The 115,343-nt window shown below is 48.0% G+C and carries 90 protein-coding genes, 2 tRNA genes and 2 pseudogenes (2 of these 94 cut by a window edge); 49 read left to right on the top strand and 45 right to left on the bottom strand.

The window, feature by feature from the left end:
- On the bottom strand, positions 1-582 hold the 5' portion of the coding sequence (locus tag HC229_RS04120) for a metal-dependent transcriptional regulator (RefSeq protein WP_191019196.1). 72 nt of this gene lie to the left of the window's left edge; the window shows 582 of its 654 coding nt (coding positions 1-582); it begins with the start codon at positions 580-582; the stop codon falls past the left edge of the window.
- Between the two features lie 54 nt (positions 583-636).
- Positions 637-2,517: an Nramp family divalent metal transporter gene (locus tag HC229_RS04125; protein WP_408610249.1), complete on the bottom strand. Its 1,881-nt coding sequence runs from the start codon at positions 2,515-2,517 to the stop codon at positions 637-639.
- Between the two features lie 76 nt (positions 2,518-2,593).
- Here HC229_RS04125 and HC229_RS04130 point away from each other — a divergent pair, with 76 nt between their 5' ends.
- Together HC229_RS04130 and HC229_RS04135 are read left to right on the top strand one after the other, a co-directional pair.
- Positions 2,594-4,843 (top strand): TonB-dependent receptor, encoded by a 2,250-nt coding sequence (locus HC229_RS04130; RefSeq protein ID WP_191019198.1) that lies wholly within the window; start codon positions 2,594-2,596, stop codon positions 4,841-4,843.
- 106 nt (positions 4,844-4,949) lie between these two features.
- Positions 4,950-5,360, top strand: a complete 411-nt coding sequence (locus HC229_RS04135; RefSeq protein ID WP_191019199.1) for a BrxA/BrxB family bacilliredoxin — start codon at positions 4,950-4,952, stop codon at positions 5,358-5,360.
- A gap of 48 nt (positions 5,361-5,408) precedes the next feature.
- Here the strand turns inward: HC229_RS04135 and HC229_RS04140 are convergent, their stop codons facing one another.
- The 3 genes from HC229_RS04140 to HC229_RS04150 form a co-directional block, all read right to left on the bottom strand.
- Entirely contained in the window at positions 5,409-6,218 is an 810-nt protein-coding gene (locus tag HC229_RS04140) for an SDR family oxidoreductase (protein WP_223845517.1), read from the bottom strand.
- An 81-nt stretch (positions 6,219-6,299) separates the two neighbouring features.
- Positions 6,300-8,729 carry a M28 family peptidase gene (locus HC229_RS04145; RefSeq protein WP_223845518.1) on the bottom strand — a complete coding sequence of 810 codons (2,430 nt, stop codon included), beginning with the start codon at positions 8,727-8,729 and terminating at the stop codon, positions 6,300-6,302.
- A gap of 29 nt (positions 8,730-8,758) precedes the next feature.
- On the bottom strand, positions 8,759-9,106 hold the full coding sequence (locus HC229_RS04150; RefSeq protein ID WP_191019201.1) for a hypothetical protein: 348 nt from the start codon (positions 9,104-9,106) through the stop codon (positions 8,759-8,761).
- Positions 9,107-9,373: 267 nt separating this feature from the next.
- On the opposite strand from HC229_RS04150, the gene HC229_RS04155 reads away from it, so the two are divergent.
- Positions 9,374-9,715 (top strand): single-stranded DNA-binding protein, encoded by a 342-nt coding sequence (locus HC229_RS04155; RefSeq protein WP_191019202.1) that lies wholly within the window; start codon positions 9,374-9,376, stop codon positions 9,713-9,715.
- On the opposite strand, the gene HC229_RS04160 is transcribed toward HC229_RS04155, so the two are convergent.
- The 7 genes from HC229_RS04160 to metG all read right to left on the bottom strand — a co-directional run bounded on the left by HC229_RS04160 (position 9,712) and on the right by metG (position 15,986).
- Complete coding sequence (locus HC229_RS04160) at positions 9,712-11,142, bottom strand: hypothetical protein (RefSeq protein WP_191019203.1); 1,431 nt, start codon at positions 11,140-11,142, stop codon at positions 9,712-9,714. The two genes, HC229_RS04155 and HC229_RS04160, sit on opposite strands and share 4 nt — an antisense overlap.
- Positions 11,143-11,179: 37 nt before the next feature.
- Positions 11,180-11,380, bottom strand: coding sequence for a hypothetical protein (locus tag HC229_RS04165; protein WP_223845519.1), 201 nt, complete (start codon positions 11,378-11,380; stop codon positions 11,180-11,182).
- 37 nt (positions 11,381-11,417) lie between these two features.
- Complete coding sequence (locus tag HC229_RS04170; RefSeq protein WP_191019204.1) at positions 11,418-11,936, bottom strand: ferritin; 519 nt, start codon at positions 11,934-11,936, stop codon at positions 11,418-11,420.
- 84 nt (positions 11,937-12,020) lie between these two features.
- On the bottom strand, positions 12,021-12,647 hold the full coding sequence (locus tag HC229_RS04175) for a CatA-like O-acetyltransferase (RefSeq protein ID WP_191019205.1): 627 nt from the start codon (positions 12,645-12,647) through the stop codon (positions 12,021-12,023).
- Positions 12,644-13,333: an HAD family hydrolase gene (locus HC229_RS04180; protein ID WP_191019206.1), complete on the bottom strand. Its 690-nt coding sequence runs from the start codon at positions 13,331-13,333 to the stop codon at positions 12,644-12,646. The genes HC229_RS04175 and HC229_RS04180 overlap by 4 nt, the downstream gene beginning before the upstream one ends.
- Before the next feature lie 4 nt (positions 13,334-13,337).
- Positions 13,338-13,904, bottom strand: coding sequence for a hypothetical protein (locus tag HC229_RS04185; RefSeq protein WP_191019207.1), 567 nt, complete (start codon positions 13,902-13,904; stop codon positions 13,338-13,340).
- A gap of 9 nt (positions 13,905-13,913) precedes the next feature.
- A complete protein-coding gene (metG, locus tag HC229_RS04190; protein ID WP_191019208.1) occupies positions 13,914-15,986 on the bottom strand; it encodes a methionine--tRNA ligase in 2,073 nt (690 codons plus the stop codon).
- A 435-nt stretch (positions 15,987-16,421) separates the two neighbouring features.
- Here metG and HC229_RS04195 point away from each other — a divergent pair, with 435 nt between their 5' ends.
- The 3 genes from HC229_RS04195 (at position 16,422) to HC229_RS04205 (ending at position 20,090) form a co-directional block, all read left to right on the top strand.
- A complete protein-coding gene (locus HC229_RS04195) occupies positions 16,422-17,381 on the top strand; it encodes a S66 peptidase family protein (protein ID WP_191019209.1) in 960 nt (319 codons plus the stop codon).
- A gap of 62 nt (positions 17,382-17,443) precedes the next feature.
- The gene (locus HC229_RS04200; protein WP_191019210.1) at positions 17,444-17,803 is read left to right on the top strand and encodes a YraN family protein; all 360 of its coding nucleotides are present in this window, start codon (positions 17,444-17,446) and stop codon (positions 17,801-17,803) included.
- 88 nt (positions 17,804-17,891) lie between these two features.
- Positions 17,892-20,090, top strand: a complete 2,199-nt coding sequence (locus HC229_RS04205; protein ID WP_191019211.1) for a M12 family metallo-peptidase — start codon at positions 17,892-17,894, stop codon at positions 20,088-20,090.
- A gap of 196 nt (positions 20,091-20,286) precedes the next feature.
- Here the strand turns inward: HC229_RS04205 and mfd are convergent, their stop codons facing one another.
- Positions 20,287-23,601, bottom strand: a complete 3,315-nt coding sequence (gene mfd, locus HC229_RS04210; protein WP_408610253.1) for a transcription-repair coupling factor — start codon at positions 23,599-23,601, stop codon at positions 20,287-20,289.
- Positions 23,602-23,659: 58 nt separating this feature from the next.
- A complete protein-coding gene (locus HC229_RS04215) occupies positions 23,660-24,334 on the bottom strand; it encodes a hypothetical protein (protein ID WP_191019213.1) in 675 nt (224 codons plus the stop codon).
- Positions 24,335-24,460: 126 nt separating this feature from the next.
- Here HC229_RS04215 and HC229_RS04220 point away from each other — a divergent pair, with 126 nt between their 5' ends.
- Positions 24,461-25,411: an L-threonine 3-dehydrogenase gene (locus HC229_RS04220; RefSeq protein ID WP_191019214.1), complete on the top strand. Its 951-nt coding sequence runs from the start codon at positions 24,461-24,463 to the stop codon at positions 25,409-25,411.
- Between the two features lie 496 nt (positions 25,412-25,907).
- Here the strand turns inward: HC229_RS04220 and HC229_RS04225 are convergent, their stop codons facing one another.
- From HC229_RS04225 to HC229_RS04250, 6 genes are all read right to left on the bottom strand, one after another.
- On the bottom strand, positions 25,908-26,393 hold the full coding sequence (locus tag HC229_RS04225; protein WP_191019215.1) for a nuclear transport factor 2 family protein: 486 nt from the start codon (positions 26,391-26,393) through the stop codon (positions 25,908-25,910).
- Between the two features lie 67 nt (positions 26,394-26,460).
- Entirely contained in the window at positions 26,461-27,882 is a 1,422-nt protein-coding gene (locus tag HC229_RS04230) for an ammonium transporter (RefSeq protein WP_191019216.1), read from the bottom strand.
- Positions 27,883-28,050: 168 nt separating this feature from the next.
- A complete protein-coding gene (locus tag HC229_RS04235) occupies positions 28,051-28,599 on the bottom strand; it encodes a DinB family protein (RefSeq protein ID WP_191019217.1) in 549 nt (182 codons plus the stop codon).
- 58 nt (positions 28,600-28,657) lie between these two features.
- Positions 28,658-29,197: a Crp/Fnr family transcriptional regulator gene (locus tag HC229_RS04240; RefSeq protein WP_191019218.1), complete on the bottom strand. Its 540-nt coding sequence runs from the start codon at positions 29,195-29,197 to the stop codon at positions 28,658-28,660.
- A 54-nt stretch (positions 29,198-29,251) separates the two neighbouring features.
- Positions 29,252-30,208: an SMP-30/gluconolactonase/LRE family protein gene (locus HC229_RS04245; RefSeq protein ID WP_191019219.1), complete on the bottom strand. Its 957-nt coding sequence runs from the start codon at positions 30,206-30,208 to the stop codon at positions 29,252-29,254.
- A gap of 4 nt (positions 30,209-30,212) precedes the next feature.
- Positions 30,213-31,376 (bottom strand): PQQ-dependent sugar dehydrogenase, encoded by a 1,164-nt coding sequence (locus HC229_RS04250; protein ID WP_191019220.1) that lies wholly within the window; start codon positions 31,374-31,376, stop codon positions 30,213-30,215.
- Positions 31,377-31,550: 174 nt separating this feature from the next.
- Here HC229_RS04250 and HC229_RS04255 point away from each other — a divergent pair, with 174 nt between their 5' ends.
- A complete protein-coding gene (locus HC229_RS04255; protein WP_191019221.1) occupies positions 31,551-32,705 on the top strand; it encodes an MFS transporter in 1,155 nt (384 codons plus the stop codon).
- 425 nt (positions 32,706-33,130) lie between these two features.
- A pseudogene (locus HC229_RS04260) lies at positions 33,131-33,496 on the top strand (helix-turn-helix domain-containing protein).
- On the opposite strand, the gene HC229_RS04265 reads toward HC229_RS04260, so the two are convergent.
- Positions 33,497-33,964, bottom strand: coding sequence for a very short patch repair endonuclease (locus HC229_RS04265; RefSeq protein ID WP_191019222.1), 468 nt, complete (start codon positions 33,962-33,964; stop codon positions 33,497-33,499).
- A 79-nt stretch (positions 33,965-34,043) separates the two neighbouring features.
- Between HC229_RS04265 and HC229_RS04270 the strand changes: the two genes are divergently transcribed.
- Together HC229_RS04270 and HC229_RS04275 are read left to right on the top strand one after the other, a co-directional pair.
- Entirely contained in the window at positions 34,044-34,247 is a 204-nt protein-coding gene (locus HC229_RS04270; protein ID WP_191019223.1) for a helix-turn-helix domain-containing protein, read from the top strand.
- On the top strand, positions 34,244-34,897 hold the full coding sequence (locus HC229_RS04275; protein ID WP_191019224.1) for an HNH endonuclease: 654 nt from the start codon (positions 34,244-34,246) through the stop codon (positions 34,895-34,897). The genes HC229_RS04270 and HC229_RS04275 overlap by 4 nt, the downstream gene beginning before the upstream one ends.
- Here the strand turns inward: HC229_RS04275 and HC229_RS04280 are convergent.
- The 3 genes from HC229_RS04280 to HC229_RS04290 all read right to left on the bottom strand — a co-directional run bounded on the left by HC229_RS04280 (position 34,881) and on the right by HC229_RS04290 (position 37,409).
- The gene (locus HC229_RS04280; protein WP_191019225.1) at positions 34,881-36,146 is read right to left on the bottom strand and encodes a DNA cytosine methyltransferase; all 1,266 of its coding nucleotides are present in this window, start codon (positions 36,144-36,146) and stop codon (positions 34,881-34,883) included. The two genes, HC229_RS04275 and HC229_RS04280, sit on opposite strands and share 17 nt — an antisense overlap.
- A 156-nt stretch (positions 36,147-36,302) precedes the next feature.
- Complete coding sequence (locus HC229_RS04285; protein WP_191019226.1) at positions 36,303-36,719, bottom strand: S41 family peptidase; 417 nt, start codon at positions 36,717-36,719, stop codon at positions 36,303-36,305.
- 390 nt (positions 36,720-37,109) lie between these two features.
- Positions 37,110-37,409 (bottom strand): hypothetical protein, encoded by a 300-nt coding sequence (locus tag HC229_RS04290; RefSeq protein WP_191019227.1) that lies wholly within the window; start codon positions 37,407-37,409, stop codon positions 37,110-37,112.
- A gap of 213 nt (positions 37,410-37,622) precedes the next feature.
- Here HC229_RS04290 and HC229_RS04295 point away from each other — a divergent pair, with 213 nt between their 5' ends.
- Positions 37,623-37,907 carry a hypothetical protein gene (locus tag HC229_RS04295; protein WP_191019228.1) on the top strand — a complete coding sequence of 95 codons (285 nt, stop codon included), beginning with the start codon at positions 37,623-37,625 and terminating at the stop codon, positions 37,905-37,907.
- A 465-nt stretch (positions 37,908-38,372) separates the two neighbouring features.
- Here the strand turns inward: HC229_RS04295 and HC229_RS04300 are convergent, their stop codons facing one another.
- A complete protein-coding gene (locus HC229_RS04300) occupies positions 38,373-40,415 on the bottom strand; it encodes a M13 family metallopeptidase (RefSeq protein WP_191019229.1) in 2,043 nt (680 codons plus the stop codon).
- 207 nt (positions 40,416-40,622) lie between these two features.
- Between HC229_RS04300 and HC229_RS04305 the strand changes: the two genes are divergently transcribed.
- A complete protein-coding gene (locus HC229_RS04305; protein ID WP_191019230.1) occupies positions 40,623-40,826 on the top strand; it encodes a hypothetical protein in 204 nt (67 codons plus the stop codon).
- A 115-nt stretch (positions 40,827-40,941) separates the two neighbouring features.
- Here HC229_RS04305 and HC229_RS04310 read toward each other — a convergent pair whose 3' ends face one another.
- From HC229_RS04310 to HC229_RS04320, 3 genes are all read right to left on the bottom strand, one after another.
- Positions 40,942-41,475: a hypothetical protein gene (locus HC229_RS04310; RefSeq protein WP_191019231.1), complete on the bottom strand. Its 534-nt coding sequence runs from the start codon at positions 41,473-41,475 to the stop codon at positions 40,942-40,944.
- 124 nt (positions 41,476-41,599) lie between these two features.
- The gene (locus tag HC229_RS04315; protein ID WP_191019232.1) at positions 41,600-43,816 is read right to left on the bottom strand and encodes a glycoside hydrolase family 3 C-terminal domain-containing protein; all 2,217 of its coding nucleotides are present in this window, start codon (positions 43,814-43,816) and stop codon (positions 41,600-41,602) included.
- A gap of 184 nt (positions 43,817-44,000) precedes the next feature.
- Positions 44,001-45,638 carry a DUF6377 domain-containing protein gene (locus HC229_RS04320; RefSeq protein ID WP_191019233.1) on the bottom strand — a complete coding sequence of 546 codons (1,638 nt, stop codon included), beginning with the start codon at positions 45,636-45,638 and terminating at the stop codon, positions 44,001-44,003.
- Positions 45,639-45,835: 197 nt separating this feature from the next.
- Between HC229_RS04320 and HC229_RS04325 the strand changes: the two genes are divergently transcribed.
- The 7 genes from HC229_RS04325 (at position 45,836) to HC229_RS04355 (ending at position 56,478) form a co-directional block, all read left to right on the top strand.
- Positions 45,836-46,213 (top strand): hypothetical protein, encoded by a 378-nt coding sequence (locus tag HC229_RS04325; RefSeq protein WP_191019234.1) that lies wholly within the window; start codon positions 45,836-45,838, stop codon positions 46,211-46,213.
- A gap of 160 nt (positions 46,214-46,373) precedes the next feature.
- Positions 46,374-47,453 (top strand): efflux RND transporter periplasmic adaptor subunit, encoded by a 1,080-nt coding sequence (locus HC229_RS04330; protein WP_191019235.1) that lies wholly within the window; start codon positions 46,374-46,376, stop codon positions 47,451-47,453.
- A gap of 18 nt (positions 47,454-47,471) precedes the next feature.
- Entirely contained in the window at positions 47,472-50,639 is a 3,168-nt protein-coding gene (locus HC229_RS04335) for an efflux RND transporter permease subunit (RefSeq protein WP_191019236.1), read from the top strand.
- Positions 50,632-52,065, top strand: coding sequence for a TolC family protein (locus tag HC229_RS04340; RefSeq protein WP_191019237.1), 1,434 nt, complete (start codon positions 50,632-50,634; stop codon positions 52,063-52,065). The genes HC229_RS04335 and HC229_RS04340 overlap by 8 nt, the downstream gene beginning before the upstream one ends.
- Positions 52,066-52,240: 175 nt before the next feature.
- Complete coding sequence (locus tag HC229_RS04345; RefSeq protein ID WP_191019238.1) at positions 52,241-53,437, top strand: glycoside hydrolase family 47 protein; 1,197 nt, start codon at positions 52,241-52,243, stop codon at positions 53,435-53,437.
- 15 nt (positions 53,438-53,452) lie between these two features.
- On the top strand, positions 53,453-55,318 hold the full coding sequence (locus HC229_RS04350) for a glycoside hydrolase family 2 protein (RefSeq protein WP_191019239.1): 1,866 nt from the start codon (positions 53,453-53,455) through the stop codon (positions 55,316-55,318).
- Positions 55,315-56,478: a DUF4861 family protein gene (locus HC229_RS04355; RefSeq protein WP_191019240.1), complete on the top strand. Its 1,164-nt coding sequence runs from the start codon at positions 55,315-55,317 to the stop codon at positions 56,476-56,478. The genes HC229_RS04350 and HC229_RS04355 overlap by 4 nt, the downstream gene beginning before the upstream one ends.
- Here the strand turns inward: HC229_RS04355 and HC229_RS04360 are convergent, their stop codons facing one another.
- Positions 56,479-57,312 (bottom strand): hypothetical protein, encoded by an 834-nt coding sequence (locus HC229_RS04360; RefSeq protein WP_191019241.1) that lies wholly within the window; start codon positions 57,310-57,312, stop codon positions 56,479-56,481.
- A 298-nt stretch (positions 57,313-57,610) separates the two neighbouring features.
- Between HC229_RS04360 and HC229_RS04365 the strand changes: the two genes are divergently transcribed.
- From HC229_RS04365 to HC229_RS04395, 7 genes are all read left to right on the top strand, one after another.
- On the top strand, positions 57,611-57,793 hold the full coding sequence (locus tag HC229_RS04365) for a hypothetical protein (RefSeq protein WP_191019242.1): 183 nt from the start codon (positions 57,611-57,613) through the stop codon (positions 57,791-57,793).
- Between the two features lie 257 nt (positions 57,794-58,050).
- The gene (locus tag HC229_RS04370) at positions 58,051-59,517 is read left to right on the top strand and encodes a sensor histidine kinase (protein WP_191019243.1); all 1,467 of its coding nucleotides are present in this window, start codon (positions 58,051-58,053) and stop codon (positions 59,515-59,517) included.
- Between the two features lie 5 nt (positions 59,518-59,522).
- Positions 59,523-60,194 carry a response regulator transcription factor gene (locus HC229_RS04375; protein WP_191019244.1) on the top strand — a complete coding sequence of 224 codons (672 nt, stop codon included), beginning with the start codon at positions 59,523-59,525 and terminating at the stop codon, positions 60,192-60,194.
- Entirely contained in the window at positions 60,191-60,994 is an 804-nt protein-coding gene (locus HC229_RS04380) for an endonuclease/exonuclease/phosphatase family protein (protein WP_191019245.1), read from the top strand. The genes HC229_RS04375 and HC229_RS04380 overlap by 4 nt, the downstream gene beginning before the upstream one ends.
- 67 nt (positions 60,995-61,061) lie before the next feature.
- Positions 61,062-62,147, top strand: a complete 1,086-nt coding sequence (locus HC229_RS04385) for a type I restriction endonuclease (RefSeq protein ID WP_191019246.1) — start codon at positions 61,062-61,064, stop codon at positions 62,145-62,147.
- A 176-nt stretch (positions 62,148-62,323) separates the two neighbouring features.
- Positions 62,324-62,668, top strand: coding sequence for a hypothetical protein (locus HC229_RS04390; protein WP_191019247.1), 345 nt, complete (start codon positions 62,324-62,326; stop codon positions 62,666-62,668).
- A 16-nt stretch (positions 62,669-62,684) separates the two neighbouring features.
- Positions 62,685-63,059, top strand: a complete 375-nt coding sequence (locus tag HC229_RS04395; protein ID WP_191019248.1) for a DUF4359 domain-containing protein — start codon at positions 62,685-62,687, stop codon at positions 63,057-63,059.
- A gap of 167 nt (positions 63,060-63,226) precedes the next feature.
- On the opposite strand, the gene HC229_RS04400 is transcribed toward HC229_RS04395, so the two are convergent.
- Positions 63,227-64,255, bottom strand: a complete 1,029-nt coding sequence (locus HC229_RS04400) for a PorP/SprF family type IX secretion system membrane protein (protein WP_191019249.1) — start codon at positions 64,253-64,255, stop codon at positions 63,227-63,229.
- Positions 64,256-64,264: 9 nt separating this feature from the next.
- Entirely contained in the window at positions 64,265-70,945 is a 6,681-nt protein-coding gene (locus tag HC229_RS04405; protein ID WP_332871628.1) for a PKD domain-containing protein, read from the bottom strand.
- Positions 70,946-71,348: 403 nt separating this feature from the next.
- Between HC229_RS04405 and HC229_RS04415 the strand changes: the two genes are divergently transcribed.
- The 3 genes from HC229_RS04415 (at position 71,349) to HC229_RS04425 (ending at position 73,485) form a co-directional block, all read left to right on the top strand.
- The gene (locus HC229_RS04415) at positions 71,349-72,176 is read left to right on the top strand and encodes a hypothetical protein (protein ID WP_191019252.1); all 828 of its coding nucleotides are present in this window, start codon (positions 71,349-71,351) and stop codon (positions 72,174-72,176) included.
- A complete protein-coding gene (locus HC229_RS04420) occupies positions 72,173-72,574 on the top strand; it encodes a hypothetical protein (RefSeq protein WP_191019253.1) in 402 nt (133 codons plus the stop codon). Before HC229_RS04415 ends, HC229_RS04420 begins: the two co-directional genes overlap by 4 nt.
- Before the next feature lie 167 nt (positions 72,575-72,741).
- Positions 72,742-73,485: a hypothetical protein gene (locus HC229_RS04425; protein WP_191019254.1), complete on the top strand. Its 744-nt coding sequence runs from the start codon at positions 72,742-72,744 to the stop codon at positions 73,483-73,485.
- A 40-nt stretch (positions 73,486-73,525) separates the two neighbouring features.
- Here the strand turns inward: HC229_RS04425 and HC229_RS04430 are convergent, their stop codons facing one another.
- From HC229_RS04430 to HC229_RS04450, 5 genes are all read right to left on the bottom strand, one after another.
- Positions 73,526-78,382 carry a DNA repair ATPase gene (locus HC229_RS04430; RefSeq protein WP_191019255.1) on the bottom strand — a complete coding sequence of 1,619 codons (4,857 nt, stop codon included), beginning with the start codon at positions 78,380-78,382 and terminating at the stop codon, positions 73,526-73,528.
- A gap of 84 nt (positions 78,383-78,466) precedes the next feature.
- Positions 78,467-80,500 (bottom strand): flotillin family protein, encoded by a 2,034-nt coding sequence (locus HC229_RS04435; RefSeq protein WP_408610252.1) that lies wholly within the window; start codon positions 80,498-80,500, stop codon positions 78,467-78,469.
- A 67-nt stretch (positions 80,501-80,567) separates the two neighbouring features.
- The gene (locus tag HC229_RS04440) at positions 80,568-81,221 is read right to left on the bottom strand and encodes an OB-fold-containig protein (protein WP_191019257.1); all 654 of its coding nucleotides are present in this window, start codon (positions 81,219-81,221) and stop codon (positions 80,568-80,570) included.
- 45 nt (positions 81,222-81,266) lie between these two features.
- On the bottom strand, positions 81,267-81,980 hold the full coding sequence (locus HC229_RS04445; protein ID WP_191019258.1) for a PspA/IM30 family protein: 714 nt from the start codon (positions 81,978-81,980) through the stop codon (positions 81,267-81,269).
- A gap of 4 nt (positions 81,981-81,984) precedes the next feature.
- Complete coding sequence (locus HC229_RS04450; RefSeq protein ID WP_191019259.1) at positions 81,985-82,380, bottom strand: type III secretion system chaperone family protein; 396 nt, start codon at positions 82,378-82,380, stop codon at positions 81,985-81,987.
- Between the two features lie 199 nt (positions 82,381-82,579).
- On the opposite strand from HC229_RS04450, the gene HC229_RS04455 reads away from it, so the two are divergent.
- Positions 82,580-83,320 (top strand): helix-turn-helix transcriptional regulator, encoded by a 741-nt coding sequence (locus HC229_RS04455; RefSeq protein ID WP_191019260.1) that lies wholly within the window; start codon positions 82,580-82,582, stop codon positions 83,318-83,320.
- Between the two features lie 48 nt (positions 83,321-83,368).
- Here the strand turns inward: HC229_RS04455 and HC229_RS04460 are convergent.
- The 3 genes from HC229_RS04460 to rseP all read right to left on the bottom strand — a co-directional run bounded on the left by HC229_RS04460 (position 83,369) and on the right by rseP (position 85,130).
- Positions 83,369-83,440, bottom strand: a tRNA-Arg gene (locus tag HC229_RS04460).
- Positions 83,441-83,626: 186 nt separating this feature from the next.
- Positions 83,627-83,700, bottom strand: a tRNA-Asn gene (locus HC229_RS04465).
- A gap of 83 nt (positions 83,701-83,783) precedes the next feature.
- Positions 83,784-85,130 (bottom strand): RIP metalloprotease RseP, encoded by a 1,347-nt coding sequence (gene rseP, locus HC229_RS04470; RefSeq protein ID WP_191019261.1) that lies wholly within the window; start codon positions 85,128-85,130, stop codon positions 83,784-83,786.
- Positions 85,131-85,289: 159 nt separating this feature from the next.
- Between rseP and HC229_RS04475 the strand changes: the two genes are divergently transcribed.
- From HC229_RS04475 to HC229_RS04495, 5 genes are read left to right on the top strand one after another with little or no spacing between them, the layout of a single operon-like run.
- Positions 85,290-86,333, top strand: coding sequence for a Gfo/Idh/MocA family oxidoreductase (locus tag HC229_RS04475; RefSeq protein ID WP_191019262.1), 1,044 nt, complete (start codon positions 85,290-85,292; stop codon positions 86,331-86,333).
- A gap of 14 nt (positions 86,334-86,347) precedes the next feature.
- On the top strand, positions 86,348-87,295 hold the full coding sequence (locus HC229_RS04480; protein ID WP_191019263.1) for an aldo/keto reductase: 948 nt from the start codon (positions 86,348-86,350) through the stop codon (positions 87,293-87,295).
- On the top strand, positions 87,296-88,261 hold the full coding sequence (locus tag HC229_RS04485; RefSeq protein ID WP_191019264.1) for a 2-hydroxyacid dehydrogenase: 966 nt from the start codon (positions 87,296-87,298) through the stop codon (positions 88,259-88,261).
- 33 nt (positions 88,262-88,294) lie between these two features.
- On the top strand, positions 88,295-88,807 hold the full coding sequence (locus HC229_RS04490; RefSeq protein WP_191019265.1) for a cupin: 513 nt from the start codon (positions 88,295-88,297) through the stop codon (positions 88,805-88,807).
- Positions 88,808-88,837: 30 nt separating this feature from the next.
- The gene (locus HC229_RS04495; RefSeq protein ID WP_191019266.1) at positions 88,838-89,620 is read left to right on the top strand and encodes an SDR family NAD(P)-dependent oxidoreductase; all 783 of its coding nucleotides are present in this window, start codon (positions 88,838-88,840) and stop codon (positions 89,618-89,620) included.
- Between the two features lie 82 nt (positions 89,621-89,702).
- Here HC229_RS04495 and HC229_RS04500 read toward each other — a convergent pair whose 3' ends face one another.
- Positions 89,703-91,610 (bottom strand): M1 family aminopeptidase, encoded by a 1,908-nt coding sequence (locus HC229_RS04500; RefSeq protein WP_191019267.1) that lies wholly within the window; start codon positions 91,608-91,610, stop codon positions 89,703-89,705.
- 353 nt (positions 91,611-91,963) lie between these two features.
- Between HC229_RS04500 and serS the strand changes: the two genes are divergently transcribed.
- The 10 genes and pseudogenes from serS to HC229_RS04545 all read left to right on the top strand — a co-directional run bounded on the left by serS (position 91,964) and on the right by HC229_RS04545 (position 100,883).
- A complete protein-coding gene (serS, locus tag HC229_RS04505; RefSeq protein ID WP_191019268.1) occupies positions 91,964-93,235 on the top strand; it encodes a serine--tRNA ligase in 1,272 nt (423 codons plus the stop codon).
- A 246-nt stretch (positions 93,236-93,481) separates the two neighbouring features.
- Positions 93,482-95,260, top strand: coding sequence for a tetratricopeptide repeat protein (locus tag HC229_RS04510; RefSeq protein ID WP_191019269.1), 1,779 nt, complete (start codon positions 93,482-93,484; stop codon positions 95,258-95,260).
- A 100-nt stretch (positions 95,261-95,360) separates the two neighbouring features.
- Entirely contained in the window at positions 95,361-95,681 is a 321-nt protein-coding gene (locus HC229_RS04515; RefSeq protein ID WP_191019270.1) for a DUF4286 family protein, read from the top strand.
- 1 nt (position 95,682) lies between these two features.
- Entirely contained in the window at positions 95,683-96,471 is a 789-nt protein-coding gene (rsmA, locus tag HC229_RS04520) for a 16S rRNA (adenine(1518)-N(6)/adenine(1519)-N(6))-dimethyltransferase RsmA (RefSeq protein WP_191019271.1), read from the top strand.
- Entirely contained in the window at positions 96,452-97,804 is a 1,353-nt protein-coding gene (mgtE, locus tag HC229_RS04525; protein WP_191019272.1) for a magnesium transporter, read from the top strand. The genes rsmA and mgtE overlap by 20 nt, the downstream gene beginning before the upstream one ends.
- A 180-nt stretch (positions 97,805-97,984) precedes the next feature.
- The gene (locus HC229_RS04530; RefSeq protein ID WP_191019273.1) at positions 97,985-98,635 is read left to right on the top strand and encodes a hypothetical protein; all 651 of its coding nucleotides are present in this window, start codon (positions 97,985-97,987) and stop codon (positions 98,633-98,635) included.
- A 34-nt stretch (positions 98,636-98,669) separates the two neighbouring features.
- Positions 98,670-99,605 (top strand): annotated as a pseudogene (locus HC229_RS04535) (2-hydroxyacid dehydrogenase); the annotation flags it as partial.
- A complete protein-coding gene (locus HC229_RS16710; protein WP_332871632.1) occupies positions 99,597-100,016 on the top strand; it encodes a VOC family protein in 420 nt (139 codons plus the stop codon). The pseudogene HC229_RS04535 and the gene HC229_RS16710, both read left to right, overlap by 9 nt.
- A 65-nt stretch (positions 100,017-100,081) precedes the next feature.
- Positions 100,082-100,447 carry a DUF4234 domain-containing protein gene (locus HC229_RS04540; protein WP_191019275.1) on the top strand — a complete coding sequence of 122 codons (366 nt, stop codon included), beginning with the start codon at positions 100,082-100,084 and terminating at the stop codon, positions 100,445-100,447.
- 46 nt (positions 100,448-100,493) lie between these two features.
- A complete protein-coding gene (locus HC229_RS04545) occupies positions 100,494-100,883 on the top strand; it encodes a DUF2752 domain-containing protein (protein ID WP_223845521.1) in 390 nt (129 codons plus the stop codon).
- Here HC229_RS04545 and HC229_RS04550 read toward each other — a convergent pair.
- Positions 100,880-102,691, bottom strand: a complete 1,812-nt coding sequence (locus tag HC229_RS04550; protein ID WP_191019277.1) for a GNAT family N-acyltransferase — start codon at positions 102,689-102,691, stop codon at positions 100,880-100,882. The two genes, HC229_RS04545 and HC229_RS04550, sit on opposite strands and share 4 nt — an antisense overlap.
- A gap of 226 nt (positions 102,692-102,917) precedes the next feature.
- On the opposite strand from HC229_RS04550, the gene HC229_RS04555 reads away from it, so the two are divergent.
- Both HC229_RS04555 and HC229_RS04560 read left to right on the top strand, forming a co-directional pair.
- Positions 102,918-103,679 carry an exodeoxyribonuclease III gene (locus HC229_RS04555; RefSeq protein WP_191019278.1) on the top strand — a complete coding sequence of 254 codons (762 nt, stop codon included), beginning with the start codon at positions 102,918-102,920 and terminating at the stop codon, positions 103,677-103,679.
- A 278-nt stretch (positions 103,680-103,957) separates the two neighbouring features.
- Positions 103,958-104,917 carry an OmpA family protein gene (locus tag HC229_RS04560; protein WP_191019279.1) on the top strand — a complete coding sequence of 320 codons (960 nt, stop codon included), beginning with the start codon at positions 103,958-103,960 and terminating at the stop codon, positions 104,915-104,917.
- Positions 104,918-104,968: 51 nt separating this feature from the next.
- Here the strand turns inward: HC229_RS04560 and HC229_RS04565 are convergent, their stop codons facing one another.
- Positions 104,969-106,351 (bottom strand): PQQ-dependent sugar dehydrogenase, encoded by a 1,383-nt coding sequence (locus HC229_RS04565; protein WP_191019280.1) that lies wholly within the window; start codon positions 106,349-106,351, stop codon positions 104,969-104,971.
- A 454-nt stretch (positions 106,352-106,805) separates the two neighbouring features.
- Here HC229_RS04565 and HC229_RS04570 point away from each other — a divergent pair, with 454 nt between their 5' ends.
- Positions 106,806-112,931, top strand: coding sequence for an Ig-like domain-containing protein (locus tag HC229_RS04570; protein WP_191019281.1), 6,126 nt, complete (start codon positions 106,806-106,808; stop codon positions 112,929-112,931).
- A gap of 270 nt (positions 112,932-113,201) precedes the next feature.
- Here HC229_RS04570 and HC229_RS04575 read toward each other — a convergent pair whose 3' ends face one another.
- From HC229_RS04575 to bioA, 3 genes are all read right to left on the bottom strand, one after another.
- A complete protein-coding gene (locus tag HC229_RS04575) occupies positions 113,202-114,356 on the bottom strand; it encodes a beta-ketoacyl synthase N-terminal-like domain-containing protein (RefSeq protein ID WP_191019282.1) in 1,155 nt (384 codons plus the stop codon).
- A 22-nt stretch (positions 114,357-114,378) separates the two neighbouring features.
- Positions 114,379-114,975 (bottom strand): SET domain-containing protein, encoded by a 597-nt coding sequence (locus tag HC229_RS04580; protein WP_191019283.1) that lies wholly within the window; start codon positions 114,973-114,975, stop codon positions 114,379-114,381.
- A gap of 76 nt (positions 114,976-115,051) precedes the next feature.
- A protein-coding gene (gene bioA, locus HC229_RS04585) for an adenosylmethionine--8-amino-7-oxononanoate transaminase (RefSeq protein ID WP_191019284.1) crosses the window boundary here: on the bottom strand, positions 115,052-115,343 show its final stretch. Its footprint extends 983 nt past the window's final position; 292 of the gene's 1,275 nt are visible here — the last part of the coding sequence; its start codon lies off the right edge, out of view; its stop codon occupies positions 115,052-115,054.

Here is a 115,343-nt window from a genome sequence, read left to right on the forward strand (position 1 = left end):
GCGCAGCGATTGATCGAAACTTTCTTTAGAAAGCACTTCGATTCTCGTACCAAGCGATATGTTCTGTTTGTCGAGATATTGTAAAAATTCCGAAGACGTGTCTTTCACGCCAACACAAACACCGGCTTGTCCCTGCTCGAGTTCAGAAAGCAACTGCTTGTCCACCTTTACGATGCGTCCCTTGGAATCGGGAATCGGGTCGCCGTGCGGATCTTCGGTCGGATTCCCTAGAAAATCGTCCAATCTGTCGATAAGCTGTTCCGATTGTATGTGCTCGAGCTGTTCGGCGATATCGTGTACTTCATCCCAGTTGAAATCGAGCTTTTCGACGAGGAAGACTTCCCAAAGCCGGTGTTTGCGAACGATCATCTTGGCGGCCAGCAAACCGCTTTCAGTAAGGGAAACACCTTGATATTTTTTGTAGCTCACGAGTTTTTTCTCGGCCAGTTTCTTGAGCATGTCCGTCACCGAGGATGCTTTCGTATCCATTTTCTCGGCGATGGCGTTCGTGCTCACGCCGCTGTCCGAAACACTTGTGAGATGGTAGATGGTTTTGAGGTAATTTTCTTCAGAAAAAGTCATAATAGTCTTAAAGCATGATATCGTTTCGAAACGGACTCAATGAACAAGGGCAACCTATTTCTTCACGATCACAATCGGAATCGAAACGCCGTGCCTCACTTTCCCAACCGTGGTTCCGAACAGCAAATCCTTGATGCCTGAATGGCCGTGGGTTCCCATGACCAAGACGTCGAAATGACCTTCGTTGACGATTTTCGGAATGCCTTTTCCCGGATTCCCGAATCCTAGCTTGGTTTTGATGCGATAGCCTTTTGCGGTCAGCAATTCGTCGTATTCCGCCAGCAATTTTTCGTCTACGGACGTTTCATGGTCGACGATTTCGTCACCGTACATGATCGCGCCGACGGTTTCCACGACGTGAATCAGCGTGTAGGTCGCGTCGGTTCCGCCAAGCGCAAACGCATTGTTGAGCGCGTTTTCATCAGCATCCGAAAAATCGACGGTAACGGCAATGTTCTTTTTTGCGGAGTCGCCCGTCCTGGCATATTTGAGCTTCAGGCTGTGAGGCGAATGGTTGAAAATGTGTTCTTTCGGCTTGATAACAAACGGTTTCACGATGATGAAGATCAGCAACGCCAAGAACCCGACAGCCAGCGGAACCACCGTCAGCCACAGCCAAACCGGGTTTTCTGACGCCTCGATCCAACCTTTTATCTCATCGTAAACGAGTTTTCCGTTGAGCGAAACGATGATAGAAGCGATGAGCCAGGCCGCTATTTGCGTTACGCGACTGATGTGAAACCCTTTCATTTTCGTCTTGTCGCTTACGAAGTGGATCAGCGGGATAATGGCGAAACCAAGTTGTAAACTCAAAACAACCTGGCTGAAAATCAGTAATTTACCGGTGACACTTTCCCCGAAGATCGAAATGGTGATCACTGCCGGCACGATCGCGATCAAACGCGTCAGAATTCGCCTAACCCATGGTTGAATGCGCAGGTTGAGATAGCCTTCCATTACGATTTGCCCTGCGAGCGTTCCTGTCACGGTCGAGCTTTGTCCGGCGGCAATCAGGGCCACGGCGAACAGGATGGCGGCCCATTTTGTCCCGAGCATAGGCGCCAGGAATTTATGCGCATCCTGGATTTCCGCGACTTCATACATGCCACTTTTATGGAACGTTGCAGCGGCGAGGATCAAAATCGCGGCGTTGACAAAAAACGCGAGGTTGAGTGCAATCGTCGAATCGATAAAATTGTATTTGAGAGCCTGTTTGACGCCTTCTTTGGTGCGGTCGAATTTGCGCGTCTGAACCAACGATGAATGCAGATAGAGATTGTGCGGCATCACGGTCGCGCCTATGATCCCAATGGCGATATACAAAGCGGCTTCTCCAGGCAACGAAGGCACGAGACCCGCGACGATTTTGTCGAGTTCAGGTTGGGCGAAAATCATCTCGCAAACAAACGAAATCCCAATGATCGCGACCAAAACGATAATAAAAGCTTCCATTTTCCGGATGCCTTTGTTGATCAGAAAAAGCAGGAGGAACGTATCCAGAACCGTGATGAATACGCCGTTCAGCAGCGAAATGTCGAACAAAAGATTCAGACCGATAGCCATGCCGAGCACTTCAGCAAGATCGCAGGCAGCGATGGCAATTTCAGCGAGAAAATAAAGGATGTAGTTGACAAAAGGCGAATAGGTTTCGCGCGAAGCCTGCGCCAGGTCGCGTTGGGTTACGATCCCGAGTCGGGCGCTGAGGCTTTGGAGCAGAAGCGCCATAATGTTGCTCATCAAAAGCACCCAGATAAGGGCGTAACCGAATTGGCTTCCGCCGGCGATATCGGTGGCCCAGTTTCCCGGATCCATATAGCCGACACTGATCAGGTAAGCGGGCCCCAAAAAGGCAAGGATTTTCCTAAAACCTTTGACTTTTCCCTGAGTCGCAACCGATTCGTGTACTTCTTCTAACGATTTTCCCTTCACCTTCACAAATTTAACCCAAATGTAAATTTTGTTTTTTGCCTGAGCAAATTTAATTTTTAGATTTGTCTAAATTTTAATTGTAATGAGGCTAAACCTTTTGTTCGGTATTTTTTTGTTGGCTCAAACCGTTTTTTCCCAGGACAGAACCATTTCCGGAAAGGTCAATCTCGACGGAAAACCTTTGATGGACGTCGTGGTTTCCGTACAAGGCAAGTCCGTAATGACCGATTCATTGGGAGTTTTCCAATTCGAAAATATCGCCTCCGGCAAGTATCGGGTGACGGCTTCCTTCGTCGGTATGCAATCCCAAACCAAATCCGTCGTCGTTTCTGACAATTCGGACGCATATGTCAATTTCAATCTCAAAGAAGATAATACGCTCAACGAAGTAGTCGTGACCGGAACGCTAAAAGCCGTTTCCCGTTCCGAAAGCCCTGTACCCGTAGAAAGCTACAAGCCGGCTTACTTCAGGAAGAATCCGACGCCCAATGTTTTTGAAGCGTTGCAGAACGTAAACGGCGTCCGGCCGCAACTGAATTGCAATATTTGCAACACTGGCGACATCCACATCAACGGTCTTGAAGGTCCGTACACACTGGTTTTAATAGACGGAATGCCCATCGTCAGCGGTTTGTCGACAGTTTACGGCTTGTCCGGAATCCCGAATTCCATTCTCGACCGCATCGAAGTCGTGAAAGGTCCGGCATCTTCACTTTACGGAAGCGAGGCCGTCGGCGGATTGATCAACATCATCACCAAAACGGCGCGCACCAGTCCTGCGTTTTACGCCGATGCGTTTACCACAAGTTGGGGCGAAACGAATGCCGATGCGAGTTTCAAATTTTCGGCATCCGAAAAGGCAAGCGCGCTTATCGGGATCAACTATTTTAATTACAGCAATCCGATAGACGAAAACGGCGACAATTTTACCGATGTCACCCTGCAAGACCGTGTTTCCGTTTTTCAAAAATGGAACTTTGAGCGCCCGGACAACAAGCTTTTTTCGGTCATGGGACGCTATTATTACGAAGATCGGTGGGGAGGTGAGATGCAATGGCGAAAGCGACACCGGGCCGGATCGGAAATTTACGGGGAAAGCATTTACACCAGCCGTTTCGAGATCGTCGGCGCTTACGAACTTCCGATAAAGGAAAAAATCTTGTTTCAATATTCGTATACCGATCACGACCAAAATGCGGCTTACGGCGCGACAAAATACCTCGCCCAACAACGCATAGGGTTCGCCCAACTCACTTGGGACAAGAAATTGAAAGGGCACGATTTGCTGTTCGGAACCGCTTTCCGATACCAGTATTACAACGACAATACGGCCGCGACCCGACATGCCGATCACATGAACATTCCCGGTATTTTCGCACAAGATGAAATTGCGATTGCCGATAAGCACAAATTGTTGATCGGCGCACGTTACGACTACAACAACCGCCACGGGTCGATTTTTACGCCACGAATTGCTTACAAATGGAGCCTGAAAGACGGGACGATCCTGCGCCTGAATTCCGGAACCGGTTTTCGCGTCGTCAATCTTTTTACCGAAGAGCATGCGGCACTTACCGGAAGCCGCGATGTGATCGTCGTCGGAGACCTGAAGCCGGAGCGCTCGTGGAACGCCAACCTGAACGTGATGCGCAAGTTTCGTTTCGAAAACGGAGGCGTGTTGCAGTTCGAAACTTCGGCTTGGTATACGTATTTTACAAACTCGATTTTGCCCGATTACGACGCGAATCCGAACCAGATCATTTACCGCAACCTCGACGGACACGCCGTGACGAAAGGCATTTCGACAAATTTCGACCTCGTGCTGCCGAATGGCCTGAAAGCTACGGTTGGCGCGACTTTTATGGATGTGACGCGAACCGAGAACGGCAATACCGTTAGGCAGGCGCTCACGGAACGATTTTCGGGGACGTGGGCGATTTCCTATCGGATTCCGGGAACGGATTTCGACATCGACTATACCGGAAACGTCTATGGCCCGATGCGATTGCCGTTGCTTGGGCCTCTCGACCCTCGGGACGAATACTCTCCGGTTTGGAGCATACAGAACATCCAGGTTACGTTGAAGCGTTTCCGCAATCTCGATATTTATTTTGGTGTAAAAAACCTGCTCGACTGGACGCCGGCTAAGAAAGCGCCTTTCCTGATTGCGAACGCCAACGATCCTTTTGACCAAAATGTGGAATACGACGGCGGCGGGAATGTGATTCCGACAGCGGCCAATCCGTATGCGCTGACGTTCGACCCGACTTACGTTTATGCACCGAATCAAGGTTTGCGCACGTTTTGCGGACTGCGCTATACCTTGGATTGAAGTATAGTCCGAAACTATCGGATTCATTGGTTTTTACAATAGGTTAAACCCGATTTGACTTTCCCATTTATCCGTATCTTTGCAACTTAACTTTAGCACTTTTGTTATGTATCCAGAAGAATTGGTAAAACCGATGCGCGACGAACTCGTATCCGCCGGTTTCCAGGAATTATATACTGCCGACGCCGTTGAATCTGCGTTATCACAAACGGGAACGACATTGGTTGTCGTGAATTCAGTTTGCGGTTGCGCCGCCAGAAACGCACGTCCGGGAGCAAAAATGAGTCTTGCCGGAGACAAAAAACCAGACCGTTTGGTTACGGTTTTCGCCGGAATGGAACGCGATGCAGTTGATGCCGCCCGCGAAAAAATGTTCCCTTTCCCGCCTTCATCGCCAAGTATGGCGTTGTTCAAAGACGGTGAGTTGGTGCATATGCTCGAGCGTCATCACATCGAAGGTCGCCCGGCTGAGTTGATTGCCGAAAACCTGAAGGACGCATACGACGAATTTTGTTAATGAAGTTACAGAAGTTGGAAGACCGCTATTTGGCGGTCTTTTTTTTGCTCACAGTTCCGGGTGCAGGAAGTTGTATTTGATGTAACGCAGCAATTTTCCTGTGCTCACGATTTTCCCGGACGATTGGTTCGTTTTGCTGAAATGCGGTGGCGGCAATTCCAAATCCTGCGCTTTCTCGCTGTAATATTCTTCTCTCGTAGGATGATAAGGCGCGACCGCGTTGAACACTTCTCCCCAGATCTTGTTCTCGATGATCTTCAGGATGATGCCGAGGCAATCTTCGCGATGGATGAGGTTGATGGGACCTTCCGGGTTTTCTATGTTCTCCTTTCCCGAAAGATGAAATACGGGATGGCGCTCATCGCCGATCAGTCCGCCAAAGCGTAAAACGGTAGTTTGGAAATGGGTGTCTTTCAACAAAATCTGCTCGGCTTCAAGCAACTGTTTTCCACTTTCGGTTGTAGGGGAAATCGTCATCTCCTCGGTCGCCAAGCCGCTTCCACGGCCGTAAACCGATGTCGAGCTCACCAACAATACGAACTTTATGCCAGCTTCCACGATATGGGGAACGAGATATCCGATCTTTGTCGCATACGAACCGTTTTCGGATTTTGCGTTGGGCGGGAAATCGATGATCAACGTAGAGGACGTGCCCAGGAACGCCGTTACATCGCCAAGGATTCCATCTGGTTCCAGTTTCAGTAGATGCGGTTCAATTCCCGACTGCGCCAGGGATTGGAGCTTTGAGTCGGACGTTGTCGATCCTTTGATATGAAAACCGCTTGCCGCCAAGGTCTTGGCCAGTGGTAGCCCTAGCCAGCCGCAGCCGAGTATGCTGATGTTGTTCTTCGTTGCCAAATCGCGCGTCTTTTTCGTTTCGTAAATCATTTCGTGACACAGTCCGCAAATTAGTAACGGACACCATTGGCTTTTCGTATATTAATTTTCAGGTTGGCTATTTGGAGCGGCGGGACTGTATTCGTTTTCCGAATCCATATCCGGAATGGTGTCGTTATCGGCCGATGGCAATTCGAAATTCCGGCGTGTCGGCAATGGAATTATCGTTTTTGGCGTTGGCGCAATTTTCTTTTTTATGCAAATCGCATCGGTAAGTACAAAAGGCGTCGGCATCATCCAATCGGCTCGCTTTTTCATGATGAACAACGGATTCGTCATCAAATCGAACGATGATTCGAGCAATTCCATATCGAGGTTCGTGCCTTTCGGAATACTGAATTGCAGCGTCAACGCTTCATTATCGACAACATAATAACTCACCAATTTCCTGCCTTTGCGCGGATAAGCCGATCCTTTTTGCCCTAACAGTCCTGCGCCGTTGGCCTTCAGGTTGTGCAACACCATATTCTCGTTGGCAAAAATATCGTAGCGGTTGACCGTTCGGGTAGGCGTGATTTTGATGGTCAGATGCCGTTGGTTCCCGATGACGGTATCCGTAAGAAAATCGACATACGGCTCGGGAATATCGCGCAACATGGCTTCGTACGTATAAGTAAAGGTAGAATTATATTTGCTGAAAAGCGGAATTTTGCTCAGCGAACTCCCGTCTTTAGGGTTTTCCGTAAGATAATTCCGCGTCCAGTCGTCGAGGTTCTTATCGTAGGTCGTCCAAACCGAACGGTCGGCATCGGCGTCATAGATATACAAAAGACTGTTCGGCTTGGCTTTACCCGGAGCGTATTCCGATTGGCTGTGCGCGCCCGCGAAACATCCGACAGAGGCGACGATGAACAAAGCCGACCACAGCCCTTTTTTAGGGAACGAAGCAAACAGCGGCAACAGCAATCCGAAGATCAATATTGTGAGTGCGGCACTTCCGTACAGAATTTTGAGCCCGAGTCCGATCGGGAACATAAGCACGAAAGGAACGTAAACGAAAAATGCGGGAATCGCGAAAATCATATTAAGTATCGGGCTCGAATGTTGGGTTGCGATATAAAATCCGAACATCAGCAAACTGAAGAAAACAGGAATGATAAAAAATCCCGCACCCGGCAGGAACGCCATAAGCCCTAAATTGATGAGCAGCCAGACCAGCAAAGGCGCAACGGTAAAATTGCCTATGGAATTTTCTGTTCCCGTCCTGGCGTACCACAAAAACGCGATCCCGAGGCTAAGCAACACAAACGCCGCAATATACCAGTGACCGTTGTAGGTAAAGCCCTGGAGAATGTCCGGATAATGAGGATAAAAAGCCAAAATCGTGCGCCAGCCGAAGAATCCGATGAGTCCCGAAGTGGCTAAGGCTCCGAAAAACAAGATAAAACCTTTGCCCATTTGTGCAGGCGAAAGCAGCCTTTTTCCCATTCCGACAAACACGAGGAACAGGAAAAACACGAATGCGATAGTGAGCAAACCGAAGTTCCACGAAAACGGATAGTGAAAAAACCCGATTGGCGTGTTGTAATATACCTGATCGTCGTCGGAATCGAGATTGTTGAGATCCGTATTCGAAAAATACTGGAGCAGCGGGACGAGATAACTGCCTTGGTGGGCGACGGTTTCCGGACTTAAATGGTTGAAATCGTCCTGGGCCGTGTGATAGTTGTAATGCCCGTCGATAAAGGCAAAATTAAAACCTTGGATTTTTCCCTGCTCTCGAAAAACGGTCAAGTCGGTGTCGTTCGGGAGCATTTTGTAAATGCTGTACATAAGCGAATTAGAGACGGGATAGGCTGCGCCCGCAGAGTCGAAACCTTCTACCATCGCGTCGTTGCCGTTGTTGACTTCCATGAGCATATAGCCGGGACCTTGGGTTCCGCGCGCTTCGAAATTGAGCGCAAGCCCGATTTGTTTCGCCCATTTACTTTGGGTAACGAAAAGCGCAGCACCATTCAAACCTAGTTCTTCCGCGTCCGTAAAGACGATGAAAATGTCATTTTTGTGCGCTGTCTTATTGTGCAGATAGGCGCGGACACTCTCCAATATTACTGCAAGGCCCGAAGCGTCGTCACCGGCCCCGTAAGAATATGAATGAGGAGCGCTGTCATAATGAGAGAGCAACAATAACGCTTTGCCGTTCGTTGTACCTTTTATCCGGGCAATGATGTTTTTTGATTTGACGAGATTTCCCCAATCGGTCAACGTGGTTCCTTGCTGGATTTCAGTTTCCAGTCCAAGCGCCTGCAGTTCCTTTTGCAAATAAGTTGAAACTGTTTCGTGGTTTTCCGAACCCACGTAATGAGGCTCTTTCGAAATCTCCTTGACGATCGCCATAGCACGTTTGGTCGAGAATTCCGATAGTGGCACGACTTCATCGGAGACGCTTCTAGGCATCTGGTCGAAGTACATCCAGCAAAGTATTCCGAACAGGAAAAGGACTGAAAGTAGCGAGGCGTAGGTTTTTTTCATGGTGGTAGATGGTTGCTGTTTGGTCGGGCTTACGTTTCCTTTCGGATAAGCCTAAAGTCATCACCGGAATGTTTGTGATAGCCGTGGTCGTAAAGGAAGTAATACGTCTTGCCCTTTTTTGTCGTTCGGATGCCCGTCACATACTCGAAATCGAAACCCATATTTACGAGTTCGGCACGCGAAGCCGTTGTTGCCCCGTTGGTGTTGAGTTGGGTAAGAATCCGGTAATTCCGGCGCAAAAGGTTGTTGATGTTGCGCATGAAGTTGTTGCTGTCCTTGTTGATTTTGTTGTTGAAGACGTTGCGGCAGCCATCGCTGCAAAATTTTTTGTCTTCGCGGCCCGACAATTTGTCTCCGCATTCTGCACAGTTTTTCATAAGGCGTGTAATTGGTTGGATGGATTCGATTCTGGCTTGATATTATACAAACGCTTGTCTTCCAAGGCGTATGCGTAATGTTGAGCTCTCCAAATATATGAAATTCTTACATTTTTATCCGACAACAAACGCTTACAAACGACAACAAACGTTTATAAACGACAGTAAATGTTTAACTACCGGATAAATTCCGGTGGCTTTTTCAAATTTGCCTCATCGATTTGCGGAAAAGATCCGCTTTCAAAACCATTTAAATTTTTACAAGCCATGAATTCACTACGCAACAAAGTACAGCTTATCGGCCATGTGGGCCAAGATCCTGAAATCAAGAATTACGAAAGCGACCGCAAAAAAGCAAATCTTAGCTTGGCCACTACGGAAGTTTATAGGAACGACCGAGGCGAGAAAGTGGAAGAAACCCAGTGGCATCGGGTAATTGCCTGGGGGAAGAACGCCGAAATCATTGAAAAGTACGTCAATAAAGGAAAAGAGATCGCCATTGAAGGCAAACTTATCTATCGTAATTACGACGACAAGAACGGAGACAAGAAATACATCACTGAAATTGTCGCGAGCGAGCTTCTATTGCTTGGTGGGAAAAGCGCCTAATTCCGGAACATCTCCTCAATTGGCGGTGCATCCTCAAATTTGCGAAGGATTACCGCCTTTTGCTTGGCGTCGTAGTAGGTCAGGATCTTAGCATCTACAAACGAGGTGAGGTAGTAATTTTGTACCGATTGATTTTGCGACATAAACTCGGAGAGGAAATCAACCGCAATCGGATCGAGATCTTTTTTGGTAAAATTGAAGCTGTCGTCAAAAAGCGATTCGAAATATATCGTTTGGACAATGCCTTGCCCTAACATGTCGCCGAAGTCGTAACCACCGCCGGCCGCGATTGCGCCAACGCCTAATGTCGCACCCAAAATGATGTTACCCGTATCCTGGATCTCTCTTACGCCACCGATGTTAAGTATGACACCCTGAGAGTTGGAGTAAGCGGAAATTCCAGGTCGTGCGCCTTCAAGTCGGGAAAAGAACTTTTTTGAAGACGAAAGTTCGAACGGTTTTTTGTTTCCGTTCTGGACAAGTAATGGTGAAGTGCGGAACGCAATATTACCGTCTGTCGAGACGCCGTAATTCTTAACAGATTTCGACAAGGAATCGAGTTGCTTGGCACCGACAACCATTTCGTTCCGACTAATGCGAACCTGGTAAAGAACAGCGTCGAGCAAAAACGAATTCGACCTGCTGGCGGCGACGACTTCGAGCGGAGGTTGTTGTGCCTTGTGTTCTTTGACAGTGCGGGTTTCGGTGGAAATCGAGAAAATTTGCGTGACGGATGGGTCGTGGTCGAGCGTAATGTAAACGGTTCCGTTTCGGGGATAAATTTTAATTGGGGCACTTGCCTGGCTCAGAGGAATGAAGCCGTCTTTCGGCACAAATTCGAATCCAAGAATTTGAAACGCTTCGACGAGCTTGAGCTTTTTACCTTTTCGGTCCTTGATATCAAAGCCTGCGAAATCAAACACATACTCCTGAGGATTTCCATTTCGGAAAGTGCGCAATTTTAGTTGTGGTTTTTCGTCATCGACAGTCAGGAAATGAAACGCCCCATCGTCATTGTAGGTTCCGATGAACGTTTCATTCTCGAAAGAAAAACTGAAGACATTCTTAGATGTAGTGCGGTTCGCAAAATCGAAAGAGGAAACATAAACTTTCGAAAAATCGCTCGATGACCAATAGAGATGCGAAGCACCTGTATCGCCAAGACTGGCTCCGGTCATTATGGCGTTCTCGTCAGGTGTCGTCGCTCTTAAGCTATCGCGAAAGAAAAGTGCGCTGTTGTATCGCAGGCAAACGACTTTTTGTTTATCCGAAGCAAAAGCCGAAAACGTTCCATCGGAATTTTGGGAAGCGAGAACCTGTCTGCGATCCCACGGCTTTTTGAGCTCCAATGGCGTAGAAGCGACCAAAGCCTGTCCATAGGAATGTGCAGTGAGAACGAGAATGAATGTCAACAACAATTTTTTCATATCCAAAATAAAAACCCTCCATTTCAGGAGGGTTATCTTATTTAGCAAGCCGCTTTTCAAGCAAGTCGAACATCGGACATCTGGCGCACCGCTTGTCTTCGCTTTTCTTGTATTTTTCGCAGCACTTGGTTTTGCAATTATCGGCGACTTTGAGTTTTTTGAGAAGTTTTTTATACTCCTTCTTTTTCTGGTCTTTTTCTTTCCCCTTCTTGCCCAAAGCCGTAACGTATTTTGGCAAATATAAATTGTTTTAAATCAAACCGAATCAACTTTAACTATTTGGCATTGTAGTTCAAAGCGTTCAGTACGGGAATTTGTTGGATGTCGCGATCAAACAGATACAATCCGCCCCTGTCGTCGCCAATCATGTAAATTTTGTCGAGAATGGTCTTGGCTTGCGCCTCCTCTTCAATTTGCTCGGCGACATACCACTGAAGGAAATTATGCGTCGCATAGTCTTTTTCACCCAATGTCTCGTGCACGAGATTGTTGATCGATTCCGATACGAAAACCTCGTGTTTGTAAAGCTCTTCAAACATTTCAACGAAATTGGTAAAAGTAGTTTTGGGCGCCTTGAGTTCGGTAATCTGTGCATGGCCGCCTCTCTCGTTGACATATCGCACCAATTTGAGCATATGGGTGCGTTCTTCGTCAGACTGTGTATACATGAATTGTGCGATACCATCCAAGCCGTGAGTATCGGCCCAGCACGCCATCGACAAATAGATCTGTGAGGATTCGGCTTCGATTTTTATCTGCTGGTTGAGCAGGTTTTCTATATTCTTCGTTAACATGATTTCTAGGATTTGAGTAAAGTTACGAAAACCCTTGCAAAATGGGAAGTGATGAGGCTTATACAGATTTAATCCCGATAAGGTTTATCCCATCAGGTCCTGAAAGCGTTGCACGAAAACAGAAAGATGATAACCGTCCATGAGCGCATGATGAACATGGACAGACATTGGCATCGAACGCCTTCCGGCAGCATCCACGGTCATTTTCCCAAATGAGATTTTCGGGCAACTGTCCGGGAAGTCGAAACTTCTCGCATGCGAAAGCGAGGTAAATTCCAGCCAAGGAATCGATGAGAAATGGATGAGATTGTCGTTAGGGAAGTCGCGCGTCATAAGTCCCGGCGTGTTTTGGACGCGATGGATTTCGACTTTCGCCTCTTTAGAAAAAAGCGCAATGTCTTCATAGAATTTAATCAGTGAAAAACCGAAAGTCGCATTCTCCCTTGCGATCGTGGCCGATGCGTCTATCCGATCGTGGATCACGACTTTGTCGTCGTCGATGCGATAACGAAACGGTTCCACATCGTTGACCGCGATCAACGTCTGATGCAGATAATAAATGAAAAAAGGAATATTGCCGGCCTTCGATTTTTCGTAAGCGGTGGTACAGTCGATCGCAACGGTCGCCCCAAAAAAGGGTTCGGAAAACTTTCGGAAAAAGTGGAAATGTTCTTTCCTGGGCCAACTTTCCAAATCAAGCAAGGTTCTCATAATCCGAAAATGGGCAAGATATCAGAAATTTTTTCGAGTGCCCGAAAATTTTCGTGTTTCACCTCGTGATCGATGCGTTCGTGTGCCCAGGTCGTGTGAAACGGAATGTGCGTCGCGTGTCCGCCAATGTTCAAAACCGGCAAAACATCCGATTTTAGCGAATTTCCGATCATGAAAAATTCTTCCGGCTTTACATCCAGGCGGCTCACCAAGTCAAGATAATCCTGTTCTTTTTTATCGCTCATGACCTCGATATGGTGAAAGTATTTGCCAAGACCCGAATTGTGAAGTTTGCGTCGCTGGTCGAGCAAGTCGCCTTTGGTTGCCACGACAAGTTTGTATTTTCCGAAAAGCGCCGTCAGCGTTTCATCGACGCCATCGAGAAGTTCAATCGGGCGTTGCAGCAATTCCTTCCCGAATTCCAGAATTTTTCCGACAGCTTCGACACTTATCGTGTTGTCCGAAATTTTAAGCGCCGCCTCGATCATCGACAGCGTATAGGCTTTAATACCGTATCCGTAAAGCCCCAGGTTGTCGATCTCGATTTTGAAAAGTTCCTGCGACAGACCTTGGCGCGAAAGGTAATCTTGCATTAACTCCAGAAATTTTTCCTCGGTTTCCACAAAATACGGTTCGTTGACGAACAAGGTATCGTCGGCGTCAAATGCAATTACTTTTATATTCATTTTGTCATGGATTCAATATTGTGACCGGCCCTTCATAATGTCCGGAAGCGGAATTCGTTTCGTCCGAGAACATAAAATTCATCAAATAGGAACCGCCCGATCGCGACAAGGCAATTTGTGCGTGATCCATATCGTTGGACGAAATCCTCTCGCCGATGGTTGGCACGCCTCCGGAAAAGGTGATGTCGTAATTCATAGACGCGTGGCCGATATAAGCCGAGTTATAGTCGAAATTCGGATCCTGGGACCAAAGCGTGTACGTGGTTTGCTGTACGGAACCCGGATGGCCGGCATCGGTGTAAAGATTGAAGTCGACCAACTGGTGGATGTCGTCACTTAAAATTAGCTCGCCATTTTCGTAGGAAACCGTCCCGTCGGTCAGGACGATGTAAAACCTTCTCGGATCGATTTGCGGATCGAATCCGTCAGATGGCGCGATCATATACGCTTTGGGAATCGATCTGGCGACACCGTTCATCATAAACCGGTTGGCAGCGGAGTTCGAGTTGTCGTCATCCGAAGAACACGAAACCGCTAGAATGAGTGCAAAGAGCAACGCAATTTTTTTCATGTCGATATTTTAGTTGATTGTCTCTCCATTTACAACGCCTTCCGTGTCCGGATTGACGAAAACCAGTTTTCCCTCTGCGTTGTTGGTCATCAGGATCATGCCCTGTGATTCTACGCCACGCAACGCCCTCGCCGCCAAATTGGCCAAAACCGTGACGCGTTTGCCTATGATTTCTTCGGGAGAAAAACTCTCGGCAATTCCTGAAACGATGGTTCTCACGTCTATTCCCGTGTCGACTTTCAGGATAAGGAGTTTGTTTGCTTTAGGCATTTTTTCGGCTTCGATGATGGTACCGACGCGCAAATCCATCTTCGCAAAATCTTCGTATTGGATCACATCTTTTTGGGCTTCCACTTTTTTATTTTCGATTTTGTTGGCCGATTTCGTGGCTTCGAGTTTGTCGATTTGTTTTTGGATGGCTTCGTCTTCGATCTTCGAGAAAAGCAATTCGGCTTGACCGATTTGGGTTCCCGGCGATAGGATCGTCTGCGGTTTAGCCACCTCGTCCCAATCGTTTACCGCTTCAGGCGAAGGGTGAATTTCCAGCATTTTCTTGAGTTTATCTGACGTAAATGGCAAAAATGGTTCGGAAAGAATTGCGATGGCGGTGGCGATCTGAAGCGCGACGAACATTTGGGTCTTGACCCTTTCCGGATTTTCCTTAATGAGTTTCCAAGGCTCCTCGTCGGCCAGATATTTATTGCCGAGACGCGCCACGTTCATCAATTCGCCAAGCGCCTCCCGGAAACGATAGCGTTCTACCGAACTTGAAATCACGGCAGGATATGCCCGCATTTCGGTTAGCGTTTGTTCGTCGATTTCGGCAAATTCGCCAGGCTCGGGAACGAGGCCTTCGTAATATTTATTGGTCAGTACGACAACACGGTTGATGAAATTGCCCAGAACGGCCACCAATTCGTTGTTGTTGCCCGCCTGAAAATCCTTCCACGTAAAATCGTTGTCTTTCGTCTCAGGTGCATTCGACGTCAACGCATAGCGCAAAACGTCCTGTTGGTTCGGGAAGTCTTCGAGATATTCGTGCAGCCAGACCGCCCAGTTTTTGGACGTCGACAATTTATTCCCTTCGAGATTCAGGAACTCGTTCGCCGGAACGTTGTCTGGCAAAATATAGCTTCCCTCGGCTTTTAGCATCGCCGGGAAAATCACGCAGTGGAACACGATGTTGTCCTTTCCGATAAAATGCACGAGTTTCGTATCGGCATCCTTCCAATAGGGCTCCCAGTTTTTGCCTTCGCGCTCGGCCCATTCCTTTGTAGACGAAATATACCCGATAGGGGCGTCGAACCAAACGTAAAGCACTTTTCCTTCGGCACCCTCAACCGGAACCGGGATTCCCCAATCGAGGTCACGCGTTACCGCACGCGGTTTCAAACCATCGTCAAGCCACGATTTCACTTGTCCGAGTACGTTTTTCTTCCAATCCTTTGCGTGATCTTCCAAAATCCATTTGTTGAGAAACGCATCATATTGGTCAAGTGGCAAAAACCAATGCGTCGTTTTTTTCAACACCGGCACATCGCCCGTGATCGTCGACTTCGGGTTGATCAAATCGGTAGCGTTCAACGACGTACCGCAGTTTTCGCATTGGTCGCCATAAGCATTTTCGTTTCCGCATTTCGGACACGTTCCTGTAACGAAACGATCTGCCAGGAATTGGCCAGCCTTGGCGTCGTAAAGCTGCTCGGTTTCTTCTTCAATGAATTTCCCGTCTTCGTAAAGCTTTTTAAAGAACTCCGACGCCGTGTCGTAATGCACTTTTCTCGAGGTACGCGAATAATTGTCGAACGAAATCCCAAAATCCACGAACGACTTACGGATAATTCCGTCGTATTTGTCGATCACTTCCTGTGGCGTCAGACCTTCTTTACGCGCCTTCATCGGGATGGCCACGCCGTGTTCGTCGCTCCCGCAAATAAAAGCGACATCCTTTCCCTGGATTCTCTGGTAGCGCGCGTAGATGTCACTGGGAACGTAAACGCCCGCCAAATGCCCAATGTGGATAGGACCGTTAGTATACGGCAAAGCGGCCGTTATCGTATATCGTTTTGGATTCTGGTTCATAATGGAATAAATGTGCGCAAAAATACACATAAAGTTCGGAAGAATACACTGTGTTTTTAGTAGCCATATCCGGCTGTCCGCTATTAGCTTTCTTGAAAAAGCCAGGATTTGCCCAGGGCGAGGCTGGCTCCCTTCGGTTGCCGCCTCGCCCTGACAAAACCAAGGCTTTTTCGGCAAAAGGCTAGCCGCTTCCATCCGGGCTAAAGAGGTCGTTTCTGAAAGAAGTTTCCGACTGAAAGTCGAACGGCTGACTCATTAAAAACCTATCAGGATTTGGATTTGCCAGACCTAACAAATCTGCGAGATTTGTTAGGTCTGCAAGTTCGGGTTTCCAAAATCGATATCGTTACAGAAAATCTGCCTATTTTGTTAAAACCATCTGTAAAACCGACACAAATCGTTGCCCAATTCCGCTTCCCTATTATCTTTGGAAACATGAGAATATTTCTGCTTCTGCTGCTTACCGCAACCCAATTTTCATTCGCCCAGGCGCGAAAAACAATCGCTCCGCCCGCGCTCAAAAAAGGGGATACCATCGCAATCATCGCCACAGCCCGAAAGGTAGAAGCGGCAAGCCTTCAACCTGCTGTCGAACTTTTCAAAAGCTGGGGATTGAACGTAATAATGGGAAAGTCCATAGGGAAAAGCGATAACCAACTCGCCGGGCCAGACTGGCAGCGCGCCACAGACTTGCAGGAAATGCTGGACAACCCTTCGGTCAAGGCCATTGTAGGCGCAAAAGGCGGATACGGTACCGTGCGGATCATCGACCGCGTAACGTTCGAAAAATTCAAGATCAAACCAAAATGGATCGTCGGATTCAGTGATATGACCGTATTGCACAGCCATATGAACACGCTAGGCTATCAAACCATACACGGCTTGGTTGGTGTAAGTGCAAAAAACGCCACGCAAGACGCAAAGGAATCGCTGAAAAAAGCGCTGTTCGGGCAAAAGCCGCAGTACGATCTTCCGGCCCACGCGTTCAACAGGAAAGGCAAGGCAAAAGCCGAATTGGTCGGAGGGAACCTCTCCGTACTTTACAGCGTCCTCGGCTCCAAATCAGAAGCCGATGTCAAAGGGAAAATACTGTTTATCGAAGACCTCGACGAGTACCTCTACCACATAGACCGCATGCTTTTCAACCTCAAGCGCAACAATTATTTCGACCATGTAAAAGGTGTGATCATTGGTGGAATGACCGAGATGAACGACAACGACATTCCATGGGGAAAAAACGCCCAGGAAATTGTCCGTGAACTGTTTAAAGAGTATGATTTTCCAGTGATTTACAACTTTCCTGCCGGCCACATCCGGGACAATCGCGCGCTGATCTTGGGTGCTTCGATTACTATGGAAGTCAACGATTCGGGCTCGACCGTACGATTCGAATAAATTTTAACAAAAACGGCAGAAAATCCTCAACTCCGACTTACACGGCTTGCCTAATTTAGCGCATGGCCACTCATAACGACTTGGGAAAACATGGCGAAAAGCTCGCCGTCGCGTACCTGAAGAAATTGGGACACGAAATCCTACAGACGAATTATGTATCGGGCAAGGCCGAAATCGACATCATTTCGCGCGTCGGAAACTATTTGTGTGTCGTCGAGGTCAAGACGCGATCGTCAGGAGTTTTCGGGCTTCCGCAGGAATTTGTCAGCGCTAAAAAAATCCGGCTGCTGCAAAACGCCGTAAATGAGTTTGTCGAACGCTATGACGTTGATTGTGAGGTGCGATTCGACATTGTCGCGCTCATCAAAAAAGGTAGTGGATTCGAGATAGAATACCTGCCAAACGCATTCTATTATTTCTGAAAAATTAACATATATGCACAGGATAAAACGAATTTAAATAATTTATTTGATTTACATTTGCGCACTTTGACTTCTACAACTATATAAAATGAAAAAAATTCTTACTCTTTTTGTCTGTTTTTTGACGATTAGCATGTTGGGACAGCAAAAAATTGCCGAAAGGGTTGCTGAGCTAAAAGATGCTAAAACGAATTTCAGGCAATTTTCCGTTTTGGATGCTTCTTCGGAAATACCCGCGGGTGAAATCGCGCAGGTTGTCGAAAAGGCGAGTTTTGCCAGATTGAGAACAGCCGATGTAAATGCGATTGCCAATTCAAAGCCGGACGCTATCGAAGTTGCCGTTCCTTATCTAGGCAACCAACTTATCGTCGAGCTTTTCAAAGTAGACCTTTTCAACGAATCGTTTCATATCGATACGGATAAACAGAAGAATATCGCATACGAGAAAGGCGCTTATTACCGCGGTATCGTTAAAGGAGACAACGGGTCACTCGTGTCGATGAACTTTTTCAACGGAGAAATGAGCGGTGTGATTTCGGGTGATGACATCGGGAACGTCGTTGTCGGAAGATTGCAAAAAGCGGGCAACGTCGAAAATTATATCATCTATAGCGATGCCGACCTGAAAATCAACAATCCGTTTAGCTGCGGCATGAAAGAAGACGGGACCAGCGAGATCAAGCCCAATGAAGACGGAAGTACCGATCGCGCGGTGTTGAGTACGCGTTGTGTTTCGGTTTACTTTGAGATCGACAATGTCATATATGTCCAGAACAACAGCAATACCACGACTGTCGGCAATTGGATGACCGGCGTTTTTAACAACGTGGCCACTCTTTACAGCAACGCCAACATAAGTGTCGGGTTGAAAAGTACTTTCATCTGGACGACGCCTGATCCTTATTCTGGGGAATCCTCGGGAGACTATCTGAACCAGTTCAACGAATTGCGACCTGTTTTCGATGGTGACATTGGAATGCTTGTAGGAATCGACGCCGGAGGATTGGGTGGTGTTGCCGCGACTATCGATGGTTTGTGTTCGTCTAGCAACTACAGTTATTCGGACGTAGATTTGAGTTATTCTTCGGTTCCGACCTATTCCTGGACGGTAATGGTCGTAACCCACGAAATGGGCCACCTGCTAGGATCGCCTCACACCCATGCTTGTGCGTGGAATGGGAACAACACGCCGATTGACAACTGCGCCCCGTCTGCTTTGGGTGGAGGAGAAGGGAGCAACTGTATGAGTTCGCCTCCTATTATTCCGTCGTCTGCGGTAAGGGGAACCATCATGAGTTATTGCCATCTTGTTCCGGGAGTCGGAATCAGTTTCAACAACGGGTTCGGGCCACAACCCGCCCAGCGCATCCTGCAAAACGTCAATTCGTCTTCTTGCCTGAGCACGGACTGCGTCAATACCTGTATCAACCTTATTGCGGAAATTCAGGCAGAAAACGTAACCACGAACGCGGCCACTATAACATGGGATGAAACGGGCTCGGCAAGCGCCTGGCAGATTCTCGTCAACTTATTCCCGTCGACTATCGGATTTTACCAAAACGCGCAAAACCCGACTTACAACGCAGCCAACCTACAACCTAACACGTTCTACAAAGCCAGGATCCGTCCAGCTTGCCAAACCGGCGTGATATCTTCGGTTCGTCAAGCGATTTTCGCAACGGCGGCAGATTGGTGTAGTGGTGTTACCATTACCGACACGGGAGGCGCTAACGGAGATTATACGAACGAAGAAAGCTACGTTCGCGTTTTGATCCCGACGCAACCTAACAAGCGAATCGAACTTGCCTTGACGCAGTTTGACCTAGAAACCGATTTCGATTTCCTTTATATCTACGACGGAGCTTCGACTTCGGCGACTGATTTGTCAGGAGGCGGACTTACCGGGGCTAACCTGGAAGCGCCATTCCCAACGTACACGTCTTCGTCTCCTGATGGAGCGTTGACCATCCGCTTTTTCTCTGATCAGGGAGTTACCGAGGGCGGGTATGCAGCGACGATCAGTTGTGAAGGTATGTTGGGTGTGAACAACAATCAGAATATCGATTTTACGTACTATCCGAACCCTGCCAAAGACGCTGTCAACATCGTTTCGAAAACTGAGATCACAAGCATTGAAGTTTACAATGTGACGGGACAGTTGCTGTACGCGACAAAAGCGAATACGCTTGAGACTAAAGTTGACATTTCGGCTTACTCCACCGGGACGTATTTCTTTAAACTGAAGTTTGGCGAATACGCTGCTAACTTCAAGATCATGAAATTCTAAGTTACACTGGATATTTAAAAAGCCCTTTCGGAAACGGAAGGGCTTTTTTTGTTGGTTTTATTTTGGTTTCAGTCTAGACCCTAGACCTTAGAGGTTTTGAACCCGAGGCGTAGCCGAACTGTATGGAGCGAAGCGCAATAAAACCTTTAAGGTCTGTAAAAGCATAGGATCGGTTTTTACATCGAAAGGTCAAAAATCAACCTAAAGAAACGATGCGCTGCATCAAATCCAATGCCTTGCTCACCGACCTTACATCTTCAAAAGTGAGTAGCAGTTTCAATCCGCTTGTGGTCTGTTTTTCCTTGATGCGCGCAATATTTGGATTTTTCTGTATGAATTGGATCACGCTGTCGAATTGTTTCGTCTGGAAGAAATCCGAATGATGGTCCGAAATGAAATAACCGATCATCTTGCCTTGTTTCATCACCAGTTTTTCAATTCCGATCTTGGCCGCAATCCACTTGATACGCAAACTGTTCAAAAGCGACTGCGCCTGCTTCGGCAAAGGCCCGAATCGATCGACAAGACGTTTTTCGTAAAGGAACAGCGCCTCTTCGTCCTTTATGAGGCTCAATTCGTTATAGAGGTTCAGGCGTTCCGAGACCGTATTGATGTATTCGTCCGGAAACAGCAGTTCAAAATCAGAATCGATTTGGATTTCCTTGACATATTCCTTCTCTTTTTCGCCTTCGATCTCGCGGTACAAATCCTTGAATTCGTTTTCTTTCAGCTCTTCGATCGCCTCGCTCATGATCTTTTGGTAGGTTTCAAAGCCGATATCGTTGATGAATCCGCTTTGTTCGGCTCCAAGCAAATCGCCGGCACCGCGAATTTCGAGATCTTTCATCGCAATGTTGAAGCCGCTTCCCAAATCAGAAAATTGGGCAAGGGCGTGAATTCGTTTTCTCGCGTCTTCGGTCATGGCCGAAAACGGAGGTGTGATGAAGTAACAGAACGCTTTTTTGTTGCTGCGTCCGACACGACCGCGCATCTGGTGCAAATCTGACAACCCGAAATTATTGGCGTTATTGATGAAAATCGTATTGGCGTTCGGCACGTCGAGCCCGCTTTCGATGATGGTCGTGGCCACCAGGACATCGAATTCCCCGTTCATGAACGACAGCATCAGTTCTTCGAGTTTTTTGCCGTCCATTTGACCGTGTCCGACGCCTATCCTCGCATTCGGGACAAGGCGCTGCAACATCCCGGCGACTTCGCGAATATTCTCGATTCGGTTGTGGATAAAGAAAACCTGTCCGTTTCTCTGGATTTCGTACGACACCGCATCGCGAATCGTCTCCTCGTTGAATCCGACGATGTGCGTTTCTATCGGATAGCGGTTCGGCGGAGGTGTCGTAATCACCGACAAATCGCGAGCGGCCATCAACGAGAATTGCAATGTCCGTGGAATAGGCGTGGCCGTCAAAGTCAATGTGTCGATATTGGCGCCCAACGTTTTTAGTTTGTCCTTGACGTTCACACCGAATTTTTGCTCTTCGTCCACAATCAATAATCCCAAATCCTTGAATTTGACGTTTTTGCTCACCAATTGATGAGTGCCGATGACGATGTCGAGTTTTCCGTCGGCGAGTTGGGAGAGCGTTTCCGATTTTTGTTTGGCCGTCCGGAAACGGTTCAGATAGCCAACCGAAACCGGCATTTCTTTCAAGCGTTCCGAAAACGTGCGGTAATGCTGATATGCCAAAATCGTCGTCGGCACCAGAATAGCGACTTGCTTTCCATTGTCGATCGCCTTGAACGCCGCGCGAATGGCTACTTCGGTCTTCCCGAATCCGACATCGCCGCAAATCAAACGGTCCATCGGACGGTCACTTTCCATATCTGCCTTGACGTCTTGCGTCGCCTTGGTTTGATCGGGCGTGTCCTCGTAAATGAACGAAGATTCGAGCTCGAGCTGCAGGTAACTGTCCGGACCGAATTGGAATCCCTTTTCCAAACGTCGCTTGGCGTAGACCTGGATCAGGTTGAAAGCAATGTGCTTGACACGCGCCTTGGTTTTATTTTTCAGGGTTTTCCACGCAGCCGATCCGAGTTTGTAAATCTTCGGAGGCGCACCGTCTTTCCCGTTGTATTTCGAAATTTTATGAAGTGAGTGGATACTTACATAAACGATGTCGTTGTCGGCATACACCAATTTTATCGCTTCCTGGGTCTTGCCTTCGACCTGGATTTTTTGCAACCCGCCGAATTTCCCGATGCCGTGGTCGATATGCGTCACATAATCGCCAACAGACAACGTGTTGAGTTCCTTAAGCGTGATCGTTTGCTTTTTGGAATATCCGTTTTTGATGCTGAATTTGTGGTAGCGCTCGAAAATCTGGTGATCGGTATAACAGGCGACCTGCAACTCTTCATCGATGAACCCTTGGTAAAGCGGCGTGACAATGGTTTCATATTGCTTCCGGACGTCCTCGTGGTTGGCTTCATCCAACGATTCGAAAATGTCGTGGAAGCGTTTGGCCTGGGCGTCATTAGAGGAAAAAAGGTAATTGCGAATTCCGTTCGAATGGTTGTCACCGAGATTGTTCAGAAGCAAATCGAACTGTTTGTTGAATGCCGGTTGCGGCTTAGTGTGGAACTCAAAGGTGTGATGAGGCTCGAACATGCTGTCGTTCCCGATTTCGATAACGGAAAACAACTCCGCCCGTTTCTTGAACGCCGCCGAGTTGACGAACAATTGTTCGGGTTCTACGTGTTTGATCGTCGAATCGAGTTTTTGGAACGTGTCCTCGGCCGTCTGGAAAATCCTGTCGAGTTTGGACAGCACGATTTCCGAATCCTGGACGAGCATTATCGTTTTGTCGTTGATGTAGTCGAGAAAACTCTCGCGGCTTTCGGCAAAAAACTTATTTTCTACGTTCGGGATAATCGTGATCTTTTTCTTTTTTTCGATCGAAAGCTGCGTCTCCACGTCAAAGCTCCGGATCGATTCCACTTCATTGCCAAAAAACTCAATGCGGTAGGGATTGTCGTTCGAAAACGAAAATACGTCGATGATGCCGCCACGAACCGAAAACTCTCCGGGTTCGGTGATGAAGTCCACGCGACGAAATTCATATTCGTGCAAAACTTCGTTGATGAAGTCGATCGAAATCTTATCGCCAACCGCGACTTTAAGCGTGTGTTTGTCCAATTGCTGCCGTGTCACAACCTTTTCAGACAACGCCTCGGCATAACTCACGATGAGTGCCAGACGCTTTCGCGAATTGATGCGGTTGAGCACTTCTGCGCGGAGCAGGACGTTGGCATTGTCCGTGTCTTCAATTTGGTACGGGCGACGGTAAGAGCCGGGATAAAACAAAACATCTTCCTCTCCCACCAATTGCTCGAGGTCGTTGAGGTAATAAGCGGCTTCTTCCTTGTCGGACAACACGACCAAAAACGGTAATTCCGACTGCTTGAACAGCGAACGGACCACGAATGAAAATGACGATCCGACCAATCCTCGCAGTTGCAGCTTTTGCCCCTTTGTTTCGAGGTTCTGCGCGATGCGGGTAAGTTTTGGCGAAGAATCGTATTTGTTGAGTAACGCCGACTTGCTCAATTGCTTATTTTATTTTTTTGTCCCTGCCGAAGAGACCGGAGCCCGGTTTCGGCAAAGTCGGTTTAGGTTGCTGTTGTTGGCCGCCGGAGGTGACGTCTTCCGGGTTGAAGCCTTTGTTGGGGATTGCGCGTGCGGTGTCGAGCATCCGGATCATATCGCCTTCGCCTTGCTCTTTCGGAATTGCCGATTTGCGGTCGATTTCGTCAAGTTGCGTCTGCAAGCCTTGTAATTCTACATTGATGTCGTTTACCAATGCGATCACTTTTTCGGCCGGAATCTGGTCGAGGTGAATGAACAGGTTTATCGAATTGATCTTTGTCGTTAAAACTGCAATTCTGGCCTTGACCTGAGGTTTGTTGTAATTTGACGGAATATTGTTCGGAAGTTCGAGTACGCGATCGGACAAGATTTTTGCTTTTTTCTGGAAAGCCGAAATGCTGCTTTGCGGCTTTTGCGACATTTCGCGTAAAAGGTTGCGCCATGCGGGCCAGGTTGCGATGAGTTTCTCGGACGATGAATTCGACGGATTGGCATTGAAACGCCAGCTTTCGCTGATACTTTCGAACACTTTTTCCTTTTTCTTCTGGTCCTTTACTTGTTCAGCCGCGCGCTTGTCTTCGTCAGTACACGAAATCAGCAGGAATCCGATAAGAAAAACGCTTAAAAGACACTTGGCCATAGAGCAAAAATTAGGAGTACAAATGTAATGAGCAACAGCCAATTCGGCACAACCAATTAGGAATTATTAACGAATCGGTAACCGAACGCATCCAAAACGTATATTTGTGCAAAATACAACACAACTATGCCCAAAATTTTGATAATCGGCGCTTGCGGACAAATTGGCACCGAACTTACGCACAAGCTTCGCGAAAAGTACGGAGTCGACAACGTCGTCGCTTCGGACATCAGGAAACTCAATAACGATGTCGTCAACGACGGGATTTTCGAAGTGATCAATGCCTTGGATTTTAATCAGATCGAAAGTATTGTTGAAAAATACCATATAGAAGAAGTGTATCTCATGGCAGCGTTATTGTCGGCAACGGCAGAGAAAAACCCTGCGTTTGCCTGGGATCTCAATATGAACTCGCTTTTCCATGTCCTCAACCTTGCAAAATCAGGCAAAATCAAAAAGATTTTCTGGCCGTCGAGCATCGCGGTTTTCGGTCCGACGACACCAAAAAACAATACGCCTCAATACACCGTTATGGAGCCGTCTACGGTTTATGGGATTTCAAAACAATGCGGTGAGCGTTGGTGCGAATATTACCATAATATTTATGGCGTCGATGTGAGAAGCATCCGCTATCCGGGCTTGATTTCGTGGTCTACTCCCGCAGGTGGCGGAACGACTGATTACGCAGTTGATATTTACCACAAGGCCTTGACCGATGGCAATTACGAATGCTTCCTAAGAGAAGATACGCGCATGCCGATGATGTACATGGACGACGCGATCCGGGCGACGATCGGCATAATGGAAGCTCCGGCTGAACAAATAAAGATCCATTCGTCTTACAATCTTTCTGCCATCGATTTTACGCCTGCCGAAATCGCGACCGAGATCAAAAAGCATTTGCCTGATTTCGAAATTACCTACAATCCTGATTTCCGCCAAAAAATCGCCGACAGTTGGCCATCAAGCATTGACGATTCATCGGCTCGTAAAGATTGGGGCTGGAAGCATGAATTCGATATGGGCAACATGACGGCGGATATGCTGTTGCATTTGAAGGAAACGTACGGAAAATAGTTATTCTGTTTACTCGTTGATCGATAAAGCTTAAAAGATCATTGCTACAACCGTTAAGGGCATTTAGTTCATTACATACTCTTAATGAACTAAATGCGCTTCGGTTTAAATTTTACAGTCGTATGTAATGCGATAATTTATTTTCGGATGGTAAAAAAGCCGCCACCACCCACCCATAAAAATATCAAAATCGGACATTCGCCAAGTACGTAAAAACTGTACAAAATCTTAAAATACGTTGCTCGAATCCACACCCGCTAAAGTCAACCTGTACCGGTAAACAAAATGCCCCATCAGCATCGATAATGTCATAAAATGTACACTCTGCCATCGGATCCTCTCGCCAATGCGGACATACTTCGGCAATCAAATAGAATCCAATAGCACGGTTCCACCATCGTAAACCCGTTTCCCGACGACACAGTATCGCGCTCTCGCTTAGGAAGGCATCTATCGCTTTTTTGAATGATTTTCAAACTTCTCCAGAAACCGTCAACTATTTTTTCGACTTGACGTTTTGGAGATAAGCATCTTCGATTTTCTGCTTGGCCGCAACAACTTCCTCCAAATTATCATTAGGAACCGTCATCGACAACACGTAATGCGCGATTTTCCACTTCCCGTCTTCCTTGCGTAAAACGCCCGAGCCGCGACACAACTTCATTTGCGTGTCAAGCAATTCGTCGAACCACGCAAATTTGCCATCCGCGCTGATAAAGATATTGCGCTCCACCGCTTTAAAGTTCCACGTCGTACCCTTGTCGAAATATGGTTTCGCCCACGCTTTGAAGGCATCCACCTTCCAGTTTTCGGCGGCATCGGTCCCGATATAGACCGCATCTTTGGTAAATGCTCCAAAATAAGCGTCAAATTTGACATCGGCGGCAGCCTTGTGCCAGTCGTTGAGCAGTTTCTCGATTTCAGGTTTTTGGGCTTTGGCCGAGAAAACAAGAGAAAGCAGCAAAATGGAAATGTATTTCATGATCGAAGTTTTGCTAAATGTACAAATAAAAAACTCCCGCAAACAGGAGCTTTATGTTGCTTAACGGTTACGATCGCATGAGGTTGAGCAAGCCCAAAGGTTGATCAGGTTTAGGAGCGTCTATTGTCTCGTCGTGTTGCGAAAGATCCAGCCCGAGATGTTCGGAATCTTCGGAAACCCGCAACGGAATGAAGAAATTCGTGACTTTGAACAACATCCACGAACCAAAAAACGTGAATGCTGAAACCAATACGAGCGCGATCATGTGGTGTGCGAAAACGTTCCATCCGCCGTGCATGAGGCTTGCGTTTTCCCCTTGAGCGAAAATAGCGGTCAGGATCATGCCCATGATGCCGCCGACGCCGTGGCAGGCAAAGACATCAAGCGTGTCGTCGACTTTTTGCATGACTTTCGACGTCAGGACCTTATTTGAGACGATGGCGGTGATAAATCCGAAAAAGATACTTTGTGGAATCGTGACTAAGCCCGCGGCCGGCGTGATCGCGACTAATCCGACAACGGCACCTATGCACGCGCCCAATGCCGAAACTTTACGGCCGTTCAAGCGCTCGAAGAAAATCCAGGTCAGCATGGCTGCCGCCGAAGCCGAAGTTGTCGTAGCGAAAGCCATGGCCGCCGTAGCGTTTGCGGCAAGAGCCGATCCGGCGTTGAATCCGAACCAACCGAACCAAAGCATTCCTGTTCCCAATAGCACAAAAGGAATATTGGTCGGGATGTGTTTGGCGTTTTTGCGCTTGCCGAGAATCATCGCCCCGGCCAAAGCCGCGAATCCCGCCGACATGTGCACCACGGTTCCGCCAGCAAAATCCTTGACGCCAAAATAGGTCGCCAAAATTCCATTAGGATGCCAGACCCAGTGGCAAAGCGGCGTGTAAATGAACAAGACGAAAAGACAAATAAACAGCAAAAACGAAATAAACCGCACTCTTTCGGCGAACGAACCCGTGATAATGGCCGGCGTTATGATCGCGAATTTCATCTGAAAAAGAGCAAACAAAATAAAGGGAACGGTCGGCGCCATCACTTTATGTGGCAATACGCCAACGTGATCCAGGAACGCGAATGAAAGTGGATTTCCTATGAAACTGTAAAATCGTCCGTCGATCGAGATGCCAATCGGATCGCCAAAAGACAAGCTGAATCCCACCACGACCCATAAAAGGCTGACGACGCCAAGGCAGATAAAACTTTGCAGCATTGTCGAAATCACGTTTTTTTTGCCGACCATGCCTCCATAAAAAAACGAAAGGCCGGGCGTCATGAACAACACCATGCTCGAGGCCGCGAGTAGCCAGGCCACATCGGCTCCTACGATTTGATCCGTGCTTGCGAATTGAGCCAGCGTCTGTACATTTTCCCGCGATTCCGGCCAGAATAACCCAGCCGTGGCCACTGCCGCAATAAGGGAAAAAGAGACAATCCAACGTTTTTCAATTTTTTTAGCTTTATCGTCGATATTATTTACCATAGCCCCCTATTTTTAATAGGACTAAGTTATAAAAATTGTCGATATCTACTTAAGCAGGTTAAAAAAATAGAGGGTCGTTTCGATATATTTCTATTTTTTGAATGTTGACCGTCTAAATTATTTCGGAGACCGACTCCTGTTTGATATGATGGATAGATTTGAAACTCGTCAAGATTGCGTGGCTTGCGCCTGCTGAATGTGGCGTTCGATGTGGTGCACCATAAACCGCAATATGTCTCCTAGTCGAAGCCGGATTAAACGCGACAGCGAGGTTTTGACGTGTACTTTTGACAAGTCCACCGTTGCCGATTTTTCGATCAGAAGCCTGAGCGCGTGGAGTTGTTCAAAGAAAACGAGCAGCGTTCTTTCGTCGAGCCGGCTATGTATCGGATTCATTTCTTTCGCCGTTCGCATCTTTTTTTTCTTGACGGGTTCCGGCTTGATCAAGTTGACCAGGTAATTTCCGAGAATGCCGCTTTCGAAAACGCCATTTGCGACATGAGGCGTCTGAGATGAAAGCTGCTTTTCGATTTCGGGAAGATAAAAATGTCCGTAGCGGTTCAAATGCTCGATGCATTCCAAAAGGCTCCAGCTGTCGGCCGATTTTCTCGCGTTGAGTTCAGTCGGGTTAAGTTCCCTGAACGTCTCCGCGATTTTGGAAACTTTATCGATACGCCCGATAAGATCGTCGATTAGTGATGATGATTGGATTTTCATTGATTGATTGTTACGGGACAAAGTTGCGACATCAATCGGCAATAAACCTTGATCAGGATCAAGAATTCCGGATGCGACTCAACGTTTCAGGCGTCATCCGAAAATACGACGCGATATATTTGAGCGGAATTTCCCGGAAAAGGCCCGGACTTCGCTTCAATACGCGGTTCATTCGCTCGACAGGGGAGGCAGTCAGCAAATCGACTTCGCGTTCCATCAATTCGGTGAGCATATCTTCGAGCAGGCCAATATACCCTTTCGCAGAATCGGCATCCTGGTAAATAAATTGCTCCAATTGCGCTTTCGTGACGCGCTTCAAAACCGTTTTTCGGATAGATTCGAGTGAAAATTCCGACGGTGTTTGATTGAGATACGACGACAGCGAAACGATCATTTGCCCTTTATAACCCAGTCGTATGGTTTGGTCGTCCTTATCGGACAATAGGGAAAGCCGCACCGCACCCGATTCTATGAAGTAAACGTGCTGCTCGGTTTCCCCTGCGTTGAGAATGGTTTCGCCTTTCCCATACGTTTTTTGTTCACCGATGGCTGCAATGGCCACGACCAATTTCTGATTAAAATCCTGCTTTTCGATCATACCCGGCGTTTTGCCAAATATACGAAACGACCTGAACCGCCATTTTCAACAGCGTTATGGAACTGCCTGAAATTTCGCTTTTTGTATCGAGAACTTTTTTGACGGTACGGTCGTGCTATCGTTGAGCTCATCGAATTTCGCCTCTACGACCCAAACGTCGTTCTTGTTGGCCGTCGCCGTTGACGGATATTTGAACCGCTGCTCGAGCGTCGTGGCGCGCTTGACTTTCGCCGATGCCCAATTGTCGCTTGTGCCCAATTCGTGTATCTTGTTGACGCTGCCGTTCTGGACGAGCACCAACGTATTTTTGTCGGTAAGCAGCAAGCCGTCCGCATTGATGAAGAATTGGTCGGTTTTGACCATTTGAACGTTGGCCGGATTGGCTACATCCACTTTGAATACACAACCCTTGCCGCTGCTGGCCACCAAAAGGAAATTGCCAGCGTTCCAAACGATTCCGTTAAGCCCGACGCCGTTGGTCTTGAACTTTTCGCTTTTCGAAAAAAGGCTGGCTTTTCCGTCTGGCGTGACTTTGTAGATGACGTTCGAAAAACTGTCCGTGATGTAAGCATTGCCTTTGTTGTCAAGCGCAAGGTCGTTGGCGAAGTGCTTTCCGTCGAATAGTTTTGACAAGTCGACGTCCGATACTTTTTTGCCCGTCTTGAGGTCGATTGCGATCAGGCGTGCCATCTTGCGATAGGTGTCCGGCGATTTGAATTTGGAATAATTCGCATCCGAAACACAAGCGTACAAACGTTTTCCATCTGCCGAAATCTTAAGGCCGTAACTCGATTTGAGCGCGTTGTCTTTGAGCAATTCCGAGTATTTTCCGTCAGGCGATACCTTTCCGATCGTCCCAAACCGAGCCGAAGATACGTAATACGAATTGTTGGATGCGTGATAGGCGACGCCTTCGGGATAGGATTCCGGCGCTTCGAATTCAATAGTGTCGTTGGGCGCCGATGTCATTCCGAAAAGCGAAACCAAAGCGGCAAAAAGTAGATATTTCATGACGTTATTTTTTAGGTTGGATACGGTAAATGACTCCATTCGAGTCGTCAGAAACAAAGACTGTCCCGTTGGCTGTGATAACCAAACCGGTCGGTCGCCCGAATTGTTGGTTCGCAGCTTTGAGGTAAAATCCGCTCAGGAAATCCTCAGATGAAACCGGTTGCCCATCCTTGAACTTGATGCGCTCGACCTTGAAACCGTCCGGTTCACTGCGGTTCCACGACCCGTGCCAGCATACGAGGCCGTCTCCGTTAAAGCCACCCGAGGTGAAAAACTGGAACGCAATAGGAGCCGCATGTGCAGGAAATTCCATGACCGAAGGCTGACTGGCCGCGACGACCTCTTCTTTGGTCGTTCCGCCCGGGTCTTCGCGCGTCTTGTCGATTTCGCGTTTGCCATATCCGAAAGGGAAACCGTAATCGGCTCCATTTACCAATTTGTTGAGTTCTTCGGGCGGCCAATTGTCGCCTTTGTAATCGCTTCCGTTGTCGAGGCCCCAAAGTTCGCCCGTTTTCGGATGCCAGTCGATCCCGATCGTATTGCGCAACCCCGATGCGTAAATCCCGCGTTGCCACGTTTTAGGATCGACCCACAATACCGTCGCGGTTTCTTTGTCTCCAACGCAGTCGTTGCAAACGCTCCCGACGGTGAGGTACAACATGCCGTCAGGCCCGAAATCCATCGTGCGGTTCGAGTGCTGTCCGCCACTTGGCAAATCGTTGATCAGGGTTTGCTTGGACTCCATATCGGCAGTGCCGTCGGCCAACAACTTGTAGCGTCTCAGCTCGTTGTTGTTAAGCAGGAACAGCCAGCCGTCCTTCATTGTGATGCCGTGTACGCCCTTGAAATCTGAAACTGCAGTAGTCAGGTTCGCGAAAGTGCCGTCAGGCTTTGGTTCAGACAGCATGAGAACATCGCCTGCGTCCCGTCTCGTGATGTAAAGCCGGTCGTTAGGCGCGGCGTACAACATGCGTGGCTTTCCAAGCCCCGATGCGGTGGCGATAACCTCATATCCCGCAGGGGCTTTGAGCTGGCTAACCAACTCGGGCTTGAACGGCATGGGTTGCGCGTATTTTGTGGTGATAGTCGCGTTGACGACTTCCTTGGGCGGAATCCCTTTTTGCGCCGCTACAGAAACGCAAGCAATCAATAGTAAAAGATATTTCATGTTGTCGATTTTAGAAGTTTTAAAGTAGCACCGCAAGCATGAATTGACATTACATTATTTGCCGCGAATGTGATACCCTTGTTTATGATGAATTCAATTCGTCCTGTTATCGCCAAAGTGCTATGCAGACCGGAAAACGGGTGGTAAATTTGCGCTTCCTTTTTAAGCACTGAAATGAAAAAAGAACTCGTTCCGCTAATGCTCGGCGGACTTACCATAGGTATTACGGAATTCGTCCTCATGGGATTGCTGCCCGATATTGCGCGCGATCTCGAGGTTTCGATCCCAGAAGCCGGACACTTGATAGCAACGTATGCGCTCGGCGTGGTCATTGGAGCCCCCGCCTTGGTTATCCTCGGGCGCAATTTTGCTCCGAAGAAGATGCTGTTGTGGCTCGCTTTTGCGCTCGCTCTCCTCAACGGATTGTCGATCATCGCACCCAATTACGAATTTTTGCTGCTCACGCGATTGCTGTCGGGATTGCCTCACGGTGCGTTTTTTGGCGTCGGTGCGGTTGTCGCAAGTAGATTGGCCGACAAAGGCAAGGAAGCGCAAGCGGTTTCCATCATGTTCGCCGGACTGACGTTGGCCAACGTGATCGGCGTTCCTATTGGGACTTATATCGGTCATCACCTGAATTGGCGTTACACGTTCGCGATCATCGCCGTCATCGGATTTCTCACGCTGCTTTCGATGTATTTCCTGATGCCGAATCTCGAAAAGCAGCAATCCGAAGGCATCCGAACCCAGATAAAATTCTTCGGCAAAATCGAAGCCTGGCTGATCATTTTGATTACGGCCGTTGGATTCGGCGGACTGTTTTGCTGGATCAGCTATATTGCGCCTTTGCTCACGAAAGTTTCGCTTTTTTCTGAAGATTCGGTTCCTTACATCATGATGCTTGCCGGTCTGGGCATGCTCGTCGGGAACGTGATCGGAGGCAAGCTCGCCGACAAATTCTCGCCTGCCAAAGCGGTATTGACGCTACAGATCGTTATGGCGGCCGTTCTCGTATCGGTATTTTTGTTCTCGGAAAACCAATATGCCACGCTTGTCCTGGTCTTCCTTACCGGATGCACGGCGTTTGCGATGGCCGCCCCGATCCAAATGCTGATGATCCAAACCGCAAAAGGTGCCGAAATGCTGGCCTCGGCGGCGATCCAGGCGAGCTTCAACATTGGCAACGCACTCGGCGCCTTCCTCGGCGGACTCCCTATTGTGTTCGGCTACGGGTTTGCCAGCCCGAATTTAGTAGGAGTTGTGATGAGTTTGTTGGGAGCGGTTGTGGTGTTGGTGTTCCTGGCAAGGCGTAACGTCAGGCTTGTGTGATGCATCAGCATTTTCGTTCCTGCACAGAAAAACGGGAAGGTCGGAATGGTTTTATTGACGAAAGATATTCGACAAAATGGTCAAGGGGCAAAAATGTTATTGCAAAATTATCCTTACAAAAAAAATTGCAACAACACTGTAACCTTTTTTGTGGAATTCAAAAATTGGTTACAACATCCTGTGACCAAAGTGCCGCGTTGATAAAAACGGCACAAGTGGTTCGAACGATTTCAAACCGATATAGCGGTAAAGGCGGCAATTGTACTCGGGCATAAAGAAACCCTCGCGTGAGGGTTGTTATCTGGACTTGTACAGGTTTTCGTATAACGTGGCTTTGTCGCGCTCGGCTTGAATACTCTTGTTTGTATTTTACAAAATTTGCTAATAGGCAAATTGAGTATATTTACGAAGCAAACATTTACATTATGGAAACTCCTTCAAAACCTCACATCGGCCGAAAAATATCGCGTATTCGTGAACTGCGCGGAATGAAGCAGGAAGCGTTGGCCCAGGTATTGGGCGTGAGCCAGCAGACTGTCAGCAATTTTGAGAACAGTGAAGAAGTCGAAGAAAGCAGGCTAGGGGAAATCGCCTCCGCGCTCGGGGTTACACTCGAAGGGTTGAAACACTTTACCGAAGAATCCGTATTTAACAAGATCAATAACTTTCACGATAATGCTATCTAAAACAATTTCAATCCCATAGAAAAGGTGATTGAATTGTATGAGCGGTTGTTGCAGGCTGAAAAAGATAAATTCGATTATTTTGAGAAACTGATTAACAAAAAGTAATCAGGGTTCGGCCGCTATTGACATCTCATTGTCGTCATCAATCCGGTATTTTCTGGTTCGAATTTCAATAATCGTAGACTCGATTTTGTCAATGACAGAATCGAGATTTTTTTTGATCTCGGTTGACCAGAAGCGAAGGACTGTCCAGCCGTTCGCAGTTAGGAATGCGTTGACTTCTTTGTCGCGTTCGATGTTGCGGGCTATTTTCTTTTGCCAGAAGTTGGCGTTGTTGACGGGTTTCTTTTTGGTTTCGAAGTCTTTGCCGTGAAAAAATTCGGAATCAACGAAGATGGCGAGTTTGTATTTGGCGAAGGTGAGGTCGGGTTTGCCGAAAATTTTTGGGTTATTTTTGCGGTAGCGGTGGCCGCGGTGGTAGAGGGTTTTCATTAGCAATTGTTCCTCTTTACTACCTGAGGATTTCACGGCTTGCATATTTAATGATCGTTGGTGAGAGGTTTTTTGATCCATAAAAGGAGTGTATAAGCAATAACTTTGGATGTAGACAATCGTCCGTTGTACAAATGTCTACTTTAATCAAAATTTGGTCATGGACGTAAAAGCTAAGTTCGGTGAAAAAATCAAGGAACTTCGGTTAAAAAAAGGATTGTCTCAAGAACAGCTAGCGCTGATAGCAGAAGTCGATCGCACATATATTCCAGATATAGAAAAAGGGAGACGAAATGTTTCTTTAGTAGTTATTTATAAGCTTGCGCAAGCTTTGCAAGTTAACATTAAAGACTTTTTTGATTGAGCGCAAAGAAAATTTTACTAGATCATTTTTTAGAAAATGTTGGTGTGACTATCGGCCGAGAGGAACTAACTAACCTTACGCAAGTTCTAGAATGGCAACGAGTTATCAGAAATTTACGCCAAGAGGGTTGGGATATTCAGTCTCTTCGTGAAGGCTATGTTCTTCATTCGGACGTAAAAAGGGAAACTGTTATTAGGCGTGTGGCAATAAGCAATAAGCTAAGATATAGTGTATTGCAAAGGGATAATTCCAAGTGTCGAAGATGTGGAAAAACTGTCGAGGACGGCGTAAAACTAGAGGTAGATCACAAGTTACCTGTAGACTGGGGAGGCTCTAACGATATTGACAACCTTTGGACACTATGTCACGAATGTAATGGAGGAAAAAAGCACTTTTTTTCTGACTTAGATCAGGACGTTATGAAAGAAGTTATGAAGGAAAGCAGCGGTTACAAGAAGATAAAAAAATATTTCCAGCTATTGCCAAATACAATGGTGGAGCCAATTCATCTTGACATTGTCAGTGGCATACGGGACTGGGAAAGGACATTGAGACTTATTAGGGGAAAAGAAAAAATGAATATAGTCTGGTTTTATAGTACAAAAGAATTTCCCTCTGGTGGTTATAAATATATTACGGAAGATCTTTAACAGTCCTCAACTGCTTTAGAATTGCATCTGCGGTTGCCTGGATTGCAGGCACCGCAACCGAATTCCCAAATTGCTTGTAAGCTGATGCATCTGCTACGGGAATTACAAAGTTGTCAGGAAAGCCCTGTAGCCTTGCCCATTCTCGCGGAGTCATTTTACGAATTCCCTCACGATTTACTTCTCCTTTAATTTTTGTTACTGGCGTAAAATCTTCTAAGCGATTATCCAACACGAGATTTCTTTCTCTACCCATTCCACCAACAACAATGGCATTTGAGACTTCGTTATCCATAATTATCTCAAAGCCAAAGCCATTACCTTTATTGGCATGTCTTTCCTTATGAGCTCTTAGTGTTGAAAGGTATTGAGTTGACAAATAGTATTTTGACGAAACTACATCCTTCTCCTTCACGTCATGAAATTGCGCTTTCTTTTCGACTGCTTTAGGATATTCAAAGTTTTCAATGCCGAGGTCTTTTCGAAAACCAACGATATAAATCCGTTCACGATTTTGTGGCACTCCAAAATCTTTAGCATTGATAATTTGCGGTTCGGGGACAAAATAATTTAGGTCATTGCGCAGAACATTTAAGATTGTGGCAAGCGTTTTACCGCCGTTATGATTTTTCAAACCTTTAACATTTTCAAGAAATATTGCTTTTGGCTTATGTTTCTTTATAATTTCTGCAACATCGAAAAACAAAGTTCCTCTGGTGTCCTCGAAACCTCCTCGCTTACCAGCAATTGAGAAAGCTTGACAAGGAAAGCCAGCACAGAGCACATCAAAATTTTGTGGGATGAAATTTTTTGTTTCAGACTTGGTTATGTCGCCAAAAGGAACTTCTCCAAAGTTTGCTCTGTATGTTTTTTGAGCCTCCTTATCCCATTCGCTAGTGAATACACATTTACCCCCCAGATTTTGCAGAGCGATTCTGAATCCCCCGACGCCAGCAAACAAGTCAATAAATTTAAACTTATAATTGGCAGGTGTTGGGAAAGGAACATTTTCCACCTCGAATAATAGCTGTTGAATGGCATCATCATGAAGAATATTATAATCATACTCGTCATTGGCATACTGGACTAATTTTTTTAAAATTATTTTAGCATCTTTTTCGAAATGTTTAGAAACACCATTTCTATAATTATGTAGATAATGAGTTAGAATTGCAGTGTCATTATGTTCAGCGATAAAAATTGATTTTTTTTTCGTGTTCTCTAACTGGGTAAAAGAAATAGCCGTGGTCATTATTTTCAAGAATTATGGGGAAGAATGGAAAATGCTAAAATAGAACTTTTACTCTTCAAGAAATTGTTGGGGCTTTTTAATTTATTAACGATCTAGTCAACTGAATAAATAATAATATTTGCGATTTATATTAAATGCTATGTAATACCTCATTTATCAATTAATCACGTTCATCACCCGCTCCATCTCCAAATTCCTCCCGTCCAAAACATCCTTAGCCGTAGGCCAAATCTCAATGTCCGGCATAATGCCGCGGTCTTTGATGGGGTTTTCGACGCTCATCCAGTAATCCCATTGGGGTGTTGCCACTTCGACGCCTGAGTTGGGCAAGACCGAGACGACGAAAAAGCCGCTCGTGTTGCCCAGGTAGCCGCCTCCGGTTTCGCGACCGATGAACGTCGCGCGCTTGTTGTTGTGGGCGATCGCGGCGAATTCGGAAGTGACGGAAAAACTGTAGCCGTCAATCAGGATATAGACGTTGCCCTGAAAGGCGTCCTTGTTGGGTTTTTGCCATTTTAGCGGCTTGCCTTTGCGGAACACAAACCCGCCCGAGCCATCGGCGTGGACGAACAACTTGCGGTAAATCGGGAAGATGCCCGGAATCCAAACGATGTTTTCCTCAAAACTAAAGCGCCTCTTTTGGGCGACCTTGATGCGTTCATAATAGCGATAGCGGTCCTTGGCGAGATAAGAGTAAAGCAGGTTGCCGTAAACGTCGGTTCCGTCCGCTGCGATGCTATTCTCGCAAACGTTGCGCGATCAGGGGATCGATTTGTTCGACTTTAACAAAAAAGGCGTAAAAACTGTAGCGGTTTTTCATTGACAGAGGCGAACTTTGCAGACCTAACAGATTTTAAAAATCTGTTAGGTCTTACAACTCCAAAGCCGATTTCAAGAAAAAGGGAGCGCCCCCGCACAAAACGACGATCGGCGAAAGTCGCACGCGCCGAACTGCAACCAGAATCACATCTCCAAATCCTTACCCGCCGCATAAAAATTCACCCAAAAAAACTCGCTCTCCTTCAACCCCAGTTCAATAAAAGTGGTCTTGAGAACGGCCTCTCGCTTCTCCGAGTAAGCGCCCGCGCCCTTAAGGAACTCCACAAAGTGATCGAAATTGTCAAAGCGGAAACTCAGCTTTTGGTTCAATGAATACGGCGTGATCTTAAAGTCAAAATCGTAGCCCGGTTTCGTGTGTTCGGTAATTTCGTGAAAACCTTCGGCCATTAGCGCGTCGAGAATTTCTTTGTATTTATCTGTCATGGTGTTTTTTTTAGAGTGACTGAGTGACTGAGTGACTGGTTTGTAACATAATGTATCGGGCTTCACTACTTTACCACTTCAGCTCAAGTTAAAAATTTCCAATCGACAACTTTCACAAATATCTGCTAAAACAAATTTACGGGACATGATAAATGTCATAAACCTGCCGGTAACGTGCGCCTAACTTTGTCTTGTAATTAAAACCACAACGTCATGAGCACCTATGATAAATATTACGAAAAATTCGAAAGCAGCTTCTTTGCAAGCATCACGGTAGGTATTTTGGTTTCAAGCATTCTCGGCGGAATCGCCGCCATGGCCGTCCTGATGAACGGAACCGCACCGATCCAGATGATCCAGCTTTTCGTGGTAGTCGTAGCCGCAATGGGCTTCAACGGCAGCATCCTCGGGCAGCAAACGCCACGCACAATCTACAATTTCCTCATCGGAAGCCTCGCTGTCAACACCTTGATCGCCATCGTAAACTTTGCCTTGTGATCGAGACAAAACATGTTATTGTGAAATCCCGGCCTGGCAAATCCTGATCGGGATTTTTTATAGGAGCTTCTCCCGCTGTCCGCTACTAGCTTTCTTGCAAAAAGCGGTTTTCTTCGGGGCGCGCGTGGCTCCTGCGGTCGCCCGCGCGCCCCAGGAAAACTTCGCTTTTTCCGGCAAAAGGCTAGCTGCTTCCATCGGGGCTAGGCAATTGTGTATGTTTCGCTATTAGGGTGGAATTCGGGCGTGCTATAGGATTTAACAATATTTCCAGTTTTTCTGTACTTCCAATTTCCACAAATTTTGTAGGATCGCAACTAGCCCTTTCCCCAAAGTGAAGTTCGCATTTTTACCAACACCGTCAATACAGGAAAAACGGACACTTTGTTAATTTCTCTCAGTCCTAAAACAAAAAAATCCCGACCAATCGATCGGGATTCTTAATGAGCTTATTCAAACAACGGCTGATTACCAGATTTTAACGCGTTTCTCCGGTGCCAAATACAAACTGTCGCCTGCCTTTACATTGAACGCTTCGTAGAATTCGGGAATGTTTCTCACAATTCCGTTCACGCGAAAATGAGCCGGCGAGTGAGGATCGGAAGCAACCTGGTTGCGCAGTGATTCCTCTCTTGATTTTTCAAGCCAGGACTGTGCGTATCCAATGAAAAAGCGCTGTTCTCCGGTATAACCGTCCATTTTCTTAGAAGGCTTTCCGTTAAGGCTGAGTTTGTAAGCGCGGTAAGCGATCGTCACGCCTCCAAGGTCGCCAATGTTTTCTCCAAGTGTAAACGCCCCGTTGACTTTTAAGTCAGGGAACACGTTGAACTCGTTGTATTGGCTTACCAAAGCGCCCGTTCTTTCCTTGAATGCGGCGTGGTCTTTTTCCGTCCACCAGTTGCGCAATACGCCATCGCCGTCGAAGGAGCTTCCCTGGTCGTCGAAACCGTGTCCGATCTCGTGCCCGATCACAGCGCCAATCGAGCCGTAGTTCGTCGCGTCGTCAGCATTCAAATCGAAGAATGGCGGTTGCAGGATCGCAGCCGGGAATACGATTTCGTTCAACGAAGGATTGTAGTAAGCGTTTACCGTTTGAGGAGTCATGCCCCATTCGCTGCGGTCCACTTTCTTACCCAACTTCGCGATTTGTCGGTTGTATTCGAATTCTGTAGAACGTTGCATGTTCCCAAAAAGATCGCCTTTTACCACTTTCAATGCCGAATAATCTTTCCATTTGTCAGGATAACCAACTTTAGGCGTGAACTTAGACAATTTGTCAAGTGCTTGTTTTTTGGTTTCGGGCGTCATCCAGGTCAATTCCTTGATGCTTACTTCGTAGGCTTTCAAAAGGTTTTGTACCAATTCTTCCATGCGCTTTTTTGCCTCCGGAGAAAAATGGTTTTTCACGTAAACTTCACCCACGATTTCACCTAGGTTGTTGTTTACCGCACCGACGCCACGACGCCACTGCTCGCGTTGTTTCTCGGTTCCGTAAAGGGTTTTACCGTAAAAGTTGAAATTTTCCGTGTCGATATCGGCAGTCAAAACCGTAGCCGAATCGTGAATAGCGTTCCATTTAAGCCAAGTCTTCCAGGTGTCCAAAGGTGTCGATTTGACGATACCGTCGATCGCTCTCATAAACTCGACCTGAGGGAAAATAATGGTTTTTTGGCCTTTGATCTTCGCGTTGTCAAGCATAGCCGTAAAATTGAAGTTCGGCATGATCGTTTTCAGGTTCGCGATTTCTTGTGGATTATACATCTTGGTGACATCGCGCGTCAACTCCTTAGACAGGTGTTTGGATGCGATTGCCGTTTCAAGGGCCATGATTTTCTTGGCATTTTCATCCGCCTTCGTGTCGCCGATAAACTTCAGCATAGCAGCAATGTGGGCTACATATTTGGTTCGGATGGCTTGGGATTTGGCGTCCGTAAGGAAATAATATTCGCGCTCCGGAAGCCCGATCCCGCTTTGCCAGGTATATAGCATGTATTTCGTAGGATCCTTGAAATCTTCGGTCACGCCAACTGCGAAAGGAACCGTTCCGCCTTCCGCATTCGCTTTCCCGAAATAAGCGGCCAATTCGTCGTAGTTTTTGATCGCGTCGATGGCATCCAATTCCGGTTTCAACGGAGAAATCCCTTTGGAATCGCGGGTTTTCTGATCCATATAGGAATTGTAGAAATCCCCGATCTTTTGTTCGTTCGACCCGTCGTCGAATTTTCCTTTAGACGATGCCTCGATGATTTTCTTTACGTTCTCCTGAGCCTCGTCGTCGAGAATTGCAGAAACGCCGTAAGCCGCCTTATCTGCCGGGATAGAAGTCTTCTTTACCCAAGCGCCGTTCACGAAAGCGTCGAAGTTGTCGCCAGGTTTTACGAGCGTATCCATATTTTTAAGAATAATGCCCGAGGTCAATTCCTCTTGTTTCTTGTCGCTTTGGCAAGAGGCCAATGCGAACAACGCAGCTCCGGCGATCAACGGGATGCGGATCAATGTTTTGTTGGTCATAATATTTTGGTTAATGATGAATGCAAAGAAGTCAAAAGTAACGATTTGAAACAGCGATAAGTAAGTAGTTGCCGGGATTTGTTACAAAAGATTGAAAAAATGCAGTGGCAATCGGTTGCCACAACATTTTCGGAAACAAAATAAACCAATGCTAATCAGCAGATTATATTTTTTCTATATTTAGGCAAACTTTAAATAGAGACCGATATGAAAAAACGTTTCCTTACTCTTACGGCTTTGGCTTTGGTAGCTACCGCCACTTTTGTTTCGTGTAAAGGCAAAGAAGGTGCCGCCGACGGTACGTCCGCCGATACCACTATGGTAGACACCACAACGCCTCCGCCAGCTGAAGCTGCGCCTATCGACACGACTATGACTCCAGCCGACACTACTGCGATGCCTGCCAAATAAGACCTGGCGCATACAAAACACAAATCCCTGTCCATTCGACAGGGATTTTTTTTGTCAATTTCCAAACCTCAGAGGTTTTCAAAACCTTTGCGGCTTCTAAATTTCCAGAACAATATTACAACGACCCTAGCAACTTCTGCAACTCCTCGTACTCGCCCGCTTTTCCAAAATCTTCAGGACTGTAACGAATCCCTACCATTTGTTGCTTTTTACAATCGAAACTGATTTTAGCCACGCCTACGATGTTACCTTTCTGTCGAAAAACCAAAATGTCTTTAAAAATAGGCTTGCAGGCTGTTTCTTCAACCGAATTGGTCACGTTTTTCTGTGAGAAGATTTTAGCAAGTTGCTCGTTTTTAGATTTGTCGATCTCTTTCTTGGAGAACTCCAAAATCTCCATGTTGTTCACAAACAGCGTATCTCTCGGGTTTACCGGGACATTTCCGGTTACGATTTGCAACAGACCTTGATCCTTGCGCGATTTTTCCTGGTTGGCATAAAGGCTGTCGACGAATCCTTGCGCAAGCTCTTTGTGATAATAGGTGACTTTATCGAAAATAAAATACGGTTGTTCGCCAGCAGGCTCGGCTTTGTCGCTTTTGCAAGAAACCGCGGCCAGGGCTGCGAAAATGATCAATATGCGTTTCATGGGTCTGGATTTTTCCTAAAGTTAGGCATTTTGGCGCCGCCTGAAAAATCAACTGCAAATAAAAGACGCCCCGATAAGAGGCGCCTTTTGACATTTTCAGATTTGTGCTAACCTTTATCCGAAATTATTGCAATGTGAACTTCACTTTCGATTTGATGTTCGCAGACGAAGCTCCGATGATCGCCTCGAAATCTCCTGGCTCGGCTACCCAATCGTGTTTTTTGTCGTCGAAAAAGCTCAATGCGGACTTGTCTATCGTGATCGAAACATTCTTGGTTTCCCCAGCTTTCAACGTCACTTTTTCAAAACCTTTGAGTTCCTTTACAGGACGCGGCAACGACGATTTCAAATCCGAGATATAAAGTTGTACGATTTCGGATCCTTCGCGTTTTCCGGTGTTTTTAACGGCAACCGTGAACGTGATCTTGTCGGATGCGGCCATCGATTTTTTGTCGGCCGTAACTTTCCCGTACTCGAATGTAGTGTAGCTCAGTCCGTGTCCGAAAGGAAACAACGGCTTGATTTTGCTCTTGTCGTGATGACGATATCCTACAAAAAGGCCTTCGCTGTAATTGACCGTTTTTCCGCCGGGAAATTCGCCAATGGAATGAGCCGAATTGTCCGACAGTTTTACCGGAAATGAAAACGTGATTTTCCCTGACGGATTCACGTCTCCAACCAGGACGTCGGCCAGAGCGTTACCGCCTTCCGATCCCAAAAACCAACCTTGCACTACCGACGGTACTTCGTTGATCCAAGGCATGGCCACGGCGTTCCCCGAAATATTCACGAATACAAGGTTCTTGTTGACTTTAACCAATTCTTTGATGAGGTTGTCCTGATTGTACGGCAATTCCAACCCTTTGCGGTCGTTGCCTTCGGAATCCTGAAAGTCTGACTTGTTGAGTCCTCCGAAAACGATCACGACATCTGCAGATCTGGCCACGTTTTTAGCCTCGGCGAGCAATTCCGCCGCGGAGCGTTTTTCTTCAAGGTTTTGTCCGGTGACCACGCCGTTGTAATTGCCGCTCGCATCGCCTACGTAACCGCGGGCATACACGACATCTGCTTCTTTTCCGACGCGTTTTTTGAGTCCGTCAAGCGGTGATATCTCATATTTTGCTTTCAGCGACGAACTTCCGCCACCCACGGTCATCATCTTGATGGCATTTTCCCCAATCACGGCGATCCGTTTGGTTTTCTTCAAATCGACCGGCAAAACGCTGCGGTCGTTCTTGAGCAAAACGATGCCTTCCTGGGCGATCTTTCGACCGGCCAACCCGTGTTCTTCCGATCCGAAAGAGCCGAACGGACGATTTTTGTCCATCGTCGTCAGGAAGGAAAGGCGCAAAACACGGCGTACTTTTTCGTCCAGCTCTTTGGTTCCGAACTCTCCCTTTTCGATAAGCGCTTTGTAAGGCTTTGCGAGGTAATAGCCGTCGTAAGCGTTCGATTTTCCCCAAGCCAGTCCGTCGGTCCAGCTACCGAATTCCATATCGAGTCCGTTCGTGATGGCTTGTTTGGTATCGTGCACGCCTCCCCAGTCTGAAATCACGACGCCTTTGAAGCCCCACTCACCGCGGAGTACATCGTTTAAGAGATATTGATTGTGGCAAAGGTGTTGGCCTTTATATTTGTTGTAAGCACCCATGATCGCCCAGGCTTGCCCGTCGATAACGGCCGCTTTGAAAGCCGGGAGATAGATTTCGTAAAGCGTCCTGTCGTCCACGATTACGTCTACACCGTGTCGCTCGGTTTCCTGGTTGTTGAGTGCGAAGTGCTTTACGCAGGCTGCGACGCCGTTAGACTGTACGCCTTTCACGTAAGGAACGACCATTTGCCCTGACAAAAACGGATCCTCGCCCATATATTCGAAATTACGTCCATTTAAAGGGGTACGGTAAATGTTGACGCCCGGCCCGAGCAAGACATTTTTGTTGCGAAAACGCGCTTCTTCACCAATGGATTTTCCGTATAAAGACGATAAATCGCGGTTCCAGGTAGCGGCCAGGGCCGTCAAAGCGGGGAATGCAATACACGAATCATTTGTCCAACCGGCTTGGTCCCATTCGTCCCACTTTACTTCGGAACGAATGCCGTGAGGGCCGTCAGTCATCCAGTTTTCCGGAATGCCCAAACGTGCCACACCTGGAGAAGAAAATTTCGACTGGGCGTGGATGATCGCAATTTTCTCGTCGAGCGTCATGCGTTTCAATGCATCTTCCACACGCGCATCGATAGGTTTTGTGTCGTCTAGATAAAGCGGTTTTTGGTTTTGCGCGGACAGATCCTGAAACACGAAAAGTGCAAAAAATCCGACCCTAATAAGTTGTTTAATCATAGTATTGAGTGTTTTTTGGCTCGTAAAAAGAGAGGTTCAATTTACAACTGTAAAACTATAACGATATAGTGGACGTTTGAAGTTGTAATTAAAAAAAGTAGTAGTGCAGAATAAGTACGTTGTTGATAACAAAGAACTTAAAAATTGAGAAAGGTGCAAAAAAGTAGTGCGTTTTTTCCCGATGTTAAGTTTTTGCGCCCCTGTTTCCGATGATCATCACCATTGCTTCGAACGCATCTCGCGATACCACGGCCTTGTTGCGAGCGCGTGTCCTGTAATTGTATATCGTACTCAGCGAATAGCGCAGAAAAGCGGCAATTTTTACGCTATCGGTAATGCCCAATCGAATCAAAGCGAAGATGCGAAGTTCGGTGTTGAGTAGTTCGCCCGGTTTGAGTGAAATGTATTCGTCGGCGATCAGCAGGTTGTTGAACTCTTCCACAAATGTCGGATATAGATTCAAAAAAATGCTGTCGAAATTCCGATACAACTCGTCCAGTTCATTTTCTACAAGCGTATTCGATTTCAAGACGTTCAGCAAGTCGTCGAACTGTTTGGCCGTCGCTTTTTTATTGAGCATCTTGCGATAACTCTCTAACTTGTCGATATAAGTCGAACACATATCAAAAAACTGGGCGATGTACGCTTCTTTAACGTGGTTGGCCTCGGAGAGTTCCAAATTCCGAAGCTGAAGTTCTTCATTCGTGCTGGAAATATCGCTGTTGAGATCGGTTAGCTTTTGTCCCGATGCAGCGAGTTTGCTTCTAATTTTTGACAGTTTCCGAATCTGGACGTACACATATCCAACGGCCACGATCAATAAAACCGACAACACGCTGATCATGATCAGGTAGGTCGTCAATTCCTTGTTTCGCCTGGCTTCTTTTTCCTGGTAAGCCGTGTTGATGATAGAGTAAAATTCGGTAATGATGATCGTACGGAATTTGGCATTGCAGAAAACCGCGTCATCGATTGCCGATTTCGTGTAGCGATACGCCCGGTTTAGATCGCCTTTTTCGTAATAAATCAGGGCCAGCGTCTGTACCGATGCATTGTCCTTGACGGCGCTTTTTACATCGGCTGTAGCAGACATCGCATAATATCGGTTCCCTAGTTCGCGATCGCCCAACTCCCAGAAAATCGTCCCAAGCAGATAGGAAACCATCGCGTAATCCGGCGAATTTTTGTGGACGCCTTTGAACAACGGCTCAAGGGTTTGGCGCGCCAGGTCGTAATGCTTGAGATAAATGTTTTTTTGGGCGAGGTTGATGCGGTATTTCAAGCTTTGCCTGTCGAGTACCGACAATAGTGAATCGCGGTAAATCTCGATATTTTTCACATACGAAGCTTCGTAACTGTGGGCGGCGTAGTGTTCCCAAAACTGGCTGTAGGCTTCGTAATAATCGGGGAGGAATTCGGGCGAGATTTTTTTGGGATGTATCGATTTGAGCAATACTTCGGACTCGCGATATTTCCCTGAAGACGAATAGAGGTTGGCAAGTTGTATCGTCGAGGCATCGGAGAAATCCTTGCTGTTTTTCTCACGCGCGAGTTCGAGATTGCGTCGGATGTAATGTATGGCCGAATCCAATCTGAATTTCCGGTATTCCTCATACATGGCTTTATTGTAATAGAACTCCTGCAATTGTCCCATCTGCCGACGCAAGTCCGAAATGCGTTTGCGCTTTGCCTTGTCATACACTTCCTTTCGAGCGATGGCTTGGTCAAGTTCGTCGAAGACATCGTCGGTTTGGGCGTACGAAATTGGGATCGGAAAAATCCAACCACAGCAAAACAGGAAACAAATCAGTGAGAGGCGCATGACGCCCCAAAAATACCGCATTTAACGGTGGAGCAGGCTTTGGCAGCTCATAAATTTACCGAATTCCGGTTTTTGCCAAAATATCAGGTTGGTTTAAATGATTGACAGCCAACAAAAAACGATTTCGAAAACAAAAATTGTTAACGCAATCTGAATTTTGATTTTCCGATTTCAATCTTTACTACTTTTGACGCCGAATGAGATTAGCCGTACTTTTCCTGCAATTTTGCTTCCTGTTGCTTTCAGGAAAGCACTACTATGCAGTTTGCAAAGACAGCTTCGGAAAACAACACAGCTATCTCGAGCAGAATCACCGATACAAATACGTTCGGGAAGCGGCTTTAGCCACCATTGACGACGCTGATTTCGGGACAGAGGAAGAGCACGTTTTTGGCGATGACGCTTCCGAATCTGCAAAAGTCGCCATTCCTGCTTTCGACCTTGCGGCACACTGGAATTTCCTGCTCGCCTCAACCTCGTACATCAAAGATTTTCAAAAAGGGCACAAGACTTCTGAGCCCGACGACGCCTTTTCGTGCCCGAAATACATCGTGCAGCGCGTCATCCGGATATGATCCTGGCTTCCTCAGTCGCGTGTTAGCGCCGGGACGAGGTAAAGGATTTCGCATCTGACGATTTTCGTTTCCGATCCATTTCCCGGTTTTTCCGCAACTGATGCTTTCCTGCAACCGCAGGCTTTCGTTGATTTTCCAAACATCCACACCAATTTCAATCATGAAAAGAATCATCATCACGGGCATTGGCGCGCTGTTCGCCTTTGCCAGCTGCTCCACGAACCAGGAAGAAAAAACCGAGGCTACGAAATACCTCGTCACCAATCCCGTAGAAAAGGACACCACGTTTACCAAGGAATACGTTTCCCAAGTAAGGTCGGTGCGCAATATCGAAATCAGGAGCCAGGAACGGGGCTATCTGCAAAACATTTACGTCGACGAAGGCCAGTTCGTCCAGGCCGGACAATTGCTGTTCCGCATCATGCCCAAGTTGTACGAAGCCGAGTATCAAAAGGCAACCGCAGAAACCAAAGCTGCCGAAGTCGAACTGCAGAATACCAAAACGCTCGCCGACAAAAACGTGATTTCCAGGAACGAGCAAACCGTCGCCCAGGCCAAGCTCGACCAGGCACGGGCCCAGCAAGCTATGGCGAAACTGCATCTGGGTTTTACCGAAATCAGGGCGCCGTTTTCCGGAACTATCGACCGGATTCCGCTTAAGCTCGGCAGTTTGATAGACGAAGGCGAACTGCTCACGAGTTTGTCCGACAATACCGAAATGTTCGCTTACTTCAATGTTTCCGAACCGGAATATATCGACTACATGACCAAGGTCAAAGATCGAGGAGACGATAAAGTCACGTTGCTCCTGGCGAATAACGAACCGCTCAAATACAAAGGGAAAGTCGAAGTGATCGAAGGGGAATTCGACAATGAAACCGGGAATATCGCCTTTCGCGCCACGTTTCCGAATCCGGACAAATTGCTCCGAAATGGGGAAACCGGCAAAATTCTCATGACGATCCCAATGAAGCGCGCGCTGATCATTCCGCAAAAAGCGACGTACGAAATCCAGGATAAGAAATACGTTTTTGTTGTCGGGGCTGACCACAAATTGTCCTCGAAAGAAATCACGGTCGCAGCCGAAATGACCGACCTCTACGTGCTTACCGGCGGAATCAGCGTACGCGACAAAATCCTGCTCGAAGGCGTCCAACGCGTCAAAGACGACCAGAAAATCGCCTACGAATACCAAAAACCTCAGGACGTTCTGGCTCATCTCAAGCTCAAAGCGGAATAACAAAAAAACAGAATCGATATGTTTAACAGATTCATCCAAAGGCCCGTCCTTTCGATCGTCATTTCGCTCATCATCGTGTTCTTGGGCGTCCTGGCACTTACGCAGCTTCCGGTGACGCAATTTCCGTCGGTTTCGCCTCCAAAGGTGAATGTGACCGTGGAATATCCGGGAGCGAACAACGAATTGCTCATCAAATCGGCGATCATTCCGCTTGAGCGTGCCATCAATGGCGTTCCGGGAATGAAATACATGGCTTCCGATGCCGGAAACGACGGAGAAGGAACGATTCAGGTCGTCTTCAACCTCGGCACAGATCCCAACGTCGCCTCGCTGAACGTCCAGAACCGTGTCGCGTCGGTCACGAATAAGCTTCCGCCGCTTGTCATCCGCGAAGGCGTGAAAATCACACGGGAGGAATCGAACATGCTCATGTATGTCAATTTGTATTCGACAGATAAGAACACCGACCAAAAGTTCCTCTACAATTTCGCCGACATCAACATTTTGCCCGAACTCAAGCGCGTCGATGGCGTAGGAGTCGCGGACATTCTCGGAAACCGTGAATACGCGATGCGCATCTGGCTCAAGCCGGACAGGATGCTCGCTTACAAGATTTCATCCGAAGAAGTCATGGAAGCACTTGCGTCCCAAAGTCTCGAGGCTTCTCCGGGAAAAACAGGGGAAAGTTCCGGCAAACGTTCGCAGTCATTTGAATACGTGTTGAAATATTCCGGCCGATTTACTACGAAAGAACAATACCAAAACGTGATTTTACGCGCCACGTCAAACGGGGAAATCTTGCGTTTGAAAGATGTCGCCGACGTTGAATTCGGAAGCTCGATGTACGATATTTACTCGAACCTGAACGGCAAGCCTTCGGCGGCGATCGTGCTCAAGCAATCGTACGGAAGCAACGCCAGCCAGGTCATCAAAGACGTCAAGGCCAAGTTGGCGGAAATCAAGGGAAATACCTTTCCGAAAGGCATGGAATACGAAATCAGTTACGACGTTTCCAAATTCCTCGACGCTTCTATCGATAAGGTGTTGCACACGTTGGTAGAAGCTTTTGTCCTCGTCGGATTGGTGGTGTTTTTATTCCTCGGCGATTGGCGCTCGACAATCATTCCGGCGCTTGCGGTTCCGGTTTCGCTCATCGGGACGTTCTTTTTTATGCAATTTTTCGGGATCACGCTTAACCTGATCACGTTGTTTGCGTTGGTGCTGGCCATCGGAGTCGTCGTCGATGATGCGATCGTGGTCATCGAGGCCGTCCACGCCAAAATGGAAGAGGAGCATCTGACGCCACGAAAAGCCACGAAAAAAGCGATGCACGAGATCGCCGGAGCCATTATCGCCATTACCTTCCTGATGGCCGCCGTTTTTATTCCCGTGGCGTTCATGTCCGGGCCTGTCGGAATTTTTTACAGACAATTTTCGATCACGATGGCAACGGCAATCATACTTTCGGGAATTGTCGCCTTGACGCTGACGCCCGCTTTGTGTGCGATGATTCTCAAAAACAACCACGGCCATGCGACAAAGAGATCGCCTGTCGATACTTTTCTCGACGGCTTCAACCGCCGGTTCAACATCTTGTCAGACGAGTATCAGACGTTGCTCGGCGAGATCGTCAACCGACGCGTCGTCACGTTCGGGATATTGATCCTGTTCTGCGCCGCCACCTATTTTACGAGCAAGACCGTTCCTTCCGGATTTATCCCGAACGAAGACCAGGGTATGTTTTACGCGATCATACAAACGCCTCCCGGCTCGTCTCTGGAGCGCACGAACGAGATTTCGGAACGTCTGCAAAAGATAGCCGAAACGGTCGAAGGCGTGCAATCGGTATCGTCTTTGGCCGGATATGAAATTCTGACCGAAGGAACAGGAGCCAACGCCGGAACATGCCTGATCAACCTCAAATCCTGGGAAGAGCGCGAACATTCGGTAACCGAAATCATCGAAGAACTCGAGGAAAAGTCAGAGGAAATAACCGGTGCCAATATCGAATATTTCCAACCTCCGGCGGTTCCCGGTTACGGTGCCGCGGGTGGTTTTGAGTTGCGCCTGCTCGACAAGACGGGAACCAACGATTACCACAAGATGGAACAAGTCAACAACGATTTTGTGGCCGAAATGAAAAAGCGTCCGGAATTGTCTTCGGTTTTCAGCTTTTACAGCGCAAGTTTCCCACAATTCATGTTGCATCTCGACAACGATCTGGCCCAGCAAAAAGGCGTTTCTCCCGAAAATGCGCTCAACACGCTTTCTACGCTTGTCGGAAGCAATTACGAGATCAGTTTCATCAAGTTCGGCCGCGCCTACAAAGTCATCGTGCAAGCCGCGCCTTCTTACCGCGCGCTTCCGGATGACATCCTGAAGTTGTACGTCAAGAACAAAAACGACGAAATGGTGCCGTTTTCTGCATTTATGCGCATGGACAAAGTCTACGGATTATCAGAGATCACGCGCCAAAACATGTACACGGCTTCTGAGATTTCAGGTTCCGCCGCACCGGGTTACAGCTCGGGTGAGGCCATTGCCACGATCAACAAATTGGCGAAAGACACCTTGCCGCGCGGGTACGGCATCGATTGGGCTGGAATTTCCAAAGACGAGGTCGCGCAAGGTAACCAGGCGGTCTACATTTTCCTGATTTGCCTCGGATTCGTCTATCTGATCCTGTCGGCTCAATACGAAAGTTTCGTCTTGCCGATGTCGGTCATTTTATCGCTTCCCGTCGGAATTTTCGGAGCGTTCCTGTGGCTTAAGATGATGGGCCTCGAAAACAACATTTACGCCCAGATCGCCATGGTCATGCTTATCGGATTGCTCGGAAAGAACGCGGTATTGATCGTGGAGTTCGCCGTACAAAAACACCGTGAAGGCCTTTCGGTTTTCGAGGCGGCACTCGAAGGCGCAAAAGTGCGTTTCCGTCCGATCCTGATGACCTCTTTTGCCTTTATCGCCGGGTTGATCCCACTTGTTTTGGCTTCCGGGCCGGGACGCATCGGCAACCGCACGATAGGAACTGCGGCCGCTGGCGGCATGCTGTTCGGAACCGTGTTTGGCGTGGTGATCATTCCGGGATTGTACTACATCTTCGGAAAAATATCCGAAAAGCACCAATTCGTAAAGAACGAAGAAGAAAATCCGTTAACCGAAGCAATCGACAACAATGTTTAAAATAAAAATCACAAAATGGATCGTGCCGATGTTGGCCGCGTTGGCGATCGCAAGTTGCAAGGCGCCGGCAATCACCGCAACCGCAGATCAATTGCCAATGCCGGAAACCTTCGCCCAAAACAGCGATACCGCGAATGTTTCCAATCTCAAATGGCGCGATTTTTTCCGCGACAAGCACCTTCAGGAACTCATCGAAGTCGCCCTCCGGAATAATCAGGAGCTCAACATCACATTACAGGAAATTGAAATTTCCCAGAACGAGATCCGGATGAAAAAAGGTGGGATTTTGCCAACTATTGCGCTAAAGGCGGGAGCCGGAATCGAAAAGGTCGGACGCTACACGAGCCAAGGCGCCGGCGATGCGACAACCGAGATCAAGCCAGGTGTGGAAACGCCAGATCCGTTGGCTGATTTTGGCGTCAAGGCCGTCGCCAATTGGGAAGTCGACATCTGGAAAAAGCTTCGGAATTCAAAAAAGGCGGCTGTAAATCGTTATCTCGCAAGTGTCGAAGGCAAGAATTTCGTGCTCACGAACCTGATTGCTGAGGTTGCCAATTCCTATTACGAACTGCTCGCGCTCGACAATCAGTTGGCAATCGTAAAGCAGAATATCGATATCCAGAAAAACGGCCTCGAAATCGTAAAGGTTCAAAAGCAGGCCGCGCGTGCCACCGAGCTTGCCGTGCAAAAGTTCAACGCCGAAGTGTTGAGTTCGCAAAGCCTTGAGTTTAAGATTTCTCAGGAAATCGTCGAGACCGAGAACAGGATCAATTTTTTGCTGGGACGTTATCCGCAGCAAATTGTTCGCGATACAAGCGATTTCGTGCATATTGCTCCAAATTTCATCGCGTTCGGAATTCCGTCCCAACTGTTGGCTAATCGCCCCGACATCAAACAGGCCGAACTGGAATTGGCGGCGGCGAAACTCGATGTGAAAGCTGCAAGGGCGGAATTTTATCCGTCTCTCGATATTTCGGCATCGATTGGAACCCAGGCATTCAAACCGTCGTATTTGGCGACAATGCCGGAGTCGCTGCTCTATTCGATTATTGGCGATTTGACGGCCCCGATCGTCAACCGAAATGCGATCAAAGCCGAATTCAGAAGCGCGAATTCACGGCAAATCCAAGCCGCGATCCAGTATCAACGCACGATTTTGAACGCTTATTTTGAAGTGTCGAACCAAATGTCGAACATCGGGAACCTTCAAAAAAGTTATGAGTTGAAGTTGCAACAGGTGCAGGCATTGACCCGGTCGATCGAAGTTTCAAACGATCTGTTCCGCTCTGCGCGAGCCGATTATCTCGAAGTCTTGCTCACCCAGCGCGACGCACTCGAATCCAAACTCGAACTTGTCGAGACCAAAAAGGCGCAATTCAACGCGGTAGTGAACGTGTACCGCGATTTGGGCGGCGGCTGGCGGTAAATGTCAAGTTTTGACTGGGATTTAATAGAACAGGTAGACAAATAAAATCAAACAAAAGCCGATTTAATAGTCGGCTTTTTTGTTGCAAGCGTCGCCCGCATTTGGCGAAATCGTAAATTTACGGATGTGAAGTTTTCGGATATCGGAACCGGATCGCAACTTCTAAACGAACGACATGACAAAACTCTTCATTTGCGCGTCTTTATTGATGCTGCTCTCGGCATGCGCGAAGTCCGACAAAAAAGTCGAACCGACGGACAAAATCGAATCGGGCCTTGACAACGCCATTTCCCAATATGCTTCGTTGGCCAAACGACTTCCCGAGGGACGGTTCCCAAAATCGTATCACGTAAAGAACGATTCGCTCGAGACCAGTGATTCCGGTTGGTGGTGCAGCGGATTTTACCCGGGAACGTTGTTGTTGCTCGACGAAGCCAAAGGCGCACCCAAGCTCAAAAAAGAAGCGATGCGCATTCTCAAGGATCTCGAAAAAGAGCAGTTCAACAAGACGACGCACGATCTTGGGTTTATGATGTTTTGCAGTTTCGGCAACCTCGAACGCCTCGACCCGAATCCGGAAACCGAGAAAATCCTGATGAACAGCGCCAAATCGCTGGCCACGCGTTTCAACGAGAAAGCCGGCTGCATCCAATCTTGGGACAGTTCGCCCTGGAACGGCGCGGCTGCAGACGAAATGCCGGTGATCATCGACAATATGATGAACCTCGAGTTGTTGTTTTGGGCCACGCGACACAGCGGCGACAGTTCGTTCTACAAAATCGCGACGCGTCATGCCGATACGACGATCAAGAACCATTTCCGTCCCGATTACAGCTCATTTCATGTGGTGATTTATGGAAAAGAAGATGGAAAGGTCCACAAGCAAATAACCAATCAGGGCGCGGCAGACAACTCGGCTTGGGCGCGCGGACAGGCTTGGGGATTGTACGGCTACGTCGCCGCTTACCGGGAAACCAAGGACAAAAGATATCTGGATCAGGCGGTGCACATAGCCGATTTCATCTTGAATCATCCGAATTTCCCCAAGGACAAAGTGCCGTATTGGGATTTCAACGCTCCGGGCATTCCGAACGCGTTGCGCGATTCCTCGGCGGCGAGCATCATCGCGTCGGCTTTGTTTGAGCTTTCGACGTTTTCGGATGCCACAAATGCGAAACGCTACAAAGACAATGCAAGTGCGATTTTGGACACGTTGCTTTCGTCAGAATATTTGGCAAAAGACGGCTCGAACGGCGGTTTTTTACTCAGGCACGGCGTCGGGAACATGCCCAACAAGACCGAGATCGACGTTCCGTTGACGTATGGCGACTACTATCTGGTAGAGGCGATGATGCGCAGTAAAAAAAGGTAATAGAAAATTTCCGACATGAAAAAGTTGTTTCTTTTACTGATCGTTTTAGGATGGAACACGGTTTTGGCCCAGGACGAACTTATCTCAAATCCCGACGGACGCCGCAATGTTTCGCTAAACGGAACCTGGCATTACATCATCGACACTTACGAAACCGGATTTTACGACTATCGTTTCAGGGAGCGAAAAGAATCCGATAACGGCGCGTATTGGAACGAAAATCTTCCGAAGAGCAAATCCGATCTCATCGAACATCGATATTCCGACAAAAGCAGCATCAAGGTGCCCGGCGACTGGAACCATCAGGATCGTCAGTTTTTGCATTACGAAGGTACGGTTTGGTACCAGCGCAAGTTCGATCGTCCGAAAATGAATCAGGACGACGATGTTTATCTGTACTTCGCTGCGGTGAATTACGAGGCTCATGTTTACCTTAACGGAAAAAAACTCGGTTCGCACAAAGGCGGATTTACGCCGTTCAATTTTAAAATACCGGCTAATCTGCTAAAGGAAACCGACAACTTTCTCGTCGTAAAAGTCGACAACAAGCGCCACGCCGATGAAATCCCGACATTGAACACGGATTGGTGGAATTACGGCGGCATCACGCGTGAGGTCAAGCTCGTCATCGTTCCCAGGACATTCATTAGCCAATACAACCTGGCGCTTTCGCAAAAGCAGGACATTTTGGGTTCGATCAAGAAAAATACGTTTTCCGTTTCCGGATTTGTGAAACTAAGTCAAGCCTCGGCGGGATCGAAAATACGCATCGAAATCCCGGAGCTTAAATTCAAAAAGGAAATCACAGCCGATTCAGACAGCACAAACATCGAATTCAACCTCAAAAACCTCAAACTTTGGCAACCCGAAAAAGCCAAGTTGTACGAAGTGAGATTCACGCTGGGAAGCGAAACGATTTCGGAAAAAATCGGTTTCAGGAAAGTGGAAGTGCAAGGCAAGAAAATCCTCGTCAACGGACGACAAATTTTTCTACGCGGCATTTCGATACACGAGGAAATCCCGCAAGAGATCAGACGCGCCCACGACATGGCCGACGCGAAGCAGTTGCTCGGTTGGGCAAAAGAATTGGGTTGTAATATGGTGCGTCTGGCGCATTATCCGCACAACGAAAACATGACGAAACTCGCCGACGAAATGGGGCTCATGGTCTGGTCTGAAATCCCGGTTTACTGGACGATCGATTTTAAAAATCCCGAGGTGCTCCAAAAAGCGCAAAAACAGCTTGACGAAATGATAGCGCGTGACCGAAATCGCGCGGCTGTCATCATTTGGTCGGTTGGGAACGAAACGCCGGTGAGTGAAAACCGGACCGCGTTCATGAGCAATTTGGTCAAACGCGCAAAAACTTCAGACGACACGCGATTGATCGCCGCGGCACTCGAAGTCGGTTACAACAAGGGCAAAAATCACGTAGACGACCCACTTGGCGCCTTTACCGACATCGTCGCATTGAACGAATATCTCGGCTGGTATTCCGGTCTGCCCGATGCTTGCCGAACGGCCGAATGGGAAGTAGCATACGACAAACCGTTTTTTATCTCGGAAACCGGTGCCGGCGCGCTTGCTGGCTTTCACGCCGACAAGCTCACGCGTTTCAGCGAAGAATACCAGGAATGGTTTTACGAGGAACAAATCAAGATGTTCGAAGAGCGTTTCCCGGATAGTTTCTCGGGACTTTCGCCTTGGATTTTAGCCGATTTCCGAAGCCCGAAGCGCAATCATCCCGACTATCAGGAATTGTGGAACCGAAAAGGGTTATATGGCGAAAAAGGCCAGAAAAAGAAAGCATTCTATGTGTTGCAGGCCTATTACAAGAAAATTAAAGATCGGGAAGACGCCGCCAATCGAAGGAAACCATGAAGCGGTTTTGGATCTTTATTCTTGCTTCGTTTGCGGGTTTTTCGCAACAGATAAAGGTTTCCGTAACGAATAACCTCGCTTTTGCACGCAAGGAAATCGTTTCGGTACCGACGTCGAAATTGACGAAAATCGTCGCATTGGGTTTTGAAACTATCCACGTAAAGCCGAAAGGAAAATCCGAAAATCTCGTCGTGCAATGGCTCGATCCAAACGCAGATGGAAAACCGGACGAATTGTTGTTCCAGGCTGAAGTTCCGGCCAATTCAAAGTCGGAATACATCATTTTTTCCGACAACGCTTTTATTTCAAAAACGACCTCGGAAACCAAAGCCTTTTCGCGTTTTGTGCCCGAACGCACCGACGATTACGCCTGGGAAAACGATAAAGTCGCCTTTCGCACTTACGGTCCTGACGCCCAAAACAGGTTTGAGCAAAAACGCCCGAACGGAACGCTCTCGTCGGGCATCGACATCTGGCTCAAGCGCACCGAAAAACCGGTTGTCGACAATTGGTATTTGGGTTACCAATCGGACCCAATGTTTTATCATAAAGATCGGGGCGAAGGCTATGACCCATATCACGTTGGGGCGAGTCGCGGAACGGGCGGAACCGGAATTTGGATAGGCGACAGCCTTGTGGTTTCCAAGAACTTCGTCGGCTGGAAAACGATCGCGGATGGCCCGTTGCGAACGACCTTCGAGTTGGTTTATGCTCCATTTTCAGACTTCGGCCTGACCGAAACCAAACGCATCTCACTCGATCTCGGCAGCAACTTCTACAAGGCGGAAGTCACATACAAAAGCAAAAAAACGGTTCCAAATTACGCCATCGGGATTACGTTGCACAAAAATGAGGGCGAGGTTAAAATCGACACGAAAAATGGGATTTTCCGTCACTTTGAGAAGATAGACGATGCATTTGTGGGCGAAGGCGTGATCGTAAGTCCGGTAGCAATATTTGACGCGTTTGCCCATAAATCCAAAACTCCCGATCAAAGCAATTTGATCATTCTTACGGACGCTTCCCGAAATCTCGTTTATTACGCCGGATTCGCCTGGACAAAAAGCGGGCAGATCGCAACTGTCGCCGATTGGGACGAAATGCTAGCGCGCCAGTCGAAAATCGTGGCGAATCCGCTAGTCGTAAAAATCAGCAACTGATCAATAATCTGCTTTGATTTCGCCTGAAACGACCTGACGGGCGATGTACGTCGAGACCGGAATCAATTGCTTGTCGATTTTGACGGGATGATGCCCCGGATGGTCGAAAAACTCGTATTTCCCGTCGTGTCTGAGATACCATACGACGGGCCTGCCTTGTATAAAAAATTCGGTGTCGGCTTTGGCATCGATCTCCCTGACGCGAAATTGCAGCGAATCCAACGGTCGCACCGAAAGTCCTTTCGAAGTACGGCAATCGAGGGTTTCGTAAGCGTGATCGTTCCAACCCATGCATTGTTTTTCAGACGGATTGCGGGCGAACGTAAGATAGGCGATGAGCCCTACGAGTGCGACCGATAACACGCCGACCCAAACAGAATTCCTTCTTGTAAACTGACTTTTTTGGCGCGGCCTGAATACGACATCTTCGGGTTTGCCGCCATCCGGAATGGTTCCGGAATCCCTGTCCGAACCGATAAAGCGGCTTAAAGGCCGTTCTTTAAATTGAATGAGAACCGCAATAAAATTGAGGTTTCTCGCATCTGTCGCGCGCGATTTTCCAATCAGGAAGTTGATCACTGGGCGGAATTTTTCGAGATCGAACTTTTTGATCCCTCTTAGGACGTCTTCCGTCGAATTGAGCTTAAAGAAGGTTCGGAATACATTTTCGTCCTGAGCCGATATTCCGTTTGCGATCATTTTCAGGCAGAGGTCGCGCAATCCCGCAGGCGAAGGCGAGATGAGCAGTCCTTCGTGTAACGTGGTTTTGCTGCGATGGTATTCGGCCATGACCGCTTTCGAATAATCGTCGGATGTCTTTATCACAGTGCGCATTTTAAGCATTATCGGAACTATCGGAATTATCGGAACTCCCTGCCAACGCCAGGCTTTTCGTGCATTTCCTTTGCCTCAGGATTTGTCACCGCCCCACATGCATTACGGGCAAATGTACAAAACAGATCCCAACACAGTGACGCCTTACGAACCCGGACGGTTATCCCGGGAAGTATAACGGGACAGGTTCGTAACGGCTCACTGCACTTCCCGAAAATCGGCAAACAGCCTTATGCTCCGTAAAACCTTTTTGATGCGGTAAGGCCTTGCTCATGTTCAATTTTTAAAACCAAAAAACATGAAAAAATTTTTCATATTGGGCGCGCTGGCTGTCGTCGGCGTGTTGATGGGATCGTGCAGCGCAGATGATGAGGCCGCAAAATCCGGCAGTGCGAATGTGCAACTCGAAGGCAATACCGGAGGTCCGGGGGGCGGCAATGGAACCCTTCCGCCACCACCGCCGCCACCGCCTTATCCGTGATGAGGCGATCGCATACTGAATTTTAGTATTTTCGGGGAATGGAAAACATGCGGTTTCATTCCCCTTTTTATTTTTTGTTGCTATTGCTGATTGCTGGCTGTGTGTCAGATAATCAAACCAAGGCTGATAAGGGCAACATCCGCGCCGGATACAAATTCCAATTAAGGGCTGACTCCCTTCTAAAAAGAGGTGACGCTGACGAGGCATTTGCAGGTTACGAGCAAGCAAAAAATTTATATAAGCGAGGCTCAGACAGCATGCGTGTCGCGTATACGTTATTAAAACAAGCGGAATTATACAATCAATTTAATGATTATCAGGAACTGCAAGCGACATCTGTTGAGGCGTTAAAATATCTTGAAACTTCGCAGGATAGTATTTATTTAGAATCTGTTTATGTCTACCTCGGGATAAGTTTTGCGATGATGGACGATCTCGAAAGTGCGACAGAAAGTTACTACAAAGGACGCTCATACGTTAGTCAGGATTGGAAAAAAGCAACGGTAGACAACAACCTGGCCTATGCAAATATTCTAAAAGGAAATTATCGAAAAGCCAATTTGTTGCTCTCGGAAGCATTTCGCCAATATTCGCTACCCGATACACTTGAGATTAAAACCAAGCTGCTGGACAATTTCGGATTTTCCGTATTTAAATTAGGGAATCCGGACGGACAAGCCTACGTAATGGATGCGCTGAGATTACGTAAAGCATCGGCAGACACATCAGGTTTGATAGCCAGTTATCTTCATCTTGCAGAAATGGTGTCCGACAGAGAGGAGGCTGTTAATTTTGCGTTGGATGCTGAGCGGCTTGCAAAATTGTACAATGCTCCAGAAGATCGCCTACAAGCGCTGCGGATTTTGGTCAATCAATCTTCGTCAGAAAATATTGAGTTATTTTCGAAAAATTTCATCCGTATATCCGACAGCCTCGAAAGCAAACGCCTGAAAACACGTACTGCATTTGCCAAGATTAAATATGACGTAAGGCGTTTAGAGGAAGAAAAAATGCTTGCAAAAATGGAAAGGATTAGGGAACGTAATGAAAAATTGCTTTTTATTAATATTTCGTTTGTATTGGCGTTTGCATCCGCTGCAATAGTATATTTCCTGGTTCGACGCTCCCGAAACATCCGAAAGAAAGCCACATACGAAGCGGAAGTGCGTATTTCCACGAAATTGCACGACGAATTGGCCAACGAAGTGCACAAAACCATCGTGTTTACCGAAACTAAAAACTTATCGGACGAAGCCAACAAAGAAACCTTGCTGCAACGGCTCGAAAACATTTACGAAGGCACGCGCAGCATTTCCCGCGACAACAGCGAGGTTCCTGAGGGCGATTTTGGGCAGGCGTTGCGGGAGTTGTTGCAGGAATACAATTCGGACGAGTGCGCCGTCATCGCCCAAGGCATCGCGAACGTGGACTGGGAAAAGCTCGAGCGCCGTCGACAATTGGAGTTTTACCGGATCGTACAGGAGTTGTTGGCCAATATGCGCAAACACAGCCAATGTTCGCACGCATTATTTTTGTTTGCGATAGACGGTCGCAACATTTTACTTACCTATTCTGACAACGGCTCGGGAAGCGCTAAAATAGGGCAGGCGCGAAAAAACGGGCTGCGCATTATGGAAAACCGTATTTCGGGCTTGAAGGGAAGCGCTACTTTTGAATCGATGCCCGGTAACGGATTTCGGGCATATGTCCAATTTCCACTATAATTGCTATGGATTGTTTCAAAAAAGTTTTGGTTGCCGAAGATTTTGACGGTTTCAATGTTGCCGTGCGCGATGCGTTAGGCATGTTGCAAATCACTGATTCCGAACACGTAAGTTATTGCGACGATGCGCTTTTGCGGATAAAACGCGCGCTTTTCGACGGAACGCCTTTCGACCTCCTGATCACCGACCTCTCTTTCGCGAGAGACCATCGGGAGGTACGAATAGAGACAGGAATGGAACTTATTGCCGCGGCAAGGGAAATCCAGCCTTCTTTGCAGGTAATCGTTTTTTCGGTAGAGAAGCGCACGCATTCTGTAAACTATTTGTTTAACGAACTGGGAATTCAAGGTTACGTGTTGAAAGGACGCGGCAACATTCCCGAAATCAAACGCGCCATCCAGGCCATTTGCGCCGGCGAACGTTATATTTCCCACGACATCGCGCACATCCTGGCCGACAAATCGCTCGACGAAATCGAAGACTACGATTTGAAGCTCATGCAATTATTGTCAGAAGGGTTGAGCCAAGCCGATATTTCCGATCAATTCCAAAAAGAAGCGTTGTCGCCAAGCAGCGTAAGCAGTGTCGAAAAACGAATCAACCGCCTCAAGTTGACGTTGCGCGCCAATAACAATGTCCAATTGATCGCCATCGCTAAGGACCTAGGATTGATATGAGGAAATGTCTCGTCCTTCTGTTTTTGCTCGCGCATTTTTTGGGTTGGACGCAACTTCGGTTGTGCAGCTGGAACGTATGCGATCTCGGAAAGTCCAAAAACGATGCGACAATCGAATTCATCGCGCAGACGCTAAGAAATTATGACCTTGTGGCACTACAGGAAATCGTAGCCGGGCCAGAAGGACCAAAAGCCCTTGCTCGTTTGGCCGACGCGCTCAACCGAACCGGATCGAAATGGGAATATGTCGTGAGTGCGCCAACCCAAGGCGATCGGCAAAAGCGCGAGCGATATGCTTTTTTGTGGAAGTCGTCCCGGGTGATGCTTGTCGGGACGCCGTGGCTCGATCAAAATTTCGCCGCAGAGGTCGAACGCGAACCTTTCCTGGGCACGTTTCGATATGAGAATAACGAGCTTACCATCGTCAACTTCCATGCGATAACCAAGAAACTGCAACCCGAGCGCGAAATAAAATACTTTAAATTCTTTCCCGAAAAATACATCGGTCACAACTTGGTCTTCACCGGCGATTTTAATTGCCCGCAGACGCATTCGGTATTTAGTCCGTTGAAGAAATCGGGCTTTTCGGCGGTTTTCTCCAATACGAAAACGACGTTGAAGACAGCTTGTGTCGACGGAAACTGTACCGCTTCGGAATTTGACAATTTCTTCTATTTTGCGAATCGGATGAGTGTAGAGAACAAAGGAGCCGCTGCGTTCTATTCCACATTCCAATCGCTTAAGGAAGCGCGCAAGATCTCGGATCATTTGCCGATATGGGTGGAATTCCGCTTTAAATAGTTCGCGTTACGGAAAACCGTAAGATATTGATCGGCAGAGTTTTTAGGTTTGGGAAAATACTTTACCGATGGACTTTAAAGATCAGATCAGATTGCTGGGAGAGCGCGTCATAAAGCTCAAAGCCCAAGTACAAACCGAGGAAGCCACCAAAAACGCCTTCATCATGCCGTTCATACGCGAGCTCGGATACGACGTCTTCAATCCGGCCGAGGTCACACCGGAGCTCGTGGCCGACATCGGGATGAAACAGGGCGAAAAGATCGACTACGCCATTTTGAGCAACGGTGAACCGATCATCCTCATTGAATGCAAGCACCACGCGGCTCCGTTAAACGTGAACAACGCGTCCCAATTATTTCGCTACTTTCATACGACAAAAGCGAAATTTTCGATCCTGACCAACGGCATTGAATATAGATTTTACACAGACCTTGTCGAGCCGAACAAGATGGACGAAAAACCGTTTTTTGCATTCAACATCACAGAAATCAAGGACAATCAGATCGAGGAGCTCAAGAAATTCCACAAGGCGTATTACGACTTCAACAATATCGTCAATACGGCAAGCGAACTCAAATATACGTTCGAGCTCAAGAAATTGCTGGACTTGGAATTCAACGAGCCTACGCCCGATTTCGTAAAGCATTTTGCCAAACAAGTTTATCCGGGTCCGATTACCGCGAAAGTCCTCGATCAATTTACGAACCTCACGCGCAAGTCGCTTCATCAATTCATCAGCGACATGATCACCGATCGCCTGAAATCTGCACTTACCAAAGAGGACGAGGCGAATCGGGAGCAACAGGAGTCGCTTGCCGAACCGCAAAAACCGACGGACAGCGTAGTCACGACGCAAGAAGAGCTCGAGGGTTTTATGATCGTGAAAACCATTTTAAGACAGAAAGTCGCGGCGGCGAGGATCGTGCATCGGGACGCGCAATCGTACTTCGCCATTTTGCTCGACGACAACAACCGCAAGACGTTGTGCAGACTTTACCTTAATTCGGGGAAGAAATACCTGGCATTGCTCGATGCACAAAAAAAAGAGCTCAAGCACGAGATCCAATCTGTCGACGACATTTTCAAACATTCCGAAGCGCTGCTGGAAAGCCTTCAGGCGTATGAAAATAAGCCCGCTAATGCAGATGCGTGACTGCTGTAAAATTATACTTACAGCGGGTTGTTCGTTAAGGATAAAAGGCAAACGTTCGTCGAAATCAGCGTTCAAATAAAACCTACTTCACAAGGGTTGTGTTATTTGGACATCAAAAACTTTCCGAATGGACGCCATAAAATGTCCATTCCTTGGTCAAACTTCAAATATGATTAATGAAAACAACAATACTTCCGCGGGCGGGGCTGCTTATTTTTTGGCTGTTCATCGCACTTGCCTGTAAACAAACCGGCCCTGAAACGCCTGCTGGAATCGATGCAACAGATCGTTCATTGATCCTGCCGTTTGCCGAAACTGACACGCCATCAGAACCTGAAAAATCGGAAGCTTCAACAGCTACCGGAAAGGTTTGGGTTTGCAAAAGTTCTGGCGCCAAGAAATACCATTTTAACCGCGATTGTGGCGGCCTGAAACGGTGCACGCACACCATAGAAGAATCTACGGTTAAACAAGCTGAGGCGGTCGGGCTGGGACAGTGCAGCTATAAAAAATGCAGATAAACACATTTAATCCAATATGAAATCAAAGTATCTGATTCCTGCCGCGGCGGCCTTTTTACTATTGTTGGCGGTGCTGACCAATCCGGGTTCCGAAACACATAAAGAATCGGTCCGGGCCGAACTGAAAGCTTATTTTAAGCAAGAAATGAGTGCGCGAGAATCGACCACCGACGAAAACGATTGGGCAAAAGCGGGAGAAGCTTTCGGAAATATTTTCGCCACGGCCCTAATCGATCGGCTCGTCGACAATGCGGTAACTTCTGAAAATTATGTTTTGTTTTCGCTGACAAAAGTAACCTGGGAAGGAAAGGAGAAAAATGTTGGCTTCGGCGCCTTCGGAAACGTTTGGCTTTCGAGCAAACTGAGGGATTTGAAAAACAAAACGGAATAGGGATTCGGGACCGAAAGTCCACGAAAAAGCGTTATTTCGGCCGAAGTGACGCTTTTTTTGGTGCAGTGCAAAGAACCGCGTCGTCGTCGTGTCAATTTCTGCGAACAAAAAAATTTGACACAAAATCGGTGTCATTTTTTTTCCACGTTAAAAATTGACACAAACAATTAACCCTTCACATATCCCGCTTGCCCGTTTCGTTTCAACCTGACTTTGTAGTTGTCGCATTTCGAACATTCGCGGCTCGATTGCCAGACCAAAGTCAATTCGTGCACGCCTCCGGTTCTTCCTATTCCTGAGGTGTTGATGTCATACGAATACCCAAACCGGAATTCTCCGAGATTCAATGTCGCGACAGGATTTACCGAAGTCAGCAAATGCCCCTCGTTGGTTTTGCGCTCGAGATTGACTGCCGAAAAGACGCCCATCGAAAAGCGGCCGTAATCCATGACTGCTCCCAGATCGAACCGGTTGTATTCTGATTGTCTCATATAATTTCCCATAAGCATCAACGTGCTGCCTTCGGGAAGGAAAAAAGACGGAAGGCCGCCAAGATCCCAAAAATATCCGCCGTGAACAGACAAAAACATGTTGAGAGGAACATTCCCGTTTTCGGTAAAGGAAATATCCGGACGATTTAAATGCCGAAGCGACACACCAACCCATGAATCCTCGTTATCAGCTAAAATTCCCGCATTCATATCGAAAAAGCCAATCTTGTTGTTGCGCATTGCTCCAGGATCAACACTTGGCCCATCGATCGTGCCAGTTCCTATGTTGATTTGATCTTCGAGCAAAAGCCCACCAAAGCCGAAATCTTTTCGTCCGTAACCGGCTTCGATCCCAAACCGAATGTGCCAGTCATAACTAACATCGATACGGTAGGACGCCGCCCCATTAAGCTTGAAATAATTGTAGCCTGTAAAAACTTCGCTGTGATTTTGAGCGGTAAGACCGAGACCGAACTCATCCGTCGCCAAATTGCTTACGAACGCATATTGTGTATCGATTCGGCGGTTGTCGTTTGGCCATTGGCGTCGGTGCGCAATTCCGGCATTCCAGGTGTTTGCCGATGCCGTAAAAGCTGGGTTCAACGCTTCGGGAATGTTGTAGAACTGCGTAAAAATCGGATCCTGGGCCAAAACAGCAATCGGCGTCAGCAGTAAAAGAAAAATTATTTTTATGGATGTTGACATGCGCGTGGCTTACTTGATTAGTACAAAAGTTCGGGTTTCAGATACAGTCCGGCCATAAAAGGTTCTAGCGGTAACCTTGCAGTAATAATTCCCGTTTTCGGCTCCGGCGCCTTTAATCGTGCCATCCCAACCGACCAAAACATTGCCCATTTCGCTAAAGATCATGGAGCCCCACGAATCGTAAATTTCGAGTCGGATCGCTTCGAGACGCTTTGAAACCGGACGGTAATTGTCGTTGAGGTTGTCGTTGTTCGGCGTAAATGCAGTGGGTATCGTCAGGAAATAGCCATCTTCGACTATTAGCGTGATGACTTTGGTATAGCGGCATCCAAACGGATACGTGACGGTCTGTACGACAACATAAGAACCTGGATTCACGTAAGTATGCGTCGGGCTGACTTCGCTTGAGAAAGTGCCATCCCCGAAATCCCAAACCACGGTTTCGTAATCGCCTGTGATCGTGCTGTTGAACGCTATTGGATCTTCTATCGAAAAAATGCCGTAGTGTTCATTCCCATAAGAATCCATGTCAAAATCGATATAACCCAGCACCGGAATGTCAACGTTCACCGAATACTGCATCGAACAACCCAATGCGTCAGTTGCCGTCAACATTACGATTCCGTTTGTAGTGGTGTGCATTATTTCATTGTTAACGCCTGAAACCGTCCCACTTGACCATTGCAATTGATAAGGCGGTAATCCGCCCGTGACGCTTGCCACGAAATCTTGGCTGACTTCGTGCGTTTCGCAATTAAAATCGGTTTGGGTCGTAACTGAAATTGCGATCGGGTCTGGACGCAGAACCGAGTACTGGCCGTTCGTGACACATCCTCGCGAATCCGTGACCTCGACGGTGTAGTTGCCATTTGTAAGGTTTGTCAGGTCTTCGGACGTGCTTCCATTCGACCATGCATAGTCGTACGGTGGCGTTCCACCAGCCACCAAAAGGTCGATCGCGCCGCCGTTCGAAGAATTGCAGTCGTCCGCATTATTGATTTGGGCGGAAAGTACAAGGGGCTGAGGCTCGACAATAACAAAACTGCGTTGTATCACGCAAGGTTTCCCATCGGTAATCGTAACGGAATACGTCCCCGCTGATAAGTTATTGCGCGTCAAACCAGCCGGGCTGCCGTCGCTCCATACCAAGGAAATCGGAGCAATTCCTCCAACGAGATTCAGTGCGATGCTGCCATCCTGTTCGCCGTGGCAACTGATTTGAGTCACAACAGGATTCACCGTAAAAATCGGAGCTTCCGGAATATTTATCAACAGCGATTTTACGCAACCCAACGCATCGGTAACAGTAATCGTATAATCGCCTGCCGCCAGATTCGTCTGGTTGAGTATCGTTGCCATATTGCTCCAAACAAAAGAGTAAGGTGCAATTCCTCCGCTCAAATTCACTGTAAGATTGGCGTCGTTCGCTCCGTAGCAGGTAATTTCCGATGCGGTATACGTTATCAGAATTTCAGGATTTTGAGTAACCGTAGCAGTTAATGTCGTCTGACAATTATTGGCATCGGTCACCGTCAAAATATAATCTCCGGCAATCAGATCCGCAATGTTTTGATCAACACTCGTAAATCCATTCGGGCCAGTCCATGCAAATTGATACATGTTTGGATTGGTCGCGATCTGAGTTCCACCTGCGACCGCAACGGAAAGTGCGCCCGTATTGGCTCCAAAACATTCTATGTTAGTTTGGGCTGAAACCGATGCAACCAGCGGCTGAGGTTCTGTAATCGTAAAAGTCATCATGATCGCCGGACAAGCGTTTTGATCGGACACCGTAACCTCGTAATTGCCAGGCGCCAGTCCGATAAGATTTTGGCTTGTCGAGAATGGAGCCGTGTCTTTTGTCCAATTGAACGTATAATTTGGCGTTCCTCCGATGATGGCGATAGAAATCGCACCGTCCGATAAACCGTTGCAGGTGACGTCGGTTTCGGACGAAGTTAAGAATTCCAGTTGAGCCGGTTCGGAAATCGTGTACGTGTCCGAAAAAGGACAACCGCCTTCGTCGATGATCGTCACCGAATATTGTCCCGGAGCAAGGTTTGAGATGTTTGCATCGGTAGCAATAAATCCATTCGGCCCAGTCCAGGAATAGAGATATGGCGAACCGGTCGGAAACGGAATTCCACCAACGACATTTGTGGTGATCGACGCGGTATTCGCACCAAAGCACAAGTTATCGTTGACCGTTACATTCGGACTGATCGCAGGATTTACGGTTACGACAACTTGAAAAGGCACGCCCGGACAATTTCCGGAAAGCGGCGTAACATTGTAGGTAACCGTCGCGGCGGATGTAGTAACGTTCACAAGTTGCTGGCTGATGTTCGTCTGCGGAAGCGTTTGTGCCGAACTGCCGGTAATCGATCCGGAAGGGGAAACCGTCGGTGAGGACCAAGTAAATGTAGTTGCTAACGGAACGATGTCGCTTCCTTCGGATGTCGGCGTGATCGTAAAATTGGCCCCGCTACAAATCGTTTCGGTTTTATTTGAAATTATCGGATTCTGGTTGATCGAAATCTGCACGGCATTCGTACTCACACTCGAGCAGTTGCCTGCCAAATCTGGAAACGTCACCGTGGCATAGTAATAAAAGTCGCCAACGATATCGTTATCCGGAACATAGGTGGCTGATGTCGCGCCACTAATTGCGCTTCCGCCGACATTTGTCGCCGTAACATTCGAAAACCACTGATACGTCGCATTTCCTACGCCATTGATCACCGAAAAGCCAAGAGCGGAAACCGATTGTCCGCTGCAAATTGTTTGAGATGCCGGCTGGGTTGAAATCTGCGGTGCAGGGGAAACCGTGACCGCGGCAACTTCACTCTGTGCGTTGCAGCTCGCGCTTGTCGCTTGGCTGACGATACAATAGTAATACATTGTCCCGGTCGTGTTAGTTGGGGGAGTTATCGTCGGATTCGTCTCACCCGGAATAGGCGTACCTGAACCGTTTGGAGTCGGTGATTGGAACCACTGGTATGAATAGTCCGTTCCGATTCCGCCAGTAACTGCAACAGAAAGCGGCGTCGCATTCTCATTCGGACACAAGGTTTGCGACGCAGTCGGTTGAGCTGTAACAACTGGATCCGCTACAACGGTTACTTGGGCTATCTGGCTCGTCACGGGCGCACATCCGCTCGCGCTCAATTGTATCGAGACATAATAATAGTAGATTCCGGGAGTCGTAAACACCGCGGGCGTAAACGAACTTGAATTAGTTCCAATAGCCGTTCCTCCAGATGGATTCGGAGAGTTCGTCGAATACCACATATACGTCGGCGTTCCTGTTCCGCCTGTGTATGTCACTGTAAGCGGTGACGGCAATGTGCTTCCGACGCAAATCTGTTGCGAAGTCATCGGTTCAGCCGAAATCGTCGCGCCTGGCGTAACGATTATAGTCGCCACTTGGGTCGAAATCGTGGCGCAGGATCCTGTTATTCCGGAAAACGTGATTGCACAATAGTAATAAAATATTCCGTCTGCGCTGGAAGATGGTGTGTACGTTGCAGTTGTGGCGCCCGGAATTGGTGTTCCGCCGGAATTAGTGTTTGTCGTATTTTCAAACCATTGGTACGTTGCCGCTCCTTGTCCGTTTGCGGTAGTAAAGGTCAGGGCTGCTATTGTTCCGCCAAGGCAAACCTGGCTTGAAAGCGGTTGAACCATTACGGAAGGAGAAGTGTTTACCGTCACGACGGACACCGAACTTGTCACCGAACAGCCCGAAGTCGCCTGACTCGCGACGCAGTAATAATAAACTGTACCGACATTGGTCGTTGGCGGATCGAAAGTGGGATTTGTCGCGCCGGGAATCGGGATGCCGTTTGCCGTGGAATTTGTAGGGCTTGAGTACCACTGATAGGTGAAAGTTGCGGCCGATCCGCCGGTTGCCGCGGTTGTGAGGAGTTGAGGCGTTGCGTTCTGACACAAGATTTGGGAAGCAACCGGCTGAGCGGTAAACGTCGGATCCGGAAGCACTTCAACGTGAGCGACCTGGCTGGTGGCATTTCCGCATCCGACGCCCGAAAACGTGGCAACCAAGTAGTAATAATGGTCTCCCGCAGCATTGAAATTCGACGGTGTAAACGCGGCCGAAGTCGCGCCAGGAATGGGATTTCCGCCTGAATTCGAATTTGTTCCGTTGGAGTACCATTGATAGGCAGGTGTTCCCGTCCCGCCCGAAACGGAAGCGGTCAATGCCGAAACCGTTCCTCCGACGCAAATCGTTTGGGAGGCTATTGGCTGGGCCGAAACCTGTGGCAGCGGGTGCACCGTAATTTGTGCGACGGCGCTAGTCAATGCCGAACATCCGCCGGATCCCAACGACGCGATTACATAATAATAAACCGTTCCCGCAGCTGTTGTTGGAGGCGTAAAAGTTGAATTTGTCTGGCCTGAAATGGGATTTCCGCCTGTGTTTGAATTCGATATGTTAGAAAACCATTGATACGTTGGCGTGGCCGAACCTGCGTTTATCTGAAAGCCCAACGGATTGGCAGTTCCATCCTGACAAAGCGTTTGGGGCTGAGGCTGGCTTGTGATAGTTGGTGCCGGAGTGACAGTAATAACGATCGTGACGGGCGTTCCGAGACAACCCGCTGTCGATGGCGTGACGACATAGGTTAAAGTTCCGGTTCCCGTGCCCGAATACATTAAAGTTTGCGCGGGAATTATCGCGCTCGTTCCGCTCAATTGCGCACCCGTGACGCCGCTTGATTGTGTTCCAGTCCAACTGTATGTGGTGTTTGGTAAAGATGAAGCCAAATTGATCGCGGCGGTAGAGGTTCCCGAGCAAATCGTTTGGTTCAAACTGGAATTCGTGATTGTCGGGGACGCACTAACGGAGAACGACTGTGTGGCGGTGGTTGAGCTTCCGCATTCATTGGAAACCGTTAGTGAAATTGTGTAATTTCCGGATGTCGAATAAGAAATTGGACCCGGATTTTGTGCCGTTGACGAACTTGGTGTGCCGCCGGGAAAACTCCAGTTATAGTTCAGTGCACTGATGGCCGTGGTCGAACATGAAGCGACTACCGCTTGGGGCGTTATGGTTCCAGAACCGCACAGATTGGAGACGGTATTGATCGACGCAGTGGGTGGTTTTTTGACGGTGACGGATTGGTCAACAAAAGTGGAACCACAGGAATTTGTTGTCGTTAATCTGATTGTGTACGTTCCAGGTTCAGTAAAATTAAAACCCGCGTTTGTCGAAGTTTGACTTGGGATGTTTACGGTAGAGGTCCCACAAAATCCTGAAGTATGAACAACAGACCATGTGTTTGTAGCGGTTCCACAAACCGACGTCAGATTCGTCGTATTCGTCGCAGAAACTGAAAGCGGCGCGCAGCCGGTATTCGTGTTAAGCGTGAATTGAGGTAATAGCGGGGCCGAAACGCAGATAGTCTTGACTTCGGTGTCGATACCGCATTTGTTGGCGATTTTAAGGGTTAATGTGTACGTGCCAGGCAAATTAAAGATCAGACATAAATTGGCCGATCCGGGAAGCCATTCACCGGGATCGATTGAACCAAAATCATTTCCTAGATTACTCCCGGCCGACAACGTGAAACCAGTAGAAGGAGATATATTCCAAACTCCCGCCGGACCAGAACACTGACCACCAAGAATTTGATTTCCTGCAGAAGTGTTGTTTAGGCAGACAGTATTCCCTGTGCAAGCCCCATTCGGTACATCGAAACTTGCTTGCGGCATCGCGGAAACATAGATTGGAACAACGCCAACGGAGGATGTTGCACAAGGGTTCGAGGCAACGATGTTTGCGGAAAACGAATTTGGATAACTATTGCTTCCATCGGAACTATTTGTTCCACACGACGAGATATTAAAAGTGTGGGAGACGTTTAAAGGTGGAGGATGATTAAAAACCTGAGGGGGCGACCCATCGTTAAATGTAACTGTATAAATTGTTCCTGTCGGATTATTGGCCGTCCCCGTTATTGGAAAAGTCAAAGTTTGATTTGAACAAACATCTGTATTTCCAGGATTTCCTAAGCCTACCGCTGGATTGTTGCCGATGAATACAGTATATGCGCGGCTTTTTGAACATCCATTAGTCCCGATTATTGTATAGGTTAAGGTATAAATGCCCACCGCATATGGATGGGTCAATGTTGTCCAATTCGTTCCTGTAAAATTTGGTGAATTATCGCCCCAATTGATGGTGTAAGATTGATTTGTAGCTGTCGTAGACGATGTGTTTGTAAAATTAAATGTTGTGCTTCCATTGGAACAAACTCGGAAAACTGGGAAACCGTTAAATGTTGTTCCCGCGCCAGTTCCGCCCATTGTCGGATCGGGAGAAAGTGAAACTTGATAAGAACCAGTCCCAGTGACATTTTGAGACTCGCCATCGCTGTCCTGAACACTTGTTAAAGTATAGGTCGTTGTGCCGGTCAAGCTAGTAGTCCCACTTAGTGTAAAAACTCCGGCCCCATTTGAATTTCCGGTGGTCTGAGGCGCGCCATTATTTATGGTATACGTAAAAGTATAAGGCGCGTTCCCACCACTTCCCGTAAAGGTAATTGTCGGTCCCGGGCTATTCTGACAAAATGGACTTCCTGAACTAACAGCAATCGTTGCAGACGGGGGCAAAACGTCAGCTTCAGCAATCCATCCAAAACATAAAAAAGCGAATAGTAGAAAAATCCTCATAGGCGAAAAAATTAGATGCAAACGGTAATGACGCTTTCCGGCGGATACAATACGGCGTAATGCGTATTTTCCCGTCGGAAATCATTTTTGAAATCCCGGCAAAACCGAAAAATAAAACTGTAATGAAATTTGTTTGGTCGGCAAATGTAAAAATTTTCACTTCACCGCATCGGTTAAACATGTTTTCCTTGCGAAAGTAACCGCTTGCCTAAGATTTGTCTTACGGAATACCATAATCGACGCAAAAAATAAGATGGTAATGAAACCTTTTGCAGCATGATCACCATTTATCGAAAACAATGCTTGGGACAAATTACAATAAAACACAACCCATAATTTGTTCAATACCAATTACTTTAGTTTCTCACACGCAAATCTATAGCGAACTTTCCAAAAAAAAACCATGGAAGTTCCTCAGCTCGAAGCCATCCAAACCGTCCTGACAAAAATCCTCGGGGCAAATACCAGTTATTGTTATGAGAACGACAATGAGTTCAATGTGTTTGGCCTGAGCGGAATTGGGCGAGCGCAACATCGGCTGGGCATATTGATCGTTTCGGATAACGACGCGACCTCGCTTCCTGGTCAGATTTCTCAGGAAATCGAGGCCGCGTTCGAATGCGAAATGCCCATTGCGCTGCTGTTGCACAAACCAAAATCCTTACAAACCAAATCCCACGACCAACGCTGGTTTTTCGACCAGGTGATGCGATTCGGATATAGGATGACGCTGGACCATAAAAACCCGCCTTACCTGAACCAAACGGGATTTCCGCAACGCGATATTCCAGGCGCCCGTCAATATTGGGACAAGTGTAGCGCCCTGGCCAACCAGTATTTCGAAAGTGCGGTCTCAAGCGAAAGGCTCGACGTAGAACTGATTAAAGTAGCGATGCTTTCGACCGCCATGGAATTTGTCGCATTGGGATTGATACGGGTATTCATCGGCTACACGCCCAATCGCCACAGTCTGAAATTTCTGTTCTCGATCACGGGTGCCTTCACCGACATACACGAAAAAATATTTGAACCACATACGGAGGTCGGCCAAAGATGCCTGAAACGACTTTACGCGTCTCCCAACATGTTGCGCCATTGGAATGAACTGAAAATGGACGAATCAGACTACGCGTTTCTGGAAAGCACTTGTGAACGGTATCTGACGGAAGCCACGCAACTTTCACTAAACGAATTACAACGACTCGAAACAATCAAACACAGCAACTCATGACAACTGCAGGATTAACGCTCGCCCCGGAGTTTTTGGCACTTGCCGCCGATCATTTCCGGTTACTAACATCAGAAAACCTCAAAAAAAAGCAAGACACCGTAGAACTTCGGCTTTCAGGTTACAGCGATGTCATGTTTTTGATAGCCGATATCGTAAAAGTTTCGCTCCTGGCTTTGAACAAAGGAGAAAACAGCGATTACCCATTCATTCCTGATCCCGCCTCGAACGTAAGTGGCGTGCTCTCGGTGATCCTCGATTTACTTCCGTATGAAGAAGCGAACCTGCTCGATAAGATCCGAGGTGCCGTTCCCGACCATGGTGGCGCACAAGAAGAAGATTGGGATTTTATATCGCAAAGCATCAGGCTTACGGCTCCTGCGAGTCTATCAAACGAATAGACCATTGGAGTGGGCGATTCATATATGGAAGAGGATATTGGATGAAGTCGTCGGTGCGTCGAACATTTACGTTATTGATAGACAAGTTTTTAATCATGTTCAGCAGATTGCGGAAATCCGTAAATCCATATTTTCCATATGCGTTAGATTTGTGAAAATCCTTTACAATGAAAAAATTTATACTTATTGGCATTCTCGCAGTTTTTAGTTCCTGCTCTACAAACAAATTTTATCAGATTTATAAGACAAAACCAGTGGCATCCGATTCTCAAAGCAACGTTTATGAGACTCCCGAGTGCCGGATTTCGTATGATTTTTGGGCAGAAGGAGGCGATGCGGGCTTTACGATTTACAACAAAACGTCCGAACCGTTGACCGTCAACATGGCCAAATCATTTTATATCGTAAACGGAAAGGCATACGATTATTTCCAGGCACGCACTTTTATGACGGCAAAATCCGAAACGAAAGCGGCTTATGCAAGCACGTATCTCTATCGCCTGAACATGGCCTCGTCCGCAGCTGTTTCCAGTGGGCATTCTACTTCATACGTTGAACGACCTGAAATAATAATTCCTCCAAAAAGCGCTAAAGATTTCAGGGAATACACGATCAACCTGCTTTATTTCCCGCACTGCGACTTAGTTAAATATCCGACGAAGCGCAAGATCAAGTCGGTGAATTTTGGTTTGGAAAATTCTCCCTTCGCGTTTTCCAACAGCATTTCGTATGTCGCGAACGGGAAACCGACAACCGTCGTACACGACTTCTACGTTCATGAAATCGTCAATTTGCCGTTGAGCGAGGAAATCAAGAACGTCAAATTGGAACGATGCGACAGAACCGTGAACGGATTGAAGCATGTAAACGAATCCAAGGACAACTTTTACATCGAATACAGCAAGAAGTAAAGCGTGAAAACGAATGGCCGTGCGATCATCACGGCCGTTTTCATTTGGACTGTTGCCCCAAAATGTCCTTGATTTGGCCCAGATGTCCTGTGAATTCGGCAAATTGTTGTAATAGCAATGCCATTTCGCTCTTATCGCCGAAACCTTTGAGCTTGTTGTTTTTGACAAATGTCTGTTTGATCGTCTCCCAGCGTTCGTTTTCGACTTCCGATAAAGTGCCGGTCAACTCCTTATATTTCAATAAATTGGCTTCTGCCGCGCTCGTCAGCGTTTGCGTTTCGTTCTGATAATGCGAGAGCAATAGCGTTGCGATTTCAGAATCATTCATGACCGGTTCTACCTTGGCTACGAGCTTGTTCATGTCGCGGTACGAACCCTGAAGCTTGAACGGCGGTTCTGTGCGGTAGGCATCTTCCATGGCGGCGGAAGCGATGTAAGCAGCATTCGCCTGCAACACCACGCGTCTCACTTTGAGGATTTTTTCCAAAAGCGACAGGTAAGTTTCGACATCTTGCCTGGTGTGGTTCCCAACGAGGTCGAAGCCGTCTTTCTGACCCGTCTCAGCCATTTTTACCAACGGATACAAATCGTCCATATTTCGCGCCAGTTGTGCCAAAACAGGATTTGCGGTCATGGAATTTTCGATTAGGCTCAATTCGAAAAGGTGTGAAGTATTCCCGATCACGTCGCCGAGGTTGTAAATATCAGCACGGTTGGCAAGCATATCTGGAATGCGGAATTTCTCGCCTGTTTCCGTATACGGATTCCCCGCCATGACGACGCAGAATTTCTTCGATTTCAAATCATACGTTTTGGCCTGACCGTTATGGACACCCTCGATTTTGCGCGTTCCGTCTGCAAGTGAGATGAATTTTTGAAGAAACTCAGGGCTGCAATGTTGGATATCGTCGAGGTAGAGCATGACGTTGTTGCCCATTTCCAAAGCAAGGTTGAGCTTCTTGAGTTCTTCACGCGCGGCCGAATTCGTAGCCGACATCGGGTCGACGGACGTGATTTCGTGTCCGATCGCCGGCCCGTTGATTTTCATGAAGACCAGTCCGAGGCGGTTGGCCAGATATTCCATCAACGTCGTTTTGCCATAACCCGGAGGCGAAACCAACAACAACATGCCCGATCGGTCAGTGCGTTTGCTATCGCCCGAACTTCCGATCTGTTTGGCGAGATTGTCCCCGAACAAAGGCAGGTAAACCTGGTCGATCAATTTATTCCTGACAAATGAGGTCAGCACTTTCGGAAGGAACTCGTGAAGGCGCAATTCGTGCTTGAGTTGCTGTGTCAATTGGTGGCGCTGCTCGCGGAATCGCTCAAAAGCCGGGACATCGGTCTCGAAATAGCGCTTGAGCAAAGCCATGAAATCGTGATAATGGAACTGGAAAACGCCGTCGGTAATCGTCGGATGCGATCCGGCGAGGCCTGATATAATTTCTTCCGGTTCGATTCCCGAGACTTTTTCGGCCGATTCATGCCGGAACAACAGCAAGGCGACAACTTCATAGAGATAGTCAGACAAACTATCGCCGTTCGATTGCCGATTGCCGGCCTCGTCCAAATAAGACGAAACCCATTGGATCGCCAGTTGCAAGGCTGTCGTGTCATCAGCCGATTCCAGACTGCGCCTAAAACTTGCCAGCGCGCCCTTGGACTCGAGCATCTTTGTAAAATTCTCGGCAATTTCAGATGCGCGTCGGCTAACGTGGAAAGCGTCGTCGGTTTTTAGCTCTTCGAACAAATAACGCGCGATTTCCGAAACATCAACGTTGGCATTTTTCGAAATCGGGTTGCCGGCTAAAAACGAAGCCGCATTCTGTTCCAGTTCATCGACAATATATTCGAATTCCGTGCTCTGAGGAAAAACCGCCAAAACATTGCCCGACGCCTTGATTTTAGCGTTGAGCGCATTTCGCGAATCGGCATTGAGATGAAACCAGACGAATTGTGCGAACGCGCGTGTTGTTGGCGAAAAACGCAGCAGTTTCAGGTTGTTGTGTTTGTTGACCAACACCGTCAGGATTTTGAGTGCGTCCGCGTCGTGCACGCCTTTTACGTAACCTTCGGTATAATTTTTTGAAGTTTCGTCCTTGACGATGGCCTCGAGTTCTTCGTGTGTCAAGCCGTAAAGTGCGGCAGCACCTCTGTTTTCGAAGATTTTGTAGGCCAAATAGGCCGCGCGGTATATTTCGGCATTTTCCGAAATCAAATCCTGGGACCAATACTTTTGCAGATCATGAAGCGCATTCTCGGAAATTTCCTGGTAAAAATCGGTTCCCGTCAAATGATAATTCAGTTTGTTCTCTTTATAGACGATCGTCAAATCGAGCGGCTGCTTGTTGACCGCAAATTTGTGCTTGCCTAACCGGATGATGTTTTCTCCGTCTTCGTACAAATCCTGTTTGTCCCTGAGTTTGCGCATCGCATCTTCCTGGGCGGACTTGAGCTGTGTTTCTATGGCTTCGGCCTTGCCCGTGTCTTCCAACTGTTGCAATTGGGAAACGAGATCGCGCAGTTTCGAGATCATCAAATCGGAAGCGAAATAACCGTTGATTTCCTCTGCGGAATTGAATGTCAACGCCTTTGACGCTACATTTTTGAGAATGCGTCCCGAGGCAGATTCTATGGCCACCGCTTTTTTGTTCCTGACTTCGACCAGGCTGTTTTTCCGAGCCTCGAAAGCGGCGTAAATTTCTTCCCGCTTTTCAAGAATGGAGGCCGTAAATTCTTCGTAATCTGCAAAACGGGCCTCGAGATCTTCGAGTTGTATCGAGATCTTGTTGAGCGACTCATCGGCTTTTTCAGGTGTGGTCGCGCGGTCGATCGCATTTACGATGGCTTGGTCGACCAGCTTGATTTGGGCGGCAAAATCGGCTCTTGCTTCTTGTCCGCCAAGCGATGCCACCTTGTTTTTGATGTCGGCCTTGAGCCGGTTCAGCGAGGCAAAAATAAGCGAGATCGAGTTGATGATTTGCGTCGATTTCGAAGTGTCGGCGATCTTGAGGTTGGATACGATGTCGATGAGCATTTCGAGGTCGGACGTAATGGTATCGACTTCTTCCTCCAGGCTTTTTGCCTGGGCCACGGTCGTGATTTTCCCAAGGTCTTTTTGTTTTTCAGAAACGCGGTCTTGGTAAGGTACGAGCGCCTTTTCGTCCATCAGGAACTGAACGCAGTGCTGGGAGATGACTTCGGTTTGGGCGACAATTTCGGCTTCGATTTCGGCAATGAACGTTTCGTCGACGTATCGGATGTCGCGCAAACTGATGACCTCTCCTCTCAAAGTGCGCAATCCTGATAAATCCGCTACGAAAACGTCGATGTTGTCGAGAGGGGAACTCTTGATTTTGGTGAAAAGCGATTCGGCTTTTTCGCGGACCGCCTCAGTCGTTTTGGCCGCATTGGCACGCAATTGCACGACTTTTTCGAATTCGTCGATCGCGGTATTGGCCGTGTTCCTGATTTCCGTCAACGGAAGATGCAGCTCGAACGTTTCTTTGCTCGTAATCCAGTAATAACCGTCGAGAATGTTCTGGGCGAGCCGCGTCAGGTCTGCATACAAACCGTCGTAGTCGTCGTCTTTGCTGAGCAATGTGATGATCGAATGGCAATCGGCCATTGCTTTTACGATGTCCTTGTTCCCGATTTTGTAGAGAAAGCTGTCTTTGTGCTCGGTTGGCATCACATCCCCTTTTACAAAAGGTGTCTGCCAAATCTGGACGAGATGGTTTTTGGTGTGTTCGGCCTCGGCCCTGAAATAGCACAACTCGCCGTTTTCTAGAATTGTAAATCCGTTGCAGATGATGGGCGTCGTAACCTCGTGCGTGATCAGGTTGTATTGCATCAGCACATACTGACCGGATTTTTCCTCATAAAAAACGTAGAGGAAATCTTCTCCGTTGGGAGAAGTAATCCTTTCCTGGAACAAAAGGTTTTGCAAGCTGGTTTCGAAAATCTTATACTCGCCCGTCTGGAGGTAATAGCCGTTCGAGAAGATCAGACCGTGTTGATCCGGCAGCAAAATCGCCGAAGTCGAGAGGCTGTCAATTTTCTTGACTTCCTGTAATTTGTGGTTGTAGATAAAAAATCGCGCCGCTTCCTGAAACGGTTTGATTTGTAATGCGATGAGGTTTCCGAGGTCGGCGAATTGGTAGTTTCCGTCGTCGAGCGTCTGGTCGGCGTGCATGACTTCTTCGTCATAAATTCCCTTTCCCGTGCTGGTGTTGTCTTCGATTTTTATCGTCAAGGTTCCGCCGATGGTTTCCACAAAAACCTTGTCCAGTATCGAAACGTGCTGGAACTTTCCGTATCGCTGCATTTCGCGTGTGGCTTCCTGCCAGTTGAAATCGTGTTGTCGCGGATATTTGTATTCGCTGTCGCTGCGGTTATCCTGGTAAAAAAGCGTATCGTCTTTGATAAGCCACTTGAATGTCTTGATGTCGGTCAAGCGGTCGCTGAGCTGGAAGACCATGTGCAGGTAATTCCCGGTAACGAAAAATTTGCGGAACTCCGTATCGCGATAATATTTGTAGAGATTGAAGAAGTCGTCGAGGAACGTTGCATCTGCGATGAAATCCATGTTTTGCTGATGAAACTCTCCGTTTTCATACGTGTAAATGCTAAAGACGTCTTCCGTCTTGATGTCCGTTCTCAGGCCAAAATGCACATTGTAGCCAAAAATGCAGGTATTGCCCAGGCAAACGATATCGCTGGGAATGCAATTGTTCTCGGTAATGATGCGGTTGTTGCCTATAAGTTTGGTTTCGGTACTTCCGAAAATCAGCTTTCGCGCCTCGTTCAATTGCTGCAGCCTGCCCGCCAAATCCTGTTTTTGGGCGTCGAGCCTGCTGCGTATGATTTCATATGTACCGCCTTCGAGTGTACTCATGTGTTCTTTTTTTGATTTTCCCGATGTCAGGGCAAATAAGAAACCCGCGTAGAAGTTACGCGGGAAACTGTTGTTCTAAGGGTATCAGCCGAGCTTCTTCCCGGACAATCCAAGGTTTTTGGCCATGTCCGTCAATTTCGAAAACAGGCTTTTCTCGCCTTCGTCATTGCTTCGGTTTTGCAGTTCGACGAGCAATCCGGCAACAGTCAGATTTTTGATGTCTTCGGATGAAATCCCGTATTTATCGGCAAAACCTTTGATCCTGTCAAGCAGGTTGCCGTCTGCTTCCGATCCTTCTCCCAAAATCGCATCCTTGATCTCGGTAATGTTTTCCGAATGGTTCACCAGTCTGTCGAAACCTTTGGCGCGCGTGATTTGCCCGACGATTTGGTCGAAGAACATCGTTTCGCCTCCCACGATATCGATCTTCGCGGCTTTCAACGCTTCCCCGATCACATTGGCCTGGGCATCGGCAATGTCCTTTTGGATGTTGATGTGGGCCAAATCGACCTGAAGTTCCTTGTTGAGACGCAACTTGAATTCCTCGTGTTCTTTCCCGACGCCATCCAGTTTTTTCATTGCTTCCGCTTTTTCCTGGATTCCGAGTGCTTCCGCGAGTGCTTTTTCCTTGATGACTTCGGCTTCCATCGCGCCCAACTGGAGTTCGGCTTCGGCTTTGGCCTTGATTCCGGCGGCTTCGGCAACGGCTTTCTTCTCGATGATCACAGATTCTACGATTCCCTGTCTCTCGCTGGCATCGGCTTTGGCATGCATCACTTGTGCTTCGGAAAGTCCTAGCGTAGCGTCTTCTTTGGCTTTTGCGTCGGCCAAAATCTTCCTGGCTTCAGCCTCTTTCTCGCTTGCCGCCATCCTTGCCGTGGCCTCGATGTTGATTTCCTCCGCTTTTTGTTTGGCAGCTTCTTTTTCTGCTTCGGCAGCTTTCAAGCGCTTGATGTAAAGCTCCTCACTTTCTTTTTCGGCGAGCGTGACGGCCACTTTTTTCTGGCGATCGGCTTCCTTGAACGCCTCGATGTCCTTCATGTTTTCCTGTTCCTGGACGACTCCTTTTTCGAGCACGACGCGATCGCGGATTACGTTCTGGATGTTTTTTCGCTCGACCTCGACGGCTTTTTCTTTTTCGATTTGCGCCAACGTCACGATGCGTTCTCTTTCGGTTTGCTCGAGTGCGCGATCTTTTTCGACTCTTTCTGTTTCTACGGCTTCGGTTCGCTGCTTGTTCTTGGATGCCACGATCACGAGCCTGTCTTTGTTCTCTTCGGCCACCATTACTTTTTCGGTAGTGTTGATGCGTGCCGTTTCAGACTTCAATCGCTCTTCCTCATTGACTTTGATGATCTCGGCTTCCTCTCGCGCCTTGATGTTGGCGATTTCGCGTTTTTGCTGTTCTTCTTTTTCGGCCAATTGTCGGTCGAGGGCCAGGATCGCTTCTTTGGCTTCTACGTCTTGTTTGCGGATGGTTTTCTCTTCGTCCCGACGGATCAGGTTGGCCTTGATATTTTGCGCCGCGGTCAACTCCGTAATTTTTTTGATACCTTCCGAGTCGAGGATATTGTCGGCTTTGAGCTGGGAAAGCGGCGTTTGTTCCAAGTCGTCTATTGCGCAGTCGTCGAGGACATATCCGTTAAGGTCGGTTCCGATGATCGAAATGATTTCCTCGCGGAATTCGCTCCTGGCTTCGTACAATTCGACAAAATCGAACTTCTTTCCGACGGTTTTCAACGCTTCCGAAAACTTTGCGTCAAACAGGTTTCTCAATACGTCTATTTCAGAAGCGCGTTCACAACCGATGGTTTGCGCAACGTTGATGATGTCGGCTGTCGATTTGTTGATCTTGATGAAAAACGTCACCTTGATATCTGCGCGGATGTTGTCTTTACAGATCAACCCGTTCACGCCGGTGCGTTCTACGTCGAGTTTCTTTACGGAAATATCCATGATTTCCATTTTGTGCAATACAGGGACGACAAGCCCGGCGTTGAAGAACACTTTAGTCCCGCCGGCTCCCGTGCGCACGATGACTTTCCCTTGGATTATTTTTTTGTACATCGAAATGACCCACACCAACAGTCCGATGACGACGACAATGATGGCAATCATAGTAATGAGTAGCGAATTTCCTAGCATTTGTGTTTGTTTATTTGGTGAATATTTAAAGGTTTTGGTTTCAGTAGTCGAACTTCTCGACGAGGTAATATTTCTTGTCTGCGCTTTCGCCGACGATGACGCCTTGTTCGCCCGGCTTGAGGATTTCGTCTGTATTGCTCCGGGCGTAGAGTTTCATCGGATCGCCGTTCACGACAAGTTCGATTTGCCCGGTCTTGTCCGCGGCCACAGACGAAAGCACACCACAGCGTCTTCCGAGGAAATCGATTTCCGGCTCACCTTTGTGGTTCAGCTGTTTGTAAAGGTAACCGAGCGGTTTGCTGAAAAGCTTGACGACGAAAAGACTCAGGATGAAGTTTGGAATCAGCAATAAGAAACCTAGGAGCGTACTTTCGATTCCTGTGTAATAGGTAACGTTCACGCCTATGAGCCACATGCTGAAAAAAATGATGGTCAGGATGAACATCAGCGGCAGTTCGTCGAAATTGAAATATTCTAGCACTTTAATGAATCCGTTGCCCTCATGCGCGTTTCCGCTTCCGGAAGGGTCGTGGTCGAAATTGCTCCCGACGTCGGCTGAATCAAAGTCGATGCTGAACGCATCCGGATCGAGGCCGGCGATAATGACCAAGATCCAATAAAGCAGCATGGCGATGGACATTATCGTGAAAAAGGCGTTGACGGGCGAAAACGAGATTTCTAAAAGTTCTTTCATAAGTTATTTTGCGCGAGCGGTGAATTAGGCGTCCTGATATTGCAATCAGTCATTCTTGCCGTTTATACCGAGTTGTTCTTTGAGCTTTTCCAATTCGCTGTTTGCTTTCGATTTCTTGACGTCTACGGCTTTGTTGATTTCGGCATCTATTGATTTTGACGAATTGGCGATGTCGCCATACGCTTCGGCGAGCGCCTCTTCCTGGTTGACTTTTTCTTTCATGCGTTCCAGCAAAGCGATCGTCCCGTTTCCGTCGATCCGGGCCATCTGTTTGTTGAGGCTTTTGGTGGCATCGGCCACTTTGACGCGCGAACGCAAGATCTTGAGCTCGTTTTCCCACTTGGAGATATTTTGCTTGATCGTCTGCACGTTTCCTTCCATTTGCAGGACGTTCTGGTCGAATTTTTCCTTGTCGGAAATTGCGCGGTCCTTGAGCTGGATCGCTTCTTCTTTCTTGACCAAAGCTTCGGTTGCCAAGCGGTCGGCTTCTGCCGGTTCCATGCCTCCGTTTTGAGCTTTTTTCAACAGCAGCATCGCTTTTTCATTGTAGTCTTCGGCTTTTTCCTCATAGTCGCCGACCTCTTTTTTGGCTCGGATGCTCATCGCCTTGACCTGCGCCAGGGCTTCGAGGGCTTTGTCCAGGTCTTCTTTCATATCCCGGATGCCTTGTTCGGTCATCTTTATCGGATCTTCCATATTGTCAATTGCGTGGTGGACTTCGGCTTGCCCGATCTTGAAAAGTCGTCTCAGGAATTTCATGGTGTCAGTTTTTAGAAAAGTTAATAATCTGTTCGGAATACTCGCTCAGCAACAAACTAAGCGAGTTGAGCGTCGCATTGAACTCATTGAGGTCAAGGTTTTCGAGTTGAAGCGAGTCCCGAAAGATCACCTTTCTTCCCGTTTCATCAAGGACAAATGCGCCGTGTATGATATCGCGGTTCTTTTTGAGCAATTCCTTGTAGATCAAAGGGGAATCTGATTTGATTTCGAAAAGGAACTGTTCAAAAATAACGATTGGATAGGCCACACAAATGATAAGGTTGAAGATGCCTTCCTGTTCGCTGCTCGCGATAAGAACACATTCGTTGCGGTTCTCATATTTAATCTCGAGCTCGAGGTGGGTCAGATAGCCCTTGACAACATCGAAATAGTCCTTCATAAATGGAATTTTGGTTGGTGATAAAACTCGCTTTTTTGTGCTTTACAGTCAAATTAAATTGGCAGTTTGTGATTCAATTTCAGCAATTTTCATAAAATTGCTCAAAGCGTTGGCCAAATTGCTATATTTGCTAATAACAATAGCACAAATATAAAACCTGTTTTCATATTTGCAAATATTTTTAGCAATTTTTAGTAGCATGTTCGGAAAAAATATAAAAAAGATCAGAAGCGTCCATGGTTTGAGCCAACAACAATTCGCTGAAATGTTCGACCTCAAGCGGGCCACGCTCGGCGCTTATGAAGAAGGACGCAGCAATCCGAAAATGGACACGGTAATTAAAATTGCCAATCACTTCACGCTTGATATTGAAGAACTGCTCACAAAGGAACTTACGGTAAACCGGCTGTTGCGCTTCAACGAAACCATTACGACGAGTTCGGTTAAATCCCAGGATTCGGTTTTTGAGGGAATTCCTTGCGTAACTAAAGAAAATAAAGACGCGTTCCTGGACTCGCTGATCAGCCCAACCCGGATTGCGTTGCCGATGATTTTCCTGCCGTTTACGACTCCGACGGACAAAACCGCTTTCGTGGTCGAGGATGCCACGATGTCCGCCGGTCCGCTTCCGCTGCTCCCGAAAGACACCGTCATTGGGGAAAAGGTAGAACTCAACGATCTCGGCATGGCATCGGGTAAATTGGCGGTCGTTGCCACGAAAGGACAACTGCTGTTGCGCAAGATGACGGTCTCCGGCAATTCGGTCGCGCTTCAGGCTTCTCAACCTGGCATCGACGCGATTGAAATCCCGATGTCGTCCTTGTCTGCCGTTTGGCTGGTCAGGCATGTTTTCCACTACAATCTCCCCTCAGAAAACGAAGTAGAAAAAAGATTGGCTGCTTTGGAAGATGCTCTGGCCAATCTCGCTGGAAAACGGTAGTTTCCGGCACAAATAAAAAAATCCGGAGAAAGACTCCGGATTGCTATGTAGCCCCGCCAAGAATCGAACTTGGATCAAAAGTTTAGGAAACTCCCATTCTATCCGTTGAACTACGAGGCCAAAATGTAGGCGGCAAATATACAAAACAAATTTAGTCACATAATGCGGATTTTACCCGTGTAGCGATCGAATTCGACTGTTGAGGTAAAAATTCCCGAACAAATTAAATGTTGCCTAAAAAATGGCGAAGTATCTAAATTGTTTACAATAAAAAAAAGCCATCCGATGTGGATGGCTTTCTGTTTGCTCCCCCTCTTGGGCTCGAACCAAGGACCCTCTGATTAACAGTCAGATGCTCTAACCAACTGAGCTAAGGAGGAAGATGTTATATCTTTTAAGCGGTTGCAAAGATAAAACGAAAAACGAGTCTTGCAAACAAATTTCAAGAAAAAATCAAGAAATTTTACTGTCGGACGATCGCTTTGTAAATGTCGTTTCCGTTGGCGAACAATAACAATCCGATTAACAGCACAAAACCAGTCATTTGCGCATATTCCATGAATTTGTCGCTCGGTTTGCGTCTCGTGATCATTTCGTAGAGCAGGAACATGACGTGGCCTCCGTCAAGCGCAGGAATCGGCAAAAGGTTCATTACGCCAAGCATGATTGAAAGCACGGCCGTGATATTCCAGAAGTTCTCCCAAACCCATTCGTCAGGGAAAATGTTGAAGATCGCATAAAAACCGCCGACCGATTTGATTGCGCCCGTTTCAGGATTCGCAATCGCTTTTAACTGCGACCAATAACGAACCAATCTTTCTTTTCCTTTATTGATTCCGATTGGGATCGACTCGAAAAAGCCATATTGTTCGCGTTGGAACTTATAGTAACCAAGACGCTCGAGATTGCGCTCTTCCAACTGGGCGATGCCAACGCCCAATTTCCCTTCAGAACTCACGTGAACGGCAATCGGAGTTTCTTTCTCGTCACGGATTACCGTCGCAGGCACCGTTTTTCCGGCCAATGGCGCAAGCATGCCTTTCAACTGGTCAAAATAACGAAGTGGCTGGCCGTTTATAGACGTAACCACGTCTCCGGACTTTAGTATTTCTTTGTTTTTCGATTTCTCGTCGATCGCGCCAACGGCAAACGGCATACGCAAAGCAACGGCTCCTCTTACATCAGACGACGTAACCTGGTCGATAAGGTTTACAGGCATCGTCAACTCTTGCTGCTGGCCGTTTCTTTCTACCGTCACGGTTTTGGAAAGGATGACAAGCTCGTTGATTCCACCATCGAATTTGTTGACGGGACTCCCATTGATCGCGACGATCTTATCTCCGGTTTTCAATCCCGCTTTTTCCAAAACTGGATTTACCACCCAAACGCCGTCTTTCAAATCGGAATTGTTCACGTAAAAATCGCCGTAAGCAAACGCGATCCCGATGTAGATCAAAAACGCCAGGATAAAGTTTACCGTAACGCCTCCGAGCATGATGATCAATCGCTGCCAGGCTGGTTTTGATCGGAATTCCCAAGGCTCGGGATCTTTCGCCATTTGTTCGGTGTCCATGCTTTCGTCTATCATTCCCGAGATTTTGACGTATCCGCCAAGCGGCAACCATCCGATACCATAAACCGTTTCCCCAACTTTTTTCTTGAACAGCGAAAACTTGACGTCAAAGAACAGATAGAATTTTTCGACACGCGTCTTAAACAACTTTGCCGGTATGAAATGCCCGAGTTCGTGCAAAATGATGAGCAGTGAAAGGCTCAGCAAAAACTGGGAAAGCTTGATTACGATATCCATTGTAACTATTGAATTTGGGCAAAAATAGTGTTTTCTGAACAACAGCCTAACAGACGCTATATATTGAACTGGTAAATGTTTGTTAATAGTTCCAAGCGTTCACAGCGTGAGGTTTAAATTTACGGATGAACATCTTGTTCGCTAAAAATCAGATCAAACATGCAACAAATCTCCACGGCCTTGCTGTCTTATGGAATGTCCGGCAAAATTTTCCACGCGCCTTTTCTCGAATTGCATCCCGGTTTTGAACTGGTCGGATGCTGGGAACGTTCGCGCAAGCTCATCCAGGAAGATTATCCGATGGTCAAAAGTTACGCAAGCCTTGAGGAGGTGCTTTCCGATGAATCCGTGGAGCTTGTGATCGTCAACACGCCTACTGAAACCCATTTTGAATACGCCAAGGCCGCGCTGGAAGCGGGAAAGCACGTTCTCGTCGAAAAGGCATTTACTGCGACGGTGGCCGAAGCCGAAGAACTAAAAGAAATTGCAACTGAGAAAAACCGCAAGATCGCAGTGTTCCAAAACCGTCGTTACGACAGCGATTTCAAGACCGTAAAAGATATTTTCGACAAGGAAATCCTCGGCGAAACCGTAGAAGCGGAATTTCATTTTGACCGATACAACCCGAATCTAAGCCCGAAACCACATAAAGAAGTGCGCTCCGGCGGATCTGGAATCTTAAAAGATCTCGGATCACATATTATCGACCAGGCGTTGTTCTTGTTTGGGTTTCCCGAAGGTTTGTTTGCCGATGTCAGAAGCACACGCGAAAATTCCGTTGTAGACGACTGGTTCGACATCACGCTGTTTTATCCGAAGTTCCGCGTGCGTTTGAAAGCAAGTTATTTCGTACGGGAATCGCTTCCGGCTTACGTGATCCACGGAAAAAAAGGCTCGTTCATCAAAAGCCGCGGAGATGTCCAGGAAGACGAGCTTAAAACAGGGAAAAAACCGATGGTTACCGATTGGGGCAAAGAACCCGACTTCAAAAAAGGCGTGCTCAACACGGAAATCGAAGGAGAGGAAGTGCGCGAACACGTCCCGACGATCCCGGGCAATTACTATCATTTCTTTGACGATCTCTACCACGCGGTCAAGAAAAACAAACCGCTTCCGGTCTCTGCCGAGGACGGAATCAAGACGATGCGCATCATCGAAGCCGCAATCGAGAGTGCATCCGACAAAAAATACATACACTTCTAAACCATACAGAATCAATGGAAAAAAGACAACTGGGACAATCCGACCTTCACATCGCACCGATCGTTTTCGGCGGCAATGTTTTCGGATGGACTATAGATGAAAAAACGTCGTTCGAACTTCTCGATGCCTTCACCGGCGCGGGTTTTAACGCAATTGACACAGCCGACGTCTATTCGCGCTGGGCCGACGGAAACTCCGGTGGCGAATCTGAAAAGGTCATCGGGAACTGGCTCAAATCACGCAAGAATCGGGATTCGGTCGTCATCGCCACAAAGGTCGGAAGCGACATGGGCGAAGGGAAATCGCTAAAAAAGGACTACATCTTAAAAGCCGCGGAGGCTTCACTCAAACGGCTCAACACCGATTATATCGACCTTTATCAAACTCATTTCGACGATTTGGACACGCCGGTCGAAGAAACGCTTTCAGCCTACGATCAACTCGTAAAAGAAGGAAAGGTGCGTTGGATAGGCGCTTCCAACATGACTCCCGAACGGCTTTTGCAGTCGCTTGACGCGAGCCAGGTAAACGACTTTCCGATTTATCAGACGTTGCAGCCGCACTACAATTTGTACGCCCGCGAACAGTACGAAAGCCAATACGAGCCACTTTGCCTCGGCCACGGTTTGGGCGTCATCACATATTTTTCGCTCGAAAGCGGATTCCTTACCGGGAAATACCGCACGAAAGCCGATCTCGAGAAAAGTCCGAGAGGAGGCGACATGGACAAATATTTCGATACGCGCGGACTCAAGATTTTGTCCGCTCTCGATGAAGTCGCTTCGATTCACAACACAACGCCGGCCGCCGTCGCACTTGCGTGGCTGATCAAGCGACAATCGGTTACGGCACCCATCGCGAGCGCCACGAGCCTCGACCAACTCAAAAGCATAATCGCCGCCCCTAAATTGGAGCTCGTCGCCGACGAAATCGGCCAATTGAATGCAGCAAGTTTTTGGTAAATGAGAGTTTTCATCACAAGACAATTTCCGAAATCCGGTCTCGCGCTTTTTGAAAAAGCAGGGATCGAGGTAGAACAATGGACCGAAAATCGCGACCTGACACAGGAAGAGCTTATCGCAAAATGCAAAAATGCCGACGCTTTACTGGCCGCCGGACGCATCGAACTCAATGCAAAATTTCTTGAGACGTGCCAACATCTTAAGGTGATTTCGTTGTTTTCGGTCGGATATGACAATGTTGATATGGAAAAAGCCGATGAACTCGGAATTCCCGTTGGACACACGCCGGGCGTCTTGAGCAAAGCCACTGCCGATACCGCGTTCCTGTTGATGCAGGCGACGGCGCGAAAGGCGTTTCATCATCACAAAAGGATCGCAAAAGGCGACTGGGAATTTTTCGATCCGCTTCAGGATTTGGGTCAGGAATTACAAGGAAAGACGCTTGGTATTTTTGGGCTTGGGAACATCGGATATGAAATGGCGAAGTCGTCCAAAGGCGCGTTCGATATGGAAATTTTATACCATAACAGAAGCGCGAATGAAAAAGCCGAATCCGAATTGGGCGCGAAAAAAGTCCCGTTTGACGAACTGCTTGAGAATAGCGACGTGATTTCGGTCCACGCCAATCTTTCAGAAGAAACCGAAGGCGTTTTCGATGCCGATGCTTTTGCCAAAATGAAACCGACCGCGATTTTCGTGAACATTGCAAGAGGCCCGATCCACAGACAATCTGACCTGAAAAAAGCGCTCGAAAGCGGCGAGATATGGGGCGCCGGTCTCGACGTCACCGATCCCGAACCAATGGACAAAGACGACGAACTTCTCGATTTTCCGAATGTTTGTGTCTTGCCCCACATCGGATCCTCCACGTTTGAAACGCGCAACGCCATGGCTGAACTTTCCGCACGCAACGCCATAGCCGGACTAAGAAACGAACCTTTGCCTGCCCGGGTAAAGCCTGATTGATACCACAACTGCTAAACTAAAACAACCACCACAATGAAACCACACACTTTCACTTTCAACGACGACGGGAAAATCCCGAACAGTCAATTGCCGTTGCTTTACTACAAAGGCGTTTTTGCCGAAGACTTCATCGACGCAGACGCGATCATTGCGCATTTTCGCGATTTCGGATGGAAGAATGCCTGGAAAAACGGCGTTTATGACTATCACCATTATCACAGCATCACACATGAAGTCATCGGGATTTACCAGGGAAATGCGATTTTGCAATTCGGAGGTGAACACGGGGAGCAATTGCCCGTCGAAGCAGGAGATGTCGTCGTTATTCCCGCGGGAGTCGGCCGTAAAAGAATTTCGCAATCGGACGATTTTGCGGTCGTAGGCGCCTATCCTGACGGTTGTGACTACGACATCATGAGAGGAGAACCCGGAGAGCGCCCGAAAGCCGATGAAAACATCGCGAATGTCCCGATGCCCGAAAGCGATCCGGTCTACGGAAAAGCACACGGGCTGCTCGAAGTTTGGAGCCTCGAATTGGCGAATTGACCGAATAGCCACAATTTAACCGCGGACAAAATGGATTTGCAATTACAAAATAAAACAGCGCTTGTCACCGGATCAACCTCCGGAATTGGCTTTGCCACGGCCAGGTCGCTACTCAGGGAAGGCGCGACTGTTTTTTTGAACGGACGCAGTCAAAAAGGTATCGACACCGCCATAGAACGCCTCAAGCAGGAAAATCCGGATGCTCGGGTGGATGGAATTGCGTGCGACTTTTCTAAAAAAGACGAAATAGACGCGCTGTTACACCGATTGCCCCAGGTAGATATCCTGGTCAATAACGTCGGGATTTTTGAGCCCGTACCGTTTGCGGACATTGAAGACGAAGACTGGTTTCGGTTTTTTGAAGTCAACGTGATGAGCGGCGTGCGCCTGTCGCGCAGGTATTTTCCGAAAATGCTGGAACAAAACTGGGGACGGATCATTTTCGTGTCGAGCGAAAGCGCACTCAACATTCCGCAGGAAATGATACACTACGGCATGACCAAGACGGCCCAACTGGCTATTTCCAGAGGTTTGGCCCAATTGACCAAAGCGTCCGGCGTGACAGTAAACAGCGTCTTACCCGGCCCGACGGCTTCTGAGGGCCTGACCGACTTTATCGACCTCGACGAAGACAACAGGGCAAAAAAAGAAAAGGAATTTTTCGACCATGACCGGCCTACGTCTCTATTGCGGCGCTTTGCGGAACCCGAAGAAATCGCGAGTATGATCGTGTATCTCGCAAGCCCGTTGGCATCTGCAACGAACGGCACTTCGGTGCGCGTAGACGGTGGCCTGGTCACGACCATCGCATAACGTCTGAAAACAAACAACAGGTCGCGAATAGCCTGAAAAAAAAACCGCTGTTTTGATGCAGCGGTTTTTTTTATAACGAAATTTATTCCTTCACAAATTTAAAAGTTCGGTTTCCCTTATCGGAATAAACCGTGAGGAAATGAACGCCGGATTTCAAATTCGAGACGTTGACTTCGGCCGAACCCGTTTCCAGGACTTGCTGCCCGAGCGGATTCGTAACGATTACCTTTTGGAGCGTGGCGTCTAAAGGCAGGTTGACGGTCAGTTGGTCTTTCGCCGGGTTCGGATAGATGTTCGCACCCGCCAATGTCGCGAAATTCGCCACTCCCAACGAAGCGTTGCTGTCTCGGGAAATGATGTGGCGTTCGGGATCGAATTGCACCGAAGTTACCGTAAACGGGACAGCCATATCGAACGTTTGGCCGTTGACGGTATTTTGCAACACGAGATCCATTTGCTGGCCGCCGCTTCCGAAAACGCGAACAGGAACAGGCATTTCGAAAAAATTCACCGAAAAATGCGATTGCGTTTGATTGACCGTAAACCTGTAAATCCCATTTCCCCAATTCGCCGCTGTGATCGTATAGATCGGATATCCTTGCCGGTACACCCAATCCTGAAAAAATCCGTCGAGATCCTGGCCCGAAACTGCTTCAAGGTGCGTTTGGAGATCGTTCGTAACGGCATAATCGTATGCGAGATTGGGATCTGCCAAATAATTTCGCAGCGCCTGATAAAAGTTGGCGTCCCCGAGTTTCCAGCGCAGCATTTCAAGCACCATTGCGCCTTTGCTGTAACTGAGTCGGCTGCTGAAAATGCGTCCGACGTTGAGCGCTTCGGCATCGGTAAGATAAACCGCTCCGCCGTTGGAAGAGGTAATGAAATCGATATTTTCCGCTTTCCAGTCGATGAATTGCGGCAGCCCGTCGAGGTGTTCCACGGTCAACCCGGACAGGTAGGTCGCGAAACCTTCGTTTAGCCAAATGTCTTTCCAGGAGCCGCATGTCACTTTGTCGCCAAACCATTGATGGCCGAGCTCGTGTGCTATGAGGTCGCGGCTGAAATTGGCCATGAACGAAACGGTTGTGTGCTCCATCCCGCCGCCCCAACCGAATTGTGCGTGACCGTATTTTTCGTCAGAAAACGGATAAGTCTCGAATAGCTCTTCGTATAAATCCATAATGGCCGGCGTTGCTCCATAACCGTCCTGCGCATCGGCAAAATCTTCGGGATACACGTAATTGACGATAGGAAATTCGTTTGGAGGCGAACCCGCGTTGAGTGTAAACACTTGATAATTGGTGATTGCGATTGCGATCAGATACGCCGGAATGGGATAACCGTGATGAAAATGCGTCGTCTTGCTTGCGCCCGATGTCGTTTGCCCGACTTCCAAACCGTTGGAAACACTTACATATTGGCTCGGAGCAGTGATAAAAACGTCAATACTGTCTACTTTGTCGTTGAGATCCTGCTTGCACGGCCACCAATCGCGTGCGCCAAACGGTTCCGATAGCGTAAACATAGCCGGAACGCCATTGTGGGAGGTTGTGTTGAAGCCTTGCTCACCGAATGCCGGTTCCCCTGAGTAGATGATTTCCACGGTTGCCGATGTTCCCGCGGCTTGAACCGATGGCAATGTAATGATCAATTCCTCGTTGTTTTGGGCGAACGCCAGGTTGGTCGCGCCTTTTTTTACCGAGCTTACATTGAGTTGTTCGGTGAGGTCGAAGTGAATGGTGCTCATGTTCGACAAAGCGGTGAACGTGGTCGTGACTTTCCCGGAGATAAAATATTCGGCAGGGTCGATCGTAAACTCCAGTTTGTGATAAGTGATGTCGTAATTCTGGGTGTTCGGGTTGACCTGTACGGACATCAGGCTTTCGGCCGATTTCATCTCTGATTCGGCAATGCGGGCCAAACTTCCCGTGGGGCTTTGTCCGAACGCCGAAACCGCAACCAAAATCGACAATAAGTAAATCTTCGTCATAAAATTAAAAAAAGTTGAGCGAAAGTAAGTAATAAACGCGTAAACCTGTGTTAATGTGGTAATAAAGTGGTTGAGTGCCCGAACGAATGGGTGACGATGCACGTCAGTACTTTGAACACTGGGTTTGCGTGAGGGATGGAAGCGGCATCCTTTTGGACAACCTACAGATTTTTCCAACCGTGTAGGTTCTGGACAAAAGATACAGCGGACAGCCCGACGGCGGCGCCTCTAATGCTTTTACATGGCGACATTCCCACGCCGCCGTCACGCCCAACCTAAACTTTAATCCTTTCACTTTAAACTTCAAACGATTTAACTAAATTTGCCACTCATCGAAAAAATCAAACCACGCCATGTTACAAATAGCTTACATACGCGAAAATCAGCAAAAGGTCATCGACGCGTTGGCCAAGCGCAATCTTGACGCCGCCGACTTGATCGCAGATGTCGTGTCGGTAGACGAGAACCGTCGGGCCACGCAAGCGGAATTGGACAACACGCTGTCTGAATCGAACAAGCTGTCCAAAGACATTGGCGAACTCATGAAAAATGGCGAAAAGGCGAAAGCGGCTATTTTAAAGGAGAAAACGGTAATATTGAAAGAGAAAAGTAAGGAACTTGCCGAAAAACTCGATGTTTTCGCGAGCGACCTGACGGCAAAATTATACACGATCCCTAACCTTCCGGCCGATATCGTCCCGAATGGTAGAACTGCGGATGACAACGAGACCGTTTTTCAAAGCGGGGAAATTCCTGATTTGCATGGTGAAGCACAGCCGCATTGGGAACTCGTGAAAAAATACGATATCATCGATTTCGAGCTTGGCGTCAAGATCGCCGGTGCCGGATTCCCGGTTTACAAGGGAAAAGGTGCCAAATTGCAACGCGCGCTTATTGCGTACTTCCTCGATAAAAACACAGATGCCGGTTACCAGGAAGTCCAGGTTCCGCATTTGGTGAACGAGGCGTCGGGTTATGGAACCGGACAACTTCCGGACAAGGAAGGCCAGATGTATTATGTGGGTGCCGACGACTTATACCTGATTCCGACGGCTGAGGTTCCGGTTACGAATTTGTACCGCGATGTCATCCTTTCAGAAAGCGAATTACCGGTGCTTAACACTGGGTACACGCCTTGTTTCAGACGCGAGGCCGGATCCTATGGCGCCCACGTTCGCGGCTTGAACCGCCTGCACCAATTCGACAAAGTTGAAATCGTGCGCATTGAGAAGCCGGAGAATTCCTATGCGGCTCTCGACGGCATGGTCGGGCACGTCAAAAATATACTCGACGAACTGAAATTGCCGTATCGGGTTTTGCGTTTGTGCGGTGGCGATATGGGATTTGCTTCGGCTTTGACTTATGATTTCGAGGTATTTTCCACGGCCCAGGATCGATGGTTGGAAATCAGTTCGGTTTCGAATTTTGAGACGTTCCAATCCAACCGCCTCAAATTGCGCTACCGAGACAAGGAGGGCAAAAACCATTTGGCGCACACGCTTAACGGAAGTTCACTGGCTTTGCCGCGTGTCCTTGCGGGAATTATCGAGAATTACCAGACGCCGGAGGGAATCGTGATTCCGGAAGTGTTGCGCAAGTATACGGGATTCGAGATTATCAATTAGAGATTGGGGATTTCCTGTTTGGGTCGTTAAATCGTCAATTGGCTCACGCGCGGCAGACATAACAGATTTTTAAAAAATCTGTTATGTCTATATAAAAATACCCAATCGACACCAATTTCAATTACAGTTTTTCTGCCTATTTTGTTAAAGGTTAATAATATCTTTCCAACGCCTCTATCTTTGTCCGTGCCAATACGTTCCACCGCCAAAAAGCGTTATATTGGAATAGTCTAGCAAAATCCGAAAATGAAACTAAAACTTGCCTTGATCGCTTTTCTGTTTTCGCTTGCTGCGATCGCCCAAAACGAGCAGCTGGCCCAGAATTATTTTGACAAAGGCGAGTTCGAAAAGGCCAAAGTGAGCTATCAGGAATTGCTAAAAAATCAGCCGTCGAACAGTATTTATTTCCAGCGATTGGTCGAGTCTTTCCAACAGCTTCAACAACTTGAGGAAGCTGAAAAGCTATTGCGCGAACGCCTGGAACGCTACAAACAAGGCGGGCTTCTCGTCGAAATCGGATACAATTACCAGCTCAAAAAGGACGATTCCAAAGCGAAAAAATACTACGAGGAAGCGTTGGCCAAGATCAAAGTCAACGCCGGGGATGTTTACAGCGTTGCTTCTTCATTCGAGAAACGCTCGCTTCTCGATTACGCGTTGCGTGCCTATAAACTGGCGCTTGAGAAAGAGCCCAAGATGAATTTCAACTATCAGATGGCGCTGCTTTACGGACAGCAAGGCAATACCGACATGATGATCAACACGTTCCTAGACGAAGCGTTCGCCAATCCGCATAGCACGATCGTGGTGCAGAACCAGTTGTCGCGATTCATGAACGAGGATGCGGACACGAATTTCAACGAGACGTTGCGAAAGGCGCTTTTGGTGCGCGCCCAGAAAGATCAGGATATTTTCTGGAACCAATACCTGAGTTGGTTTTATGTCCAACAAAAAGAATACGGAAAAGCTTTCGTACAGGAAAAGGCGGTCTACAAGCGCAATCCCGAGACATTTTACAACATCGTCAACCTTGCCGAACTCGCCATACAGGAAGACGACTCTGAAACTGCCAAGGAGATTTTCGGATGGATTTTACAGAACACGTCCGAGATCGAATTGCGCGTCCAGGCCAATTTTTACCTGATGGAAATGCGCGTCCAATCGGCGACGGAAAAGGAAAACGCCCAAATAGAGGCCGACTTCAAAAAACTTATGGACGAATTCGGGCTCAATCCGTTTACGCTTCAATTGCAGATCTTATACGCTCATTTCACGGCCTTCAACGCCAACAATCCGGAAGCGGCCAAAAACATGCTCAGACAGTCGCTCGAGTTACAACTCAACCGCTATCAGCAGTCGGACGTGAAAATGGAACTTGCAGACATTTTGTTGTACGAGGAAAAGTTCAATCAGGCGTTGATTTATTATTCCCAGATCGAGGATGATCTGAAAAACGATGCCATCGGGCACGAAGCAAGTTTGAAATCCGCGCGCACGAGCTATTTCAAAGGGGATTTTACCTGGGCACAAGCACAATTCAAGACACTGAAATCGGCGTCCACGCAATTAATTGCCAACGACGCTCTGGAATATTTCCTGCTGATTTCGGACAATACGGTAGAGGATTCCACACAAACGGCTCTGAAGAAGTTCGCCAGGGCCGATTATCTGCTCTACCAAAATAAGTCGAAAGACGCCTTGGCCGCGTTTCAAGCCATTCTCCAAGAATTCAAAGGCAAGGAAATAGAAAGTGTGACGATGTTGCGATTGGGAAAAATGTATGAGAAAGCAGGTGATTTCAACGCCGCGCTGAATCTGTACAAAAGCATTCTTGACAATCATGCTGACGGGATTTATGTAGACGAAGCGCTTTATTATTCGGCAGACATTTACAATTTCCATCTCAAGGAACCCGAGAGAGCCAAGCCGCTTTACGAAAAAATGATCTTTGAACATCAGGACAGTATTCATTTTGTGGAAGCGCGAAAGAAATACCGGACGTTGAGAGGCGACACTAATCTTTAAATCCCAAATTCCAATCTCGTCAATCGTAAATCCGGAGTTGGCCATTGACAAACCCAACTTCCCTTAAGCTTCAAAACAACAAACCATAGATTAACCAATAATGATAATATACAACGTCACCATCAATATACACGACTCCGTCCACGACCAATGGATGGATTGGATGCAGCACAAACACATATCGGACGTGCTGGCAACAGGCAAATTCATTAACGCGCGCATGGTAAAGGTGCTCGTCGAGGAAGAAATGGGCGGCGTTACGTATTCCGTGCAGTTCACCGCCGAAAATCGCGAAATGCTCGAGCGTTATTATGCTGAAGATGCGCCACGGCTGCGAGAAGAGAGCCAGGCGTTGTTTGGCGACCGAATGCTTGCGTTCCGTACCGAGCTCGAACTGATTTCAGACCACAACATCGTTTAGGATGGATAAGGTAAAAGCGAAAAAACATCTTGGCCAACACTTTCTCAACGACGAGAACATCGCCAGGAAAATTGCCGATTCCCTAGTCGGAAGCGGCTATTCCGACGTGCTCGAGATCGGGCCGGGCATGGGAGTGCTCACCAAATATCTGCTCGAGAAGGATTTCACGACCTATGTCATCGAGATCGACACGGAATCGGTGGAATATCTGAATGCGCATTATCCGAAATTACACGGGAAAATCATCTCGAAAGACTTCCTGAAATACAATATCAACGAAGTTTTTGAAGACCGACCGTTTGCGATAATCGGGAATTTTCCGTACAACATTTCGACCCAAATCGTGTTTCGGATGTTGCATTACCGCTATCAGATTCCCGAATTTTCAGGCATGTTCCAAAAAGAAGTGGCCGAACGCATCTGTGAAACGAAAGGCAGCAAAGCCTACGGAATATTATCGGTGCTGGTACAGGCGTTCTACGACGCGGAATATCTCTTTACCGTGAGCGAGAATGTGTTTACGCCTCCTCCAAAAGTCAAGTCCGGCGTGCTGCGTTTGACGCGAAAGGAAAATTATACGCTTCCTTGCGACGAGAAACTGTTTTTCACGGTCGTAAAAACCGCGTTCAACCAACGCCGGAAGCAACTCCGTAACAGTTTAAAAACATTCGGCTTGTCCGAAAAATTGCGCGAAAATCCTATCTTTGACCTCCGTCCGGAACAGCTGGACGTGGCGCAGTTCATTTCGGTAACACAAAATATCCAGGCCGATGGAGTTCAAAGTCAGTAAGGAATTAATCTCGCAGATCGAGGGGCTTATCAGAAGCAAGGACGACAGGCAACTCGAATCCCTGCTCAACGATCTGCACCCTGCTGATATTGCCGAAATTCTAGACGAACTCGACGCCAACGAGGGAACTTACATTTTCAAGATTCTCGATACCGAAAAAACGGCCGAAATACTTCTCGAGCTCGACGACAACATCCGCGAGGACATCCTCGAGCGCCTTTCCCCAAAAGAAATCGCAGAAGAACTTGACGCCCTCGACACCAACGATGCGGCCGATATTATCGCCGAACTTCCCCAAAGCAGGAAAGAAGAGGTCATACTCGAGCTTCAGGACATGGAGCACGCCAAGGATATCGTCGAGCTTTTGCGCTATGACGAGCATTCGGCGGGTGGTTTGATGCACAAAGAACTCGTAAAAGTCAACGAAAACTGGAACGTGCTGACGTGCGTTAAGGAAATGCGTATCCAGGCAGAAAACGTTTCCCGCGTGCATTCGATTTATGTCGTAGATGACGAAGATCGGCTAAAAGGGAGATTGTCACTTAAAGATTTGCTGACGACGTCCACGAAAACGGCGATCAGCGATGTCTATATCCGCAAACTCAACATGGTCAAGATCGATACGGAAGACGTTGAGGTCGCGCGTATCATGCAGAAATACGATTTGGAAGCCATTCCCGTCGTGGACGAAATGGGTCGTCTCGTCGGACGCGTCACGATCGATGACATCGTAGACGTAATCAAGGACGAAGCCGACAAGGATTACCAACTCGCGGCGGGTATCTCACAGGACGTCGAGGCCGATGACAGCATTCTCGATTTGACAAAGGCGCGTCTTCCATGGCTGGTTCTGGCGCTTTTGGGCGGATTTATTTCGGTCCACGTTCTCGGACTGTTCGAAGGAGCCATGAAAGAACACGGCGGTTTGTTCCTGTTCACGCCCCTGATCGCGGCGATGGCGGGCAATGTCGGCGTACAGTCGTCGGCGATTATCGTGCAAGGTCTGGCCAACGACACCATTAGCGGTTCGCTGTTCAACCGATTACTCAAAGAAGTCATGCTTTCGCTTCTCAACGGCTCGATCCTGGCCATCATACTTTTCCTGGGCAGCCACTTTTTGCTTGACGTGGAAACCGTTGTCGGGTTTATCGTGACCATCGCATTGGTTTCGGTTATCGTCATCGCCTCCCTTATTGGAACGTTCATCCCGATTTTACTCGACAAGTTCGGGATTGACCCGGCTCTCGCCACGGGCCCGTTCATAACGACGAGCAACGATATCTGCGGGATATTGATCTACTTTTCGATCGCCAAAATGGTGATTGGGTTTTAGGCGTTTCCGGATTACTTTCGTGCTAAGCGTCAAAGGGTTTTATGTGTGACGTAACGGTTGTCTTCGCTCAAGGTTTGTGAACCGTCGAGGTTGGTAAAGTGCTTCACGCTCTGACAATTTTTAGTTAAATACCACCAAAGCGTTTGATTCTCGGCTATTTTTGTGCACAAGCATTTTTTTATGAGATTTTGGCTGCCGATACTATTGCTGTTTTGTTCGTTGTGCGTCTTCGCCCAGCCGGACACGGGCAAAAACAGGCTCAGCATTCCGCCGGTCACGCCTCCGGAAACAAAAGCGCCTGTAGTGACGCCGCCCAAAAAAGATCCGTATTACGTGCCGCCATCCATCAGCGGCGATCCGATCAAAAATTACAACCTCAATACCGATAAACCGATAAACTTCGGTGCCCCAAAGCCCAAATTTGAGAATCCGGGCGATGCCATAGCCGAGAGAATCAATTCAGAAGGTAGCGGCAGCAAGTCGTTTCCTGAACTGCGCCAGAACAAGCACATGGGCGAATTTCGCGTGACGAGCACGATGATCACCGTTTCCTACCAGGATATCGGGCCTTATGTCGACGGGGAACGCATTACCGTCTACGTCAACGAGCGCGCGGTAATGGAACTCCATATAACCGGCGCGCGCCAATCCATGGAAATACCGCTTTCCGACGGCTTCAACAAAGTTGCCCTTAAAGTAAGCAACGTGGGAACGGTTTATCCGAGCAGTATTTATTTCGAGGTAACCGACGACAAAGGACGGTTGCTCACTTCCGACTCCTGGTTTGCCGATATCGGAATCGTATCGGACATGGTCATCATTAAGGAGTAACCCGATATTTTGGTAACTTTGGAAAAAACGCCAAGTGAAGCCCAAAGTCCTCCACCTCGACACCAATCATCCTATTTTACTACAGCAACTCGCCGACGCCGGGTTTGAAAACCACGAAGATTATACGTCCTCAAAATCAGATATCGAAGCCAAAATGTCCGATTACGAAGGCATTGTGATCCGGAGCCGGTTCAAAATCGATAAAGTTTTTCTCGACAGTGCGACGAATCTGAAGTTTATCGCAAGAGTAGGAGCCGGGCTTGAAAGCATCGATGGGGACTATGCCCAATCGAAAGGCGTAACACTGATTGCGGCGCCTGAGGGCAACCGGAACGCCGTTGCGGAACACTCGCTGGGCATGCTGCTCAATCTTTTCAACAAACTCAACATTGCCGACCGCGAGATCCGCGAAGGGTATTGGAAGCGCGAAAGCAACCGCGGACACGAACTCGACGGCAAAACGGTTGGGATAATCGGATATGGAAATATGGGGAAATCGTTCGCGAAAAAACTCAGAGGTTTTGACGTTGAGGTTTTATGTTACGATATCGTTGAAGGTGTTTCCGACGCCAATGCGAAACAGGTTTCCTTGTCGGAATTGCAGCAAAAAGCCGACGTGCTGAGCTTGCATATCCCGTGGACGCCCGAAACAGACAAAATGGTAGACGCCGGTTTTATCGGTGCTTTTGCAAAATCCTTCTGGCTCATCAACACATCCCGAGGCAAAAATGTCGTAACCGAAGATTTGGTCGCGGCTTTAAAATCGGGAAAGATTTTGGGTGCCGGACTCGATGTTCTCGAATATGAGAAACTGTCCTTTGAAACACTGTTTGAAGGAGAAATGCCGGATGCTTTCCGATATCTGTTAAAGTCAGAAAACGTCCTCCTTTCACCTCACATCGCGGGCTGGACAGTCGAAAGCAAACAGCGTTTGGCTCAGGTTATCGTCGACAAAATCAAAGTGCTGTATTTCGGGACCGATATTCCGCAGGTTGAACAAAGACGCGTAACCGGAATTGGCGGGTTTTTCTTCAAGGCCAAAAATCCCGATGCGCTGAAAGAGTGGTATCGGAATCACCTCGGAGTGCCGGCCGATCAATATGGCTGGACCTTTTGGTGGAAAGACGAACATGGAAATGATGGTTCGACGCAATGGTCGGTTTTTGGCGACGACACAAAATATTTTATACCATCCGAAAAACAGTTCATGCAAAACCTGCGCGTCGAAAATCTCGACCGCCTCATCGTTCAGCTTAAAGGCGAGGGCGTGACTTTGGTTGGCGATCCGGAAACGCATGACTACGGGAAATTTGCGTGGATCCTCGATCCGGAAGGCAACAAAATCGAGCTGTGGGAACCCGTTGACAAAGCGTTTTTGTAATCCCTTGTTTTATTAATTGGATTTTACGTTCTTCGTTTGCCTAAACCAATAATAATCAAACGAACATGGAAGAAATCAGAGAGAACCGGGAAATTCCCGACTTCAACGTAGATCCTGTCCTGGTACTCGTCCTGGGTTTTCTAACCTGCGGATTGTACCTGATCTACTGGAACATCAAGGCGGCACAAGTGCTCAACGCCGTCGCCGGGCGCGAAGTCATTTCGCAGCCGGTGGCAATTTTTGCCGGATGCTGCACGCCCGTAAACATGTATTTTTACTACCTGGCCGGGAAAGAAGCGTTGCCGGTTTTGTACCAAAAAACGGGTCAGCCGCAAAAAGACGAGTCGGTTTTGTTGCTCGTGCTCGGATTCTTTTTCCCAATGATTGCCGCAATGATCGTACAAGGTGATATCAACAAGCTTTACAAATAAGAAGACAAAGTACAAGATTTTAGGAATTGCCGGGGCCGTTTTGACCTTGGCAATTCCTTTTTTTATTCACCTCACGAATGCCGACGGACATCTGGAAACGGCTCAATCGCTGTGTCCGTTCAAGATGCTTACGGGTTTCCCGTGTCCCGGATGCGGAATTACGAAATCGCTCGTGTCTTTATATGACGGGAATCTTATCGAGAGTTTGCGGTACCACATTTTCGGGCTTCCAACGGCGATATTTTGCGTAGGATTGCTGATCCTTCTTCCGATAGAAATCGCTACCGGAAAAGAATATTTCAATTCAATCTTCTACAGCAGGAGATTAGGATGGGCGATGGCCGTTTCCCTAATCGCTTACCACCTGGTGCGACTCGGTTTTTTTGTTACCGATAACAGTTATTCGGATATCCTGCGCGAATCGATCTGGAGTTAGATTTCGCCTTTCTTCTCAAGCTTCTTTTCGAGTTCGGCCTGGAACTCTTCCAAGACAGGTCTCACGGTGCTGTCTGGTAAATCGGCAATTCTGATGTACATCAAACCGTCAACCGAATTGTTGAACAAAGGATCGACGTTGAAAGCCACGACTTTCGCGTTTTGCTTGATATATTTCTTAATGAGCACAGGCAAGCGCAAGTTCCCCGGCTCGACTTCATCGATGATCTTGTCGAACTTGTTGAGGTCGGCTTCAGCCTCGTTAAATACGAAATCCTTGTCGGCATCCTTGAGTTTTACCTTGAATTCTTTCTTAGGAGAAATATATTGGGCCACGTAAGGGTCGTAATAGTGCGACTTCATGAATTCGATCATCAGCGATTTCGAGAAATTCGAAAACTGGTTCGAAATACTCACGCCTCCAATGAGGAATTTGTTCTCAGGATAACGCAATGTCGTGTGCACGATGCCTTTCCACAACAAGAAAAGCGGCATTGGCTTTTGTTGGTATTCCGATGTGATGAACGCGCGTCCCATTTCGATCGACTGGCTCATCATCGGGAACAATTCCGGCTCAAACCGAAAAAGTTCATGCAGGTAAAACCCGTCAATTCCGTATTTCGGATAAATTTCGTTACCCAATCCCATGCGATAGGCACCGGCGATGCGCTTGGCTTCGTCGTCCCACAAAAACATGTGGTGGTAATATTGATCGTATCTGTCGAGGTCGATCGATTCGTTCGTGCCTTCTCCGACCTCGCGGAACGTGATTTCGCGCAAGCGGCCGATCTCGTGCAGGACGTTGGGAACTTTCTCTGCTTCCGTAAAGAACACTTCGTAATTCTTGCTCCTGGTAAAACAAGCGTCGTCGGTTTGGCGCAACATTTCGATCTCTTCAAGAATCTTGTCCTGGTTGGCCGGAAGTACGATTTGTTTTGGTGGCTTGGCGTTGGCCGACAACAATTTGTTGGCATTCAAAAACGACGGATCGTTCTCAAACGCGTTCGCCAACATATAGGTTTTGGTTCTCAGGAATGTCGTATAATCCTCAAGTGAGGCGTATTCGTTCTGTTCCGCTACCGATATGGGTTTGCCGATGCGCACCTTGATCACGCGGTTCTTCTGCGTAAGCAATTCCGATGGCAGTTTCGCCGTGCGCAACGTGTCGCTGATTTTAGACAAAAAGTAGAACATCCAGCTGTTTTTGGCGTGGAAGTAAATCGGTACGACAGGAACCTGGGCTTTGCGGATTACTTTGAGCGCGCCTTCTTCCCACGGTCGGTCGACCATCAATTTATCGTCTTTGAACGTTGAGACTTCTCCTGCTGGGAACATGCCAAGCGGATGCCCGTCCTTCAGATGGCGGAACGTCTCTTTCAATCCCACGACGCTGGATTTGTCCTTATGCGACTCGAACGGGTTGACCGGCATGATGTACGGCTTAAGCGGCTCGATGCGATGCAACAGGAAATTGGCGATGATCTTGAAATTCGGCTCGCGGTCGAGCATGAGTTTCAACAGCAAAATGCCGTCGATCCCGCCAAGCGGATGATTGGAAATCGTGATATAAGGACCTTCTTTCGGCAGGCGTTTGAAGTCTTCTTCAGGAATCTCGAATTTGATCTGGAATTCGCCGATTATGGAGTTCAGGAAATCGACAACCGGCTCATCTTTATGGCGATTGTAGATTTTTTTCAGGGTAGAAATACGAAGCACTTTCATCAGCACCCAGCCGGCAAAAGTCCCCAAAGCCCCGTATTTGTCAGCATTTATCGCACGAGCGATTTCTTTAGCGGTGACGAGCCCCATTTAGTTTGGTTTATCGGGCAAAGATAGGAAAATTCAGGTAGGTTAAGTGAACGTTACTCGTGCATTTCTCGCAAAAATTCGACGCTGAAACCGGGTTTGATTGGACAATCGGCAAAAATTATTTTGAATGATAAAGTTTGAAATTTAAACGGAGTGACCGTAAATTTGGGCATGCGCGATGACAAGGTCGGCCTCCGCATCGGAATTCCAAATCAATTCAACGAAAATGAAAATCATTTCCTACAACGTCAACGGCATCCGCGCCGCCATCAACAAAGGCTTCATCGAGTGGCTCAAAGCGGCAGATCCAGACGTTATTTGCCTCCAGGAAACCAAAGCCATGCAGGAGCAAGTTCCGACCCATTTGATAGAAGAAGCCGGGTATCCTTACCATTATTGGTTTTCGGCCGAAAAGAAAGGCTATTCCGGAGTAGCGATCCTGTCCAAGATAAAGCCCAACCACGTCGCCTTCGGAACCGGGATTCCAAGCATGGACGCCGAAGGCCGCAACCTGCGCCTCGACTTCGACGATGTTTCCGTGATGAGTTTGTATTTGCCGTCGGGTACGAACATCGCGCGCCTCGACCACAAGTTCCAATACATGGACGATTTCCATCACTATATCGACAATCTCAAGCGCGAATTGCCAAGCCTGATCGTCGGAGGTGATTACAACATCTGCCACACGGCCATGGACATTCACGACCCGATCCGCAATGCCAACGTTTCCGGCTTTTTGCCGCGCGAACGCCAATGGCTCGGCATGTTTCTCGAATCCGGGTTCATCGATTCGTTCCGCCATTTCAACAAAGATCCGCACCATTACACCTGGTGGACGTACCGCGCCAACGCCCGGGCCAACAACAAGGGTTGGCGTCTCGATTACCTGCTCGTCACGTGCGAAATGGAGCATCGCCTAAAGCGGGCGCTGATCTTGAAAGATGCCCATCATTCGGATCATTGTCCGGTGCTTGTTGAAATCGAGTGAATAACTTTTTGGAATGCCTGACAAGCCGCCAACCGCACTGTTTACTTTTGTAATCAGGAGCCGATCCGGCTTTCCGTTGCCATCTTTTGTCATAAACGCCATTTTTGCGCTGTTTGCCGCGAGCTTCCGTTGGTCGCTGCCGCAATCAGCCAAAAAACAGCGTTTAGTTCCAAAAGGATGTCCACTGCAATCCGGGCTAATTCCGGGTACAATAAGAATTCGCAGTTAATGGTTCAACGTGCCACACCACGCCAACCTTAAACTTTAAACCAAAAAACATGACCAAAAGAATTTCCGTAGCGCTTCTTATCGCGATACTTTCAACTTCCTGCGTGTCCAAAAAACTGTACACGGAACTCGAAGACAAATACGCCAAGCTAAAAAAGGAGAACCGCACGCTTGCTGACACGAACGACAATCTGACGAAAGAAAAGAATCAGCTCGACCTTGACTACAAAGCGCTTCAGGACGAACTCGCCAAAACCAGATCGGAACGCGACAAATTGCAGAACGACTACACGGCGGCCTCGAATAACCTTAAAAATCTGCAGTCGTCTTATTCAGCGCTGGAGAAAAACAGCAATGATGAGCTGCAAAGCAACATGACCAAAAACCGGGAATTGTTGGCCAAACTCGAAGCAAAAGAGAAAGCGCTGGCCGCAGAACAGGCACGTCTCGACAAACTCAAGGCAGACCTTCAATCGAGCTCGCAACGCCTTGCGGAGCTTGAAAACATGATGGCGCAGAAAGACGCCGCGATGAGAAAACTGAAGGAAACCCTCTCCAAGGCGCTCAACAGCTTTGAAGGGAAAGGGTTGACCGTCGAACAAAAGAACGGAAAGGTTTACGTCTCGATGGAAAACAAGTTGCTGTTCGGTTCAGGAAGCTGGGCAGTTGGAACAGAAGGTCGCCGCGCCGTTACCGAAGTAGGAAAAGTACTCGGCGACAATCCGGACATCACCGTTCAAATCGAAGGCCATACAGATGACGTCAAGTACCAAGGTTCCGGCCAGATCGCCGACAACTGGGATTTGTCTACGAAGCGCGCAACGGCGATCGTCCAGATCTTGCTGGAGAACAAAAACATCAACGCGACCAATATTACGGCGGCCGGTCGAAGCCAATTTTCACCAATTGCGCCAAACGAAACTGCCGAAGGCAAAGCGAAGAACAGAAGGATCGAAATCATCCTGACTCCAAAACTCGACGAGATATCCAAAATGCTCAACGAGATATAACCAATAGAAATGAAAATGAAAAAGGTTCCCGATGAGGAACCTTTTTTTGTTTTAGTCTACTGCAAGTTTGGTTTTGTACGTGTTGCCTTGTCCATCCTCGAGCCAAACCATATAGACGCCGCGGGCAAGGTCTCCGGTCACGAAATGGCCGCCCATCGTATTTTCTATGGTTTGCTCTACGACCACTTTACCGGTATTTTCATAGATCCGGAATTGAGCCGGATAGGGAATATTAGGTGCGTCGAGAAACACTTCGCCGTCGGTCGGATTCGGGAACAGTCGCAATCCATGTCGCGCAAAGTCGTCGGTTGCGAGCGATGAGTCGGTAATTTTGTAGATCGTTCCGCCGCCATTTACATAGAGTTCACCTTCAAAATCTTCTCCAAACGTCGTTACCGAACCTGCGAAACTGAGGTTGTTCGTCCAGGTAATGCTGTTGCCGCCGGGCGCAATCCATCCGAGTTCGCTGATGCAAAAATCCGAAAAGAAATAGCGACCTTCAAAATTCGGATAATCCATTCCGCGGTAGACGTAGCCGCCCGTCACCGAACATCCGCCGGTAGCGTTTTGTACATATTGCGTCAACGGCATCGTCATCGTACCGATAGCACCACATCCCGCAGTGTTGTAAGGGACATTGCCTTCGTAACATCTCCATCCGAGATTGAGTCCGGGAGTTAGAGGCGCGGTCAGGTGATTGATTTCTTCAATGTTTTCCTGTCCGACATCGCCTATCCACAAATCGCCATTGTCGCGGTCAAACGACCATTTCCAGGGATTTCTCAAACCAATATGGAAAATTTCGTCATTTCCGGCCACTCCAACGTAAGGATTGGTCGCGGGAATTCCGTATGGCGCGGTTCCGTCTACGTCGATGCGCAACAATTTGCCGAGATTCTGGGTGATGTTTTGGGCGTTGTTGTTTTGGTCGCCCCCACCGCCGCCGTCTCCGGTTCCGATGTAGAGATAGCCGTCAGGGCCAAACCGCAACGAGCCGCCATTGTGGTTCGCTGCTCCGGGATGTGGGATGGTAAGCAACGGTGTCCCGCTGTTTGCGTTGGCTACATCAGGGTTTCCACTTACGGAATAACGCGAAACGACCAATGCGCCGTCTCCGGCCCTTGTGTAGAACACGTAGAAGAATCCGTTAGTGTTGTAGTTCGGGTGAAACGCCAGTCCCAAAAGACCGCGCTCATTTCCAGTAGCGATCGTCGAATTGGTAAGCGTAAGGAAGTTGGCAGGATTGATGGCACCTGTTGCCGAATTTACGATGCGTATGGCTCCACCTTGCTGGACGACGAACAATCGGGCATCACCCGCATTTTCGATTGCGACGGGAGAGTCGAATCCGGAGGCAAGGCTTTGAAGCGCGATTGTCTGTGCAAACGACGCAAAACTTGCCATTACTAACATAAAAAATAAAGGTGTTTTCATGACTTGTGTTTTTAGGTTGGAACTAAGTTACTATTTCAGAACTGTTTACTGTATAAGCGTGATGATGAAACCTTACATAATTTGTTGCTTACCAAGTGATTATTCGCAAAATGTCATTTTTTTCATTATTAATTGTCGATTAAGTGACATATTTTATCGACGAAATACATTGTGTTTTGTAGGTTTTTTCGTTATAATATCCAATTATTGAAATACGATGCAAAATTTTTGTGTTCGTCGGATGCCCTTGTTTACAGGGATTCTCGGCCCTTCACAACAGCGAAAACGTTTTCGTTACGATTGTAAGAAAAACAATATGTGTTAAAAAAACTTGTGCATTTCATCGATGATTTTATACATTTGGTCGATGATTTGAAAATTTCATTTGCAAAACAAAAACCACAACAAACATTTGGACGTAAGGATTTGGGCCTTACCATTTCAACCTCAATCTATGAAAACAAACTACTCTAAGGAAAACTCTGCCGAAAAAATACTTTGGGTGCTTTTAGGAGTTATGATCTTTCTTTTCGTCTTCGCCGCCAAAGCGCAATGTCCGGGCTCACCTCCAGGAAATCCAGCGTTTTATCCTGCCGATTCATGGCGGGGCTACGTATATTCAGGGCTCGACACGAACAATCCTCCGCAAAACGCGTTTCAGGCTTCGACTTATCGCGGCTATGTAACGCAGTCTGAGCAATTCGACTGGGATCTCGTCAACGCCGCACCAACGGCTTCGACCGTCTGCGGCAGTTACCCGGATTCGTTTTCAATTCGGTATCGGATGCGGAAAAATTTCGCCTCGGGATATTATCTTGTAACGATAGGAGGTGACGACGGCGTCCGTCTAAGTATTGATGGCGGTTCAACATGGGTTATGTCCGACTGGAATTACCATAGTTACCAGACAACGACAGCCACTATTTACCTCAATGGCTCAACCGATATGGTCTTGGAAAGCTACGACCAAGGCGGACAATATCACGTCAGCTTTTCGTACTCGCTATGCCCGAATCCGTCGACGGCACCAACTGCTATCACTGGTACGACTGCAATCTGTGCCGGAAATTCCACCACGCTTTTCGCTACCGGCGGAAACATATCAACAAACGGTGTCTACCAATGGGGAACAGGAACGGTTGGCAATAACGTCATCGCCGGCGCGACCGGGTCTTCGATAACTGTCAGTCCGGCTACGACTACGACTTATTGGGTCAGGAGGATAGATCCGGCTCCGTGCACGGTTACAACTACTGCTGTAAGCCAACAAGTTACAGTTACGGCTGCTTCGACGGCTCCGACGTCCATTTCTGGCAATACCACCATTTGTTTGAACAACAGTACGACGCTCACCGCGACTGGCGGAACGCATGCCCCGGGATCGGTTTATGAATGGGGAACCGGCTCTGTCATTGGGTCGAACACGATTTCGGGAGAGTCCGGAGCTTCCATAACTGTCAGTCCGAATACGACCACGACGTATTGGGTAAGACGTATCAATGCCGGAAATTGCGGCCGAACAACTGCGGTTACAGTTAACGTTAACGTAGTGCCACCGGCGGGCGATCAGGTTTCATACGGAAATAACGCCTGGACCGGCTACGTTTATTCTACCATCAACGGGAATAACCCGCCAACCAATGCGTTTACCTCTACGTATCGCGGCTACATTACCCAGCCGGAGCAATTCGACATGAACCTTGGTGCGGCAGCTTTGACAGGGGCAAATCTTTGCGAGGCGCAACCCAGCAATTTTGCGATCCGGTTCAAGATGAACAAGGTCTGGATGGCCGGGTATTATACCTTTACCGTTGGTGGAGACGACGGCTATCGCTTCAGTATGGACGGTGGCGCAACCTGGGTCTTGTCTAATTGGGCGGACCATTCGTATCAATCGTCCCAAACCGCTTCGATTTTCCTTAGCGGAAGCCGGGATTTCGTCATCGAATTTTACGAGAGAAACGGAGACACACGCGTCACATTCAGTTATGTCGCTTGCACGAATTACTCGACGGCCCCAACCTCGATTTCAGGAAGTCCCTCATTGTGCAACACAGACGGCGGCGTCACGTTGAACGCTGTCGGAGGAAATGCGGCCAATGGAGTACAGTACGTTTGGGGAACCGGCAACGTTATCGGAAATAACATCTTCAACAACAACGGAGGGCAAAGCATTTACGTCAACCCGAACACGACCACAACTTATTGGGTCAGGAGATACGACCCAACCTGCAACCTCTACACAGATGGCGTAACGGCTGTCGTCTATAAAGGCTCAACCGGGCCGTGGAGCATTTCAGGAGCAGGAACGGTCTGTGCCAATACCACCACCACGCTTACCGCTCAGGGCGGAACACCCGGGACAGGAAGCGTTTACCAATGGGGAACGGGCAATACGCCAGGCCAGAATGTGATCGCGGGAGCCACGGGCGCTACGGTAAACGTCAGTCCTGCTGCCACGACAACGTACTGGGTACGCCTCGTTGACCAGGGAACATGTCCTGGGACGAACGCTGTTTTCTATACCTTGAACACATATGTTGCGCCAACCGCTCCGACCTCCATTACGGGAACATCGCCAATTTGCGCGGGAGCAGGCGGAACGACTTTATACGCGCAAGGTGCGACGCTCGGCAGCAACGGCCAATATCAATGGGGAACGGGAGCAACCGTAGGCAGTAATGCAATCGGCGGCGTTACGAGCAACAATATGTATATCAACCCGACTGCGACCACTACCTATTGGGTGCGCGCTTACGATCCGGTTTGTAACCGATATACAACAGGTGTGACCTATTCCGTGACGGTCGCTACGCCTTCTACAACTCCTACGACCCTGACGGCTTCGAGCACGAACGTTTGCAGCGGTGCGAACGTCACGTTGACGGCCTCAGGCGGTACGGTCGGAACGGGATCGGTTTACAATTGGGGAACAGGATATACCGTCGGCCAGAATGTGATTTCGGGCCAAACCGGGGCTTCCATTGTCGTAAATCCGACGGTTCAAACCGTATATTGGGTCAGAAGAGTAGATCCGGCTCCGTGCAACACACAAACCCAAGGTCCGACGATCGTCATCAATGTAACGACACTATCGTCAGGCCCAACCTCGCTTTCCGCAACCTCGCCCGTGTGTTCCGCAACACAGACAACGCTAACGGCATCGGGAGCCACGTTGGGAAGCAACGGCCAATACCAATTCGGCACGGGAAATACTCCCGGAAACAATGTCATCAGCACCCAAAACGGGAATACCTTTAATGTCAATCCGACCATCACGACGACGTATTGGGTGCGCACCATTGACAACGGTTGCGCGACGACGTCAGCTGCAGTGTTTTTCACCGTTACCGTCCACACGGCGTCCACAAACGTAACGAGCGTAACGGGCCTTAACACGATCTGTCTCGGCTCGAGTACCACGCTTACCGCAAACGGAGGCGCCTTGGGAACCACTGGAAGCTACCAATGGGGGACGGGAACTGTCGGAAACAATGTCATTACAGGCGAAACAGGTGTTTCCATAACCGTCAGCCCGACCGCGACTACAACATACTGGGTGCGCCGCAGGGACGAATCTCCTTGTAACACCACGAGCGGTCATGCTACAAGAACTATCACAATCGTGCCTCCTGCCGCGGGTCCGACTTCGATAAACGGAGCGCCATCGGCATCTGCCTGCTCGGGATCGACATACACCTTGACAGCGGTCGGAGGTTCGGGATCGAATACGTTCCAATGGGGAACGGGAACGGTCGGAACCAACATCATCGCAGGACAGACAGGAGCGACGATCAACGTTTCGCCGACTGTCACCACGACGTATTGGGTAAGAAGAGCGTTGACATCGCCTTGTTCCGGATATTCATCTGAAGCGACAACGACGATAAACATAACGGCTCCGGCGGGTAACCCGACCGTATTCGGTGCGAACCAATGGAACGTTTACGGATATTCCACCGGCGACATCAACCTTGCTACAGCGGTATACGCCGGATATTATGTCTCGTCCGATCTCAACATCGATACGCAAAACGGCACGAACAGCTGGAACAATCAAAATTCGCCTTCGAGCGCTGCCGGATGGGTCGGATGTCCGATTCCCGTGGACAACTTTACGTTTGTCTACAAAAGGCGCGGCTTTACCTGCGGCACTTACACCTTGGCACTCGCCAATTGGGACGACCAGGTGCGCGTGTTCGTAGACGGCGACCTCGTTTTCAGTTGCGACAACTGGAGCGGAGGCGGCGGATGCAACAACGGCGTCATCACGGGAAGTTTCAACTTGAGCACGACTTCAACGATTGAAGTGCGCGTCAGGGAAAATGCAGGCGGGGCCAACCTTAAACTCGATTTCACCAAAACCGACATCGCCTCGACGGCTCCAACGGCGGTAAATGGCGGCACTACATCGTGCGGAGGCGCATCGGTAACACTTACAGCCACTGGAGGGACAACAGGAACCAACGGCACTTTTCAATGGGGAACGGGAACTGTCGGAAGCAATATCATTACAGGCGAAACGGCTGCATCAATCACCGTTACGCCATCGGTGACGACGACATACTGGGTTCGCCGACGTGACGCGCTTTGCGGATTGACGACCGCTCCGATTTATACTACGATAACAGTCGGAAGCCCGGCAGTTGCGGGAACATTGAATTCACCGTCGACAATTATCTGCCGCAACGCCATTCCACAGGACATTACTTTATCCGGACATACCGGAAACGTAGTCAAATGGCAATACGCAACCAATTCAGCGTTTACCGCGGGCGTGACCGACATCGGCAATACAAATGCGACGTTGACATCGGCCCAGATCGGAAACGTTCCGGCCACGAGATATTTTCGAGCCGTCGTGCAGAACGCGGGTTGTCCTGAGGTCTACACCGCTCCGGTTGTGATCACGATTTTACCGACTGTAGTATATAACGGGACGTGGAGCGGAACGCCTACTTCCCAAACGCCGATTACGGTTTCGGCCAATCTCAATATTACATCGACGGTAAACGCGTGTGCCTGCCAGGTGACGAACAACGCGGTAATTACGGTTCAACCGAATGCCAACCTGATCGTACAGCGCGAGATCATAGTCGAGCAAGGATCTAATATAGTTGTGGAAAATTCCGGAAGCATCGTACAGGTCGAAGACGACGCCGTAAACTTGGGTCCGGCAACGATTAAGCGAAATACTGCGCCAATGAAAGGCTTCGACTTCACGTATTGGTCGTCCCCGGTTCATAACTGGACGCTTTTCAACCTTTCGCCATTGACGCGCTTCGACAAATATTACAGTTTCAACCCGGCTACCAACAGTTGGATCACCCACCTGAACGGAAACGAAAGCATGGCACCGGGACGAGGATATATCGTCCGTGCACCTGCGGGATGGAGCCTGACCAACGCAACACATGGAGTTTACAACGCCACTTTTACAGGCATAATGAATTCAGGCGTCGTATCGGCCCCGCTCACAAAAGGGGCAGGAACGTTTAACTTGCTGGGCAATCCGTATCCGTCGGCGATTGACATCGATTTGTTTATTACCGATCCGGCAAACGCTGGTCTGGTGAACGGGACAATCTATCTGTGGACGCACAACACGGCCGTGAGTGCCAGCATTCCCGGTAACGCTCAATACAATTACACGGCAGACGATTACGCCAAATACAATTTGACGGGAGGCGTCAAAACGGCGAGTGCCGCTGTTTCGGGAGGCGTTACGCCAACCGGCAAAGTAGCGTCCGGACAAGGGTTTTTCATCGAGACGAAACCAGGATTGGCCAATGGGAATTATCTTGCAACATTCCGCAATGCGATGCGTGTAGCGGGACAAAACAATGAGTTTTTCAAGCCGGCAGCCAATGCCTCGACCGCAATTACGCAAACGGAAGGGCTCGAAAAGCATCGTTTTTGGTTGAACTTTTACAATAACGACGGCGCCTATGATGAAATGCTTGTCGGATACATCCAAAATGCGACCAACGAAATGGATCGCCTTTTCGACGGCCCGGTGTTCAACGGAGGCAACTTCGTGAGCCTCTATACGCTTTTGGGCGACAGCAAGCTTTCGATTCAAGGTCGCGCATTGCCTTTCGATGCCTCGGATGTGATTCCGGTCGGATACAAATCATCTGTAGCCGGAACGTTCACGATCGCACTCGAAAACTTCGACGGATTGTTCGCCGGACAAGCCATCTACTTGCTCGACAAAACCGATATGAGTTATCACAACCTCTCGGAAGGAAGCTATTCGTTCACGACAGCGACCGGAACGTTCAACAGCCGTTTCGAGATCCATTTCCAGAACGGTTCGCTCGGAGAAGGAGAGCATACGCCGGACGCGAACAGCGTTTATATCGTGAAAGTCGACAAGCATATCGAGATCAGCTCAGGTAATTACAACATGGCCGAGGTCCAGATTTTCGACCTTACGGGTAAAAAGATCTACGATAAAAACTTGATCGACACGACTCTGTTCAGCACCAAAGACTTGAACGTGGCCGCCCAGGTGCTCATCGTAAAAGTTACTTTGGACAACGATGCCGTCATTACCAAAAAGGTCATCATGTATTAAATATTAGGTTGTTTTATAGTTGTTAGTTTAGGAAATCCCGTCTGGTTGGCGGGATTTTTTATTGGAATCGATCCTGAAGTTTCGGATTGATTTGCGAATGAGGATTTTTAAGAATAAGGACGGTTTTTATATACATCGCCTAACGGGAAATTGACGAAATTACCTTCAGGGAAGGGGCCGATGTTTATCCCTAAAAAATCAGACGCGATTTCAGGTACAGAAAAACCGGAAAATTTGTTAAGTAAGCGCAAATCAGGACCAAGCGGATTGCTAAATCGAGTCGATAATGACACTTACCGCATTGCCGCCGAATCCAACCGAGTTGACCATAATTTTTTTCAGCATGCGCGGTTGTTGCGGTTCGCCGAAAGGAACGTCTAGGAACCGCTGTTTTTCGAGCATCATCACCGCCATTTCAACGCTTAGAATTCCCGAGGCGCCAAACGTATGCCCGGTTTGCCATTTGTTGGTGGTCAGTAACGGCTTGTGATTGCCAAAGACTTTTTCGATCGCGCGGAATTCGGTCAGGTCGCCCTTGATCGTACCCGGGGCATGCATGACGATGGCGTCGATTTCAGTCGGATTTGCTTCGCCAAGAGCCATTTTCATCGATTTTTGGAAGCAATCCGCCTCGGTAGAGATCGACGTGTTGTGTTCGAGAACTTCCGTAGCGTATCCGATCCCGGAAATAATCGCGATCGCTTTATCTGAAATTCCTTTCTCCAAACAACAAATTGCCGCGCCTTCGCCTAAAATCATGGAGTTTTTCTGTTTGTTGAAATCCATGGCGCGAGACGGGAAATCATCTTTTTCTGCAGAGTAGATTTTGAGCGCCCGCATTTGGGCAACGGTAAATGGCGTAAGTGGTGCTTCGCTTCCGCCGACCAAAAACTTATCGGACATTCCCGAATTAAGCCAGGCGATCCCATTCAAAAGCGCGTGAAGCGACGTCGAGCACGTAATCGAATGCGATATTTCCGGCCCGGCCGACTGTAAATCGTGGGCTACCCAAGAGGAGATGTTGCCCAAAGTCGTCGTCGGTGAAGCCAAAGTCGCCGCTTTTCCGTTTTGAAGAAAACTTTCGAAATGTTTCTCAAACAGGTTCGTCGCTCCCCGCGAAGACCCGATGTTGATCCCGAACACGTCATTTCGAGCCCATCCGGCTTTCGCAACCGCTTTCCTCGACGCCGCGATCGCAAACAAAACCGAGTCGTCCAACGAACGGTATTTGTTGTCGGCGTTCCGTAACAGTTCGATTTCCGACTTTATATTGTCGGACTGGAAAGCGCCCCAAGCTTCATTTCCGTTGAAATCGGATTTGGTGAAAAAGTGCTTTTGGGAGTTATAACTTTGCCAAACGGCGGCCTCGGAATCGCCCAAAGGAGAAACCGAAGCAATCGAAACTATGGAGACCGGTGTGAACATCTGCCGCAAAATTACGCCAAAATCACCGATTTTTCCCAGGATCGAAATAACAGGTCAAAATCGATTTCAGTTCTGCCTTTGCGTCAAGTACTTGCGAAAATTCAGACCAAGTGGCTTCGTCTATATAAGACTGGAGCGGTTGCGCGACTTTCTTGATTTCAGGTAGATTTTGTGCAATCATGCCGTCCCAGTCCCTATGGAACCGCAGCAGATCGTCGGGATATACAATTTTGCGGTCGGTGCCTTCGTCTTCCGCTTCGAACGGTTCTTCGACATTGAGATAGCCGTAATCGTCGGTTAATTGTTCGCCGGGTTGGATATCGCGAATGGCAATCTCGAAATCGTAAGCCGTGCTCATGCAACTCGGCCGAAAACTGTGGTTGACATATTTTGCATTGTCCCAACACAAGACCTTTTCGCCTTTGGAATTGGTAAACGAATATTTGGTGAGCTGGGCGCGCATCTCCGGAGAGAGAAGGCGTTCATTTTCGGGCGTGAAAGACTGGTCGAAATCATCCTGAACCCAGGTAATCGTACCTTTCGGGATAAACTTCGTGGCCACGACGCCGTACCCGATAGTGTCACTGATAAAACGAAGTTCGGTGTCCGGATGAATCATAATCATAAAATTTGCGTATTAAAGTTAACGCATTCCGAACCGTCAATTCTTAAAGTCAGCACAATGTTTTGAGGTTTTACGCAACTTCCTCGAGAGCGCGATAAATCACGTCATAAACTTGATCCAACAGTTCGTCCGGCATGATGTATGGCGGCAGGACATATACGATATTCCCCACGGGACGTAGGATTACGCCGTTTTGAATAAAAAAATCGTACAACTTGTTGCGCAATTCCCCATAATAGGCCGATTCTCCTTCCGTCTTGATTTCAAGGGCCATGATCGTACCGAGAATCCGCAGCGTCTTTACTTTCGGATGGTTGCCTAGCCGACCTGAATTGCGTCGGTGGTATTCGGTTATGCGCCAT

This window comes from Flavobacterium selenitireducens, assembly GCF_014748335.1.
In the GTDB taxonomy this organism is placed as follows: Bacteria; Bacteroidota; Bacteroidia; order Flavobacteriales; family Flavobacteriaceae; genus Flavobacterium; species Flavobacterium selenitireducens.

What these genes read in the sequence shown, in the direction of transcription:
- HC229_RS04130 (WP_191019198.1), top strand. Translation starts at nt 2,594, where the DNA reads ATGAGGCTAAACCTTTTGTTCGGTATTTTTTTGTTGGCTCAAACCGTT.
- HC229_RS04135 (WP_191019199.1), top strand. Translation starts at nt 4,950, where the DNA reads ATGTATCCAGAAGAATTGGTAAAACCGATGCGCGACGAACTCGTATCC.
- HC229_RS04145 (WP_223845518.1), bottom strand. Translation starts at nt 8,729, where the DNA reads ATGAAAAAAACCTACGCCTCGCTACTTTCAGTCCTTTTCCTGTTCGGA.
- HC229_RS04150 (WP_191019201.1), bottom strand. Translation starts at nt 9,106, where the DNA reads ATGAAAAACTGTGCAGAATGCGGAGACAAATTGTCGGGCCGCGAAGAC.
- HC229_RS04155 (WP_191019202.1), top strand. Translation starts at nt 9,374, where the DNA reads ATGAATTCACTACGCAACAAAGTACAGCTTATCGGCCATGTGGGCCAA.
- HC229_RS04160 (WP_191019203.1), bottom strand. Translation starts at nt 11,142, where the DNA reads ATGAAAAAATTGTTGTTGACATTCATTCTCGTTCTCACTGCACATTCC.
- HC229_RS04170 (WP_191019204.1), bottom strand. Translation starts at nt 11,936, where the DNA reads ATGTTAACGAAGAATATAGAAAACCTGCTCAACCAGCAGATAAAAATC.
- HC229_RS04175 (WP_191019205.1), bottom strand. Translation starts at nt 12,647, where the DNA reads ATGAGAACCTTGCTTGATTTGGAAAGTTGGCCCAGGAAAGAACATTTC.
- HC229_RS04180 (WP_191019206.1), bottom strand. Translation starts at nt 13,333, where the DNA reads ATGAATATAAAAGTAATTGCATTTGACGCCGACGATACCTTGTTCGTC.
- HC229_RS04185 (WP_191019207.1), bottom strand. Translation starts at nt 13,904, where the DNA reads ATGAAAAAAATTGCGTTGCTCTTTGCACTCATTCTAGCGGTTTCGTGT.
- metG (WP_191019208.1), bottom strand. Translation starts at nt 15,986, where the DNA reads ATGAACCAGAATCCAAAACGATATACGATAACGGCCGCTTTGCCGTAT.
- HC229_RS04195 (WP_191019209.1), top strand. Translation starts at nt 16,422, where the DNA reads ATGAGAATATTTCTGCTTCTGCTGCTTACCGCAACCCAATTTTCATTC.
- HC229_RS04200 (WP_191019210.1), top strand. Translation starts at nt 17,444, where the DNA reads ATGGCCACTCATAACGACTTGGGAAAACATGGCGAAAAGCTCGCCGTC.
- HC229_RS04205 (WP_191019211.1), top strand. Translation starts at nt 17,892, where the DNA reads ATGAAAAAAATTCTTACTCTTTTTGTCTGTTTTTTGACGATTAGCATG.
- HC229_RS04215 (WP_191019213.1), bottom strand. Translation starts at nt 24,334, where the DNA reads ATGGCCAAGTGTCTTTTAAGCGTTTTTCTTATCGGATTCCTGCTGATT.
- HC229_RS04220 (WP_191019214.1), top strand. Translation starts at nt 24,461, where the DNA reads ATGCCCAAAATTTTGATAATCGGCGCTTGCGGACAAATTGGCACCGAA.
- HC229_RS04225 (WP_191019215.1), bottom strand. Translation starts at nt 26,393, where the DNA reads ATGAAATACATTTCCATTTTGCTGCTTTCTCTTGTTTTCTCGGCCAAA.
- HC229_RS04230 (WP_191019216.1), bottom strand. Translation starts at nt 27,882, where the DNA reads ATGGTAAATAATATCGACGATAAAGCTAAAAAAATTGAAAAACGTTGG.
- HC229_RS04235 (WP_191019217.1), bottom strand. Translation starts at nt 28,599, where the DNA reads ATGAAAATCCAATCATCATCACTAATCGACGATCTTATCGGGCGTATC.
- HC229_RS04240 (WP_191019218.1), bottom strand. Translation starts at nt 29,197, where the DNA reads ATGATCGAAAAGCAGGATTTTAATCAGAAATTGGTCGTGGCCATTGCA.
- HC229_RS04245 (WP_191019219.1), bottom strand. Translation starts at nt 30,208, where the DNA reads ATGAAATATCTACTTTTTGCCGCTTTGGTTTCGCTTTTCGGAATGACA.
- HC229_RS04250 (WP_191019220.1), bottom strand. Translation starts at nt 31,376, where the DNA reads ATGAAATATCTTTTACTATTGATTGCTTGCGTTTCTGTAGCGGCGCAA.
- HC229_RS04255 (WP_191019221.1), top strand. Translation starts at nt 31,551, where the DNA reads ATGAAAAAAGAACTCGTTCCGCTAATGCTCGGCGGACTTACCATAGGT.
- HC229_RS04265 (WP_191019222.1), bottom strand. Translation starts at nt 33,964, where the DNA reads ATGGATCAAAAAACCTCTCACCAACGATCATTAAATATGCAAGCCGTG.
- HC229_RS04270 (WP_191019223.1), top strand. Translation starts at nt 34,044, where the DNA reads ATGGACGTAAAAGCTAAGTTCGGTGAAAAAATCAAGGAACTTCGGTTA.
- HC229_RS04280 (WP_191019225.1), bottom strand. Translation starts at nt 36,146, where the DNA reads ATGACCACGGCTATTTCTTTTACCCAGTTAGAGAACACGAAAAAAAAA.
- HC229_RS04290 (WP_191019227.1), bottom strand. Translation starts at nt 37,409, where the DNA reads ATGACAGATAAATACAAAGAAATTCTCGACGCGCTAATGGCCGAAGGT.
- HC229_RS04295 (WP_191019228.1), top strand. Translation starts at nt 37,623, where the DNA reads ATGAGCACCTATGATAAATATTACGAAAAATTCGAAAGCAGCTTCTTT.
- HC229_RS04300 (WP_191019229.1), bottom strand. Translation starts at nt 40,415, where the DNA reads ATGACCAACAAAACATTGATCCGCATCCCGTTGATCGCCGGAGCTGCG.
- HC229_RS04305 (WP_191019230.1), top strand. Translation starts at nt 40,623, where the DNA reads ATGAAAAAACGTTTCCTTACTCTTACGGCTTTGGCTTTGGTAGCTACC.
- HC229_RS04310 (WP_191019231.1), bottom strand. Translation starts at nt 41,475, where the DNA reads ATGAAACGCATATTGATCATTTTCGCAGCCCTGGCCGCGGTTTCTTGC.
- HC229_RS04315 (WP_191019232.1), bottom strand. Translation starts at nt 43,816, where the DNA reads ATGATTAAACAACTTATTAGGGTCGGATTTTTTGCACTTTTCGTGTTT.
- HC229_RS04320 (WP_191019233.1), bottom strand. Translation starts at nt 45,638, where the DNA reads ATGCGCCTCTCACTGATTTGTTTCCTGTTTTGCTGTGGTTGGATTTTT.
- HC229_RS04325 (WP_191019234.1), top strand. Translation starts at nt 45,836, where the DNA reads ATGAGATTAGCCGTACTTTTCCTGCAATTTTGCTTCCTGTTGCTTTCA.
- HC229_RS04330 (WP_191019235.1), top strand. Translation starts at nt 46,374, where the DNA reads ATGAAAAGAATCATCATCACGGGCATTGGCGCGCTGTTCGCCTTTGCC.
- HC229_RS04335 (WP_191019236.1), top strand. Translation starts at nt 47,472, where the DNA reads ATGTTTAACAGATTCATCCAAAGGCCCGTCCTTTCGATCGTCATTTCG.
- HC229_RS04340 (WP_191019237.1), top strand. Translation starts at nt 50,632, where the DNA reads ATGTTTAAAATAAAAATCACAAAATGGATCGTGCCGATGTTGGCCGCG.
- HC229_RS04345 (WP_191019238.1), top strand. Translation starts at nt 52,241, where the DNA reads ATGACAAAACTCTTCATTTGCGCGTCTTTATTGATGCTGCTCTCGGCA.
- HC229_RS04350 (WP_191019239.1), top strand. Translation starts at nt 53,453, where the DNA reads ATGAAAAAGTTGTTTCTTTTACTGATCGTTTTAGGATGGAACACGGTT.
- HC229_RS04355 (WP_191019240.1), top strand. Translation starts at nt 55,315, where the DNA reads ATGAAGCGGTTTTGGATCTTTATTCTTGCTTCGTTTGCGGGTTTTTCG.
- HC229_RS04360 (WP_191019241.1), bottom strand. Translation starts at nt 57,312, where the DNA reads ATGCGCACTGTGATAAAGACATCCGACGATTATTCGAAAGCGGTCATG.
- HC229_RS04365 (WP_191019242.1), top strand. Translation starts at nt 57,611, where the DNA reads ATGAAAAAATTTTTCATATTGGGCGCGCTGGCTGTCGTCGGCGTGTTG.
- HC229_RS04370 (WP_191019243.1), top strand. Translation starts at nt 58,051, where the DNA reads ATGCGTGTCGCGTATACGTTATTAAAACAAGCGGAATTATACAATCAA.
- HC229_RS04375 (WP_191019244.1), top strand. Translation starts at nt 59,523, where the DNA reads ATGGATTGTTTCAAAAAAGTTTTGGTTGCCGAAGATTTTGACGGTTTC.
- HC229_RS04380 (WP_191019245.1), top strand. Translation starts at nt 60,191, where the DNA reads ATGAGGAAATGTCTCGTCCTTCTGTTTTTGCTCGCGCATTTTTTGGGT.
- HC229_RS04385 (WP_191019246.1), top strand. Translation starts at nt 61,062, where the DNA reads ATGGACTTTAAAGATCAGATCAGATTGCTGGGAGAGCGCGTCATAAAG.
- HC229_RS04390 (WP_191019247.1), top strand. Translation starts at nt 62,324, where the DNA reads ATGAAAACAACAATACTTCCGCGGGCGGGGCTGCTTATTTTTTGGCTG.
- HC229_RS04395 (WP_191019248.1), top strand. Translation starts at nt 62,685, where the DNA reads ATGAAATCAAAGTATCTGATTCCTGCCGCGGCGGCCTTTTTACTATTG.
- HC229_RS04400 (WP_191019249.1), bottom strand. Translation starts at nt 64,255, where the DNA reads ATGTCAACATCCATAAAAATAATTTTTCTTTTACTGCTGACGCCGATT.
- HC229_RS04405 (WP_332871628.1), bottom strand. Translation starts at nt 70,945, where the DNA reads ATGAGGATTTTTCTACTATTCGCTTTTTTATGTTTTGGATGGATTGCT.
- HC229_RS04415 (WP_191019252.1), top strand. Translation starts at nt 71,349, where the DNA reads ATGGAAGTTCCTCAGCTCGAAGCCATCCAAACCGTCCTGACAAAAATC.
- HC229_RS04420 (WP_191019253.1), top strand. Translation starts at nt 72,173, where the DNA reads ATGACAACTGCAGGATTAACGCTCGCCCCGGAGTTTTTGGCACTTGCC.
- HC229_RS04425 (WP_191019254.1), top strand. Translation starts at nt 72,742, where the DNA reads ATGAAAAAATTTATACTTATTGGCATTCTCGCAGTTTTTAGTTCCTGC.
- HC229_RS04430 (WP_191019255.1), bottom strand. Translation starts at nt 78,382, where the DNA reads ATGAGTACACTCGAAGGCGGTACATATGAAATCATACGCAGCAGGCTC.
- HC229_RS04435 (WP_408610252.1), bottom strand. Translation starts at nt 80,500, where the DNA reads ATGATTGCCATCATTGTCGTCGTCATCGGACTGTTGGTGTGGGTCATT.
- HC229_RS04440 (WP_191019257.1), bottom strand. Translation starts at nt 81,221, where the DNA reads ATGAAAGAACTTTTAGAAATCTCGTTTTCGCCCGTCAACGCCTTTTTC.
- HC229_RS04445 (WP_191019258.1), bottom strand. Translation starts at nt 81,980, where the DNA reads ATGAAATTCCTGAGACGACTTTTCAAGATCGGGCAAGCCGAAGTCCAC.
- HC229_RS04450 (WP_191019259.1), bottom strand. Translation starts at nt 82,380, where the DNA reads ATGAAGGACTATTTCGATGTTGTCAAGGGCTATCTGACCCACCTCGAG.
- HC229_RS04455 (WP_191019260.1), top strand. Translation starts at nt 82,580, where the DNA reads ATGTTCGGAAAAAATATAAAAAAGATCAGAAGCGTCCATGGTTTGAGC.
- rseP (WP_191019261.1), bottom strand. Translation starts at nt 85,130, where the DNA reads ATGGATATCGTAATCAAGCTTTCCCAGTTTTTGCTGAGCCTTTCACTG.
- HC229_RS04475 (WP_191019262.1), top strand. Translation starts at nt 85,290, where the DNA reads ATGCAACAAATCTCCACGGCCTTGCTGTCTTATGGAATGTCCGGCAAA.
- HC229_RS04480 (WP_191019263.1), top strand. Translation starts at nt 86,348, where the DNA reads ATGGAAAAAAGACAACTGGGACAATCCGACCTTCACATCGCACCGATC.
- HC229_RS04485 (WP_191019264.1), top strand. Translation starts at nt 87,296, where the DNA reads ATGAGAGTTTTCATCACAAGACAATTTCCGAAATCCGGTCTCGCGCTT.
- HC229_RS04490 (WP_191019265.1), top strand. Translation starts at nt 88,295, where the DNA reads ATGAAACCACACACTTTCACTTTCAACGACGACGGGAAAATCCCGAAC.
- HC229_RS04495 (WP_191019266.1), top strand. Translation starts at nt 88,838, where the DNA reads ATGGATTTGCAATTACAAAATAAAACAGCGCTTGTCACCGGATCAACC.
- HC229_RS04500 (WP_191019267.1), bottom strand. Translation starts at nt 91,610, where the DNA reads ATGACGAAGATTTACTTATTGTCGATTTTGGTTGCGGTTTCGGCGTTC.
- serS (WP_191019268.1), top strand. Translation starts at nt 91,964, where the DNA reads ATGTTACAAATAGCTTACATACGCGAAAATCAGCAAAAGGTCATCGAC.
- HC229_RS04510 (WP_191019269.1), top strand. Translation starts at nt 93,482, where the DNA reads ATGAAACTAAAACTTGCCTTGATCGCTTTTCTGTTTTCGCTTGCTGCG.
- HC229_RS04515 (WP_191019270.1), top strand. Translation starts at nt 95,361, where the DNA reads ATGATAATATACAACGTCACCATCAATATACACGACTCCGTCCACGAC.
- rsmA (WP_191019271.1), top strand. Translation starts at nt 95,683, where the DNA reads ATGGATAAGGTAAAAGCGAAAAAACATCTTGGCCAACACTTTCTCAAC.
- mgtE (WP_191019272.1), top strand. Translation starts at nt 96,452, where the DNA reads ATGGAGTTCAAAGTCAGTAAGGAATTAATCTCGCAGATCGAGGGGCTT.
- HC229_RS04530 (WP_191019273.1), top strand. Translation starts at nt 97,985, where the DNA reads ATGAGATTTTGGCTGCCGATACTATTGCTGTTTTGTTCGTTGTGCGTC.
- HC229_RS04540 (WP_191019275.1), top strand. Translation starts at nt 100,082, where the DNA reads ATGGAAGAAATCAGAGAGAACCGGGAAATTCCCGACTTCAACGTAGAT.
- HC229_RS04550 (WP_191019277.1), bottom strand. Translation starts at nt 102,691, where the DNA reads ATGGGGCTCGTCACCGCTAAAGAAATCGCTCGTGCGATAAATGCTGAC.
- HC229_RS04555 (WP_191019278.1), top strand. Translation starts at nt 102,918, where the DNA reads ATGAAAATCATTTCCTACAACGTCAACGGCATCCGCGCCGCCATCAAC.
- HC229_RS04560 (WP_191019279.1), top strand. Translation starts at nt 103,958, where the DNA reads ATGACCAAAAGAATTTCCGTAGCGCTTCTTATCGCGATACTTTCAACT.
- HC229_RS04565 (WP_191019280.1), bottom strand. Translation starts at nt 106,351, where the DNA reads ATGAAAACACCTTTATTTTTTATGTTAGTAATGGCAAGTTTTGCGTCG.
- HC229_RS04570 (WP_191019281.1), top strand. Translation starts at nt 106,806, where the DNA reads ATGAAAACAAACTACTCTAAGGAAAACTCTGCCGAAAAAATACTTTGG.
- HC229_RS04575 (WP_191019282.1), bottom strand. Translation starts at nt 114,356, where the DNA reads ATGTTCACACCGGTCTCCATAGTTTCGATTGCTTCGGTTTCTCCTTTG.
- HC229_RS04580 (WP_191019283.1), bottom strand. Translation starts at nt 114,975, where the DNA reads ATGATTCATCCGGACACCGAACTTCGTTTTATCAGTGACACTATCGGG.